Below are 115,343 nucleotides of genomic sequence, written 5' to 3' on the forward strand. Positions count from 1 at the left end.
GGATTACGCGACAGACAGGTCGTTCGCTGTCGAGCGCAACTGAGGAAGTGCAGGCCACAATCTCGCGCCTCTTCACCTATGCAGCCTGGACCGATAAGTTTGAGGGAGCGGTGCATCGACCGCCATTGCGTGGTGTGGTGCTGGCGATGCATGAGCCGATCGGCGTGATTGGATTGGCCTGCCCCGACGACTATCCGCTGCTGGGCTTTGCCTCGCTGGTCGCTCCCGCTATCGCGATGGGCAATACGGTGGTGGTGATCCCTTCACAGGCAGCACCATTGAGCGCTACCGATTGCTATCAGGTGTTCGAGACCTCCGATCTGCCCGCCGGCGTCGTGAATATCGTCACCGGAGAGCGTGATGTACTTGGTCAGGTGTTGGCTGAACACGATGATGTCGATGCGATATGGTACTTTGGTTCGGCAGGTGGCTCAAAGATGGTAGAGTTTGCCTCAGCGGGCAACATGAAACGAACCTGGGTCGGTTATGGACGCCCCCGCAACTGGCTCGATCCGTTCCAGGGCGAAGGCGAAGAGTTCTTGCGTGAAGCAGTTCAGGTGAAAAACATCTGGGTGCCTTATGGCGAGTAGATAACAAGCAGGCGTTTATGTAGGAGTGCATGCTTTGTTCATTCTGCAACATATTAAGAATGAGCAAAGTATGCACTCTTTTTTGTTTTGCTGCTCAAGGAAAAGCCCCGTCATATGATGCTTGAAAGGGGCGCACTCGAATTGGACAAAAAACGTCATGCCTGGTCGGATCTAGCTTCTCAAGAGAGCAAGATCCGAGAAGTTTTTTTCTTGTCCCAGTCGTATATTTTTGACATGCAAGTATTCACTTGCATATGCTCTTGCTATGGATTTACTCTTTAAAGCGCTTGCGGACCCTACCAGAAGAAAGATTCTCGATGAGCTTTCTGAGCGCGATGGACAGACATTGTTCGAGCTGTGTTCGCGCTTGCTTCTGCGACACCGCATAGCATCGACAAGGCAAGCTATATCGCAGCACCTGGCGATTCTGGAGACCGCCAATTTGGTGACGGTCAAACGACAGGGGCGATATAAGTTTCATTACATCAACACCTCGCCTTTACGCGCTATTCAACAGCGCTGGGTAGAGAAAAAGAAGGAGGACTCATGAGGATTTACATCACCAGCGTTCCTATAGCTGACTACAACAAAGCCCTTACCTTCTACACGGAAATATTGGGATTTCAAAAGAAGAGAGACATCGAATTGGGCGGAGGCGCGCGCTTTATTACCGTGGTCTCTCCAGAAGATCCTGATGGCCCAGAGATCCTACTGGAGCCGAATGCATACTACCCTGCCATGAAAGCTTTGCGCGAAGCATTAACCGAAGATGGGATTCCCATCACCTCGTTTGCCGTCGATGATGTCCAGGCTGAGTATGAGCGCCTGCGAAAGCTGGGGGTGACATTTACCCAGGAGCCGTTCAGCCAGAGCGGACCGACGACGGCCGTCTTTGATGATACCAATGGTAATCTTATTCAAATTGTCGAGTTGAAGAAGGGGGCCTGATGAAAGGCAACAAAGGTCGAACCTCGCTTCTGCTCTGATCCGTTTCAAATGGTCTGTTGTCCAGATTCTGCCACTCAGGAAGCTGGAGTTGAGTTCCATCCAGCTTCCTGGGTAGCTTTTTTCGCGCCGTTGCTTATTTTCCCACAACTGAACGCAACTGTGTCACCACATCCTCCAACTGTGCGGCGGCATCGGTGGCGGAGGTGGCTCCGGCGACGAGTTGCTCGGTGACTTGCGTGGCAACCTTCAGGGCTGTCGAGAGCTTCTCATTACTGGCATGCTGATACTGAGAGGCGTTTTCGATGTAACGAGCGGAGGAGACGATATGATCTAATGCCTGATGGACCTGACTGATGTCGGCATAGTTCCAGCGCTGCGAGAGGGTGATGCCAAGCTCCGTGAGTTCGTGGGCCGCGATACGAATCGCATCTGTATAATACTGGATTGATTGCAGGCCAACCTGCGACGAATCCACCACCCACATCTGTTCAGAGGCCGCATCTCGCTGCATGGTTGCCAGCGTACTCATCGCCTGGCTGTTATCGCGCACATAATTCACGGAGGTCAGAATAGGTCGCGTGATGTTTCGTCCTACGATCAAGCCAATGAGCGCTGTAAGCAACGCCATTGCCGCTGCGACCAGAATCGTCACCTGCTGCTGTTGATCGGCAATAGCCGTTACTGTACTGACCGGGCTGAGCACCAGATATTTCCAGGGCACTGTTGAGGTTGCGTGCTGTACTACCTGGAAGTTCTCGTGCTGACCGGCGGGTTGATCCTGAAATGTGGTCAGAGAGATGTCAGTATCCATCTGGCGTGCCAGTTCTGGATCGGACAGCACCGGGACAGGAGCCGTTGTACTGCCAAAGCGCGCGGTACGCTGAATGAGTTGCTGTGTTACATCGGGCAGAGTGGTGATGGCCTGGAAACGACGGGCAGGGTCGGTGTCGGCAATCCGAATACCGTCTTCGTCGAGGATGAATGCATAGCTGCCCTTCCCGTTGCTACCTTGATCAGTATCAACAATATTCCAGATGTAATCAAGGTTCAGGGTGGCCCGAATAAAGCCAAGATGGGTAGGCGCTTGTTTCGTTCCGCTCATTGAGGCTGGCGTAAAAATTGGCGAGTAGATGTCAACTGAGGCCTTTTGCGTCGCCGGCGTATAGTAGACTGATGAGATAAATGCGTCTCCATTTTTCAGCGACAAAACCTTCGTCAGATAGTCAGGCGGGATCAGGTATTGGCCGCGCGGCCTGGGCGGCACATTTTGTGGATAATAGAGGCGCGTCTGGCCCTTTGGATCGAACAATTGCCAGCTGGCATAGTTTTTGTCGCGAAAGATACCAGCCACCAGCGCGTAACTCGCGTGGAGGGCGAGATCCTGATAGAAGGCGGAGGCAGGAGCAGGAGGGGCTGCCAGAAATTGTTGTACCGATGTTATCTGAGCCAGTGTTTCAGTATCCAGTTTGCGCTCGTTGAAGTACGTATCGATCAGTTGTACGCGCGTTTTCGCATCGCTTTCCATCGCGGTATTCGCCTGGTTGATCAGCGCGGGACGGGATTGATATTCGCTAAAGCCTACCATAATAAGCAATGGCAGAATGGCGGCCAGCACCAGACCAAGCGAGACACGAATGGCCAGAGAAAGTTGCCGTCGTCGCCTGCCGGTGCGCGGCGATGATGATGATGCTAGAGCCTGTTGATCGCGTCGCAGTAATTCCATTTCTTCTACTGACATCATGTTTTTGTTCCCTATATATGCCGCTACTACTGTGTGACACCAATACCTGCAAATCCATGCGTAAGTGTTCTCGTAACCAAATAACCTGGCTACGCTTCCCGTTGTCGTAATCGTGCGATTAACAACCAGGATCGAGAATCCTCCGTCGTAGTCGAGCGATTTATCGCGGTGGGAAACTGCACGACAAGCAACCCGCGATAAATCGCTCGACTACGACGGGGGTGATCACCCCGTTTGTTTATTACGTCTCTTTGTCGCATATGTTCAAATTTTCGAGCAATGCGCGATAAATCGCGCAACTACGGCAAAGGAGAAATCGGGATTGATTTGTTAACATTCAGCATGGTAACAATACGCGGAATAGGTATGTGTAGTAGTGCTACTGTGAAATGACACCAATACGCTCCAAATCATATAAAAGGCGCTGAATCTCTTCCAGGGGGCGTCCTGTCAGACGTACCAGTTCGAGTGGCGTGCGCTGTCCATCGATAAGTAGCAGTAAGTGCCGATGGGGGCGTGATAGTCCTGCTTGTTCCAATAAAACCAACGCATCATCGACCTGTTCGGTACGAAATGGGCGGGGCTGGCCGATCCCTGTGTGATCGGAGGAGAGATAGTCCCTCGACTCTGGAATAGGAGGAGATATATTTGTATGTATCTCTTTTAAGGGCGCGGTTGTGCGACTGGAGGCGTGAGGCTGTGAAGGGATAGGGCCGGTCGATCTTTCGCTGCCCGAAGGAGTGAAGAGAAAGCGACAGAGGCCCCAGGAGCAGAGCACATTGACGGCAATCTGTCCATCGAGTTCTCCGATATGGGCATGAGTAATCTGGCCGTAGACAAAGGTGATCTCGCCTACTTCTAGAGTTGCCTCATGGCCGCGCTCAACCGTTAAGACACCAGTTTTGCGTCCAAGCTGAATCACTTGTATAACATTGTTGAGATTATCGGTTGTTGTGCCTCGTCGTTGTGACATGGACATCAGTTTTCGCCTCACGAAGAAGATGTTCGCAACGGAACTGTTTTGAGTGCGCTCTTGAATGTGCCGTGCTATGCAGTGAATAATGGGCACTATCAGCATAACACATTCAGTAAAGGATAAACAAAATAGTTGATTTTCTCTCCTATTCTCCTATAATAACCGCTCAAGAGGGTACTTTTGGGGGAGATTGATAAGCAATTTATAGAGGGAAGAAGAAAGTGAGAGCGTGTGGACTGGCTATGGACCGGGACTCGTGCGATAATAAGGGGAACTGTACTATTTGGGCCGGCTGAGATCGGTTTTTGGCACTATTAGCATAGAGCTAGAGCTAGAGCTTGTGCTGTTATAATAAGAATGTTATACTGCATGCGCGCGTCTAGAAGTATCTAAGTATCTGGAAGCAGGGAGCTACCGTCGATGGAGTCTCGCAAGCTCTCTCAGCCCTTTAGCTCACAGAGGGAATTGAGAGGACAGGGTGACAGCACAGTGCAACCGGAGCGGCTTTCAATCAATGAGCTGGCTCAACGTTGCTCAGAAGAGACCAATAAATTTCTCAAGCAGAACGCCTCGAATGATCGTTACTGCCTGGAAATGTTTCGCCGCGCCATCGTCAAGCGAGACGATGATGCGTGGGCAAGTATCTATCAACAATATGCGCCACTGGTGCTGACCTGGGTCACGCAACATCAGAGCGCGGCTCCATTATTGGGACAGGATGGGAGTGGTCCGCTGGTCAACGCAGCATTTGCCAAGTTCTCACAGGCGTTAACCCCTGCCAAGATGGAGAATTTTGACTCGTTAGCGGCAGTCTTGAAATATCTGAAAATGTGTGTGCATAGCGTGGTCGCTGATGAAGTTCGTCTGCGTCAGGCCCGTCAATACGAGGAAGCGTTAGATACCATCGAGCATGAGCCAGCCAGCACTGATCCCGCTGAGGATGTCATCGCCAGCATTGCCGCCGAGGGGTTGTGGCAGGTGATTCTCGAAGAATTGAATGGAGAAGATGAGCGCGTGTTGATCTATCTTGCCTATGTGCAGGGAATGAAGCCAAGCGAGATTAGCAGCCGACAACGCAAGTTTTTTCCAACCGTCGATGATGTCTATCGTATAAAAAGAAACGTCCTGGAACGCTTGCGCCGGAATAGGCGTTTGCAAGCATTATTCAAGCATTATCATCTATAATATGAGAAAACGAATCTAGCGGCATTTGCGAGACGCAGGCACGAAAATGCCAGATGACCCCGTTTATTCTGGTGGATAAAGCAAAGTAGCCGTGTCTGACAGCCAGTGCTGGGGAGAGCCTGGCCGTGTACTGAACATGTCGTTCCTGGCGTGATTGCATGCATATCTTTTGGTAATTTGAGGAAACCGCTCATGCAGTGTAGTGAACCTGGTGCTATTCGTGATGAAGAATTACTCGCCTATCTTGCAGGCGAATATGTGCGACCCGACGTCGTACAGCATCTTGCACGCTGCCAATCCTGTACCGCTCAACTGGCGGACTATCGGGTTATGGAATATAAGCTGATTAGTAAGCTCTACCGATGGGATTGTCCGTCAAATGATGTTCTGGGCGAGTATCAGTTGAATTTGCTCAATCAGGAGCAGGCAGGTGCAGTCAAAAAGCACCTGGAACAATGTGTACTCTGTAATGCGGAATTGGCCACGCTAACAGAATTTCTTGCCAATGATCCGTTGCTGGTAGAGCGCGCTCCCGCCACACCTGTACAGGCGGCGGCTCCGGTGATTGCGACTAACAATCATCATGTTGGTCAGGATGCACAACAATTGCTCGATCAATTGCGTGGGCGAGCCGAGGCTGGAGTGCGACGTATTATCGCTTCGTTGCTTCCTCCCCAGCCGCGACTGGCATATGGTGTGCGTGGCGCTGAATCAACAGTGCCAGGAGCCGTATGGCCGCGTCTTTATGCCGCCGAGGGGCTGACAATCTCGCTGCAAATCGAGCGCGGTTCCGGCAGGCAGGACGAGTTGCAACTGATCGGGTTAGTAACGCGCAAAGGGAGTGCGCTGGGATCGCTTGAGGGAACGCCTGTGCGCTTGCTTGTTTCGACCAGCGTGATCTCAACACAGCAGATCGACGACCTGGGCAACTTTGTCTTTGCGCCAATCACACCCGCAACTTACGGACTGGAATTGCAGCTTCCCGACGGTATCGTGGTTATCGATCAATTGCCGATTGTTGCTCAAGAATAAATATGACCCCTCAGGATCTCGTTACAACCCTGCTTCAAGCGAATGGAGAACGTGGGCGGCAATTGCTGCAAGCACATGTCCCCGTTTTCAGCCAGGTCGCGCTCGACAGGCTCGTCGATCTCCTCAAGAACGAGGCAGATCATAGCTGGAATACTGATGCCCAGCAATCTTTTACCCTGTCCGGCTATCTGCTCTTCATCGGTGATCTCACGCATAACAAATTTTATCATGCCCTCGGTTTGATGACGCGCGGTGATGCGCTGCGGCGTATGGATTGCGATCAGGAGGCGCTGCCCTTCTTTGACGCGGCAGGCGAAGAGTTTCTGGCACTGAGCGATGAGGTCGGATGGGCGAAAACGCGCATTGGTCGTATTAGTGCCTGTCTGCAATTGAATCGTACGACGGAAGCGCTGCGAGATGCGGCGGCGGCGCGCGAGATTTTTATACGCCACGACAAATTGCAGCGCGCTGGCCAGATGGACGCCAGCGCCGCCATCGTCTATTTTGAGCGTGGGGAGTACGACGCCGCGCTGCGCTGCTTTGATCGCGCCATTGAGACCTATCAATTGCATGGCGATGATGTCGATGTCAACATCGCGCGTGCCCGGGCCAACAAAGCGTTGACGCTGGCGGCGATGGGCCGTTTCCGCGAGGCAGTGGCGCTGCACGAGCAGGCGCGCGCGATCTTTGCCGAACATGGAGAGCGCGAAGAGATTTCGATGGCCCGCGAAGAACTGAATATTGCCGATATCTACGCCGCGCAGGGACACTACAGCAAGGCGCTGCTCCTCTATGACCAGAGCCGCACCCATTTCCAGAAGCACAATATGTCCACAGCGGCGGCAGAGGTAGCCTTGCAGATGTGCGTCTGTTTGACGCGACTCAATCGGACGCGTGACGCCTACGAATTGGCGGAAGAGGCCGTGACCTTCTTTCGCAGCATGCCGGGTCAGGGCGATAGTCTGGCGCGTGCGCTGATGCATCAGGCCACCGTAACCACGATGGAGCGCAAGTTTGATGAGGCTGACGAGTTGTTGCAGGAGGCCAGCGATCTGCTCATTGCGGGCGGATTTGTACGGTTGGCAGCGCTGGCTCGTTTGCGGCGCGCAGACCTCTATTTTGCCGATCAGCAATGGGAAGCGAGCATGCGCGAGGCGCAACATGTCGCCGATGTCTTCGCTGACCAGGAAGACCTTCCCAATCTGGCCCGCGCCACGCTCTTGCAGGCACGCCTTGCCGAGATTATAAAGGACAGTAGAACAGCCCATTATCTCTGTGAACAGGCGCTGGATATCGCGCAGGGGCAGGAACTGCTCGACCTGCAATATGCCTGCTATGATCTGTTGGGCCAACTCTGCGAGCAAGCAGGCAAGCTTGATGAGGCGGCGGCGTATTACGAGCGAGCAATGCGCGGTATCGATGATGTACAGAGCCGCCTGGTCCTGGATGAGCGTACAAGCTTTCTCGAAGACAAAGGCGGGATTTATCAACGGGCGATGCTGCTGGCTTTGCGGCGCGGTCTGATCGATCAGGCGTTGATTTATGTGGAAAAGGCCAAATCGCGTGTGCTGGGCGATTACCTGCGCAACAATATCGATATTCGTGTGCGTGCCAACGATACGGCTGACGAAAACTTTTTGGAGAACCTGGCTCGCCTGCGTGAGGAACAGGCGTGGTTCAGCTCGATCGTGTACGAGACTGAGAATGAGGCCAACCTCAGTGATACGGCGATTATGCGTATTCGCGCAATAGGACCGGTGCGAGCGCAGCAGGAGATGCATAAGCGCGAACGACGAATCGAGCAACTATTGGAACAGTTGCAGTTGCGCACGGTCGGAGATGTGGTCGCCAGGGCACGCCCCGACTGGACCAATAGCATTATGACATCGCTCCGACCCAGGCTGGAACCGCGCGTGCTGATGCTGGAGTATTACCTTGCCGATCAGGATATCTACATTTTCCAACTGACCAGGGACCATATCGAAGTGGCGCACGTGCCGGGAGGGGCGGCAAAGTTGGAGCGCCTGATCTCTCTCTGGCGTGCCAATCTCGAAGTCGCAGCGCAGGCCGGGAACTCGCCTGATCAAGCGCTGGACTTTAACGGGATTCTGGAAAATGGGCTGGGGCTGTTGAAGCGGCTCTATCAGATGTTGTTGCAACCGGTGGAGCAGGCGTTAATCTCCTGCGAACATCTCATTATTGTGCCGTATGGTATGCTCCATTATGTCCCTTTTCACTGCCTGTTTGATGGGAAGCGTTTTATGGTCGAGCGGCTCTATATCTCCTACCTGCCCGCCGCCTCGATTCTGGATATTTGTCGGCAGCGTGCTGAACGGATGCGTGCAAAAGGCTTGCAACTGCAACAGGCCGTTGTGATGGGGTCGTCGGATGGTGGACGTTTACCTTTTGCGGTGCAGGAGGCCAGAAGAGTTGCGCAACAATTGGGGACGCGCTGTGCGATCAATGAGGAGGCAACCACCGCGCTGCTCTGGAAGGCCGGGGCGCAGGCTCCCATCGTACATATTGCAGCGCATGGCCTCTTCCGACTCGATGCCCCAAACTTTTCCCATATCAAGCTGGCTGATCGCGTCCTCAGCGCTATCGAGGTTTTTAATCTCGATCTCTCCTCGTGTACGCTGCTCACTTTGAGCGCGTGCGAGACCGGGCGCGCAGTCATTGGTGGCGTCGATGAAGTGATCGGGCTGGGGCGCGGATTCCTCTATGCAGGTGCAGCCTCGTTATTGCCGACGCTGTGGAAGGTCGATGATGCCAGCAGCGCGGAACTGATGGAGATGTTTTATCGCGCCCTATTGAGCGGATATCCCAAGATTTCCGCGTTATCAGGGGCGCAGCGAGCGTTTCTGGCGATTACCCGCGCCTCTGGGAGTCCTCATCGCCTGCATCCCTATTTCTGGGGAGCCTTCCATCTGATTGGCGATCCCGGCAAGCTGTGATGCGGAAAACAGCGGAATAATTGCGCACTATTTGCCCCACTTTCATTGCGGTAGACATTTGTGGTACACTCATTAGCAGAAGGTCGCAGAGCGTTCTGCGATCTTTGTAGCTCTATTTTCCCTCATGGCGATGCCCATGCCATCCACCTCAAGCTCTCTCAAATTCTGATGCGCCTGGCATATGTATTCTGTGGGAAGAGGGGCTATATTGATGGAGGTAAACGATTCCGTCGGCAGGAAAACAACTGAGAGTTCCTGCCAATGCGTGTCTCATGTAAAAGCACACGGACGTTTCGTTGTTTTTCATTGATGGAGATGTTTTCTCGATGACACAAACAGTAAACCCAACAACGCCACATGCCTCAGTCGGTAAGTCTACGCTCCGTCAGGACGCACCAGACAAATTGACTGGCCGTACGCGTTATGCTGGAGATCTGGCTTTACCCGGCCTGCTGCATGCCCGGTTTGTGCTAAGCCCGTATGCCCATGCACGTATCGTCAATATTGATACTTCTGCGGCGGAGGCGATTCCGGGCGTGGCGGCGGTTTTCACGAGCAAGACATTGGGTATGGCGCTGGCAAACAGTTCTTCACGCGCTCAAGCCCCGCTTGCACAGAACGAAGTCTATTGGTGCGGACACCCTGTGGCGGTGGTCGTTGGGGAGACGGAGGCTGCTGCTGAGGATGGTGCTGCTGCTGTCGATATTGATTACGAACCACTTTCTGTCGTTATCGACCCGGTAGAGGCAATGCAGCCCGGCGCACCCCTGGCACGCACCCGCAGCAAGGATGAGGTATCCGAGATTGCAGGTGGAGGCGCTCACGCAGCCGTTTCGGAGGATGGATCACAGGCTGAGGAGCCGAAAGAGGATCTTTCGGAGAACGTCAGCGATACTACACATCTGCGAACGGGAGATATCGAGGCTGGTTGGCGTGAAGCTGAGGTCGTGGTGGAGCGCACCTATAGAACCAGCAGCGTCCACCAATCCTACATGGAGCCGCAATCGATCACCGTTGCCCCCAGTGCGTCCGGGCATCAATTGACGGTCTGGCCCAGCACTCAGGGATTATTTGGCGTACGTGCGGATATTGCGAAGGCTATCAACATTCCCGAACGGCAGATCCGCGTCGAGTCTGTGCCAATAGGTGGCGCCTTTGGTGGAAAGTTTGGCCTGCATGAGCCGCTGGCTGGAGCGCTGGCCTACAAACTGCGCAAGCCGGTTCGTCTGGTCTACACTCGCCAGGAGGATCTGTTAGCGGGCAATCCTGCTCCCCAGTCGGTCATTACTGTTAAGCTTGGTGCGAAACGTGACGGCACGCTGGTTGCGATGCAGGCAAAAGCGATCTTCGACTCCGGGGCGTATCCTGGTGCAGCGGCCGCTCTTGGTGGTTTCATTCTGGCAAGCACCTATCGCTGTCCCAATGTCGATATTCGCTGCTATGAAGTGCTGACCAACAAAGTGAGTACCGGAGCCTATCGCGCTCCGAACGCGCCACAGGCAACCTTCGCGCTGGAATCGACGGTCAACGAGTTGACCCAGGCGCTGGAAATGGATGCGATCGAGTTTCGTTTGCGCAACGCCTTTAAAGAGGGCGATCCAACAATCGACCGGCGCAATTGGATACGTATCGGGCTGGTGGAATGTCTGGAGAAGCTTCAACAACACCCGTTATGGGCCGAGCGCGAGAAGCAGAAAGAGGCACCCCCGGAACTGGCAGGCTGGAAGATCGGCATCGGCGTGGCGGCAGGAGGCTGGCCCGGCGGTACTGAGCCAACGGCTGCGGCCTGTCGCTTAGAGACCGATGGCACGATAACGGTCGTGTTGGGAACGGTCGATCTGACCGGCTCCGATACCTCGATGGCGCTGATCGCGGCCGAGGGACTGGGCCTGTCAGTCTCATCTGTGAATGTGTCGCACGATAACACCGATACCATGCCTTATAGCGGCGGTACTGGTGGCAGTAAAACGACCTATTCGATGGGACCAGCGGTGCTGGCTGCGGCTCAGGATGCGCGCAATCAAATCTTGAGTATTGCCGCCGATATGCTGGAAGCCTCGCCAGAAGACCTTGAGATCAAAGACGGCAATGTCAACGTCAAGGGCGTTCCCGGCAAAAATGTTCCCTTGTCGCAGGTTGCGGCGGCCTCCATGCGCTTTGGTGGGCAGCATGCACCCGTCTATGGGCGCGGGCAGGTTGCGGTTAAGAACAGTTCGCCGATGTTTGCCGCCCATATTGCGAAGGTCGCGGTTGATCCCGATACGGGCGAGGTGCGCGTACTGGATTATGTCGCGGCTCAGGATGTGGGCTTTGCGATCAATCCTGCTGAGGTTGAGGGGCAGATTCATGGCGGCGTGACACAGGGGCTTGGTTGGGCGCTCTTTGAGGGCTTCTCCTACGACGAAAACGGGCAACTACTCACCTCAACGCTGATGGATTATGCCTTGCCTCATAGCCAGGATGTGCCAAATATCACTCCGCTTATGGTAGAGATCCCCTCTGCCTCTGGACCATTTGGCGCAAAGGGCGTGGGCGAGCCACCAGTTGTGCCGGTCGCGGCGGCTGTTGCCAACGCGATTGCCGACGCAACCGGAGCGCGCGTAACGCATATTCCAATGACCCCGGAGCGAGTGTTTACGGCGTTAAATTCCGCTCAATAAAAAACGAGAAGGATATCCTGCCAACTAGGATATCCTCCTTCTTGACGGTAAATATCGTAGTCGAGCGATTTATCGCTGGGTGTTTGTATTGCGATTTCTCCCGCGATAAATCGCTCGACTACGACTTTTGGAGGATTCCAGCCATTGGTTCGGCCCATGCCAGGAGGTGCTCATCGGCCATTACAGGAGCGATCATCTGTAGGCCCAGAGGAAGACCATCGGTGGCCTTGCCTGCTGGCAGCGTCAGGACAGGCATGCCTGCGTGTGTCCAGGGCAGGTTCATGAGCGTGCTACCTGTGGAGGTAATGCCTTCTGGTGCAGGCCCGATGGCCGCTGGACAGATCCACAGATCGATCCCCTCTCGTTTCATCACTGCCTCCAACCTTACGCGCACTTGCGAACGGCTACTACGAGCCTCTGTGCTTTGCGCGTGACTCACCTTTTGCCCGGTATGAATCTTCTCAACAGTGCGGGGACGATAGAGCTGCTGGTAAGCCGCAAGCCAGCGCTGATGCACCTGTGCCATCTCTGCGGTTGTAAGTTGCTGATGCATTGTATTGATGGACTGGATATCGTCGAGCACCGCCACGCGCTTGATCGTGTATCCGGCGTTGGTCAGCAATCTGAGTTGTTGCTCAAAGGCGCGTAGAGCTTCCCGAGATGCCTGGGCGAGATAAGGGCCATTGGGAATAGCCAGCACAGGTTTTGCGCTCATGGTCGTCGCTCGCCAGTCATGACAAAGCAGCGAGGCGGCGAGGGCAGCTCCGGCGACATCCTGCGTCATTATGCCGATGGTATCAGAGGAAACCGCATAAGGGATCAATCCATCGGCAGAGATACGACCATAGGTGGGTTTGAAGCCAATGATGCCACAGAAGGCAGCCGGACGAATAACCGAGCCAACCGTCTGTGTACCCAGCGCCAACTGGCAAAAGCCAGCGGCAACGGCAGCAGCGGAGCCACTGCTCGATCCTCCGGGCGTGTGTGCTAAGTTGTGCGGGTTGCGCGTTGGGCCTGGTTCGTCCGATGCAAACTCGGCGGTGACAGTTTTGGCGAGAACGATAGCCCCCGCCTTTTGTAGAATGGTGACGCAACTGGCCTGTGGACCGGTAAATAGGGTTGAAGGAAGTTGTGAGCCAGCCCGGGTTGAGAAGCCATCGACCCGGAAGATATCTTTGACGCCAAGTAGAACGCCGTAAAGGGGCGGACGTTGTGTCGGATCGGGATAGCGGCGCTGTAGACTGGCTGCTTCGGTTAGCAGGCGAGCGCGACGCTCCGGCTCAGACAAAAGTGCCTGGATTTGCGGTTCCAGCGCATCGATGCGATCACATATTTCGTTCACGAACTCTAGCAGATCGCGTTGGCCGGAACGCAACTCGGTAGCTGTGGGAGCTAGCGGCAGGGAATGGCTGAGAGATGGCATGGTTGGTGGTCTCCTTTGCTCCAGTGTATCACATTCGTTGGGAGGCATATCTCAGATTTGAAAGTCAACCAACCAGTTGGTTGACAAAGTGGATAATATAGAGTAATATTCAACCAGATGGTTGAACAGGACCGTGAGTTGGTGAAAGAGAGAAATAGGAAGAAACTGTATGATGGCAGATAAGAGCGAGATCACCCATAAAGGCGAGGAGCGCGTGCAAGCCTTGATTCTCGCTGCGTATCATAGTATTGCTGAGAAGGGTTTTGAGGGGTTGCGTTTGCGAGATGTTGCGCAGCAAGTCGGGCTGAACCATGCCACCTTGCATCACTACTTTCCGACGAAAGAAGCGATGGTTCAGGCCGTCGTGCTATATGTGACACAACGCCTGGCTCAAACGGCTACCTTCACTGAAGGGACGCCTATGGAGCAGCTACGTGCGCATCTGCATGCGCTGCAACAGTGCATGCAGGAGGAGCCAGCGCTGTTCGTTGTCCTGAGCGAAATTGGCTTGCGTGCGCAGCGTGATCCCGCTATTCGCGCCATTGTTCAGCAGCAAACTGAAGGGTGGCATGCGTTGCTGACAGGTATTCTCGAAGCCGGGATCAGACAGGGTGACTGGCCGCGGGATCTCGATGCAGAGGCAACCGCCTCCGCTATCATCGCCCTGACGCAGAGTTTCAACCTGATAAACGCCAAATTGCTGCCGATCAGAGCGGAGCAGGCGATGAAGCAACTGGAGCGCTGGCTTGAGCTAAAATAATAGCAAAGCGTTCTGGCTGTTTCTCGTAAAAAAGACTCTCTCAAGAGAACATAAAGTTATGTTCTCGCATATCATCACGTCATGTCGTCCTGTCATGATGCCGTGATTTGAAAATAAATGAAAGAAGAATTTTGATGAGTATGGAACAATACGATGAGACTGTCCCTGTTGTCATTGTTGGCGGGAGTCTGGTAGGGCTATCGACGGCGCTCTTTCTCGCGTGGCGCAGTATTCCCTGTTTGCTGGTGGAGCGTCATGTCGGCATTTCTCCTTTTGTGCGCGCGGGTGGTTTTAATCCGCGCACGCTTGAGATTTATCGCTCGGTTGGATTGGAGGCGACCATTCGCGCGGCTGCACCAGAGATGCTCAAGGATATGAGGATTGTGCGCGTCGAGACGCTCGCGGGGAAAGAGCTTGGCACATTTCTAGAGAACACCAGCGACTACTCTATGCCAGCCAGTCCTGTTGCGGGCAGTATCATTCCACAAAACATTCTGGAACCTTTGCTGAATGAGCATGCACGCAAATATGGGGCCGATCTACGCTTCAATACCGATTGCGTCTCTTGCGAGCAGGATGCAGACGGTGTGAGTTGCATTATTCGCGATCTATCCAGCGGCGAGGAGCGCAGGGTACGGGCGCGGTATCTGGTAGCTGCTGATGGAAATAAGAGCGCTATTCGTAATAAATTGGGCATTGGTGTGCAGGGGCCAGGAACGCTGGCACATCAGATGAACTTGCTCTTTCGTGCTGATGTGCGACCAGCACTGCGGGGTCGGCGTTTCTTAGTTTGTTTTGTCGCCAGCGTGCAGGGGATGTATAGTGGTAGTAACGATCATGGCGGGATTCTCTCCGTTCCCTACGATCCTGAGAAAGAGAGCGAGCAGGATTTTCGAGGGGAGCGAGGTGTTGAACTGATACGTGCCGCTGTTGGGATACCTGATCTGGCCGTTGAGGTTCTGGACACGCTGACCTGGGAGATGGCGGACTGGTTGGCAGACCATTTTCAGCAGGGAAGAATTTTTCTCGCAGGTGACTCCGCACATGTCATGCCGCCAACTGGTGGTTATGGCGCTAACACTGGTATTGCTGATGCCCATAATCTGGCCTGGAAGCTAGCGGCAGTCATTAATGGGCAGGCCGGTCCTGATCTGCTGTCCACTTATGGGCCTGAACGTCGAGCTGCTTCGCGCCTTGCCGTCGAGCAGGCTTTTCTGAACTATATTGAGCGTATAAATCCTGAGCGGGCGCATCAGGCCACTGTGGAGAAGATAGCATATGATATTCCCATCTTTGGCTATCTTTATCACTCCATTGCGGTATGTTCGGAGGATACCGACCCTTATGAAGATGCGAATTTCCCGACCGGACGACCGGGGGCGCGTGCTCCTCATATTGTGCTGGAACGGGCTGGCGAGCTTCTCTCGACGCTCGATCTTTTTGGTCGCGATTTTATATTGCTGACTGGGGCGCAAGGCCAGATGTGGCGCGAATCTGCTGCTCGTATAGCACCACAACTCGGCCTCACCCTGGATACATACGGCATTGACGTTGATGTTATTGACGTTGAAGGGCGTTTCTCCAGTGCTTATGGCGTGACTACAACGGGTGCGACGCTGATACGACCCGATGGCTTTATTGCATGGCGAGCGCATGAAGCAGGTGAACAGCCGGAACAGGAACTTGGACGAGTCTTGCGGCGTGTGCTTTGCCGCTCATAGAGTCAGAGTTCTTGAGCCATATTCGTGAAGGGATGTTTTTCCTCGTGGCGACGAGGGAGACATCCCGCTATTTGAGTTGGATATCCCCATCAGTCAGGTCGTCGGGCCACCGATTGGCGCTCGATGAGGCGTGAAAATAGTTCCACACGAATCGGTATGCTATCAGGATGAGCGGCTCGCTCAATCAGGCGTTGGATAGCGAATGTGCCGAGCGCCTGGCAATCCACGCGTACGGTTGTGAGCGGAGGCGACATGAATTCTGCCATTGGTAAGTCATCGTAGCCAACCAGCGAGATGTCCTGTGGGATGCGTAGATCAGCTTCCTGAAGAGCGCGCGCGACGCCCATCGCCGAAAGGTCGTTGGCGCAAAAGACGGCGGTGAAGCTGGGAAAATGAGTCGAGAAAGAGTGAGGCTCGGCCAGGAGCGATTTGAGCCGCTCGTAAGCGCTCGCCATATTGAATGGTTCATCGAGGGCCAGAACAAGTCGTGGATCGTACACAATCCCCGCCTCTGCCAGAGCAGCCCTATATGCATCGTAGCGGCGTCTGAGTGTGATGCGTTTGAGCGAGGTAACATGCAATATGGATCGATGCCCATGCTTGATCATATGGCGCATTGCCAGTAACGGTCCCACCTGATTATCCGGCAAGACGGTATCTATCGGCAAGCCTTCGTGTTCTGCATTGACCAGGACAATGCGGAAATTGTAGGTGAGCGCCTGTTCGAGGAGTTCGCGATCATCCTGAGCGACGAAGACCAACCCATCGGTAGTATGCTGCATGATTTTCTCAAGCACATGTGCCCGGCTGTCGGGGCCACGCTCGACTACCATATAGTGGAGCGCGATATCGTGGCGGCGACACTCGGCCTCGATGCCTGCCATGATGTTATGGTAAAAGGGGCTATCCGCCAGCTTGATATCGGTGAAAAGATGGATCGAGTGTAGCTTTTCGTCAGTAGGTTGATAGCCAAGACTGGCTGCTGCTTTCAAGACACGCTCGCGAACGTGTTGGCTGATGCCATCGACATTGCTCAAGACGCGTGAAACGGTGCTGATCGAAACGTTGGCAGCCTGTGCGATATCGCGTTGCCGCAAACGCTGACTGGCAAGAGATTGGGCTTGTTTTTTCTCCATGAGGCGCTGTTCATACCCTCCACTGTTCAAAAATAGTCTGCAAAAATATAGCATATTTTTGCGTAATTCTCAATGTATTGCAGCAAAGAATGAAAAATTGACTCGGATCTCTTGACCTCTGGAGCAGAGTTATGGTAATCTTTGAAAAAGTAAATGTTTTCTTTTTGCCATGAACAAAGAAGTATTGCAAATTAGGTATGCAAAAATTTGCAAAGACAAGATGGCAAAGGAGAACAGAAAAGTATGTCACGACTCACAGGCAGGTTGCCTTGCGCGCTGACGCGTAAGAGCTGGCAAGGGATGCCGCAATCTTTACCGTGATGGACTCATTGCGCCTCTGCCGTCTGGTTCTCCGCTCAGTTTCGCAGCTTGTATCCGGTCAAAAAGGGTTTTCTTATGCTTTATTCCCTGAGATGATATTGTTTCAAGCGTATGTCTTCTTGTGGTTCTGCTCAGGGATGGTCTCTGTGAAACATCCAGTATCAGGAGTTGTGTCGTATGCAGGCAGTCAATACAGCGGAGAAAAGCTCTTCAACTCGCTCCAAAACTGTTGCTAGGAGCAAGCGTGGAGATAAACAGGTTCCTTTGGGGATCAGGTTATGGCGTTACCGCTGGGCCTATTTACTCGTATTGCCAGGTTTCCTTTACTTTGTCATTTTCCATTATGTGCCTCTGTGGGGCAATATCGCCGCTTTTCAAGATTTCTCCCCCTATCGTGGCTATTTGGGGAGTCCCTGGATTGGTTTGCAAAACTTCGCCGATATAGCGACCAATCCCGATATCGGTTATGTTATCTGGAATACCCTGCTGCTGAGTTTGCTTCAGATTGTCTTCGCATTTCCAGCGGCAATCGTGCTGGCGTTGATGCTCAATTCGCTGCTGAGCGAACGTTTCAAGCGTTTTATGCAAAGCGTGCTGTATCTGCCGCACTTTCTCGGTTGGGTCATTATCATTAGCATCTGGCAGCAATTTTTTGGTGGCGACGGCCTTATCAATCAGGTGCTTCAGGCGCTCGGCATGCATACGATTGATTTCATCACCAATTCGGACCTCTTTCGCCCAATGCTGGTGTTGCAGGTGATATGGAAGGAGACCGGATGGAGCACGATTATTTTTCTCGCCGCCTTGAGTTCTATCGATATGAATCTCTATGAGGCGGCAGTGATTGATGGGGCCGATGGATGGAGGCGCATGTGGCATATCACACTACCGGGGATTCGCAACGTGATCGTGATCCTGTTCATCTTGCGTATGGGCAGCATTCTCGATACTGGCTTTGAGCAGATATTCTTACAAATGCAGGGCGTGGATATTCGTGTGGCGCAGACGATTGATATCTTTGCCTATATTCGCGGCATTCAGGGAGGACAATGGGGATTGACGACGGCCCTGGGTCTCGTCAAAGCGGTGGTAGGGACCGTCTTAATTTTGTGTACCAATAAAGTTGTCAAGCTGTTTGGCGAGGAGGGTCTGTTCTGATGCAAACAAATACTCCTCTTGAGACACAGGCCGAGATGCCGGTATGGGCCAGCAGGCAGCCGTCGCTTGTGCGCTGGCTCCTCACGAGTTTTATGGTTATCCTGGCCGTAGTGATGATCTTTCCTTTTCTCTACATCCTCTCGACCAGCTTTGCCAGCTTTCAGGATACGACGGCCAGCGGGATTTTGTTGCTGCCCCGGCATCCAACTCTTGATGGCTATAAATGGCTCTGGAATGGCGGCGTTATTCTGCCAGCGTTTGGCGTCAGCATTCTTGTTACCGCCGCTGCAACGCTGATCGGGGTTCTCTTGACGGCTACGCTGGCTTACGGCCTGAGCTTACGAGGATTGCCCGGCAGCAAATTCTTCCTCTGGGTGGTCGTTCTCACCATGCTGATCAGCGCTGGATTGATCCCCAATTACTTGCTGATGCGTCAACTGAGCCTCTTAGATACGCTCTGGGCGCTCATTTTGCCCGGAGCGATGAGCGGCTTCAATGTGATCGTGATGCGCCAGTTTTTTGTGAACGTCCCGCAAGAGTTGATCGATTGTGCTCGCATCGATGGAGCCAACGATTGGCAGGTTCTCTGGCATATCATGATGCCGCTATCGAAAGCGGTGATCGCGGTTATTGCTCTGTTTACTGCTGTTGCGCAGTGGAATAATTTCTTTCGAGCAATCCTCTATTTGAGTGATTCACGGCTGTATCCGCTCTCATTGATCGTGAGGATGCTGGTGCTTCAGGGGCAAACGCCAACCGATCAGATGAGCAACCTTTCAACGAATACCGCGCCACCACCAGAACTGGCACTTCAGATGGCGGCGGTTGTGGTCACAACTATTCCCATTTTGTTGATCTATCCATTTCTGCAAAGACATTTCACCAAAGGCGTGTTAACTGGCTCGATCAAAGGCTAGATGCTGCTTGATAGCCCGCGATGTTTCGATTGAAGGGGTAGATTTTATGAACGAAGAGACCCGATCTCATTTTGTAGCAGAGATTTATAGTCGTCGTCGTTTTCTGCAACTGGCAACCTCTACGACCATTGGTGGAACGTTGCTGGCGGCCTGTGGTGGTTCGGTTCCGCAGCCGCTCAAGACGGCTCCCGTTGCCACGACCTTGCCACAGGCGCAGATAGACGCCTCCGCCACCGCTTCGGTTGGCAAGACCTATTTCCCCGGCGGTGCTCTCCATGTCCCTGATGCATACACGGCTCCTCCTCCTGCCTTCCAGTCGGTGAAATGGGTGCCAGGGAGCGGCAAGAAAGTGCGCGCATTTGAGGTCTTCTATGCCACACCCTCGGTTCCTAAGAGTCAAAATAAATACTGGCAGACATTGGACAAGACGCTGAACGTCGATTGGGAGGTGACGCAGGTCGTTTCGGATGACTACGACACGAAAGGTACTGTAATGCTCAACAGTAGCAGCCCGGCCGAGCTGATGCTGATTATGGATAGCGACAGTGTCTTTCGGACCGCCATGCAGCAGGGAGCCTTCAACGATCTGACGCCGTTCTTGAGCGGGGATGGATTGAAGGAGTTTCCCAATCTAGCCCATATTGCCCCCTCGATCTGGGAAAATAGCAAGTACCAGGGGAAAATTTATGGCGTACCTCGTTCTCGCGCCGAACTGGGGAATGTTGACTCGAACAATGTGTTGATGTATCGCAAGGATTGGGCCGATAAGCTAGGGTTGGGAGTGCCGCAGAATCCCGACGAATTTTATAAGATGATGGTGACGTTTAGCAAAAGCGATCCGACCGGCAAGGGAACGAAGGTTTGGGGTTTTGGCGGGCGAGCGTATTTTGGCAATAACGCCTATCTGCTGGCGCTGTTTGGCTGCCCCAATAACTGGCGAGTGGAGTCCAATGGCAGCTTTACCTATTTTATCGAGACGGACGAATTTAAGCAGGCGTTAGACTTTGAGCGTCGTCTGTGGGCAGCTGGCGTCTATCACCCCGACGCTCCTATCGCCAACAATAAGCAATCGAAGACCGGCTTTGAGTCTGGCAAATATGCCACCTATCTTGATGGCTTTGGAGCCACACTCAACGAACAGAGAAGGACGACGGCGGTTGATCCGAAAGCGGAGGTGCGGCTGCTGGTTCCATATAACAATAAGGGCAAAGTGGCTCGTCGTCTTGGGTCCGGCTATCTCTTTATGACCGGTATCCCCACGCAGGCGACGACTGATCCCGAACGCATCAAAGAGCTGTTGCGCATTCTCGATTATCTCACGGCCCCGGTGTTCAGCGTGGAGAATAATTTTCTGACCTATGGCATCGATGGCTGGGATAGTCAGGTGGGAGCGAAGGGGCAGAGGCAACTGACCGATAAGGGCCGCAACGAGGTGGGCGAATTGATTGGGCTTGCCAGCGCGCCACCGGTTCTGTACTATCCAGAAGATCCGCACTACGTCATACCTCTACAAGATGACGTGCGTAAATCCGTTCAGGGTGCGATCCCTGACCCATCCTGGGGACTCTCTTCTGTAACAGCGGATAAGCTGACCAGCTCTCTGCAAAAGACGCTGACGAGCGGCTTTCAACGCATTGTGCGCGGACAAGATCCCTTGAGCGCCGTTGCTGATGTTGTTAAGCAGTGGCAGGCTCAAGGTGGCACTAAAATCAAGCAGGAACTCGCCGAATCGTATAGCAAGGTACATGGAAAATAGCGAGCGCGAACGGGGCGATAAATCTGTATCGCCCCATTAGTTGTTTTTAGTCCCTTGCATCTTTTGCGTTCGTTGCACACATAGATTCTCCATTGCTTCGGACTTGTGCATCACATTCTCCTCGTTTGTTGTATAGGCAACATTGCTGGTTCCTTTGCTGATTGACGCCTCATCGTCTCATCGGCTACGCTGTTTGGGCAACAGTATGCTGTGTTACTAAGCAGTGATGGGCGATCTTGGGACATTTTTGGTTGAGGTGTCCCCCTGGATGCAGAGATGGGTAGCACATGCTTTGAAACAATCCCTCGCAGGGAGAGAGAAGGGAAACATTTATGGAACGGAAGAGAGATATACGTTCATTACGAGAACGTGTTGGAATGTTGGTAGAACTTGATAGTCCGAAAACACTTGTCGATGCGATTGTTGAGATTGAGCAGGCGGGCGTTGAGCAAATCTGGGTAGGTGCTCCACCCTGGAAGCTGGAGATGCTCACAGCACTGACGGCGGCGGCAATGCGCACGAGCCATATCAAATTAGGAACCTCTGTCTTGCAGATCTTTGCACGCCATCCCGTCCTGCTGGCTCAACAGGCACTGAGTCTAGAAGCATTGGCACCAGGGAGGTTACGACTCGGCATTGGCACGAGTGCTCCAGAACTGGGTAAGAGCATATATGGCGTAGAAATAGAGCGGCCTCTCGCCTACTTACGAGAATATGTTCAGGTCTTACGTTCGCTCCTGCAATCGGGCGAGGTCCATCACCAGGGGCGCTACTTTACGACCGATGTCTCATTGGAGGCTTCAGCAGAGATCCCATTACTCATCGCTGCTCTTGGACCAAGAGCATATCATCTTGCTGGCGAGATTGCAGATGGAGCAATCTCCGCTCGTTGTCCAATTCCCTACTTGCTGGATACAGCACTCCCAGCGATGAGAGAGGGAGCTACCGCTGCCGGGCGGCCCCGTCCGCCTATCATGGCTAATGTATCGGTAGCGTTCACACAGGATCGAGCGATCGCATTCGAGATAGGGCGCAAGAGGTTTGGCATGGCTTCAAGAGTTCCATTCTATCGGAACATGTATCTGCGAGCAGGCTTTTCACCACAAGAGATTGATACGGCTTCAGATCGCTTCATTGAAAATCTGCTCATCTTTGGTGATGAGGGGAAGATACGAGAGAGCTTTCTCAACTTGCTTGGAACGGAGCTTGATGAGTTGCGCGTGACAGTCCTTACGGTCTCAGACCCGGCCCGGGAAAGAACACGCCTGACAAAAATCATCGGCAACCTGGGAGATCAAACAAGTGCGGGCGTACCGCGAGCATAGAAAAAATGAGGTTATTTCAGCCTCCAGCCTGGCTTGACCTCCTCTCTCGTTCGTGAATCTTCGTCCGTAACCCATCAGAGCTACTTGCCAAAAGCATTCAAATTAGTTATTATAATAATAACTAATTTGAATGCTTTTGTGTCAAGGCTGTGGCAACCGGGCGAAGGAAGAAAAAACGCTCACCCTTAAAGTTGATTTAGTTTATCAATTTTGTCGAGAATCTTTGACGGAAGCAATCATAATTATTTGTGCTTGAGATACGACTAACGTATTGCAGGATGTTCTGCTTCGTCAGTGGCGACACAGTGAGGCATATGCGATTATCTTTGATGGTCTGGATGATGCTGTTATCGTTTTTGCTTGCGCCGCTTGAGCCGCTCTAGCAAACCCTCAACATCAGCCTTCCCCTCATCAAAAAACCGTTTTTGCCGCCCGGATTTTCTATCGGCGTACGATAAGTTTAGCTATCGACATGCGTTTGACCTGTTGTCTGAAAGAAGGAACTATGAGTTTTAAGCTACTGGCGATTAATGGGAGCCTGACGCCGCCACCATCGCGAACTCGCGTGATCCTCGATGTTGCTCTGGAGGGGGCCAGAGCATACGATGCCAGCGTGGAGACTGAGGTGCTGGAGTTGCACGATTTTGCGCTAGAGTTTTGTGATGGTCGCTCGCCTGACGACTACAACGCAGATACGCGCCGGGCGCTGGCACTGGTCGAGGGGGCCGACGCCTACCTTGTCGCAACACCTGTCTACCGGGCGTCTTACACAGGCGCGTTGAAGAACTTTTTTGACCTGATTCCCAACGATCCACAAGGGGCTGATCCGCTGCGAGGTAAAGTGGTTGGTCTGCTGGCGACGGGGGGAAGCGACCATCATTATCTTGTGCTGGAACATCAGTTGCGCCCGCTGTTCGGTTTCTTTGGAGCTTACACCCCAACCAGGGCTATTTATGCTGCCGCGAAAGACTTCGATGCCCAGAAACAGGTGCAGGGCAGGATCGTGGAAGAACTGAAAAGATTGGGTCAGGAGGTGGTCATACAGGCTCGTTTCCTGGCTGAAGCGCCCGGCCTTGCCCGATCTGAGTCCTTACGTATTCGACGGTAATAGACATTTCTCAAGAAAAGAGGTTATCACTGTGAGCTTGGAACAGACTGAATTTCGCAACGTATTAGGACATTTTGCTTCGGGCGTGACCATTATTACGACTCAACGTCCTGGTCAACTACATGGCATGACCGTCAGCTCTTTCTGTTCACTATCATTGAAACCTCCTCTGATCCTCGTGGGCATCGATCTTAACGCGAACATTCACGATCTGATCGTGGAAAGCGGAGTATTTGGCGTCAACATTCTGGCCGAGCATGGCGAGACGGTTTCGCGCCATTTTGCGCGTCGAGTGCCGGATAGGTTTGCCAGCATTGACTACAGCCTGGGCCTGCTTGGTGTGCCACTGCTGCAAGATGCGCTGGCAACGCTGGAGTGTCGTCTGGTCACGCGCTATCCGGGCGGGGATCATTCAATCTTTATCGGCGAGGTGGTTTCTACCAGTATGCAGTCTCAGGGGCAACTGCTTCTCTACTACCGCAGTAAATACAGTCGGTTGCTGCATACTCCCGCTGCGAGCCTGGTCAACAACGTCGCCGTTGAATCATAACATCACACAAGGAGGAGCAAGAGATGGGAGATGGTAATACAGTTGTCGAAGTCTCGCACGTGCATCTGGGGTATGGCAATGGGCGAGATCAAGGCGCAACGATCGTCAACGATGCCAACTTCTCAATTCGGCAAGGAGAGAAATTTGTCATTATCGGGCCATCGGGCTGTGGCAAAACCACGCTGCTCAAGGCTATCGGCGGTTTCCTCAAGCCGCAACAGGGCGAGATTCTGGTGAAAAATAAGCCGGTGAAAGCTCCGGGGCCTGATCGCGCGTTTGTGTTTCAGGATTTTGAGCAACTGTTTGCCTGGCGCACCGTCCTGAACAATATCGTCTATGCGCTGCAAGTGACCAGGCGCATCTCGAAGCCGGCTGCGATTGAGAAAGCGCGTTTTTACCTGGATCTGGTCGATGTGGCAGCCGCAGCGGATAAATATCCCCATATGCTTTCGGGTGGCATGAAGCAGCGAGCGGCCCTGGCGCGTGCGCTGGCTCTGGAACCGGATATCTTGATGATGGATGAGCCGTTTGGTGCGCTCGATGCCATCACACGTAGTCAGTTGCAAGCGGAACTCAACGACATCTGGAAGCGAACAGGTGTGACGATTATTCTGGTGACGCACTCCATTCAAGAGGCGGTCTTTCTGGGGCATCGCGTGCTGGTGATGTCGTCTTCTCCGGCACAGATTCGCGAGATCGTTGATACAAGCCATGTGGATGATTTTGGCAGCGATACCTTTGCGGATATCTCGTCGCATCTACGTTCCCTGCTGATTCGTCAAAAAGCTACTGCGGACAGGGTATCGCAGTTGAGCGCTGTTGAATAGTTGTGGGAGGAATGAGATGCGTTTGACCTGCCTCGGCCTGTGGCCTCGAAAGTGCGCGGGCTTCCGGTCTGGCTACGCTATGTTTGATTGTGATCTGGCAACTCTACGTCTCGTTCAGCGGGGTCAGCCCGCTGGTGGTGTCGTCGCCCGTTGTCACGGCGCAGGCGTTGGTTGCCGATATCAAAGGGAAACTGGCGAAATATGGTCGCTCCCCGGATCATCTCAAGATCATGCCCGGCATCTTCGCGGTGATTGGCAGGACCGAAAGCGAGGCAAAGGAGAAGTACGATCAACTGCAAGCACTGATTCATCCCAAAGTGGGTCTGTCGCTGCTCTCCGGGCTGGCAGGCGGTGTTGATCTGTCAGGCTATCCGCTGGATGGTCCTTTACCGGATATCCCGGAGACCAACCTGAACAGGAGCCGTTTGAAGCTGGTACAGGAGCTTGCGGCAAGGCAGAAGCTAAGCATTCGGCAGTTGTATGAGGCGCTGGCGGGTGCGCGTGGGCATCGCACAATCTGGGGAACGCCGGAGCAGATCGCCGATCAGTTAGAGGAATGGTTTGTCAACGACGCTGCCGATGGCTTTAATATCATGCCGCCCTATCTGCCCGGTGGATTGGATGATTTTGTGGAGCAGGTGATCCCGATTCTGCAACGGCGCGGTCGCTTCCGCACCGAGTACGAGGGGCGAACCCTGCGCGAAAATCTCGGTCTGCCACGCCTCACAAATCAGTTTAGCGCGGTTGCATCATCGGCTTCTGCCTGAGATCGCCTCACCGCGCTTGAACAAATCACCCATAATGCAAAAAACGTGTTATGGGTGATTTATTATCCGTAGTCGCGGGGTTTATCGAGCGCACGCGAGATTGCGCGATAAATCGAGCGACTACGGATAATAAGGGTTTTGTTGAATTTTGAAGGAAACTTGTAATCACGCCTGAGCAGTAGAAAGTTCCTCGTACTCTTCCTGGCTGAGTTGGATAGCTGCGCTGGCGACATTCTCCTCAAGGTGTTGGAGGGAAGCTGTGCCGGGAATGGGCAGCATGGAGCGCGAATGATGGAGCAACCATGCCAGATTGATTTGACCAATGGTGGCTCCATGCCGGGCGGCGAAGCGGCTCAGCGCTTCATTCTGTTGATGTTGATTGCCCTGGACCGGACGCCAGGGGATAAAGGCCAGATGATCCCTTTCGCAAATGTGTAAGACCTCTTCGGATGTGCGATCAGCGATATTGTAGAGATTTTGTACAGAAACGATAGGGGTAATTTTACTGGCGCGTGCTAGCTGGTCGGCATCGACATTCGAGATCCCGAGCAGGCGTATTTTCCCAGCGCGGCGCAAATCCTCCAGCGCTCCCACAGAATCCTCCAGCGGCACCTTTTCGTCGATGCGGTGGAATTGGTAAAGATCGATATGATCCACGCGTAATCTACGCAAACTGCCTTCCAGTGCCTCTCGTAGATGTTCAGGCCGTCCGTCGCGCTGCCATTGATCGGGACCGCTCCGCAACAGCCCTCCTTTGGTGGCGATGACGAGATCAGCTGGATAGGGGTAGAGTGCTTCGGCGATCAATTCTTCGCTGACATGGGGGCCATAGGAATCGGCTGTGTCAATGAAATTGACGCCAAGCTCGATAGCGCGGCGTAGCACTGCCAGGGCTGTTGGCTTATCCGCAGGCTCGCCCCAGATGCCTGGACCCGTTATACGCATCGCGCCAAAGCCCATGCGCCTCACGGTTAATTCATTTCCGAGAGTGAAGGTTCCGCTCGCTGCTGCTGGCGGCTGGTTGCTTGCATTGGTCATAAATACTACACTTCCCAATCACGAAAACGTACCTGGCAACGACAGCCAGGTACATAGAAAACTTTTACTATATTGTTGTAATAATTTGTATGAGCTTGTCAAGCGAGCTTTCTGGCGTGTGAGATCAGCGTAAGAAGACAAAGGAAGCGTTATTGCGATACTCTTCAAGCGTACGGGCGTTCATGTAAGACATGCTTGAGCGCAGACCGGCCATGTAGCGATGGAGGACGGCGACGACCGTTCCCCGATAGGGCACAAGCGTCTCGGTGCCTTCGACATACTCTGGCGACTCATTGCCGCCCTGTTGTTGGACAGAGAACGAGGCTGAGCCGCGCATGATTTTGTACTGCTTGCCATTCGCCATCACGATCTGCCCTGGAGCTTCCTGGGTGCCCGCCAGTGCTGAACCAAGCATGACGAGATCGGCTCCCAGCGCCAGCAGCTTGCAGAAGTCCGAGGGGGTGCGCACTCCACCATCGCCGATGATCAGCGCTCGCTTGCGCACAGAGGCCACTTCTGCGACGGCGTAGGGGGTTGGCACATAGATGCCCGTCTCCGTTCTGGTCTCGCAGACTGAGCCGCCTGCGATCCCAACGCGGATGGCGTCAACTCCCAGGTCTTCAAGCCACGAGAACGTTTCGGCGGAGGCAACGTTGCCAGCGATCAAGAAAATGTCGTCGGACACGTGATGAATCCAGGCGATAGCTTGTTCTACCTGCTTATGAGCGCCATTGGCTGTATCCAGACAAAACAGGCGGCATCCGGCCTCATAGAGCGTCTGAAACTGCTCTTGATAGCTATTTGTCACGCCTATCGCGGCTCCAACGGCGGCATGAGCCTCTCTGCCACGCGCTTCTTTGAAGGCTCGGGCCTGGCTTCTAATACCCTGGAAGCGGTGCAGGATACCAGCAGCCCCTTCATGAGATAGTACGCTGCACATCTCGGTTCCGCACACATCGGACATTGGCGAACCAATCAAGGGCAAACGCAGGCGACTGTTGCCCAGCATGACTTCAGGCGAGGCATCGGCGCGATGGTGCAGTGTTGAGATAACGCGAGGAACTAAAGAGATGTGATCGTAGTCAAAGGCAAAGCCAGCTTCCAACAATTCGTGCTTCTGCAAGGTGATATTCCCCCTTTTTATGAAAAATAACTGAAAAATAAATTTTAAACAATATGAAAGGTATGATGCTCTCTCTGAAAGAAATACGCTTCTAACACAGGAATAGTTTCTTTGCAAAGATGAGCTATAAAGGAGAGCACCAGATGTGATATACTGTGATGTCTCTCTGAACTATCTCAACTCCTGTATGATGGTAGCGTTATCTTCCGTACGTTGTAACCCGTGGAAAAGGAGTTGTTGTGATGGAGTTCTTCGATCCCTCACCTGAGAACAATACTGGCAATGTCGCAATTACATCTGATACCACTCCTGTTCAAGATGAGCATCCTCCTGTAGGAATTACTCCTCCACAGGTGTTAGCGCAAGAGGCGGCAGATGGGCATCGTGGCGCGGCGTGGCGCTTGATGCACTGGATAATGGATAATGATCCACGCGCTTTTACAGCAGTTGCATCTCTTGAAGATAATCGGTTGGCACAACATTTTATCGAATTTCTCGCTCTGGGAACGTGGGCCGGGAAGCCATTTACGATCCCCATCGCGTTTCGTTTAGCTCATTTCAGAACTCGTCTGCGCACTCTTTTCCTGCCTGAATCGGGTATGGACCCGACCAGAGTAGAGCAAGTGTTGCTTGCTGCCGTCCGTGATAAGCGACCAGCCATCCGCGAAACGGCTGTGCATATCCTCGGACTCGTAGGGAGTCGCACGGCCACGCCTGTCTTGATCCGGGCGCTGCACGATCCTGTGCTTGTTGTGCGCGTGCAGGCAATCAAAGCGCTGGGACGCACCCATGATCCAGCAGCCATTCCTCCTCTCTTTGAGATCCTTCATAGCGCCAATGAGCGGTTAGGCAGTCAGATTTCGCAGGCGCTTGTCAGTCTGGGATCTATTGCGGTTCCTGAACTGTTGAGAGAATGCAACAGCCATAACGCGTGGCTGCGCTGGCAATGTGCACGCGTTATGGGTGAATTGTGCGATCAACGCACATTGCCGGCACTGGTTCATATGCTGGCCGATAGCGACTATTCAGTTGCATGGATGGCGGCGAAATCGCTGGTACACTACGGGCGAGACAGTCTGGTTCCCGTATTACAACAGCTGGTAATGGCGGAAACCTCGTCCTGGGCTGCCAATGCCGGTGCCTACGTGTTACATAATCTCTATACGCATGATGTGACGCTCAAGCCGTATCTGTTGCCGGTTGAGCAGGCTATGCATGGCGTTTCCTATAATATTGCCACCCCGAACGAAGCTCGCAAGGCGCTGGCCAAACTCGCCGCAGACGGGATCGTGAAAATTTAATATACAGGAGTTATCCCAGCACGCCGGAAGAAGAATAGCGCGGGCGTATTTCCTGTCCTTGCGCAAAGCGTTCATAAGCAAACGGACGCATATCTTCCGGCGTTTGGCCGGTTGTGAGCAGTTGTGCCATCCAACTGCCGATAATGGGGGAGAGCTTGAAGCCATGCCCGGAAAAGCCAGCGGCACAATACAGACCTTCGTATCCGGGCAACGGTCCAAGAATGGGATGATAGTCGGGTGTATCGTCGTAAATGCCAGCCCAGCCTCCGCGCGGCACGGCACGGGTTAGCCCGGGCATACGTATTCCTCCCTGCTTGTGAAAAAAGCCTCTTTCCTCCACCGTAAGCTCCTGGTGATACTGATCGGGATCGCTGGCTGTCAGCACGTTATCAGTTGCACCAACCAGCGTCACGCCACCCAGATCGGGGCGTAGATAGATCCCATTCCTGACATCAAAGCCAACTGAGTGCATGCCCTGACGACCTCCCAGATCGTTTGGGCGGCGCAGGGCCAGCATGGGATGGCGCGTTGCTGTGATGGGAAGCGCGATGCCCAGCGGTTGCGTCAGTGCGACGCTCCAGGCATTAGCTGCAATCACAACGACCGGAGCATACAACGTTTCCCGGGCGGTTTCCACGCCGACGACTCGCTCGTTTTGCGTCAGGATGCCTATCACAGCTTGCTGCTCGTAGATGGTGGCACCGTGATCTTTTGCTCGTTGCGCAAAGCAATAGGTGGTGGCTGTTGGATCGGCCACGCCGGTATCGGCCTCGTAGCATGCCTGTGTCACTCCGTCGCTGCTATATTCGGGCGCAACTTCAGCAATCTCGGCGGGAGAGATCAATCTGGTGTTGACGCCCAATTCCTGCTGCAAGGCAACATTTGCGCGAAGCGTCTCCTCGCCCTGTTCATCGCTGACGACGAGCAGGCCGGTGGTGGTGAATCCGCAATCGCCACCGATTACCTCGTCGAAATGTTGGAAAATATGCAGGCTCTCTTTTGCCATCCGAATGCTAAAGTCGTTCGAGTAGTGTTGACGGACGATAGCCCCGGAACGCGCCGTTGTGCCGCTACAAAGCGCCTGACGTTCCAACAGCAGGACGCGACCGGCCCTTTGTTGAGTGAGATGATAGGTAATACTGGCACCCATCACGCCTCCACCAATCACGATATAGTCAAATGTCTCGGCCATTGCTGCTCCTCTCGCTGCAACCTTGAAAAGATGTTACCTGATGCTCTCTTCTTTTCAAGGTAGCAGCAGTTGGTGGAAATTGCAAGTCATTGCGGCAAGGGCTGAGCGACGTGGCGCAAAGGAATAATTTCTTTACGCATTGTGTTTGTACCTATGAGTGTCTGTGAAGTACATGCTTCCTCAGCAAAGACTGGTTTAGTTTTCCTTGACAAGTAAAAAAAGCGAATGGTAATCTTTTGGTAGCCAGTTTAGGAAGTAAATTGATTAACATAGTCAACATTGAGGTGATGAGATATGGGTGATGCATCCCGCGAGATCCTGCGGCGGGCGCGCCAGCAGGTGCCGGAGTGGACCCCAGCACAGGTACAGGATGCGCTTTCTCAGAAGAAGGATGATTTTGTCCTGATCGATGTGCGCGAGAAGTATGAATGGGACGAAGGGCATATACCCGATGCCTTGCATGTCCCGCGTGGTTTTCTGGAATTGCGGATAGAAGAAGCAGTTCCCGACAAATCGCAGCAAGTTGTACTCTATTGTGCTGGTGGTACGCGCTCGTTGATAGCGGGCAGTACGTTACAGCAGATGGGTTATGACAACGTAATTTCGATGGCCGGCGGGTTTGGACAATGGAAGGGGAGCGGTTTTAAGTTTATCCAGCCACGTACAATGACCGAGGCCCAGGCTAAACGTTACAGCCGTCATACGCTCATTCCTGAAGTTGGCGAAGAGGGCCAGTTCAAGCTGCTCGACTCGAAAGTGCTGTTGATCGGTGCTGGTGGTCTGGGTTCTCCCGCAGCCTTTTATCTGGCGGCAGCTGGTGTTGGCACGCTTGGCATTATCGATGCCGATGTTGTGGACGACAGCAACCTTCAGCGTCAGATTCTGCACAATACCGAGCGGATCGGCCAGTATAAAGCCGAGTCTGCCCGTCAGACGCTTACGGCTCTCAATCCTGATGTTAAGGTCGAGGTGTATCTCGAGCGTCTGGATGAGACCAATGTGCAACGTCTGGTTGATGAGTACGATGTCATCATTGACGGCACCGACAACTTCCCCACGCGCTATCTCTTGAACGATGCGGCGATTATTGCCAATAAACCCGTCGTGCATGGCAGCGTTTTCCGCTTTGAGGGTCAGGTCACGGTCTTCAAGCCATACGATGGTCCCTGCTATCGCTGCCTCTTCCCAGAGCCACCCCCACCAGCACTGGCTCCCAGCTGCTCCGAGGCCGGTGTATTAGGCGTACTGCCTGGTATTATCGGACTGTTGCAGGCCACCGAGACAATCAAACTGCTGCTGGGCATCGGTGAGCCACTGGTGGGCCGCTTGCTGACCTATGACGCGCTCTCCGGCGAGTTTAACGAGCTGCGGCTCTTCCGCGATCCTGAGTGCGCCGCCTGCGGTGAGAATGGGCATCCAGAAAATTTGCCAACGTATGCCGATGTGTGTGCGATCCCTGCGTAGTTAAAAAGCGTGAAGGCGTGAAAATCGTGTATGGAAGGAACACGGGCGATGGCTTGTCCTCGCCCCTTCCATACACGGGTAGCCCCGCAAATGTAGTGGGATGCACAATAAGATATTTCGATAAAAAACTGTGGTGTGGTAGAGCGGGTGGTGTGATTCTCGCTCGTCACCCGATGCATTGAAGGAGAAATAGATGGCAACTGTGAAACTTGCACCTGTATTACGGAGCTTTGCTGGTAATTCCAAGCAGGTGAGCGCTGAGGGTAGCACGCTGGCCGAGGTGTTGAACGATCTGTATAAGCGCTACCCCTCATTGAAGGCGCAGATTCAGCCGGAGGGCGAGCTGAGCCGTTTTGTAAACGTCTATGTCAGCGATGAGGATGTGCGTCATCGTGGAGGCTTAAACGCAACGGTTGGCCCCAACGATACCGTCACCCTCTTACCTGCGATGGCAGGAGGACAGTAGGAGAGATTCATGCGTTACGGTAGCATACTGGAGACTATCGGGAATACGCCACTGGTGGAATTGAAGAGCTTCAGTCCGCGTCCGGGCGTGGAGATCTATGCTAAGCTGGAGGGGGCGAACCCCTCTGGCAGTGTCAAGGATCGCATTGCCCTGAGAATGATCGAGGAGGCTGAAGCGAGCGGGAAGCTCAAGCCAGGCTCTATCCTGCTGGAACCGACAAGTGGGAATACGGGCATTGCGCTGGCGATGATTGCACGCATCAAGGGCTATCAGTTCATTGCAGTGATGCCTGATAACGTGACCAGCGAGCGTCGCCAGATGCTTGAACTGTATGGCGCGAAGATCATTCACTCCGATGGGACGCAGGGAAGCAATGGAGCAGTGCGGCTGGCAAAATCGCTGCTTGCCAATGATGAGCGTTATGTAATGCTTTATCAGTACGGCAATGATGCGAATCCAAATGCACACTATTATGGTACAGCCGTCGAGATTATCAAAGATCTGCCCAACCTCGACGTGTTTGTTGCGGGTCTGGGGACCGGTGGCACTCTGACCGGCAATGGCCGTCGTTTGAAAGAGTATAACCCGGCGATTAAGGTTGTGGCCGCCGAGCCGATTCAGGGCGAGGGCGTGCAGGGCTTGCGCAGCCTGGAAGATGGCTTTGTGCCACCCGTGCTGGATCAATCGCTGCTCGATGCCCGCATTCTCGTGTCGGCTGAGGATTCGATCCGCCGGACGCGTCAATTGAAGGATCAGGAAGGCATCTTTGCCGGGCCATCGTGTGGAGCGTCTTTGCATGTGGCATTGCGTGTCGCGGCCAGCATGGAGAGCGGCAAGATCGTAACGATTCTGGCTGATGGTGGATGGAAGTATCTGAGCGAGGATCTGTGGACTCGCCCAATCGAGCAACTCGAAGACAATTTAGAGGCAAAAATATTATGGTAGCTGACGCTCAATTTGTCGTGCGTATTCCAGAGTCAATCTATGCAGAGATGGTAGCTCATATTGCCGCGAGCTACCCCAATGAAGGTTGTGGAGCACTGGGCAGCGTTGATGAACAGGTGGTGAAAAACTATCCCACCGCCAATGCTGCCGAGCGTCCCGACGATTTCTCTATTATTAGCGAGGCCGATATCGTCCGTATTTATAATGATATTGATGAGTACGACGGCGATATGATCTATTATCATTCTCACCCAATTACAGAGGCTTATCCCTCCGCGCGCGATATCGAATGGGCAAAGCGCAGCGGCTATCTCTACATCATCTTCTCTCATCGCTTTCACCCGGAGCCACCCTATGCCCGCGTTTTCAAGATCGACGCCGCTGGCACGGTGACGGAAGGCAAAATAGAACAGATTGCTTAACAAGTAGAATAAAAAAACAGATGCATTAGGAAGACATCCATGCATCTGTTTTTTGCAAATAAGCGAACTATACACGCTGTTACCTTGCCCCCTGATTTGGCCTCTGAGCTTGCAATCAAGAGGATTCACAACCTCATTACTCTATGCAAGCGCTTGCACAACCTCGTGTACATTGCATCAAGATTACGCCTCAGCATAGATCGAGTTTATCGGAAATTTTTTGAAATAACTGCTTTTTGGTTTTTTGTGACCATCCAGGCAAACAAAATGTCAGCATTTAAAATGCATAAGGGTTGACAAAGAAACTTTTCCTATGGTATAGTAATTTACAGATTTGCAAGCGCTTGCAAGAAGATGCTCACCATTTGGGGTAACTGATGATTAAGACCCGCAAGGTGAGCGAGAGACAATTGGATCTACACTTCTACCAGGAGCCTGGGCGCAAGTTCGCCGAACTCTTGTAGAAGGAGGCTTCACTGGTCGGAATGGATTTCGATCAGCATTGTCACTTATGATGCAAGGAGAAGCTCATGAGGAAACAAGGACGTATTCAGCTTTTGACTATCCCCAGAGCAGCGCTAATACTGTGCATGCTCGCAATTGTCGCAGCCTCTCTGTTTCTGTACTCCATTTCCCCGGCACGTGCGGCTTCGGCTTCGTGTACAACCATAACCTCGAACCGGACTGGTACTGACGGCTACTTCTACTCGTTCTGGACGGCGGGAGTGGGTCGATCTCCATGACCGAATGCACAGGCGGCTATTACAATGCTTACTGGTCTGGTATTGGGGACTTTGTTGCCGGGAAGGGCTGGGCCACCGGTTCATCTCATACTGTGAACTACTCGGGCAGCTTTAACCCGTCCGGCGGTGCCGCCTATCTGTCTCTTTACGGATGGACGACGAATCCGCTCATAGAGTACTATATCGTCGATAACTGGAGGGGTATAACCCCAGTTCCGGGGCAACCTACAAGGGTACTGTGACCAGCGACGGCAGTACGTACAACCTCTATGAGGACACGCGGTACAATCAGCCCTCCATTATAGGCACCGCGACCTTCAACCAGTACTGGGCTGTTCGGCAATCGACGAGGACGGGCGGGACCATCACGACCAGCAACTTCTTCAATGCCTGGGCCAGTCATGGGATGAACCTCGGCTCGTTCAACTATCAGATCCTCGCAACAGAGGCATTCAATGGTGGCAGCGGGAACTCCACCATCACCGTCTGGGGATAAACAAGGTAGGCACCGTGCTATTGCCGGTGCCTGATACGTTCCCTGAATGTTTGTTCACCCTTCGAGGGTAAATCTCGACGTAGAAGCAACGATGAGTCATCTCGAAACTGGATGACTCATCGTTGCTATTGAGTTATCCGTCGAGCGTGCTGATATCGCCAACAGGCTCGCCAAGCTCTTTGGCGCGAATAACACGGCGCATGATTTTGCCGGAGCGCGTCTTGGGCAGGCTGGGCGTAAACTCCAACTCTTCTGGAACGGCCAGAGCACCAACGGTTGTGCGTACGTGCAGCTTCAGCTCTTTTTCCAGTTCCGCAGACGGCTCGTAGCCGTGTTTGACGATGACAAAGACCTTGACATGTTCGCCCTTCAATGGATCGGGCTTGCCAATGGCTGCTGCCTCTGCCACTGCCGGATGACTCACCAGGCTAGACTCGATCTCCATCGATCCCAGGCGGTGTCCGCTGACTTTGATCACGTCGTCTACGCGGCCCTGGACGCGGAAGTAACCATCGGTATCTTTGGTTGCCGCGTCACCTGCGAAGTAGACATCTGGGATGGTCTCCCAGTAGGTGCGATAGCGGTCCTCGTCCTTGTAGATGGTGCGCATCTGAGCGGGCCAGGGATGGCGAATGATCAGGAAGCCGCCCTTGTTCTGTCCAACGGCGTTGCCGTCGCGGTCAACGATATCAGCCTCGATGGTGGGCATCGGGCGTGTGGCGCTGCCAGGCTTGAGGGGTAGAATAACGGTCGGGCTGATCAGGATCATGCCGGTCTCGGTCTGCCACCACGTATCCATGATCGGCAGCGCGCTATGGCCGATATTCTTGCGATACCAGATCCAGGCTTCGGGGTTGATCGGCTCGCCGACCGATCCCAGGATGCGCAGGCTCGACAGATCGTGTTTGGCCGGCCATTCCTCGCCGAAGCGCATCAGACCACGAATGGCTGTTGGCGAAGTATAGATGATCGAAACCTTGTATTTCTCGACGATGTTCCAGAAGCGATCCGGCGCGGGATAGGTCGGTGTTCCCTCAAAGAGAACGCTGGTTACACCGTTCATCAGGGGGCCATAGACGATGTAGCTGTGGCCTGTGACCCAGCCAATATCGGCGGTACACCAGTAGATATCGCCGTCTTTGATATCGAAGACAAATTTCGTCGTGGTGTATGTGCCAACGGCATAGCCTCCCTGCACATGGACAATGCCCTTCGGTTTGCCCGTGCTACCGCTGGTGTAGAGGATGTAGAGCAGGTCCTCGCTGTCCATCGGCTCGCATGGCACGACGGTATCTTCGGGGATATCCGCGATCAAGTCATGCAGGTAGACATCACGCCCAGCCTGCATTGGTACATCGCTGCCCAGGCGGTGCACGACGATCACCTTCTCGATAGTTGGTGTTTCGGCGACCGCTTCATCGGTGATTTTTTTCAATTGGATATGCTTGCCGCCGCGATAGTTGCCATCGGCGGTAATCACGACTTTGGCCTCGGCATCGATGATGCGATCACGCAGGGCACTGGCAGCAAAGCCGCCGAAAACGACACTATGGACGGCTCCAATACGGGCGACGGCCAGCAGTGCGGCGACCTGTTCGGGGATAGCTGGCAGGTAAATCGCCACGCGATCACCCTTTTTCACGCCCAGATTTTGCAGCCCTTTCGCCATGCGGTTCGTCATCACGTACAGCTCTTCATACGTGAGAGTGCGCGAGGAGCCATCGTCACCTTCCCAGTAGAAAGCTACTTTTTTCCAGGTGGGAGTATCTTTGTGCCGATCCAGGCAGTTATACGTGATATTGAATTTGCCGCCTGCGAACCACTGGAAGAAAGGTTTGGTGGTCCACTGGAAGGTGGTTTGCCAGGGTTCAAACCAGTGTAGCTCCTTCGCCATATCTTCCCAGAACTCGAAGCGGTTTTCTAGAGACCATTGATGGAACGCATCATAGTCGGTAAAACCCTTTGATTTCATGTATGCGAGAATATTAGCATTCTCCACAACATCGTGGGATGGCGCGAACAGACGATCTTCCGTCAAAATAGTGTCGGTATCCTCAAAACCGAGGTTGCTCATAAACGATGTCTCCTCTTCCATAGTGTTAAGGACTGTTCGAGCGTATTTTTTTAGTCACGCATGGACTGATTTTTATGGTCGCTTACGAATTATTGTATCACAGCGGCCAGCACATCCGGTGAGGTACTTTATTTTACCATAGAGAAGGGGGATAAGGGGGCTGGATTTGCAGGTGAGAATGATGGACGGTTGTATCGAAACGGAGCGCGTGATTGTCAGGTTGTAGGAAACGTCGGGCTACATGTAGCGACAATGGGGGGTGAGGGGGTTTGGCGGGGGCCTTGCGCTTGTCGCGGTGAGAACATAGAAAATATGCAATAGAAAATAAAACGATGGATGAGGAGCGACAAGCGCAAGGCCCCCAAGTCCCCAACCACCCATCTCCTTGTCGCTACGGGTGGTGGGAACGCCCTGTGTCCTTGCACGTTTTTAGGAAGGCTCATGCGCCATCTAGAGCAAGAAAGGCGCATGAGCTTTCTTCGCTATTTTGTGCTCACAATAGTCAGCGTAGAGCCAGCTCGCAAGATCACTGGTTCGGTGAACGCTAACGTCAGGGTGTCCTGTTGCTTGCTGGCGTTTGCAGCCAACGCGTTTCCATCAAGCGTGACCGTTGCATCATCACTTATCCCTTGCAAAGAGAGCTGCTGAATGCGTACGTCGCCGTAGGAGCAGGTGAGCGTGATGTGCGAGTCGTCCTGCGATTGCGCGAAGGTTCCCCAACCGCTGCCGGTGATGAAGGGCACCTGGAACTCGCTCTGGTTGGCGACGGGCGCAAAGGAGAGATGATCTTCCAGCGCGTTGTAGCGGAAGCCGCTCAAAGCTTCCAGCACTGACCAGCCAGCCATAGCTCGTGCGTAGTGATCGCCGCACTCGATCTCGTTGTAGGGGTTGCGACGCGTGCCATCATAGCGCTTGCGGAGCGCCTCGATAATGCTCATCCCTTCTTCAACCAGACCCTCCATCAGGCAGTGCGCGCCAACCTGATATTCCATGCCGGTCCAGACCTCATCGCAATAGCGAACGGGGATCTCTGGCCTGCCACCGCGAGGCCATGTGCAGACGATTAGCCCGGAGTCGTCCTGATCCGCGAAGACGCGATAGCCATGCTCGAAATTGCGGAAACCGTGACGCAAATTATTGCGGACAATCGAGCGCAAGGTGGTTTTGACGTGCGCTTCTGGCAGTATATAACCCAGATCGAGCAGATGCGCCCACCACTGGCCGAACAACTGATCCGCCAGACAGCCCTCGCCAAATTGATTCTCCAGTGGCATCGAATGGTCGATAATCTGGATATAGTACTCCCCGTTCCACAACTGTTCGTCGTAATTGGTGCTGCCAAGCTCGAAGCGCTCGTGGAGGGATTGTGCAAAATCCTGCTCGCCTTGCAGCTTTGCCATCTCTTCCGCCGCACGCAGGGCCGCCAGCCAGAGCGCGCCGATATACATGTTGGGGCCGTAGAACTCGATGTCGTAAGTGTTGGGCTGCTCACCCTCCAGCACGCCGTCGTTGTTGTCGTCCCACTGCTCGATAATATAGTTCATCAATCGCTTGACGCGCGGCCAGAGTCGATCCAGCCAGTCTCGCCCGGCACCCTGACGCACTTCACGATACGTCTTGAGGATAGTGCCAAGCATGCCATCGAGGGCCGGGTTGGTGGGACCGCCAATGGGCACGTTCCAGAACTGCGGCAGGTAGAGCGGAACGATGGTGCGATGAGGAATATAGCCCTCGGGAGCCTGCACATGCTCAAAATCGGTCTCGCGCATGCTCTGCTCTAAGCGCGGGAAGAGTCGCGAGAGCGCCATCTCGTAGTTCCAGACATGGGTGCAGTTGAGCGGGCACGAGCCACCAACCGTTCCGTTCCACATGGCGGTTGAAAGGCCGAGCGAGCCTTCAAAGCCAAAGAACTTGCCGTCAGCACTCCAGAAGCAGGTCGGGCTACGCATGAACGTGGCCTGGGTTGCAAGCATCTCAGCAAACCAATCGGGCAGCGTGCTCTGATAGATCCCGCGCACCCACTGACGCGCAGTCTCTTCCAGGTTCTTGTGATGCTGGATAACATATTCTGTTACCTCCTGCGCATCGTGGAAGCGAGCGGCGTAGGCATTGCCGAGCCAGAAGCGGCTCTTCCCATAGGGGCGCGGCGGGCCGAACTGATCGAAATTGACGTAGCGATTGGGGAAGTACCAGCTTAAAATAAAGGTGATGGTCGTTGTCGCGCCAGGAGCCAGGCGGAAGGGCACGATCAGGCCACCATTCCAGGTCTCGCCCTGCGCGCTGGGGCCGGTGGCGATGATGTTTTTGTTGGGCCGTGCCAGCACACAAGCCCCTTCGATGCCCTGTCTGTCGAGCGAAAGACTATTGAGAATGTGCAGGAATTGTTCGAACGTCGTCCAGCGTTCCTGTGTGCGCGTCGTGGGCGTCAAGCTGGTGAGAACGACCTGACCCGCGCCTGGGTGATCATCTGGCAGCGAAGCGTTCTCCATCACGAGTGAGGTGTAGCCTGCACGCTTGAAGATGCGATTGGTGTTGCCGCCATAGAGCGGGCAACGGTTGCCAGAGATCGAGGTAACGCCATCCCAGCCAACTAGATTTTGCTGTGTGGCGGCAAGACAGCCGTGAACTTTGTGTTGCCAGGGATTGTGGACCGTGAAGGTGAAAATAATGGCTGGCAGAGCGCTATTTTCCGCATCGAGCGGAACAAATGGCGTATGCGCATCGAGCGTTACGTCGAGCGGCAACTCCGCGTCCTGGTAGGCGATGTGTGAGAAGGGATAGGCGCCCGTGAATGTGGTGCGCTCAACCCCCGTAAACACCCGATGCAGGGCGCGCTGATCCTCCGCAATCGCGTTGTCGTTGACCAGCGGTGTCTCTTCTACTGGCAATTGTTGTGCCTCTCGGGATTGCAGCAGGCGAATCACGTTCAATGGCGGTTCGGTACAGGATGTGCGGATGGCAAAAAAACTGTCTGGTACGAAACCCAGGTGATTAATCTGATTGACGATCTGCCATTGCCTGAGCGCACCGTCGCCGCCCAGCGCAATCTGTCCTGCCCCTAATCCTCCATGCGGCATGGCAACATGCCTGATAGCCTCCCCTTGATACGTATATCCCAACGTGTGCTCATCTATCCGGGGCGATCGTGAGACGAGTTCAGTCATGGCTGGCTCCTTCTAGCAAGCCTTCGCCTCCTCACCGCCGATGGCGAGGAGATGCGAAGCGTAATGAATGGAAAAATAAGACGGCTTGTCAGCTAAGGATACCATAAGATTTTAAATATTTCAATTAAACTTTACCGAATTTTTAATAAAAAAATTTGGTTAAATTCATTGACATTTTTATATGTTGATGTTACTCTCATTTTAGTCATTATTTTTCAGACCGTCGAAAAGAGCATGAGCAGAAGCCAAAGGAGGTTTCGATGAAGAACGGGCGTTCACTCACCACCATTTTTCATGACAACAGCTTGTCTCGTCGTAGTTTTGTCAGAGGAATGAGCTATACCGGGCTAACTGCGCTGGGGGCAAGCTCGATCCTGGCTGCCTGTGGGGGAGATAGCGGCGCTGATGAGAGTTCAAAGCCAGCGCCAAAGGGATCGAAGGTCTCAGGTGCGCTCACACTGGTTTATATGGGAACGGCGGAACAGCAAAAGAGCTGGAATGCACTATTTGAGTTATTCCGTAAAGATTATCCCGATGTGAAATTTACCGCCAAAGGCATTCCCTCCAGCAACTGGGCCGCTTTCTTTGATACCGTCTCCACGCAGATTGCCGGTGGACAGGTGCCAGATGTAATCCAGGTTGCGACGGAGGGACAGCGTTTGTTTGCGAGTCGTGGTCTTGTCGAACCTATTGATGCCTATTTAGCACGCGATAAAGACGAACTGGCGGACTTCTTTAGCGACATTCACCCTAATCTGGTGAAGTGGAACAAAATGAGTTCCCCCGATGGCAAGACCTATTATCTGCCGGGCGAGTTCAATACCATGTGCATGTGGTACAACGCCGACATGTTCCAGAAGGTAGGAGTGGATGAGCCGAACGATAGCTGGAAGTGGGATGATTTTATGGCAGCCGCGAAAAAGTTGACGGTGCCAGGGAAGGTCTTTGGCTATGTGGCGGCACCAGAATATTTTGCGAGCATTATGCCCTGGCTGTTGACCAATGGAGCCAGCACGCTGAACGCCGATTGGACCAAATCAACGGTTAATACTCCACAGGCTGTTGAGGCTGCGAAATTTATGCGCTCAATGGTGGAGCAGCAGATCAGTCCGGCACCCGGCGGTACCTTCGACGCTTTCACGGCAACCGCCCAGGGTAAGTTGGCGATGTTTGGTGGTGGACGCTGGCCGGTGATTAGCATGCGCAACCTCAATATGGTCAGCAAGATGAAGATAGTGGCCTGGCCTCAGAAGACGCAGAAGGGATCGCCGATTGGCTGGAACGCCTATCCGATCATGAAGGCTTCAAAGAACAAAGAGGCGGCCTGGGCTTTCGTCAAGTTTATTACCTCAAAGAAAGCCAGCGAATACTTCTCGCAGCAGGGAGGCACCATCGTTCCTCCGCGCAAATCGGTGGCGACCAGCGACGTGTTTCTCGCGAATGCTCCTGCGGGCAGCGAGAAGCTGTACGAGGCGCTGGAATATTCCACCCCGATTCCCTCGCCCGATAAAGGCAATCTGGTGCAGAAAGATATTGAGGATACCTGGAAGCAACTGTTGAGCGGAAACGTGCCAGTCGAGCAGGCGTTGGCCCAGCTTGACCAGAAGATCCAGGCCAATCTCTAGACAATGCGAGGTGATGATGAGTACGCGTAGCGTAGAAACGCCACCAATGGAACCAGTTCCACGTGGAAACATCAATGGTGCGGGTTGGAAGCGTGCGATGTCGGCGATGAAGCGGCGCGAGGCCATAACAGCCTACCTCTTTCTCAGCCCGGCGTTGCTCTTATTTGTCGTGTTTATTGCAGGACCGCTGATCGGCGCAATAGTTCTGAGCCTGTTTCAGTGGGATCTGCTCACCCCGGCCCGTTTTAGCGGGCTGGGGAACTATGTCAAGCTGCTATCTGATCCAGTTGTGCTGAAGGCGATCTGGAACACCTTTGTCTTTACCTTCTGGTCGCTGATTTTGCATATCGGGCTGGGTTTGTTGCTGGCGCTGGCGGTCAATCGAGCGATGCCCGCGCCGCTCAAATACTTTCTGCGCACCGCCTACTTTTTCCCGCTCTTGATGTCGTGGGCCTCGGTTGCGCTGCTCTGGAAGTTTGCGCTGGACCCCAGCTTCGGGTTCGTCAATTACTACCTCGGCTTGTTGCACATCAAGGCTCCCGACTGGTTTATCTCGCCACAATGGGCTATGCCCTCGCTGATCTTTGTCGATCTCTGGCGTACGCTGGGCTTCACCTTTATCATTATGCTGGCAGGTTTGCAGGGTGTTCCCGTCTATCTCCATGAGGCTGCTCGGATCGATGGAGCTGGAGCCTTTCAGCGTTTTCGCCATATCACCATTCCGATCATGTCGCCAACCATTTTCTTTGCTAGCGTGATGACCTTTATTGGTGCCTTTCAGATCTTCGAGCCGATGTTCATCATGACGCAGGGCGGTCCCGGCGATAGCACGCGCAGTATCGTGCTGCATATTTATGAGACGGGTTTTCGCTCGTTCCAGATGGGCTACGCTTCGACGATCTCGCTGGTGGTCTTTCTGGTGGTGATGGTGGTCACGCTGCTCCAGATGCGGCTCAGTCGCTATTGGGTCAATTACGACTAGAAGAGGGGAGAAACTATCATGGCTGCTTTAGCTTCATGGCCGAGGCGTGGGCGACAGAGACGCGAGTTGAGTATCGGTCGGGTTGGTGGCTGGCTGCTGAATATCTTACTGGTGATCCTGGCAATCTTCATGTTTGCGCCCTTTTACTGGGTGCTGGTAACATCTGTGTTGCCAACGGATCTGGCGTATTCTCTGCCTCCGGTCTGGTTTCCCACCAGGATTACCTTTGACAATTTTCGCAAGGTCTTTGACCTGATCCCTTTCGGGATGCTTGTGTTGAACAGCTTGAAGATCTCGATCATTATTACTGTTGGTGCGATTGTAACAAGCGTACTGGCCGCTTATGCCTTTGCGCGGCTGGAGTTTCCTGGTCGCAACGTGTTGTTTATTGTGCTGCTTTCCGCGCTGATGGTGCCGCAACAGGTGACGGTGATCCCGACCTTTATTCTGGTGCGCGTGCTGGGGCTGCTGGATACGCACGAGGCGGTGTATCTGCCGGCATTGATTAATGTGCTGGGTATCTTTTTGTTGCGCCAGTTCTTCCTGACGCTGCCCCGCGAACTGGACGACGCAGCCAAGCTGGATGGAGCCGGGCATGTGCGCATATTGTTCCAGATCTACCTGCCGTTGTCGTGGCCTGCTGTCTCCGCACTGGGCATTGTGGTGTTCCAGGCCGCGTGGAACGACTTCTTCTGGCCCAACCTGTTTCTGTCGTCGCCCGAGAAAATGACGTTGCCGCTGGGACTGTTTGCGCTGCTGGGACTCTATGGTAGCGGTTCGCCTGCCGTCATCTTCGCCGCGATTTCGATGGTGTTGTTGCCCGTGCTGATTTTCTTTATCTTTACGCAACGTACCCTAACCGAGAGTATCGCTACTACCGGCTTGAAAAGATAAAGAAATGAAGCATATACTTGAATATCTCGCAAAAAAAGAAGAGGTAGAGGTGGGATATGTCCCAGGATAATACTGTAACGCTTCGTGATATTGCTGAGGCGGTCGGCGTCTCGATTGGCACGGTGTCTCTGGCGCTCAATGATGGGAAAGGAATCGCGCCTGCCACACGACAGCGTATCCTCGATGCGGCGCATTCTCTGGGGTACGAGCGCTTCGCGCGCCGTATGAGCAGGACGCCTCAGACAGTGAGCATTCTGATCGAGCGGCTCCCGTTAGCGCCAACCTCTGATCCGTTTAACAAAACCTGCTTGCTTGGTCTGGAGGCCGCTGCTCGTCGGGCCGGGTATCGCATTGCCCTCGAATTTGTCAGTCCCGACGATCATCCCGAAACGGATCATTGGACGCCGGAAGTGACCGCCGGGCTAATTATCCTGGGTGGAGGAGATCTGAGCGCGGAGTGGGTGCAGGCGGCGGTGGACAGCCAGCTCCCGGTGGTGATGCTTGACCATTTTGTGCCGGGTATCGACCTGCCAGCTGTTGTGCCGGATAATTTTTCGGGTGCCTTTACGATGACACAGCATTTGCAAGAGATGGGACATGCGCGTATTGGCTTTATTCGTGGACCCTCCAAATATTGGACGCTGGGCGAGCGGTTGGCGGGTTATATGCTGGCGATGCAACGGGCGGGCCTCGGCCCCGATCCCGATCTGATTCCTCCGCGTATCTCGCGTGGTGATGAAAAAGGTTATGGCGAGATGCTGCGCCTGCTGGATCTCCCAGAGCCGCCAACCGCCGTTTTTGCTGTCAGCGATAAGACTGCTCTCGGCGCGTATCGAGCCGCACAGGATCGAGGATTGACGATCCCGCACGATATCTCGATTGTGGGCTTTGATGATATCGAAATCGCCCGTGTCCTCAATCCACCGCTGACCACCGTACAGACGCCGGGCGAGACGATGGGACAGGTGGCATTTGATCGCTTATTGGGATTGATAGAGAATCCAGAACAGATCGCATCACTTTCGCCTGTTCCCATACTCCCGATCAAATGGACAATCCCAACAAAGCTCGTCATTCGCAAGTCTGTGCGCGATCTACGCGGATGATTGCTATTTGCCTACCCATTTCTTTCCTCATGTAATACATCTGCTATATTCGCTCAGCCTCTCCCAAATTCCATCATAGCTCAATATATCTCATCCCTTTAAAGCTTTCGTAGTCGAGCGATTGATCACATGACAAGCGCCCTGTGATCAATCGCTCGACTACGAAAGTCAGGGTATTCAGATTTTTACAGGCCAGTGCTGATTTTCTGAGACAGAGCTATTGACTTTTTTTTGAATACATGATATTAACTTGTGTATTAGTTAATCGATCAACTTCGAGCGAGAGATACCCCAAAGGAGAGGTATGGCGACAATTTACGATATTGCGAAGGCGGCAGGAGTCACGGCAACAACGGTGTCCTATGTCCTTTCTGGTAAAGGGTCGGTGAGTGCAGCCACCCGTTCGCGCGTGATGAAATTTGCCCAGGAGCTTGGCTACCAACCCAATCTGGTGGCGCGTAGTCTGATAAAGGGGCGCACCGGAGTTATTGGCCTTGCTTTACCAAATATCGAAAACCCCTTCTACGGGGAGATCATAGCAATAGTTGAGCGATTAGCATATAAAGCCGGTTTGCGCGTTTTTGTCACCACGCTTACGACCGATGACGTGGTGGGCCAGAAGTTGCTAGGAGACCTCGTACTGAGGCAGGTAGATGGCCTGCTGGTGTTTGGTGGTTGCCCTCCTCCCCACGTGCTGCAAACCATCGTCACCCCGAATCTTCCCATTGTCTGGTGTCTGTGGGAAGGTCCAGGCGAGGTTACTTCACTTTCTGTGGACTTTCATTTCTATCAGGGAGGTCAGCTCGCCGCTGAACATTTGCTGAGCCTGGGACATCGCCGTTTTGGTGTCGTGGCTCATGTGGCTCCCGATGGATCAATCCCCGCTTTGCGCTTCTCAGGCTTTCAGGAGACTCTGGCCGCGCACGGCGTCACCATTGATCCACAGCTTATCCAGCCTGGACAATATGTTGCGGAGGGCGGCAAAGAGGCAGGTCATAAACTGTTGACACATCCCAATCCACCAACCGCAGTGTTTGCCACGAACGATGTCATGGCAATCGGCGTGATGGCAGCTGCCTGGGAACTGGGGAAACAGATTCCTCGCGATCTCTCAGTGGTTGGCCTGGATGATATCTCGCTGGCTCGCTATACAACGCCACCGCTTACGACTATCGTCATCGACAAAGCGGCAGTGATGTCCCTCGCTATCGATACACTATTGCAAGCTATCGATGGGCAACCGACCGCGCCTCCATCTATGTACCCTGCAACCCTGGCCGTTCGTGGATCGACTGCCTTGTATACGCAGGATGCTGAATAGCTGAGCCTGATAGGGACGGTGTAAACCCATCGTCCGCATAGCTGCACCGTAAGGGGCACATACTGAATATAAAGAAAGGAACCTGATTTTCTTCTACCCCGGTGGGTAAACGTTTACACTGAGAGATCACAGCGTTGTTGATTGACATCAGTTTATTTTGAAGCGAACAAGGAGGCGATGTATGCCTGCATCTATCATTATCTTTTCCTCTTTTTGCCCGGGGCCGCAAGCGCTCTGGCACCTGCCCTTGCCTGCATTGCGCTCTTAAATATGTTCGTCTGAATAGAAGTCACTATCCATTTCATCGTGTCATCTTGACATCACATCAATGGACATGTTTTCCCTCTCTGATGAGGGAAGGAATCTTTCTCGAAAGTGAGGTTCGTTATGAAGCATACCTCAAGGACAATTGCACTGAGGAGTATCCTTTCGGCGCTGGTATTCCTATCATTGGTGATGACGCTGGCGGCTTGCGGCGAGAGTGCGAACGCCAATGGCAAGATCCAGTTGAAGCTCTGGTACTGGAATCGTTCAATCGACGATGATTTGATTGCAGCGGTGAACAAGCAGTTTCCGAACATCGAATTACGGGCGGAAAAGATTACCGATTATGACAATAAGGTCAGAACATCGATGGCTGGGCATTACGGGGTGCCGGACATCATGGGTATCAACGATAACATTGCTACATATTTCCCGGCGGAAGATCAATTTGTAGACTTGCGGACATTAGGTGCTGATGAGGTAAAGTCGCAATATCTGGAATGGAAATGGAACCTCGGCGTGACACCCGATGGCAAGATGATCGGTTTCCCGATGGACACAGGCCCCACAGCATTGTTCTATCGCGCAGATCTTTTCGAGAAGGCTGGCCTGCCCAGTGATCCGGCGGCTGTCGCGGCTCAGTTCAAGACCTGGGATGATTATCTGCAAGCGGCGGTGAAATACAAAGAGGCCATGAATGGCAAATCATTCATGATCGACAACGCAAGTACCGTCTATGGCCAGATCCTTGCGCAAAGTGTGAAGCGGTATTTTACGACCTCCAACCAATATATCGGCAATGATGACCATATTAAGCAGATGTGGAATGAGGCAACGAAGGCTGCGCAGGAAGGAGTGACGGCCAAAATACAGAACTGGACTCCTGCCTGGAACCAGGCGGCAAACAATGGACAGATTGCCTCTTTTGTTGGTGCTTCGTGGATGAAACAGGTATTACAGGAAGCCGCGCCGGATACCGCTGGTAAGTGGCGCATCACCTATGCTCCCGGTGGCGCAGGGAACAGCGGCGGCTCTTTCCTGGGGATTACCAAGTATAGCCAGCATCCCAAAGAGGCCTTTGAGGTCATCAAGTGGTTACAATCCTCGGCGAATCAAGTAACTGGATACAAAGCTCTACAACTCTATCCTTCAGCTATCAGCGCTCTCGATGATCCCGGCTTGCATCAAAAAGAGGCCTTTTATGGTGGACAGGATACAACGACCATTTTCTCTGATGTAGCCAAGCGGGTTCCATTGACGTATCACGGCCCTGATGAGGGGCTTGTGGGAACACCAGTTACCGATCAATTGAGTCTGGTGGAGTTCCAGAATAAGAATCCGAATCAGGCCTGGAACGATGCTCAGCAAACAGCACAGAGAGAACTGTTGCGCTAGAGTCAGTCCATAGAAGGAGGAAAACCCATGAGTAGTGTCAGCCAAATCGCGCTGAACGAAAAACGTGCCAGCGAAAAGGCTGTTCCGCAAAGGAAGAGCAAGTTCCAGCAATATTGGCCGATATATTTGTCCATTGCGCCATTCTTTCTCGTCTTTTTAGCCTTTGGTCTGATCCCGACCCTTTTTTCGCTCTACCTGGCCTTTCAGCGTTGGGACGGTATAGGCACAATGCAATTTGTGGGATGGCAAAACTTCTACTTTGTCCTGACTGATCCCGTCTTCGGCAAAGCGATACTCAATACCTTTATCATCTGGATCATGTCCACCATCCCCATGCTGTTCTTTGCTCTGGTTATGGCTTTTGCGCTCAACCAGCGCAAACGTTCCAAGTTCATGTATCAGTTGTGCTACTTCTTGCCCAACATTACCTCAACGGTGGCAATTGCCATCATCTTCGGTTCGCTTTTCAGCGCGCAGTATGGCTTGATTAATACGGTGTTGACCGCCATTCATCTACCTGCCGTGCAATGGCTGACTGATGCATGGCCGATGAAATGGGCGGTGGCGCTGATCGTGATCTGGCGCTGGACCGGCTATAACGCGCTCATCTATATGGCGGGCCTGCAAAGCATCTCCACCGATGTCTATGAGGCGGCACGCATCGATGGTGCGGACACGAAAAACATCTTCTTCAGGATTACGATTCCGCTGCTGCGTCCGATCATTCTGTTCACGGTTGTTACCTCGTCTATCGGTGGCCTCTCGCTCTTCACAGAGCCGCAGATCCTCTTCAACGTCAATGCCAGCGGCAACAATGGTGGTATTGGTAACGAAGGCCTGACCATGATGCTCTATCAATACTGGCAGGCATTTGCCTCGCACCGCTTTGGTTATGGTGCCGCCGTCAGCTGGGTCATCTTCTTCATCATCCTGGCTTTCACCTTCCTGAACTGGAAGCTTGTTCAACGTGAAGATTAATCCTGTTATTCATGAAAAGGAGTTATAGGGTATGGCTCAGCAAGGCACTCCCATTCAGCGCATCATTACGCATGTGTTGCTACTGATTGCACTTGTCATCTCGATCTTTCCGTTCTACTGGATGATCGTGATGGCAACCAACACCACCAGCGATATTTACCGCGTTCCACCACAAGTGATCTTTGGTGGCAACCTGCTGGTCAATATCGGGAATGTGTTGAAAAACATCGATTTTATGAAAAACTTTTTCAACACGTTGTTTGTGGCCGTTGTCGTGACGGTACTGGTGCTTTTCTTCTGCTCGCTGGCGGGTTTCACCTTTGCCAAATTTGAGTTTCCCTGGAAGAAGGGGCTGTTTACCTTTCTGCTGGGAACAATGATCCTGCCCTCGTCTGGATCGCTGGTCGCTTCCTTCGTCATTATGGCGAACCTGAACTGGATCGGAACGTTCCTGCCGCTGATCGTGCCGAGCATGGTGACGGCCTTTGGCATCTTCTGGATGCGGCAATATGCGATGAACGCCATCCATAACGAGCTGATCGATGCCGCCCGGATCGATGGATGCGGCCATTTCCGGTTGTACTGGAACATTGCGTTGCCAGCACTGCGTCCGGCACTAGGCTTTCTGGGCATCCTGACCTTCATTACGGCCTGGAACGATTACCTCTGGCCTTTGATCGTATTGAACGATTCCAATCTGTACACGCTACAGGTGGCGCTCTCCACGCTTAACGGTCTCTACAGCACCGACTATAGTATGGTGATGGCCGGAACGTTGATGGCAACGATCCCGTTGATTATCATCTTTTTCGTGGGCGCGCGTCAGTTCATCGCCAATCTCTCTGCCGGAGCTGTGAAGTTCTAGCACTGTGAGAGGAGATGCGTGTCGGCTGAAGCTGGCACGCATCTTTTTTTGCATGTATGAGTTTTTACGAACAAGCAGGAATGTCTTTCGTCGGGACGTGTGAATCTCCCTATTATCTCTGATGGTACGTGCAGGAATCGAATTGCTGTCGCATTCATCTTCTACCGCTCCCCTCTGAATAATGTGAGTTGCGCTTGACTTTGCTCTACTATTTGGAGTACCATAACGAGGACCGGTAACGAATGTTACTGATAGTACCTCAAAATTGGGAGTTGAGATCCATGCATGAGCGCGAAGCGATGCGCTGGTTGCAACTAACCTATAAAGTCCCCAGTGAACCCTCTCAGAAGCGCGTCTGGGTCTGGCGACGTTTACAAAGCCTCGGTGCCTATGCCCTCCAGAACTCTGTCTACCTGCTACCCTATTCAGATGAGGTTGAAAAGCAGTTTCGCCAACTATCACATGAGATTCGCGAGATGGGAGGCGAGGCCAGCATTTTTTCCGTTGTTCCTCTCGATTCGGCTGATGAAGACCGTATCCTCCAACTTTTATTAGAGGTGCGTAACAATGAGTACAATGCCATCGTCAAGGTTTGCGGCCATTTTCTGGCGAAGGCGGCGACGCTGGTGAAGGAGCAGAGTTGGAGCGAGCAGATCCATACGGAATTTGCCGAAGTCCTGGAGAAAGTCCACGTATTGTTTCGCTCGGCCAAGCGCCACGATTTGTTGGGCGCGTTGACCGCGACGAGGCGAGCCGCCGCTGCCGAAGCGCTGGCCGTCTGCGAACAGGTATTTCGTGTGCTGCTTGATAAAGATTACAGTAAGGCTCGCCGCTTATTAGAGATGCATTGCGAACTGGTCTTGCCTGATTCTGAAATAGATCCAGCTGGCATTGGTGCTGTGTTGATGAATGGGCATATTGAGAAAAAAAAGCATCATGAGCAAAATGGTCTGGTGGAGCCGCCGCCCGGTTGAGTGTGTGCTACTTCATAGCCATTTTGTTTAAAGTCGAGTACATTTGCTCTGAAAACAACCAGAACTGATCCTGATTCGTATATAATAATAAGAAATGTGTAGGAATCCTCCTACGTTCGGACTGAAGGGGGTGCATTCATGCAGCAACAGCCGCGACGATCCACCGGTGGCGCAAAAGCTATTGCTCTTGATCCGCGCGTGACGCTTGCTCGTTATCGTTTGTATCAACTGGTGGCATTACTGCTTACCGCCGGGGTTTCGCTTGGCCTCCATCTTCTTCTGGGACGCTAAGCAGAAAAACGGTCTGGTAATAGACATATAGAAAGCACCTGAGCGCTCAGGTGCTTTTTTGTTATTGCCCCTTTTTTATGAATAAATGGGGTTCTCCGCGTGCATCGCTTCTGACGCGTCTTCATCCCAGAGATCAGCGAAATGAATCCAGTTGTGAAGATAGCGAATGGTAATCTCCTGATCGAAAAGCACTTCCAGCGTATAGCCGGTATTAAGATTCCAGTTGCGGAGATCATTGCGCAGGGAGGTGCGGCGCTGGTTGCGCTCCTCGGCGCTGGCCGTTGTGTTGCGCAGGGAGGCGTAGTAGCTGATGGCACGACGACAGAGCCGCTCGCTGAGACGGATGGCGTAGGCGATAACGGCCTCGCTGGTGGTTGCGCCGCGTTGGTGGCGATGCAGGGCCACGCTTGCGATAATGGGATCGGCTTTGCGCTGTCGGGCCTGAGCGTTGAAGACGAGCAGACGAAAGTTGCCGCGCCCGGCCAGATAGGTGCGCACGCGCTGCAATCCTGCCAGATATTGGCGGCGCAAATCCTGGCTTTGCATTTCGCTCAGCTCATACGTCGCTTCGGCAGCTCCAATAAAGAGATCGAGGATGCGCGCGGTCAAATCTGCTGCCGTGAGAATGTTAGATGCGGCTGGTTCAATGTAGTTGTGCCAGGGCTGGTTGAACCATTCGTAGAGTTCGTGCTTGAAATAGATGATCGCGGTGTACTCATCCAGGCATAGCTCGCTATAAAAATGGCGTCCCAGCGGCAGAAATATGCCTGGTATTTCTTGCTTGCTATACTTGCTGGCCAGCACATTCAGCCAGGGATTGAGGGCGATATCGGCGGCGATATGGGAGAGATAACCGAGACAGAAGGCCAGCGCTTGACTGCGCACAGCGGGTGATGGTAGCTCGGAGATATGTTCCAGCAGCGTGAGGAGCAGGTCGCCCGACCGATTGATATGAAAGAGCGTCTCCCATTCGTGCGGGGCATCTGGGCGCGGAGGCGTCGCGCGGGCATCGCTGATCTTACTTTTGAAATGCCCTTTCTGGAAGCTGGTGATATCTGGGGCTAGAGCACCAAGATAGGCCATTGCGGAAATGTCGCTGCCGGGAAAGCGATAATCGATCCTGGGCAGTGGTCCGGTATTCCAGACAGCACCGGCTGGAGGAGTTTCGGGTGGAACTGGCAGTCCGCTGATGCGCCGTTGCAGTGCTGATGTGTCAATAATGAGCGAACCGAGATCGCTGCCGGCGTCCTGGCTACGTCGTGCCGTTTCAATCAGGATGCGCCAGTGTGTTAAAAAGGCGGGCATGGCAAGCTGTTTCTCCTTACCCCTCAACTTCATCGACGCGATAACTATTCGGTATACCCTCTTCATCAAGTTGAATGACGATGCGCGCTGATCCCGCCTGGATACTTGCCTTCGGTTCCTCTGAACCGGCCTGATGGTAGACAAGTGAAAAGGCGAACTCGTCGGTGAGAATGGGTAGGGATGGGAGTTCTTCCGGTTTGCTGGTCCAGGAGGGCCGTAGAATTTGCAGGAGATAGCGCGTGTTGGGAAGAAGTTCGGCGGTACGTTGAAAAAGGTGAAACAGCCCTTTTCGTGTGGTGTATGTAGCTGGCTTTTCCCAACTCCCGGCCACAAGCTGGGTAGATGGACCTGTTGCCAGAAGATAAACCTGTTCCGTCATCGCTTCCGCTTCATCTGTCCCCGTCTGCTCCGTTACTGATGGTAGAGCTATGTAGGGGACAGTTACTTCAAGATGTATTGGTCGTGGGATATCGCTGCTCACACAATATTGCCTTTCTCTTGACGTAATGACTGGTACGCTGGTCTCGTTGTCGGAAAGCTCACCTCATGTATGCATTTTTCAGTTATCCATTCCTCTTTTCCCGGAGTTCTAATAATGGCCTGTGCTATTATCGATATTGTACCTAAGCTTACCGATGGCTGGCAAGTCTGCGCCGGAATCTGGATTGAGGGCGAACCCATTATTTGCTGCTTTAGGGCTGAGAATGGTGCCAATTGGCAGTAAAATTTTTTGCGGCATGTTATACTACACAATAATTCATACTATCAAGAATATCTATGGTCTTTGGAGTCGCGCATTTATGAGTACATCTGTTCCCAGGCCCAATACACCGCTTTCCTCGCAGCCCGCTCGCGATGCTGTACCGCGTCAGTTGATCGTCACGGCAAGCGCGGTCATTTTTGCGATTCGGGACTGGTCGTTATGGGTGTTGTTGCGGAACGGCCCCTGGGGACCACCAATGCGTCTTGTGCTTGGCAGCGAATCTGTTTCCGATGCGGTGGAACGTTCGTTGGAGGCATTGTTGGTGTGGCCAGCTCAGGCGTCACTCTTGCAATTAAAGGCTGGCTGGCAGGAGCAACAGGTGTATGTCTGGGGAAGCACTGAGCAGGGGGCGGCTGTCTCGCTGATCCACAGCATCCTGTTGCGCGCCAATCGCGATGAGTTGCGTCCCAATCTGCATCTACAGCCGGTTCCTAGCCTGCATGTCTCCTGGGTGCCAGTTGCTGAAATTGAAAGTGGTCAGAGAAGCATTGACCCGGACGTGTTGCCGGGGGTATTAAATGCTGTCTATACATTGCGCTCACACGTCCAACGTGATCCAGGGCTGTTGCTGCACTATCTGGCCGATATGAGTACAATGAAGAATTTGCTGGATGAGCTAGAGCAGCGGGAGCAGGAGATCAATAAAGAGACGCGTCCCCTCAACGTCGTCAAAGAGCCTCCCACCGGTGATGGCATTCTGACGTTGGTTGAGGCCGCTCTGCTCTACCGTGCATTTGTTCCTTCCGACGAGCAGATCGATCTAGCGAATTTGCGCCAGCGCTTTCTGGCAACGAACCTGCTGGAGCCGGTAAATGAGGAGCGCCCGGTGCGTGGACGCGAAAGAGAGTGGAGGCGCGTCAGCCGCGCCTATCGCTATCTCGGCTGACGCATCTTCGCCTCAACCTCCGCTTTTATCTTTGGCCACTCGTGTTCAATGATGCTATAGTAAACTGAGTGATGATAGGAACCATCCGGCATAATCCTGTTATTGCGAAAAGTACCTTCTTTCACTGCTCCCAAACGCTCAATAGCCTGTTGCGATTGTATATTGAGGGAATGGGTATTCAGTTGGATGCGAATCGCGCCCAATTGCTCAAAAGCGTGGCACAACAAGAGATACTTGCATTCAGTATTGATGCCGGTGCGCTGGGCAGAGGGAATCAGCCAGGTCCAGCCAATTTCCAGACCACGATGTTGCACCTCGATACGCAGGTAACGTGTTGAGCCAACAATACGCTCACTGGCGAGATCTATAATCGCAAAAGGCAGGCTCGTGCCCTGTGTCTGCTCCTGGAGAGCCTGTGTCACCCACTGTTCCATCTGCTTCAGAGAGCGAGGCTGCTGAATATAGATGTATTGCCACAAGTTCGAGGCTTCCTTGATTGCCTCGTAGAGCGCTGGAGCATGGATTCTGGAGGATGATTATGACAGCGAATTTCGCTATCATGAGCGTCCCCTGGCCTCTTTGCAAGGGTTGGATACACATGGTCGAGTCATCTATATGGGAACATTCAGTAAGATTCTCTTCCCATCTCTACGACTGGGCTATCTGGTTTTGCCACCTGAGATCCTGGAACCCTTCCTTGTTCTCCGTGCGCTTTGCGGGCGTTCCGCAGCGAGCCGGGCTGCTTCTGGGATATGCGGGAGTCAATGAGCAAGAAATACGTGAAGGAATCAAGCACCTGACCAGAGTTGTAGAGGGGATGAGATAGCAAGAGATAGCTAATGCTTTGTGATCGAGCTTGACACGTATCCTGGCTCTTTTGTTCCAAAAAATCAGCAACCTGTTATAAAGCGCGAGAAAAATCAAGAAAATGCTCTATTTTCATGGATTTGTGTACATCGAACTGCCTGTGTTCGTGCTATGATAAGGCGGCAAAGAAAAGTAATGGGAAATATTCTCTTTTAACAATGTATGGTGATTACTACAATACTTTAATCTTGAGAGCATTGAAAGAGGCGAGATATGGCTAAGGTAACGACAGGGACCGGCGATACGGGCTATACTGGTTTATTGGGAGCGCAGCGCGTCCCCAAATATGATCCTCGCCCTGATACATTCGGCACCGTTGACGAGGCGACCTCCGCGCTTGGACTGGCACGGGCAGTGGCGCGCGATCAGAAAGTAAAGGATATTATTTATCGCGTGCAGCAGGAACTCTATCTGCTGATGGGGGAGCTGGCGACGCCGCCTGAGCAGTATGAGCAGATGGGGCTACGAATGACAGCCGAACACGTCCACCATCTTGAGCAGGTGGAGGCGGAATTACAGAGTGCGGTGGAGATCCCCAACAAATTTATTATCCCCGGCGATACCCTGGACGGAGCGGCACTGGATATGGCGCGAGCTATTATTCGTCGTGCGGAGCGCATGGCTGTGAAACTGCTGCATGATGGCGTGATTCAAAATACCGAAGTGGTACGGTATCTCAATCGCCTCTCCGATCTGATCTTTATCCTCGCTCGCTATGTAGAAGTTACTTCATCGCTAGCAAATTTGCCAGAATAATCATTGAAACGAGACAAATGAATGGATGTATGCATTTATCTCTATGGAGGACATGAGTTCGGCCGCTCAGTTGTGTGTGGAAGTATATGAACGCCATCGAAAATGAGTCCAGGCTGGTAATCGAGGCCTGCAAGGGATCGGTGGAAGCATTTGAGAGCCTGGTCATCTCGTATGAGCCGCGCATCCGACGTATGCTCTACGGACTGACTCAGGATGTACAACTGACCCAGGATCTTTGTCAGGAGACATTTCTTGCAGCATACCGGGCTTTGCCACGTATGGATGGCGAGGCATTGCATTTTGCGCCCTGGTTATATCGTATTGCGCTTAATCTGCTACGGAGCGAATGGAGGCGGCGCAAACACGTTGCCGTTGTTTCGTTGACGGCGCTACCGCGAGAAGATGATGAATGTGGCGAGGCAGGCGAGGACTATCTGGGTGCTGAGGGGCCGTTCGAGGAGCAGGTGGTTGAGCTTGATCTGGTGCGGCAGGTGCTCGCACAATTGCCCCCTGCTTCGGCTGAGTGTCTGCTGTTGGATGCGGAGGGTTTCACCTATGCAGAAATTGCAGAAATACTACAAGATTCGCTCTCTGCCGTTCGTAGTCGTCTATCGCGTTCACGTCAGGCTTTTCGCCGTATTTATGCTGGCCTTAATCGGGGAGGTGTTGGATGAGAGATAAGACTTCGGATACCCACAGGCAAGACATGCCTCCATGCTCTTTGCGCTCTTACTGCCTGCGCTTGGCCGATGTGTTGGATGGGGAGCAGAAAGCTCTCGTGGATTGGCAGGAGGAGCAGCTGCTCAAGCAATTATGGGAGCATATGCCAGATTGCCCAACCTGTACCGAGGCTCTGGAACAGGCCCGCCAGATGCGCTCGCGGCAACGTCTCATGTTGCAAGAGGTGCTGGTTGATGGAGAGATGCGAACCCCTTCCATGCAGGTCCAGATTTTGCATGCGGTACGCAACACACAGCAGATAGCCCGTTCTCCAAATGTTATCAGGGAAGAGCTGCCTGCCTCTTACGAAGCGCCATTAGCAAAAATAACACCAGAGCGACGGCGATCACGCATACCCTGGCGGGCCGTGCTTTCTCTGGCGGCGGTGCTGGTGGTTGTGTTTGCTTCGCTGGGCATCTTCGGCTATTTTAGCCAGCCGAAATCCTCTATGCATCTGTTATCGGCCCCTGTCGCGCTTGCCTCGTCCAGTCGCTGGTCGTCGGTGGTCATGACCTCTATTGAGGATGGTGATGCAACGATCAGCCTGTTTGATCCGCAGGCAAATAGAAGCGTTGTGCTGGTAACTTCTCAAGACTCTGACTCTTCGCTGACGCCTCTGGAGGTTTCTCACGACGGCACCAAACTGCTCTATAGTGTGTTTGATGGCGATCAAACGACGTATTACCTGCGCTCGCTCACTGGCACAATGTCACTGTTCACCACGTCGGATGAGGAAAGCCACGCTGTCTGGAGTACCGATGATCGTTATGTGTTTATCGGTACGGAGCAAGGGATTGCGCAGGTTGATGTGCAAAACAGGAAGGTCTATCATATCCTTGCTTCAACAGGCGTGAAGTATCTGCAATATTACCGTGATGGCTATCTCTATTATCTCAACAGCCAGGATGGCGCGACTGGTGTTTTAAATCGCGTCGATATTACGCATGGCAAGGTGCAGCCGGTAACGAATGCCTGTGCTAGCGGGAAGAGTTTCTGGTTGAGTCCGGTGGGAACGCAGGTCTATTATGTCTGTGAGGAGGAGCAAAACGGCCTGTTTGTTGTGAACAGCGACGGCACGCAGTCGCATGTATTGCGCTCTCAGTCCGGGCCGATGATCGGGTATGCCGCTGATGCAGCGCCTTTAGTGCTTGCCTATACAGCCGGGAAGTATCAGGTTGCTAAGCTGGGAGCTAACAAGAGCCAGGATCAGGCCATATTAGACGACGTAGCGCCGGGCGGCGGCCTGATCCCGTCTGGTGCTGTCGCGGTGGCTCCATTTGGCTATACCCTGGTGGCCAGAGGCGTGTATGACGATCATGAGGCTATCTGGTACGGCGATTTGACGAGTGGCCAGAAGCACCAGGCGATGAAGATTGAGAAGGGTACTCAGGTTGGACTCTACGGTTGGAGCCGCATGCAGGTGCCATAACAGGACAATCCATACTATAAATTTAGAGGGAGGTTTTTATAGTGGGGGAGCATATTGGCTTTATCGGCCTGGGGCTTATGGGGAAGCCCATGTCTCATAATTTGCTCAAGGCCGGATATTCATTGAGTGTATTTAATCGCAGCGCGCCTGCTGTTAACGAGCTTGTGCAGGCGGGAGCGAGTGCCGCGACATCGCCGCGAGAGATAGCGGAGCGTTGCGATATCGTGATTACGATGCTGCCCGACACTCCTGACGTTGAAAGCGTCTTCACCGGTTCTGATGGCCTTTTAGCGGGTTCGCATGCAGACCTTTTGCTGATCGATATGAGTACGATTGCGCCAGCAACAGCGCAACGGCTGGCGGCTGAGGCACTGCGTCATGATGTGCATGTACTCGATGCGCCAGTCAGTGGCGGTGACGTGGGCGCTCGTGCTGGCACACTCTCTATTATGGTTGGAGGGACGCAAGAGGATCTGGAACGCGCTCGTCCCGTCTTTGAAGTGTTAGGCCAGAGGATTACCCATTGTGGTCCACATGGATCGGGGCAAATAGTGAAGGCCTGTAATCAGGTGGTGGTGGCTCTCATCATTGAGGCGGTTTCTGAGGCGCTTGTGCTTGGTGCAAAGGCAGGGGTGCAGCCTGACGTTATTCTTCAGGTATTAGGTGGAGGTCTGGCACAAAATCGTGTTATGGATTTGCGTGGAGCGTCGATGATTCAGCATCAATTCTCGCCTGGTGGCAAAGCCAGATTCCATCATAAAGATCTTGGCATCGCTTTACAGCTAGCTCGTGCCTCTGGTGTCGCAGTACCAATGACGGCTTTTGTGGATCAGCTTTTCCTTGGCCTTTCCGAGCAAGGGAAAGGAGATTTGGATCACTCAGCACTCCTCACCATGCTCGAATTACTTTCAAACTATTCTCTTGCCAATGAATAGAAGCTATCACACAAACTCGTAATCGAGGGTGAAGACGGCTTCATGCTCATCGTGGCGGAACGAGCAGTGGCCGCGTATCCCGCGCAACTCGTCGGTGCCTGAACCGGGAACAATATAGCCGAACGACTCGGCTACATTGTTGTCTGCCATCGCGCCGCCATGCTGGATTACGAAGCTGCCGGAGTGCTCTCCGACGCGCCCGACAACCCGCTCGTTTGCCACATAACCGCCGCCATTATCGCCCTGACACATGAGCAGAACGGCGCAGCTTTCAGCTTCTATCTCGCCATGAAACACCTTTTTCACATCGGTACGGAATAGTTCGGGAGCGTTCTCTGGTTTGTCATAGGAGGTCTGCTCCCAGGAAGTCACCTGAAAATTGGCGATGCTTTGTATATTCATTGCTGTTTCCTCTTTCCGTATTTGCAAATCTACTTTCCATCTACCACCAAGTCTAGCAGCAATGCAGGTAATTTCCGGTCCTTTATTGGAGCTCCGACATAAATCCTCGATAGCTTCCTATTAAGAGCGAAGAAGCTGGAATGAGGTCTAACCTTCGGGCGAATGACAGAAGAGCCTGAAGGATAGTGCGGCACTTTTCTTTGGTTTATCAAGATGATGAAAAAAGCGTTGGCACATGATGGATATGTGCCAACGCGAAAACGATGCGGTGGTTTTCTACTAGTCCCTGGTCATTACTTTCCGTTGAGGTGAGTAAGTGCAGGAGCGAAATTCTCTAACTGTCTCTCTCGAAGGTAAAAGTAGGAGAAGCCGTACTTCTCGCGTTGCTGCTCTAGATACTCTATCGCCTGTTCTCTAGTCATTGGGCGAGATCCTCCTGGTATATTTTCCTGGGGAAGAGGCGAGGCCGCAACAGGGCTATCAGTCAATTCGATGTCGAAGATGGATTGGCTGAATGTCAGATGCTCAAAGCGCTCTCCTGCTGCATTTTGTATCCAGCCAATCTTCTCCTCCAACTCTTCGGGGGTCTGTGCGATTGGCGCGATAATATCGGCTTCATGGGCTGCCAACGTGAGCATACGGCGGCCTCCGCTGCCGATGAAAATCGGTGGATGGGGGCGTTGCACCGAACTGGGGCAGCCCTGCAAGTCTTTCACGGTATAGTAGTTGCCGGAGAAGTTCACGACCTCGCTGCTAAAGAACTCTTTGATAATGGAGAAGCTCTCTTTAAAGCGAGAGAAGCGGACAGCAGCCTGCTCAAAGGGAATGCCGAGTTGCTGGAAGTCCAGCGGCCAGTTACCGGCCCCCAGCCCCAGCTCTACTCGACCATCAGAGAGTCGATCCAGGGTCGCTATCTCTCGGGCAAGTAACGCTGGATTGCGATAATCATTCACAAAAACGAAGCTTCCAACACGCAGAGTCGTGGTAGCTGTGGCTGCGACCGCCATTGAAGTGAGTGCTGCCGTTGGTGTACTATCAGGTAGATGAAGGGTTGTATAGCCCAGTTCTTCTGCCCTGCGCGCCAGAGCGATCCATGCCGAACGAGAGGGATTGATACTGTCGGTGACGATACCGAAACGAAATGGTTTTTTTATCATTACTGATCCTTCTTTGTTATGAAGTCATCCTATCCAGATGATGACCTCGCCTATTTGACGCTTTAGGATGATTGTGACAGGACACCCAGTTAACGCTGTGAGGGTGGGAGCGCGCCTGCCTGTCACATCGTCCAGGGTTCCTTTGTCATCCCTATGACAAAACGAAACGAGGAAATGTGACCGATGGAGAGACACATCTGGCTGGCTGCATCTGCGCCATTCCGATTCCATCGGCCAGGGTTCCTTCGTTATACCCATGACAAAACGAAATGAGGAAATGTGACCGATGAGAGAGACACCCACTTGGCTGATAGAGCAATTCGAGGCAGAGCGTCCTCGCCTGCGCGCACTGGCTTACCGTATGCTCGGCTCTCTTGCTGAAGCGGAGGATGCGGTTCAGGAGGCCTGGCTGCATCTCTTCCGTACCGATATGAGCACTGTTACGAACCTGGGCGGGTGGCTGACAACAGTGGTCGCACGCATCTGCCTCAACATGCTGCATGCGCGCAAGTCCCGGCGTGAGGAGTCCCTGGACGATTCGGCGTCCGCACCCATCATTAGCCACGAGAGGACGATGAATCCTGAGGAAGAAGCGGAGCTGGCCGAGGGCGTGGGTCTGGCGCTGCTGATGGTTCTGGACACGCTTGCGCCTGCCGAGCGGCTCGCTTTCGTTCTGCACGACCTCTTTTCGGTGCCCTTTGATGAGATTGCGCCACTTGTGGAACGTACTCCCACGGCAACACGGCAGCTTGCCAGCCGCGCTCGTCGTCGCGTGCAAGGGTTGACGATAGAGAAAGACGTCGATCTCGCCGAAAGCCGAGCCGTTGTTGATGCCTTTCTCGCTGCCTCGCGTGAAGGCTCTTTTGACGCGTTGCTGGCAGTGCTTGACCCGGGTCTCGTGGTTCGAGCCGACCGCGCTGCTGTAGCCCGAGGCATGAGAGGGGAGGTTCGTGGTGCGCAAGCCCTCGCCGGGATCACCAGGGGAGCCAGGCATCTGCTGGGACGCATTCCGTTCGCACAACCGCTGCTTGTGGATGGAGGGGTGGGCATCGTCGCTGCCCCGCGTGGGTGGCCCCTGCTTCTGCTGCGTCCCAGCATCAGAGATGGCAAGATCGTCGCTATCGATGTGATCGCCGCTCCCGCACATGTGCACCAGTTGCGCCTGGCAGTGCTTCCTTCCTCATAAAACAACCGGATAACGGTATGCACCATCCGGTTGTTTTATGAGCTTTTGTGAAAAAGCATATGCGCTGTTAGAATTCGTATTCTTCAGGTACGCGCTGTTTCCAGATGCGCACTTTCTTGATCCCAACTTCTCGCAGCAGCTCTTCGCTTTGCTGGTGTGCTTTGGCGACCTGGTAGGGTCTGTGTGCGTCGGAGCCGATGCTGATCGGTGTGCGATGCAGGACGCAGGCTTTGGCGAGGCGGCGTACAAGATCAGGATAGCCCAGCATATCAGAGCCGTTGATCTCAAGTGCAATATCCTGGCGCGTGGCCTCGGCAGCTAGTTGTTCCAGTTCGTCGTCAATGTTTGCAGGAACGTAAGGGTTTTTGGCTCGCATGCGTACAGGATGGCTTACGAGGCTAAAATAGCCGCTTTTCACCGCCTCATGCAGCAGGCGAAAGTAGCGCTGCCAGAGCAGTTCGCCCTCCTCGCGCGCCTGTCCGTTGCCCAGTTCAAACAGCTTGCCGTCAATCTCATGTACGGAACCAATGAGAAAATCCCAGGGATAGTCCGCTATCGATGCTTGAATCTGGTCGTTTTTTGCAGGCACAAAGTCCACTTCCAGCCCCAGCCGGACATCGATATCCGCAGCGCGTCCAGCTGCATGGACCGCTTCGATATATTCGGCGAAAGAGAGCATCTGGCCCTCTAGCGGCATATGGGGTAGAAGTGGGCGGGCCTCATTCATTTGAAAGTCATGCTCGGAGAGACCAAGAATCTGTAGCCCTTTTTCTCGCGCCGAGTGCGCCATCTGTTCGGCAGAGCTACGAGAGACATGGCTGTGAAAATCGCTTATAAGCGTCATGCTGCTCCTCTTCTCCAACAGTACTTGCTGATTTACTATACTTTCGTAAGTTTGAACAACCGAAACTGCAAGCTTTCATCGTAGTCGCGCGATTTATCGCGGGTGCTTGTCATACTCTTCCTCCGCGATAAATCGCTCGACTACTAAACGGGAGAGGAGACAACAGAAATCGTGAAGCCATCGGTATGGCCTGAATCGACTGCCAGAGCAAGAGAGGTCAGGCGAGGATCGCTGCTCGCGCGCCGGTTGTATTCCAGCAGGCCAGCGGTGCTTTCTTCTTGCTCATCGTCCGAACCTCGTAATGCTTTGCCACCACGAATACAGTTGTCGGCTACGATGATGCTACCAGGACGAGAGAGCTGTATTGCCCAATCGAGATAATGCGGGTAGGGGGATTTGTCTGCATCGATGAAGACGAGATCGAAGGGAGCTTCGTTGGTCAGGTGTGGGAGAAGATCGAGGGCTTTGCCAACGCGAACTTCTGTGCGGTCTCCAACCCCTGCATTGGCAAAAGAGTTGCGGATAATCATAGCATGTTTGGGATCGATTTCCAGTGAGATGAGGCGGCCTCCCTCTGGCAGTGCGCGCGCCAGCCAGATGCCGCTATAACCAGCCAGCGATCCTATCTCTAGAATTTTTTTCGCATTCGCTGCTCGTGCCAGCAATTGCAATAGCTTGCCTTGAATGGGAGAGATCTGGATGGCTGGTAATCCAGCTGCTTTGGCCGTTGCCAGAGCATTGCGCAGGCCTTCATCTTCCGGGGCAAATATCTCCGTAATGGCTGTCTCAATGTCGTTCTGAGTTTGTACTCGCTGTTGCGATGCTGTCAGGTCAACGCGGTCGTTGGTCATGCTGAAAAGCCTTTCAGTGTGTTGTGAGATGATGTTGAAGTGCAGTGGATGCTGACAAAAGAGCAGGTTCCTGCATCGGATTGTTCTCTTTATTTATATCATATCAAATCCGGGTAAAGAATGCTCAATCTGCTCTTTGCCTTCTCCTCTCTTGAAAGCCGGACAGCTTGAGGTTGAACAAATGAGTTGGTTACTCCCTATGTCTCTTGCCCGGGTTGATAGTCCTGCTCATCGAGTCCAAAGGTCCAGGCGATGGCCTCATCAGCTCGTCTGATCGAGGGGGGAACGCGCAGGTAATACTGGCGCTGCGTGGAGGCGTCTCTCACCTGGACGTAGTGGGCCACCCCTTCAGGATCATTGCCGAGATCCACCTCGATCAAGTTGCCTCGTGTGCCCGTATCGATGCACCTCCCGCCGATCAATTCCACAAAGCGATCATTGCCCAGTCGCTCCTGATGTGCTGGTGCCTTCAGACTGCTTCTATAGCTATTCTTGAGGCAGAAGCAGAAAACGGAGAACGACCCTCCCGATGGCTTTGCGTGATCAGCACTCCTGTGCAAACAATTTATCTATACATGTGCATTCACGGCGACAGGCGCAAGGCATTGTCGCTACCCAGGTATGATTATCTCCTGGCATTTTGTGGTTCGTAGGTGGAGAGGATCTGTTCGCTTTGGGAGAGATCGACGCTGGCGTTGCATTGCTCAAAGATGCTCCGGGCTTCGTGCAGGTGAGCAATCCCTTGTTGATAGAGCCTGGTATCTGTTTCTTGCGTCCCCTTTTTCCAGCGTTGAAGCAGGCAGATTCCGTAGCTATGGCGTGCTCGTGCATAGTCGAGCAGCAACTCATGTTCGCGCCCGATATGCAGGGCGTTTTCCAGACATTGTTCTGCCTGAGCATAGCGCTCTTGAGCTGTGAGGATGCGCCCCAGGAGGCAATAGGTGCGTCCGATCATGCGGGCAATCTCGTTCTCCTGTGCCTCTTTGAGCGCCTGTAGTGCGATCTCGTATGCTGTTACACGTTCGTTTTTCAGGAAATGGATGGTTGCCAGCAGATGTCTGCTCTCGATAATCGCCTCGGCCTCCAATGCACTCGACGCAATGGCGCGTTGCAAGGTGGATTGCGCACGATAGAACAGGCGTTGACCGGCGACGTCAATTTTTTTGTTGTTGTCAAGATTGCCATGCAGCTTATAATCGAGAACAGCCATGCCGATACGCCAGTTGCCCAGGCCCACCAGCGCATAGTGAATGCAGCGCGAGCTTTGAATGGCGCGTCCCGTCAGCAAGGCGCGTCGTAGATGGATGGCGGCCTCGTTGAAATTGCCCAGATCTTGCTGGACAGTTGCCAACTCGACGCTAAACCAACTGATGCGCTCACGGTCGTTGATGTGTTCGGCCAGCGACAGGCTACGTTGAAACCAGCGCTCTGATTCGAGCAGTTTCCCGGCCCGATGTGCCATATCTCCCAGATTGCCAATAATAAAGGTCATGTTGGGCAGGTCGCCGGTGCGCTCGGCCAGATTAAGCGAGCGCTGCATGTACTCAAATGCTCTGGCCTGAGCGCCTTTGGTTGCATACACCACACCGAGATTGCCACAGACCCGCGCCATCTCCGAGACCAGTTCGCTTTGCTCGAAGATGTTCAATGTGATGTGCAGGTGTTGTAGCGCCTCGCTTAACTGGCCCACGCTGGCGGCAACGATGCCCAGACGCTCATGTGCATAGCCGATTTCCAACGGATCCCCGATCAGTGCGCGTTCCGTTCTGGTTTGGAGCGCTTTGTCTGTTTCAGGAACGTACTGTATATGCGACACTCTGGCGTTTGCTGTATGAAAGCCCGGGTTGTTGCCAACAACTGGCCGCACAACTCGCTCAAGCGTCGCCAGTGCCTCCTGTAAATAGCGGCGCGATTGCTGGTAGCGTCCCTGTAGACGGAGCATCTCACCATATTGTAGATGCAGGCAGGCCCAGGCTGCTCCAGTCGTGATTCCGGCCTGCGCTATCACCGCTTTGCCCTGCGCATAGCATTCGTACGCCTGCGTATAATTGCCGGTGGCCGTCCACGTGTTGCCGGTCTCCCTCCAGAGTAACGCCTGTAGCTGTGCCTCCCGCTTATGCAGTGCTTCTACGTTGATTTCTTCATCTTGTGTAAGATAAGCTGCATGGAAGAAATCGTCGGATGTGCGGATGCTCAGGATGCACTCGTAAAGATGCCGGGCCTCTTCATAATTGCCCGATACCATGCCGCACTCCGCTACGTGTTCGAGCAAGATGCAGATATGTAACGGATCAGTCTGTGGGCGACGATTGATGATTTGTGCCGTAATATGCTGGATCTGGCTATGAACCTCGGCATCTTCAGCGATGGGCAACTTGTCGTTGACGAGAGCTTGCAGCGCTTGCAGATAGTATTGTTGAGCTTCTGTGTATGCAGCCAGAATGTGCGCCTGATTGCCCGCAAGTTCAGCGTAATAGGCGATCTGGGCAGGATCACCACCGCCACGTGTCAGATGATAGACGATGGTTGCGGCAACTTTTTCTGGCTGCGAGGAGGCATGAGACGCCTTGATCGACTCGGCGGCTCGACGATGCATTTGCGCTCGCCGAGCCGCCGAAAGGCGCTCGTAGAGATGGCTGATAATGAGCGGATGCCAGAAATGATAGGTAATATGCGCGCCGGTCCCTTCTTCGGTTAAAAGTCCAGCATGAAGTGCCTCTTCCAATAAATCTAGAATAGTATCTTCGTCTTGCTCGTTTGCCATCGGGAGCAGCTGGCTCAACTCAAAGGAGCCGCCCAGGACAGCAGCCTTGCCGAGTAAGGTCTGACAACCGCTGCTCAATCGGCTCAAACGGCGCTCAAGCACTGCTGCGATGGGTTCAGGAAGTGAGCGCTGGGAACGTTCGCGGCCCGTTTTGCGCGCGACGCGGAAATGCGCGGAGAGATTCGCCGGAAGTGCCGCTTGCTTGTGCTGGACCAGCGTCGTGATTGTCTCCGGCTCCCCGATGGACGATCCAACATAGCGCGCCAGTTCTTCGGCAAAGAAAGGATTACCTGCTGCCTGTGTCTGGATGCTCTGCACGGCATCTTTGGGCAGATGGGCCAGCAGCGTATCGATTTGTGAGTGCGTAAGCGGATTGACATGAATAGTGACAATTGCCTGTTCCCGCCGTAGATCGGCAACCAGAGTATGAAGCTTGTGTTGTGGCGCAATTTCGCCGTCGCGACAGGTGCCGATCAAGACGATGCGTTGGTCTTGAAGATGGTGCGTGAGATAGGTCAGCAGTTCGAGGCTGCTCTCATCGGTCCAGTGCAGGTCGTCAAGCACCAGCAAGAGCGGGTGAATTTTACTCAGTGTGCCTAATAAACCCGATGCCGCCTCCCATAAGTGCAGGCGCTCCTGTTCGTGAGGAGCAGCTGGCAGAGGGCGCGAGGTAGAGCGCGAGGTGACGGCGACCAGTTCTGGCAGCAGCGTACTCAGGCGTTCCAGCTTGCTTTGCATTGGCGAGAGTTGGGATGATCCATCGGGAAGCGTAATGCTGTCCAGTTCTGCCAGCGTATTTGCCCCCTTCAAGAGCGTACGCAAAAGCTCGGTCCAGGGATGATAGGGAATAGTCCCCTCTTGTTCATACGACCGACTCCAGGCGACAGCCCAGCCACGTGTATAGGCTTCAAGGCTGATCTCCTCTGCCAGACGCGTCTTCCCGATGCCCGCCTCTCCTCGTAATAAGATAAAATGAGGACGCCTGGCGCGCGATGAGGAGGTGACGGTCGGTAACGCGCGATTCAACGGCTCTTTGTTTGTTATTCCATATTCATTTTCAGCCGATAGTGCCTCTACTGCCTGTACCACCTGCCGCATCGTGTCCAGTTCCTGGTCGCGACCAATCAACGGACTCTGATTATGACGCCCTGGCTGGAAAAGAGGGCGAGTGAACGAGGCTTCCTGAGAGGTTGCAATCGGTTGCTCGGTGGTAGAGGTGGTTTGTGGCTCGGCGTCTTTGGCGACGGTGGTTGGCCGAATTGCGTAGAGTGTTGGCACATGTCCCTGACGGAGCGCTTCATACAGTTCTGTTGTCTCGGCCAGTGGTTCGCTTTCGTAATCTTTTTGCAGCATGGTAACATGTTGCCGATAGACCTGGAGCGCCTCCCCGCGCCGGTCGAGCTGGGTAAGCAGGATCATCAGGCGTTGCAGGGCGGTTTCGTTGGCGGGATCGGCGATGCGCAGTCGGTCCAGCGTTTCCAGCGCTCCTGCATAGGTGCCTTGCTCGACTCGTAAGTTGGTCAGATTTAGCAATAGACCAACCCATGCTCGTTGCAGGGCGTCGCGTCGGGGAGCAGCCCATTCTGAATAGAGTTCTTCGAGCAAGTAGTTGCCTTTATAGAGCGAGTTGGCCTCTTCGAGCAAGCGTTCTGTTTGTTGGGGATCATTGGAGGAGTTAGCTTCTTTGAGGAGGAGTTCAAAGGTTTCGGCATCGATCCAGATGTGAGAGCTATCGGCCAGTTCAAGAATATCGCGTTCGAGACGGAGCATACGTGAATTGGCGGGACGAGCGATTTCGGGTTCGAGAATTTGCCGTAGTTCATGCACCGCTCCGTTCAAACGATTTGCCGCTACGTCAATGTCGAGATCGGGCCAGAGTAGCTCCATCACCTGTTCTCGTCCCAGACGCCGCCCAGGGCTACTAAGCAGGCATCCGAGCAGTGCGCGCGCACGTCGGCGGTGCCAGGTACGACTATCCACTGCAACCCACTCGTGGCCGCTCAAACGCTCGATACGAAACTGGCCGAGGAGGTAGATGCGAAGATGTGGAGAGGCCGGGGAGGGGGAAGATACAGGGGATGGGACACCAGTAGCAAGTTCTTTTGCCATCTCTCCCTCCGCTTGCTGCGATTGCTCGACATCGGGGGGAAGCTTGATACCAATGTACTTGCTGATGGTACGCCCGTTTTCGCTCCAATAGGCGTACCAATACGGCCCATGACCGGCTCCCTCTCTACATTTGCGACAGCGCTGCTTGCCACAGCGAGTGAATTGTTGGCGATAGGTAACTTTATTATTCATGAGTCAGCGCCTATTCGCTCTTGGGTAGGTAAATACAAGGAAAACAGGGAATAACCTCTTATCAACGTTTCTTCTAACTCTTACAGAAGACATTATAACCCAGGTTGCCTCACTTCACAACCGTTTAGCCTATCTTCTCTACGCTTGCGAGCGAATCGGTTCTCTATCAGCTCTTCAATCGCGCTTCTCTGCCACTGTTCTGGATCGCCGTTCAGCTATATTTTTGTTGGCTTTTTACGATGAAAGCGCCAGTAAAAAATCGCACTGCCGAGCGAGTAGAGCAGGAAGCATGCGCCGAAGATGATGAGGAGAAGAGACCAGAGAATATGTTCCTGATTGTATGTGATCCAGCCAACGACCAGTAGCACGATTGAGACAAGCATCCATGATACCTCAAGCAAGAGACGGGTGCGGGGAGAATAATTCATATAAGAACCTCCTTGTTGTGTTTTCCACACTTGTATCACGGCCCTCGCTGAGATAAGTTTCACTAATACAGTGTTTGAAACGAATTATGTCTGTTCGCATCATCTTTGTATTACCTAAAGGTGTTCTATGTGATATACTCGTCGAGAAACCGTACTTTTAGGTAATGATTGGTGCATCCTGCCATATTCGGGAGCGCCCAGATAATTTCGTGGATACTCCGAGAATGAAGATCTGGTAATAATAACCAATGCCGGGGAGGAGCATGGATGCCGAGACGAGCGCCTTATTTTGTTCGCTGGTCGCCAGAAGAGCAGCGTTATGAGGTTGGAGCAGCGGATAGCGCGATTCTACCTGGATTGATGCCGGGCGAAACTGGTTGGTTTGCCTGGCTCGATGGTATCACGTCGTTTGCGTTTTATAGTCGCGCTGGCGTCCATTGTACGATGCGCAAAGAGACCATCCAGCGTGGTGGTGCCTACTGGTATGCGTATCGTTCGGTGCAGCGGCGAACCATCAAGCACTATATTGGCCGCACAAACGATCTCTCTGTTCTGCGCCTAGAGGAGGTGGCGGAGCGCTGCACGGATGCGTCATTCCCTCAGATGCCCACTCATGAACAGAGCGGGCCAGAGGAAGTAGATGACCACTCATCTGCAACGCCGCTGCCGCCATTGTTAGAAGCGAGACTGCATCCTCCTCGACTTGCTCCCGAAGTGGCCGAACGTCCACAGTTGTTTGAGCGGCTCGATACGTGGCGCTCGTATAAGTTGACGCTGCTCTGTGCACCGGCTGGTTTTGGTAAGACAACGCTGATCAACTCCTGGCTCTCGACACGCGATCTCACTACTGAGGTGGCGTGGGTCTCGCTGGATGCGGGCGACAATGATCCTGCACGCTTCTGGAGCTGCATCTTTACCGCCTGCCAATCCTGGTCTTCTATTGCTATTCATTATACGCCTCCCCTGCTCCTTTCGCTCTTGCAGATGCCATCTCTCCAAAATGTGTTGATCTCTTTCCTGAATGCTGCTGGGCGCCAGAAGCGGCACCACCTGCTTGTGCTGGATGATTACCATGTCATTTCTGAGCCGCTCATCCACGAAACGCTCAATTTCTGCCTTGCCCATTTGCCGGAGACGCTGCATATTTTGCTGATGACGCGCTCTGAACACGCACTGTCGTTGGGACGGCTGCGTGCAGGCGGTGAGGTCAACGAGATTCAGGTGGCTGATCTACGCTTTTCACAGGCAGAGAGTGCGGCGTTTCTGCAACAGAAGCTTGGCTTTTTGCTCTCGCCAGATGTGCTGGTGGCGCTGGACATGCATCTAGAGGGCTGGGTTGCTGGATTGCGCCTGCTAGTTCTCGCTTTGCAGGGGCAGAAAACGCAGGAGCAGATCGCATATGCGCTCTCGACCTTTCGTGGGAGTCATCGATCCATTCGAGATTATTTCGTCTCTGAGGTGTTGCGCACGCAGCCGGAGCCGCTTCAGCGCTTTTTGCTACTCACCAGCATGTTACCTCGTCTGAATGCCTCTATCTGTGCTGCTGTTACCGGCCAGCAGGATGCCGCTGTGCTGCTAGAGACCGTTGAGCGGGCGAACGTCTTTCTGGAAGCGCTTGATGGCTCCGGCGAGTGGTATCGCTATCATGCCTTCTTTGCAGATGCGATGCAGCACGAGGCACGCCGTCTCCTGGGAGAAGATGAGCTAATCCGGCTCGCGCGCATCGCCAGTGGTTGGCTTGAAGAGCATGGTCTTCTGGCTGATGCCATTGAAGCTGGCTTGAAGGGCAAAGAAACCGAACGTGTTGCCGACTTGATCGAGCGCTATGTGCAGGGGGCGCGTTTGCAGAAGCTTCAAGAATATCACACACTCCATCGCTGGCTGGTACAATTGCCCGAAGCTATCCTCACGCAATCGCCGACGCTGTGCCTGAATTATGCTGTGACGCTGATTTTCAATCGCGAAGGGCCGCGCCCCGATCCGATGGTCCCGGTGCGTATTAAGGCGCTGCTTCAAAGGGCAGAAGAACGTTGGCGTGCTGATGAAAATCTGGTCGGGCTGGGGCAGATCGCCGCGTTTCGCGCCTTTTTTAACTATGAGCGTGGAGAGCGTAGGCAGGCGGTTGTTGATGCCAGGCAAGCGCTATCCTTGTTGCCTGCGAGCGAATCGTTGTGGCGCGGGATGAGCCTGGGGACGCTGGGAATCGATGCGCTTCAGGATGGTCAATTCAACAATGCGCGTTCTCTGTTTGAAGAAATGCATACATCCTGGCAAGTAACGGGCGACCCTCACATCCTTGAAGGTATCATGCTGCTATTAAGCATAATCTGTTTTGTGCAGGGTGAACTGCATCAAGCGCTCAGATATTTTCGTATGATTCTCGACAATACCAACCTGCCTGAGAATCGCCCTGCCTCTCTTGGTGCACGCCTGGGGCTATCGCAAATATATTACGAGTGGAATGATCTGGCGATGGTGAAGCAGCAGATTCAGGCAACCCTTGATCTGGGCAAGCAGTTTCCGACAATCCCCCAGGAAGTGCTTGAGATGCCAATAACACTGGTTCTGGCCTGCATCCGGCATATTGAGGGGGAGACGGAAGCGGCCATTCAACGTTTAACAAAGCTGCTGCCAGAGTTGCGCTCTCGTTCGGATAAGTTCTCTCTCTTCTTTTATCAGGAGGCGCTAAGCTGGTTGGTTCGGCTCTCTCAGGCACACGGAGATCACGCCACTGCCCAGGACTGGGTGCATGATTTCCTCGATCAAGAGCAGCCTGTCTCTCCTGCTTCAAATCCACTCCTGATTGAAGCGCCTGTTGATCCCGAGAGATCTGCTGCACAGAGCCAGGAGGGTTCGATTGAGCATGAATTGGATGTTCCCTTTGTTTTTCGGGAGCAGAGAGCGCTTCTTCGGGCACGCCTGTTGCTTGCTCAAGGAGACACTGGAACGGCGATAGCTGCTTTCAACGATCTGCTTCCGGCAGCACTGGCCGCTGGACGTGGGCGTAGCGTGCTTCAGATGAGATTGCTCCTCGCGCAGGTGTACGCCGCTTGTTCGCGCAGGGAGGAGGCGCATCAGATGTTATTGGAGGCGTTGAAGCTGGGCTATATTGGTGGCTATCTGCGGCTCTTTCTCGATGAGGGCGAGAGCTTGTTGCAACTCTTGCAAGATCTTATGCCCTCGCTGCGTGCCCAGCCCTTGCGCGGCTATGCACAGACCATCCTACAAGCTGTTGCACCTGTAGCCAGCAAATCCTCGCACCCTGTTGTGGTGGAGACGTATGAACCGCTTTCTATGCAGGAGCAGAGAGTCCTGCGCCTGCTTGCGACCGGGCTTTCCAATGTTGAGATTGCGCGCGAACTAGTCGTCTCCGTCAATACCGTGCGCTCCCAGGTGCAGAGCATCTATCGCAAACTGCAAGTCCACAATCGCCACGCTGCCAGTGCCGCCGCTCGCAACCTGCATCTGCTCTAGAGGCAGCCCTGGCAAAAATCATCCGCACTATCGTCAGAAAGGATGATGTGCTTTCATCCATCTTTGCACTACACTTTCCACAGAAGCAAATAGATCTTCTTCATTGTTTATTGTTTGTTTGGAAAGGCTATGCGTGTCGAAGATGTCTCAAGAATTATTGATATTACCTGACGACGCCGCGCAAGTGATGCCGGCTACTCCTATTATTACCGTCGAGAATCTGGTTAAGCGCTACAAAAAAGCGGAGAAAAATGCGGTCGACGGCATTTCGTTTTCAGTAGCTCCGGGGGCGCTGTTCGCGCTGTTGGGGCCAAATGGTTCTGGCAAGACGACGACCATTTCGATGTTGACAACGACCCTCGCACTGACCTCTGGCACTGTGCGTATCGCTGGCTACAATCTGGAAACGCAATCGCATCAGATTCGCCGCCAGATCGGTATCGTTTTCCAGAAACCCAGCCTGGATCTCAATCTGACCGCTGAGGAGAATGTGCGCCTGCATGCCACCCTCTACGGCCTTTATCCCTATCGCCCGACGTTTCGCTTAATGCCCCGGGCGTACCGCGCCCAGGTGCAGGAATTGGCGCAACTGCTGGGGATTGAAGATGTGCTCTTTAAGCCAGTCAAGGGTTTTTCGGGCGGCATGAAGCGCAAACTTGAAATCGTGCGCAGTCTGCTGCATCGTCCCGCCGTTCTTTTTCTGGACGAGCCAACAACTGGCCTTGACCCGGAGAGTCGTCGCGGCCTGTGGGACCATTTGCGCCAGGTGCGCGCGGAGAGCGGAACGACAGTCTTCCTGACCACTCACTACCTCGAAGAGGCCGAGGGTGCTGATAGCGTCCTGATCATCAATCGCGGCCAGATTGTGAGTGCTGGCACGCCGCTACAAATCAAGACCGAACTGACGCAGCCGATGCTCTTTATCGATGCCCCGGACCGCGAGCAGCTCCGCACCGAGCTACAACAACTGGATATTGCTTTTAAAGAGGACGATCGTTTCTCTCTAGTGCTTGAGAGTCGCGATATTCATCAATTACTCAAAAAGATTATGACCCCATTGAGCGTGGTACAGACGCATACGCCAACATTGGAGGATGCGTACTTACAAATCATCAAACAAGAAGACTAGGAGACAACACTATGAGCATCTCTTCCATATACGAGAAGACGAATCAGGGCAGGCGGCTCAATATCACATGGAACGCTATTCTGACCATTGCGGGGCGCGATGTTACACGGTTTGTACGCGAACCGATGCGCCTGGCCTTCTCGCTGATTCTCCCTCTTATTCTGATCGGCGGGCTGGCAGGGCCGATGCAGAGCAGTTTTGGTAGTGCCGTGCATTATAGTTTGATTACATTTAGTATGACCGGCCTGCTGGCAATGACGCTGTTTCAGACTGCTATGAGCGGTTTGATGTCGCTGATCGAGGATCGGGAGAACGACTTCACTCAAGAGCTATTCATCGCCCCCATTTCGCGCTATGCCATTGTCTTTGGCAAGATACTTGGCGAATCGCTGGTGGCACTGGTTCAGGGCGTCGTGCTTGTGCTGGTGGGCGTGTTGCTCTTTCATGTTCCGATGTCGTTCTCCACGCTGCTCTTTATTGTGCCCGTCTCGCTGATTAGCTGTCTGCTTGGTGGTGCCTTTGGCGTGTTGCTGGTCTCGCTTTTTAGCAACCAGAGAACGGCCAATATGGTGATGCCCTTTCTGATGTTTCCACAGTTTTTCCTGGCTGGCATCTTTTTGCCGGTGCGTTCGTTGCCCTGGTATCTGGATATCCTATCCAGGATCACACCGATGCGCTATGCCGTCGATCTCATGCGCGGCGTCTTCTATGCAGGGCGACCAGAGGCGGCAGATGTGCTGCTCATGCACCCAATATTCAATCTCATCATCATCGCTGTGCTGTTCACGCTGTTTCTCTGCATCGGGACGTTTTTCTTTGTCCGTGCTGAGCGCAACCGCTAAGGTGAGGTGTGTCATGGAGAGATCACATCTTCATCAAGTAGCGGCAAAACACCGCCATTCTACTGCGGGTGGCGGTGTCTCGAAATAGTGCGCTCATTATAAAGTTCTGCATATATTTCACCTGCTCTCCGCTTTCTGCCGGGGACACATCGTGCCATGTTCTTTCGCATGCATGAGATCGGTCATATGGGTTCGCATCTGCTCCAATTGCGCTATTCTGTGGTTGATATCGACGATCTTCTGGTGTAGAAACGCAAGCTGCTGTTCAGTTGTCCAGCCGCCGGTCGCCTCTGGATCGGAGAATGCTTTGAGTTCCGCTAACGTGAACCCTGATGCCTGACCAGCTTTGAGATGTAGAAGATATTGCACAGCATCCTCGGTATAGTCTCGATAATTATTGGCTCTGCGCCGTATATAGCGTTGATCGAGAAAGCCCTCTCTCTCATAAAAGCGGATCGTTTGCGGCGTTAATCCTGTCCTTTCTGCCAGTTCTTTGATTAACATCGGTTTTCCTCCTCAAAAAGACTTGACCTTATAGACGACTATATAGTTTATACTTCCAGCATGCGCAGGACAAGGGCCAGGGAAGTGCTAAAGATAGCGATGATGCCCAGGTAGAACGTGATGAACACAAGAATGTGTGTCCAGCATAATTAGGAAAGAAGAGTTGACAGGTTGACCCGATGAGAAGGATGTGCCTGCTCTATCCAGGAAGGAAAGGGAAAAGGATGAGTATATTCACGGCAGCAGAAATTGAGTATTTGCAGAGCCAGCGCCTTGGCAGGCTGGCGACGACCAACGAGAGGGGAGACCTGCACGTCGTCCCCGTTGGCTTTCGCTACAATCCAGAGCATGATTGCATCGATATTGGCGGGATGAATATTGTGCCAAGCAAGAAATATCGCGAGGCGGTGCGTCATGGGCGTGTGGCCTTCGTTGTCGATGATGTCTTGCCGCCCTGGAGACCGCGCTTCGTTGAGGTGCGAGGAACCGTCCAGGCGTTTCCAGAGGGAGGAAAGGAGATCGTAAAGGACTTCGCGCCTGATATCCTGAGAATCACCCCCACGCATATTGTTTCGATGGGCGTCGATGATGATGTTGTGCATCCCGGAGAAGGGAGAGTAAACTATAATAGCCGTAAGGTGAAGTAAATACAGAATGGGTTCATGTAGGAGTATTGATGAGTACAAAACCGCATATTTTAGTCGTGTTTGGGAGTACGCGCCAGGGGCGCAGAGGTGAAGTCGTCGTTGATTGGCTAAGAGATAAGCTGGCAACGCGTACCGATGCGACCTTCGAGTTTGTTGATTTGCGTGAAATCCCGCTTTCTTTCTTTGATTCTCCCGCCTCGCCAGCACGTGGGTCTATCGCGCCCGAAGCCGCGCAATGGGCCGAGCAGGTTGATCGAGCTGATGGCTTTATTTTTGTGACTCCCGAATACAATCATAGCTATTCGGCGGTTCTCAAGAACGCCATCGATCATCTTTATATGCAATGGGTGCATAAGCCAGGTGCCATTGTCAGCTACGGCGGCATGTCCGCAGGGTATCGAGCAGCAGAACAGTTACGTCTGGTGCTGGTCGAGCTAAAGATGGTGCCCATCCGCGAACAGATGGGTATCTCGCTTGTTCCTGGTGTGGTTCCTCACATTGCCGATCAGCCTGACTCGCCCGGTGGGGCATTTCTTGAGAGAGCATACAGCGGGATGATGACCGAGCTGTTATGGTGGGCCAACGCGCTCATCCCCGCGCGCCAACGTGATCGGGAGCAGCAGAGCTAGTTTGGAATTTTCAAATGATATATCTGGCAGGTTCTTCAACGAGGAAGATCTGCCGGGTTGTGCTGGTTTCTGTTCTTACGAAGTGGAAAGAATGGCAGCGTTCATGGCTGTTCTGTTTCAGGCGAGGAGGTGTTCGATGCCATTATCTCAAGAAATGTCAAACGGCCAGCCTCTGTGATTTCGAGGACACCCTTTGGGGAAGTCGATTTCAAGAGACCCTCTTCCACCATTTTATGACTTTGCCAGGCGGCATTTTGCCGCCACTGGATGTGTTCACCGCGACGGACGCGGCGACTGTAGGGATACTCATGATTCTTCTGGTAATCGTCTTCTGTCAAAGTATCCTTCATGATGGCACCCACACGGTCAAAGACCTTGTTCTTGTGAGCTGACCCGCCCAGTTCCATCAGTGCTCTCAAAAGGGGCTTACGGTACGCTGAGACAGGCGTACATCCGAAACGATAAGACTCCATAGCTGCTCTCTCCTCCTTACATACAAGCAACTCGTCGGGCAAGCCTCGACCAGCTAACAGACGGGATTTTCTCGGCTTTCAGAGCATCCATCGCTTGCCTCGTGAGCTTTATATCACTGAGGCGAGATGGCTGTCAACGGGGATACGAGATCGAGCGGTATGCTCACGAAACCTGGACAAGAACGGGCATTCCACAGTATTATAAAGCTAGTTCGTGACCGCAACGTCAGGCAAAAGAAAGAATAACAAGATATTGGAGGTTTGGGGGAAACAACATCATCTCAAGGTTCCTCATCCTCAATTGAGCGTACATAGAGAGCGTCTATTCTAGAGAACAGGTCAGTATGCCAACACTTGAAGGATCTGTCGAGAGTATTGTCTTTCGGAATGAAGATAATCATTATACGGTTGCGCGTTTTCGCCTCAATGATCGTGGACGGCTGTTTCGCGATGATCTGACCACCATTGTTGGTGCCTTGCCTGGCATTCACGTGGGAGAGTTGCTGACCGTCGAGGGCGAGTGGGAGAACGATCCGCGCTATGGCCGCCAGTTGCATGTCGCTAGCTTTACGCAGCGCCTTCCCGCCTCCACCGATGGCATCATTCGCTACCTCAGCTCCGGTCTGATTAAGGGGATCGGACCCAAGAAGGCGCAATTGATCGTGAATCATTTTGGCGAGCAAACCTTAGCGATTATCGAGCAGCAGCCGGAGCGTCTCAGTGAGGTCAGAGGGATCGGGGCGAAGGATCGCGATCAGATCATCAAAACATGGGCCGAACAGAGCGAAATTAAAGAGTTGCACCTCTTTCTGCAATCGCATGAAGTTTCGATCAATGTCGCAACCCGCGTCTATAAACAATATGGCAAAGAGTCTATTTCTGTTATTCGCGAGAACCCCTATCAACTGGCACAGGACGTGCATGGCATCGGGTTTCGTACCGCCGACGATATCGCCATCAAGCTGGGCCTGCCCTCTGACAGCTTGCCACGCTTGCTCTCCGGCCTGAAATATGTCTTGACGCAAGCTGCGAATGAGGATGGGCATTGCTTCCTGTTGGAGCGCGATCTGGTGCGCCGCGCCGCCGATATTCTCCAGGCTCCTCAAGCAACCGTACTGGCAGCGATAGAGCAGTCGCGCAACGATCCCGAAATCTTTATCGAACCCGCGCCCGTCGATACTCAGGAGGTCGAACTTGCTCAGGACGATGACGATGAAGTGGCGATCCCTGCCCAGCGCATCTATTATGGTCCGTTCTGGTATGGAGAGAGCGGTTCTGCGCGCCTCCTGAAACGTCTGATGCAATCTGAGAGCTGTTTGCCACCTGCACCTCAGCAGTTGTGGGAAAACGTCTTTAGCCAGCTCAAGCAGAGGCGTAACATGCACCTGACCGAAAAGCAGCAAACTGCGGTTAAAATGGCGTATGGGCAGAAGGTATGCATCCTGACTGGTGGACCCGGCACTGGCAAATCGACCTCGCTGCGGGCGCTGTTGCTGCTGTTGCGCAAACGCAAGATCGATGTGGCACTGGCGGCACCTACCGGGCGAGCTGCTAAGCGTCTGACCGAGGCCACCGGAACGCAGGGGACCGAGTTGCAGGCAAAAACGTTGCATCGCCTGCTCGAATATGCGCCGCACGATAATAGTTATCAGCGCAACGAGCATAACCCGCTGCCCCATCAGTTTGTGATTGTCGATGAGTTCTCGATGGTCGATATTTTGCTCTTCTACCATCTCTTAAAAGCGCTTCCATCTGAATCTCATTTGCTGCTCGTTGGCGATGCCGATCAATTGCCCTCTGTGGGGCCGGGCAATGTCTTGCGCGATCTTTTGAAAAGCGAGGCGATTCCCACCGTGCGGCTGACCGAACTCTTCCGTCAGGCCCAGCAGAGCAAGATCATCGTTAACGCTCACCGCATCAATAGTGGGCATATGCCCTCAATGAAGATCGAAGCGACCAGCGATTTTTTCTTTATGGCGGAAGAAGATCCCATACGCGCTCAACAACTGATCCTCGATCTGGTGCAGCGTCGCCTGCCCGCTCGTTATCGTTTCCATTCCCAGACGGACATTCAGGTACTCGCGCCGATGTACAAGGGGCCGGTCGGCGTCAGCATCCTCAATCAGAAGCTCCAGGAGCGGCTCAATCCCGACGCAGCTGCCCAGATAGAGTGGGGGGATAAGCTCTTCCGGGTTGGCGATAAGGTCATGCAGACGCGCAACAATTACGACAAAGGTGTCTTTAACGGCGACGTGGGCTGGATTCGCCGTATCAATCGCGACGATTCTACGCTCAATGTCGAGTTTCTAGAAGATGCCGGGCCGCTGCTGGTGAGCTATGATTTTCATGAACTGGATGAACTGGTGCTGGCATATGCCGTGACCGTCCATAAGAGCCAGGGGAGCGAGTATCCGGCGGTAGTGCTGCCATTATTTCGAGAACATCGCATGCTATTGCAGCGTAATCTCTTGTATACTGCTATCACACGTGCAAAGCGTTTTTGCGTTTTAGTAGGCCAACCATATGCTCTAGAATTAGCTGTGCATAACGACCGAGTTGCATTACGTAATACCGGGCTATTAGAGCGTTTACTGTTGTTGTGTCAGGGTGGTACAAAGACCCTTGTTTAAATCCGACTTGCGGGGTAGAATATCATCATACAACCTGAATAAAGAGGAACACTCTTTCAGGTTTTTCATTTTACTCCCTATTCACTTTTCACAGACCATAAGACGCCTGTGCGTGATGTCATAAGAATTTGCAGGAAGGATTGAGTTGTGTATGGCTGACATTAGAACGGCCATTTTTGATAGAAAGACTGAAGCCAGCGCTGAGACGGGAGAGTATTTGAGCGCGTCATCTGGTTATGCGTACCCGGACGTGCTGGTAGAGACTGATTGGGTTGCAGAGCATCTCTCCGATCCCGCTGTTCGCTTGATTGAAGCCGACGAAGATGTCATATTATATGAAGTTGGTCATATTCCTGGTGCCGTGAAGCTTGATTGGCAGGTGGATGTTCAGGACCATATCAATCGTGATTTTATTGACCAGCAGAGATTTGCGCAATTAATGAACCGCTGGGGAATAACCAATGACACTATGCTGGTTTTCTATGGTGATAAAAATAACTGGTATGCTTGCTATTCGTTCTGGCTCTTTAGCATGTATGGTCATACAAAAATAAAAGTGATGAATGGTGGTCGTACGAAATGGGAGGCGGAAAGACGCCTGCTGACGAGAGAGGTTCCGCATTACGAAGCCTGTGTCTACCACGCGCAGGCTCCCGACGAGACTATCCGTGTGTTTCGCGATGATGTGATCTTTGGCCTGAAAAATCCCGGACGCCGTTTGCTTGATGTGCGTTCGCAGCAGGAATATGCGGGCGAGCTATCCCCAACGGCGGAATATTCACACGAGGAGGCGCAGCGCAGTGGTCATATCCCAGGAGCCAGAAACGTGCCCTGGAACAGCGCAATCAACGAAGATGGCACCTTCAAATCGGCTGAGGAGTTGCGGCGGATTTATAGCTGTCAGGATATCACGCCAGATAACGAGGTAGTTACGTATTGTCAGATTGGTGAACGCGCGGCACATAGCTGGTTTGTGCTCGCAAAGCTGCTCGGTTATCCGCGTGTGCGCAACTACGATGGCTCCTGGACCGAATGGGGCAATATCGCTGGTCTGCCCGTTGAGAAGTAGCTGTTGAGTAGCAAGTAGACGCTGAAATGTGAAGGAGAAAACTGATGGATCGTCAAGAGGCGATAGATTTTTTAATGGATCACTACGAAAATCCGCGCAACCATGCTCCTCTCGCAAACCCTGACGTGAGCCTGAGCGGTGGCAATCCGGGATGTGCCGATGTAATCACGATGCAGGCGCGCTTTGGTGCTGATGGCAAGGTTGAAGAGGTCGCCTGGGAGGGCGAAGGTTGTACCATCAGTCGTGCAGCTGCCTCATATGTGACAGAACTTGTGCAGGGATTGACGCCCGAAGAGATCGAGGCGATGAGCTTTGAGGATCTCATTAACGATTTGGGTAGAGAGTTGGTCATGACAAGGCCAACTTGTGCAACACTTGCCCTGGGAACGCTCAAGCGTGGCGTACACGAGTATCATATGCATAACAAAGCTAATCAGGAAGGCTAGCACTTATCCTTTATGACCAAGCAGTAGCGTAACGCTGCTGCTTTCTTTTGTCTTGCCTACCTTATTTTCATGACAGGCATATTTTATTTTTTATCTATCATTTGGAGAAGATTTTCATGTTTACCTACGATCTGGGCGATGGTGCTTCGTTACGCATACTTGAGATGTGGCATGCTCCAGAATTGCTGACGTTTGTGCAGGAGAATCGCGCCTATCTTGGCGAGTGGCTTGGTTGGGCGAACGAGATGCAGACAGAAGGTGATGCGCAGCACTTTATCAAACGTGGTATCACGCGCTTCTACGAAGATGGTCTGCCCTGGGTTGGTATATGGCTCAACGATCAGATGGTTGGTGGCGTTCTGTTCTTCCCCATTGATCACCATATACGCGCAACCGAGGTCGGCTACTGGCTTGGTCAGCAAGCTGCCGGGCGAGGACTGATGACACGCTCCCTGAGAGCCATGCTGCGCTATCCGTTTGACTTGTTCCATTTAAATCGTGTGGGACTTCAGGCCGATGTCAGGAACGTACGGTCGCACACCGTGGCCGAGCGACTCGGTTTTACCTTTGAAGGGATTCGCCGCCAGGTTTGGGAACATAATGGTCAGATGGTCGATATGGCGAGCTACTCGCTGCTTGCCGATGAGTGGAGGGCGCAAGCCCACTCATAAGACGATCCAGCTATATTAGACAAAATAGGTTGTGCGCCAATTCGCCAGCAGCGCCAGGGCTGCATGCAATAATTGCTGATGTTCTGGCGCGTTGAGCCAGCGGCTCACACCTGATGGATGCGGTAGCGGCAGGAAAAATATGCTGTCACGCTCCTGATAGGTGCCGATGATATCCTCCAACCTCCCCTTGCCAAAAAATGCCTCTATTGCCATACTGCCAACCAGCAGTACCACTTTGGGTTGGACAAGCCGCAATTCTGCTTCGAGATAGGGGCGACAGAGCGCAACCTCTTGCAGCGAGGGGCGACGATCACCGTTTCCACGCGGATTTTTGCCCGGATCGCAGCGAGTGAGCGAGCTAAGATAGGTATGCTCATGAAGATAGCCAGGGGGAAATCCGGCCTGTTCGAGCCACTTTTGCAAGATGCGTCCCCCCGGTCCACTGAATGGCCTGTCCTGAGCGACGGAACGATGACCGGGAGCCTGCCCGATCACAAAGAGCTGGTCCTCCACCTGTCCGCTTACAATCGGGTGTGCTCTGGCAATATATCCCTGCTCCTGACAGAGGCGGCAGGCAAGGAGGCGCTGCTGGAGAAGAGTGAGCGCGGAGGCCCTCTCTGTCAGAGATACATTACCCATGCTTTTCTGCATGCTCGGTTGGTTCTATCTCGCTGGGATGATGATATGCACGCCCCAGATGCCGATATTGTGCCTTGTAATAGACGAGTGGCGGAATATCGTCGCTCGATCCATTCATGCCAGCAGGTGGTAATGTCGAGATCGCCTTATCTGTCTCTTCCGCGAAAATTGCATGCTCTCCCATGCCCATTGCCACCACCTGACCAACAAAAATGGCATGGTCCCCGCCCGGATATTCGGCTGTCATACGTGCGTCAATAAAAGCCAGCGAGCCGTCAAGAATGGGTACCCCTGTAACTGCGGTGTGATAGGAGGCGTGGCAAAAGCGGTCAAACCGCTCCTCAGAATGCGTCGAGAAGCAGCGCGAAAGATATTCTTGCTCGGCAGTGAGCATATTTACGGCGAAGGACTGACTTGCACGGATGAGCGGGATGGCCTGGCTGTTGAGATCAATACACACAAGTATCAGTGGTGGATTGAGCGATACAGAGCAAAACGCGTTCACCGTCAATCCCGCCAATGTTTCCTCATGTTTGGTTGTGACTACTGTAACGCCAGTAGCAAAGCGACCCATCACCTGTCGAAAGAAATCTTTCTCAATTGCCATCGATTAGTCCTTTGAATAACGCTCCTCTTTCTCACTTGCTTATAATTAGTAAGGAGCGACCTTGTTTTACTCTGTAGTATCGTCCGTAAATAGATACCTTGTCAACTGACCATCTGGACAGGTTCGTCCAAGTTTTGCTCGCTACTGTCCCAAAACAATACCATAGAAATGTTTTATCTATCCTGTCAGATCCTCCTGACCTGTACTAAGGTTTTATAAGTTCCTGTCCTTTCGTACATAGGCTTTTGTGCTGAGGTCAGGTAAAGTATTTGTGTGAAAAGCACAAAATGCGAAGGAGATATTTGTATATATGGCAAATGAAGTGATGCAGGCGATACGTGTTCATCAATATGGCGAGCCGGAGCAGCTTCAACTGGAGGTGGTGCCTCGCCCTGTGCCGAAAGAGGGCGAAGCGCTGGTGAAGATACATGCGACCGGAGTCCTGCCTATCGAGTGGAAGATTCGTAGCGGTACCTTTCGGAATTATATGCCCGCCACCTTTCCCTATATCCCTGGAAGCGCTTTTGCCGGAATCGTTGAGCAGGTCGGCTCGGGTGTCACGACATTTCAGAAGGGGCAGGCGGTTTTTGGTCGCACCAACAATGGGGGATACGCTGAATATACAATTGTAGCTACCGAAACGCTGGCCCTCAAACCTGAAGCGCTCAGCTTTGCGGAGGCGGCGAGTATTTCAGGTGGTGCGACGGTGGCCTGGACTGCGCTCTTTGAATGTGCGGAGTTACAAGCCGGGCAGAGCATTCTGATTCATGGAGCAGCTGGCGGTGTGGGAGCTTTTGCCGTCCAGTTCGCCAGAGACAGAGGCGCGCATGTGATCGGCACCGCCTCCTCTGCCAATCAAGCGTTTGTAGCTGCTCTGGGAGCGGAGAGGGTGATTGATTATGCGACCACTCCATTTGAGCAGGTAGTGCGCGATGTGGATGTGGTGCTGGACACGATAGGAGGCGATGTGTTGCGACGCTCTATGCAGATAGTGAAACCGGGCGGAATCGTGGTCTCGCTGCTTGAGGAGCCATCTCAGGACCAAGCGCGAGCGCTAAGAATTCGTGCGATGAAAAACACGGCCTCGCTGCCCTTTCCCTCTACACAGCTCTTGCAGACCATTGCACACTTGATCGACGAGGGGCAGGTCAAAGCCACCATCGCGCACATCTTCCCGTTGCGCGAAGCTTCTCTCGCCCATGCGTTGAGTCAGAACGGTCATGGGCACGGGCGTATTGTGTTACATGTTGCGGATTAGATCCGGGCTACGTGGTTGCCTCATCTACTTGTGGTAAGGAGAGCATAAGCCGTTTTTGAAAGCGTGCAAGCAGTTCTGTGGCCTCTTCATGCTCTTTCGTCGTTTCAGGCATATGACTGATGTAATCGATATAATGGATGATGGCATCTTCAACGGCGTGAGCTTCGTCGGGGGTTGCGATAATTCTCATCAATGGTTCTTCCCTTTGCACCGTAATCCACCTCTTTTTCTGATCGATTCAGGAAAGACTTTTTTGTATTTTTGTATGCAATAGCCCTGATCTATCCTTGCAATAATGTGATAAGAGGAGAAGCACGTTATCTTTACAACTGACTTTTCCTCTTATCGCGAGAATTATTCCTTGTTCTAAGTACCCCTGTTTTTGTCAGGGACGAGTTCCTTGCCCGGTGGTTGAGAAAGACCCTTGCTCTTATCGTTGAGTCAGAAATAGGTAGTGGCTAGTAATCGATGACGATATGGCCGGTCCCCTTCGGCTCGCTTGCCCCGTCTGCGGTAAACATCACGGCGAATTCCGTGTTGGCTGGAATGGTATCCACCTCTTTTTGGGTGTTATCAGTGAATGGCGTCGGGCTAAACCAGTTCTGCTGGCTCTCGCATTTTGTAACAGCTCCCATATTCATGAGGCAGACCATTGCGTTCATATCGTAAGGTTTCTTCGTGAAACGCACCCATACGCCTCCATTGCATCCACTTGATTTAATCAACGTAGGTGTCAGGCCGCCACTCGGGCCTGCAATCTGAAAATCTTGCTCGAAATGCCGGCACCCGGCAGCACCATTGATGGTTGTGGACATTGAAGCTGAGGTGGAGATTGTGGGCATCAGCAACACAAATGCAACAACACTGCAAAGCAGCCCCAGACTTGCAAAAACAGACATCTTCCACGGAAACATGACTACTGGTTTCATTCCTCACTTCTCTTTCGGCCCTACACGATGTATTTTTTGCTTTTTCTTGCCAGGAAAGACTTTTACCATAAAATCTTCCCACTATCCATTTTACTGATAACACCAAATTTTTTGGCAGAGATAGGCAAAAACTCTTATCCTGTGCGCTCTTTGACAGGGACGGAAGAATTATTTTGAGCCTGGGGTGAAATATCTTGAATGCATGGAATCTTATCATATGTTGCGTTTTCGTCTCTGTTGCGATTACCCTATGAGATCTCAAAAATGGATTCTATTCTGTACAGTCTTCCAGTCATGTCGGCGTCTTAGCATACGGTAAGGCGTATGAGCATATAGGGATCATTATCGTGACGGGAAACCATATGTTCAAAAAAGGATAGGTTAGATGTTATCACCTGTAGATACTGTGGTCAGAAAACTCGTTCCGTTGGCGTTTGTTGTCGCGCTCTTCTGGAGTCTGATACCGCTGGCGAGGACGCCTGCGAGCGCACATCAACTGAGAGTGCTTGGATACTCATTCAAAGGCCATATGAACACGGTCCAAGATGGTGGTATCCTCGGTCCCCTCGCCAAAGCCCCGACCAATGCTGATTGTCAGGCTGAAGGGCATATTCATTGTTACAGTCCACAAGAGCTTCGCAAAGCGTATGGCCTGACTTCTGCTATTGATAGCGGTATTACTGGAAAAGGGGAAACAATCGCCCTGATCGAATCGTTCGGCAGCCCTACCGCCCTGGAGGATCTGAAAAAGTTCGACAAAGACTATGGATTGCCAGATCCCCCGTCCTTCGAGCAAATCGCGCCACTTGGTTCGGTGCCCTTTGATCCTAAAACGCATGGTTTCATTGGCTGGGCGCTGGAGACTTCGCTCGATGTGCAGTGGGCACACGCAATGGCCCCTGGTGCCAATATTGTTGTCATGACCAGTCCAGTTGCTCAGACTCAAGGGACACAGGGCCTACCAGAATTCCTACAGCTGGAAAAATATGCTATCCAGCATCACTATAAAATCTTTTCCCAGAGCTGGGCTGCGACCGAAAATACCCTGTTTACTCCTGAGGGCAAAAAAGTCCTCAACGATTTTGATACCTTCTATAAACAGGCTGTGCAGGAGGATGATGCAACCTTCTTTAGTGCAGCCGGTGATAGCGGTTCTGCAAATGTCGATGAGAAGGGGCACACTTATCCATTTCCCACCGTTAATTTCCCGGCTTCCTCGCCCTGGGCCACAGCGGTTGGGGGCACCAGTCTCTCTACAGATGCTGATGGTAATTATCAGTCTGAAAAAGTCTGGAATCAAGGCGTAGGTGCGGCGGGTGGAGGCGGCATCAGCCAGTACTTCAAAACTCCTGAATACCAGAATGCCAATCTGCCAAAGTCCGTCCTTGAGACGCTCAAAGGCTATCGTGGAATCCCCGATGTTTCTGCTGACGCCGACCCTGATACTGGCTTACCGATCTACATGGGTTTCCTCGATACAGATAAGGACAGTCCAGGGAACGGCTATTATGTATTCGGCGGTTCCAGTGGAAGCACACCGATCTGGGCTGGTTTCCTGGCTGATGCATTCCAATATGCAGGTCATCCAATTAAACAATTGAATAGCAAGCTTTATCAGCTCGCCCAGGATAAGGATGCCTATGCTCATGTATTCCATGATGTAACGGTTGGTGATAACGCCCAATCGCCTATTCCAGGTTATCAGGCCACAGAAGGCTGGGATCTTGCAACAGGCTGGGGTTCGCCTATCGCGGATAAGTTGTTTGACTATCTGGCATCTGTTGACAAATAACCCTTTATTATCACAAAAGAACGCTCTGGCTTCTGTAATCTCTCTTTGCAAGCCAGAGCGTTCTTTTATGCCTTAAAATCAACTCTGAGAAGGCGAACATTGTGCGGACAGCGCCCATCTTCGAGCCTTTGGGCTTGGCAGTAGCCCAATCGTGTAGCTTCTGCTAATTCGGGAATTCCTCTGCGTTCATTTTAGTGGTCTTTCCCTTTTGCGCTTCTAGAGCGCATGTAACTTAACCGTATCCCGGCAGCACTCTGTAGCTTATTTGACAGCGATGGTGCTGCACTTGCATGCTCTTTTTGGAGTTCTGCCGCGCTCAGTGCACATAGTAAGAAGAATGAAGAGGTTTGCGAAGCGAAGAAGAGCATTGGTATAATAGAGAATATTTTGTCCATATTGTGACAGCAACTTATGTACTGTGCGCCTGACGTTTTGTGTCGTTGATTGTATACTCTGGGGCGAAGGAGATGTTTTTCGCAGGGACGCCGTTTATAAGTCCTGGTTTGCGTTTTATTTACGCGCAATAAGCTCTAACAAAATAACTCTCCACGTTTGATTTATCGCGCCGATGCTTCTCAACAGAGATGGGGAGCGGGACGAGCGTGATAAATCGTGCAATTACGAAACATGTGGTGTATATCATAGAATAGAAATGTGCGATTGCCAGGCTTATAAATTGCGCCCCTGCGAGAAAAAGGAGCGTGTGGGATGAACAGCAAAATCACGTATCATCAACAGGTAAGCTACTGTGGCAAACCCCGCTGCCGGAAGTGCCGCGAGGGGACGGGTCATGGTCCTTACTGGTACGCATATCAGACGGTCGAAGGAAAGACGACCCGCACCTATGTTGGCAAAAACTTGCCGCCCGATGTGCAGGCGTCGATGGAGGGTCAGCGCGAAACCCCTGTGCCGCTGCACGAGCAGGAACAGGAGCAGGCGCTTATTCGTATTTATGTGCTGGGTCAGTTTCGTCTCGAACGTCGCTCAAGCCGCACGACATCCGAGTGGCAGACTGTGACCGATTCGGCCTGGCAGCATCAGCGCGTGCGTGCGCTGCTTGGTTGCCTGGTCAGTAGCACGGGCCGTAAGTTGGGACGCGAGCAGATCATGGACGCGCTCTGGCCTGATCTCGATCTGGAGACTGCGGCAAGTCGTCTGGATCGTGCAGTCTATAGCCTGCGCCAGCTCTTTGAGCCGTCGCGCAACCGTCCCGCCACCTCGCCTTTTCTGCTGACCGAGCGCGAGCAGTTGGTTCTGGCCGATCAATCGCAGGTCTGGGTGGATGCCGATGCGTTTGAGCATCTGTTGGCCCAGGCACGTGAGACGGACGATCTGGGCAAGCAGGAGAGCCTGCTTGATGAAGCCGCGACCCTCTATGGTGGTGATTTCTTGCCGGAAGAGCGCCGCGTTGAGTGGGCTATGGGTCGGCGCGAGTCGTTGCAACGCAGTTGGATCGGTCTGTTGCTCGATCTCGCCCGGTTGCGCATCGACCGCGATGCCCTGACCAGCGCCATCGAGCCGTTAGATCGCCTGCTTTCCGTCGATCCCACCAATGAGGCGGCAGTGCAGCGGTTGATGAAGCTGCTGTACGAACTGGGTCGTCGTGGTGAGGCGTTGCGGGCGTATAAGCGTCTGGCCCAGGTCTTACAGCAGGAGTATCGCATCGCACCGCTACCGGAAACGAGGGCCATCTATGAGGCGCTGCGCTCCGGTGGCACCTCTCCAACTGTCCCGGCATCCTCGATGGCAACGCAGACCGAGACGAGGCGTGAGGTGCGCACAGAGGCGGTGGTAATTCAGATCGGTCGTGCTCATCAGAGTCCGCTGGTGGGACGCGAAGAAGAACTGGGCGTCCTGCGCAATATGGTGCTGACCACTGAGCATTCCGCACGCTTCCGCCTCTCGCAACGCAAAACGCTTGCCACGACCTTTGATAGCACACAGCGCCGCGCCCAATGTATGCTGCTGATGGGCGATGTTGGCATTGGCAAAACGCGTCTGGCCGAAGAGGTGAGCCGCGATGCCAAGCGGCGCAACTGGGCGGTGGCGTGGAGCCGTGTCTATGCGCAGGAGGGGAGCATTCCCTATCGTCTCTGGACCGAAGTGTTGCGTAAGGCGATGGCGCAGGGAGCGTGGCAGCGTCAGGAGTTGAGCCGCCGCCCGCTGGTATTTCAGCCGTTGTGTGCCTTGCTGCCTGAACTCTATGATTATCTGCCGCCTGTTTCGTTCTCGACGCCGCAATCGCCCGAACAGGAACAACTCAACCTCTGGATGGCGGCTCACGCGCTGCTGACCCTGATTAGCGAAAGCACGCCGTTGTTGATCGCGCTCGACGACCTGCAATGGGCTGATGGGAGCAGTTGTGAGCTACTGGCCTATCTTGCACGCCGCATCTACGGCCATTCTATCGTCATTGTGGGAACCTGTCGCGACAACGAATTACCGCCCAGTCACGCTCTGCGTCCGCTGCTCACTGATCTGCAACGCGAGCATGCAGTGGAGACGCTGCCGCTGCACCCACTCAGCGACGAGCAGATCAGTACGCTGGTGACGCATATCTCATCGCACGTGGCCTCGCGTGTATCTGAGCCGCTGGTGCAACATATTCGCGACCGTGCGGCGGGCAACCCCTTCTTTGCGGAAGAGCTGGCGCGCACTATCACCCTACCGGCTGAGGGGAGCAACGGCAACGGCTCATCTTCGTCAAATGGCACATCTAACCTGCTCGATCTTGAGAAGGGGGCGGATCTCCCGGCGACCATCAACGCTGTGCTGGATCTGCGCCTGAACCGTCTCAGCCCCGATTGTCTGCGGTTGCTCAACAAAGCGGCGGTGCTGGGCAATTCGTTTGAGTTTCCCGTCATTAACGATATGGAGGCGATGACGCCCGGCTCCAATGAAGATGTTGTGCTTGATCTGTTGGAGGAGGCGCTCAAGTCTGGGATGCTTACAGAAGAGGGTGTGGGAACGCGCATCACCTATCAATTCTGGCACCCCTTGCTGGTCGATCACCTCTACGAAAAGCTTTCGGCTGCGAGACGGGCCAGCCTGCATCGCCGTGCCGCCGATATCTTCCAGCACGTCTATAGGGATCGTGAAGACGAGGGAGCCGCCACCATCACGCACCATCTCGTGCAGGGAGGTTCCGCCTCGCACCTCATCGCCCGTTTCGCCGAGCGAGCAGGCAACCACTCCTACTCGCTCTCCTCCTACGTTGACGCCGAGAAATACTACAAAACCTCATTCGAGCACGTAGACCCAAGAACCGACGACCCCCAACATTATGCGTATTTGCTAGAGATTCTGGGTGAGTGTACTCGAGTTCAAGGCAAGTACGATGATGCCCGCGACTATTATGAGAAAGCTCTCAACGTACATAGCCAGCAAAACAACCCATCTGTTGATCCCCAAAAGGAAGCGCAGATTCAAGCTTTGCTTTCTTGTGAAATAGGTCTGACATGGTACGACACAGGTAATAACGCCAAAGCACAGCAATACTACCAACAAAGCGAACAGACACTAAAGAACGTTGGTGTCCTTAACGGCCCGGCCTGGGCATACTTGCTTTATCAGCAGAGCTATGTAAACTGGCGAGAAGGGAATTATGATAACGCTCATATTACAGCAAATGAAGCCCTCCGAGTATTTGAAGAGAAAGGCGTACATCAAAATAACAGGATGGAATTTGCAGGCAACTTGACACGAATAAGACGAATTCTTGTGGATGATACGGTGAACTTAGGACGCACTTATGTATTGTTAGGTATGATTGCAAATGGAGCAGGGCAAACAAGTGAGGCTTTATCACATTTTGATGCAGCATTAGCTATTTTTGAGCAAAATGAAAGGCCAAGAGACATTACACATACTTGCTGTAATCTAGGTGATCTTTATTTGAGAAAAGCTGAGTATACTCAGGCTAATGCTGTATTGCGTCGCGCACTCAATCTTGCAGAGAGAATTGGGGATACTCCTAATCTATGTTTTATTACAGGTAATATAGGCATATTAGATGCGCGTACAGCTAACTTAGCTGAAGCAGAGAATGAATACAGGCGTGCAATTACTCTGGCTGAGGATATTAATGAGCTTGCCTCGGTAAGCCCCTGGTGTACGTATTTATCTATCTTGTTACAGGAGCAAAATAAGCTTGATGATGCAAGAGCAACCTTATATCGAGCATTAAAAATTAGTAGAGATATGCACATAACCCCTTATGCGGGAATGGCGTTGGTGGCGCTTGGAAATCTTCGTATCAGTCAAGCTCTAGTGTTGGGAATCGAGGAGAAAAGCGAGAAGGCTCAATCCAAAGCAATGGCGAGAATGCTTATGCAAGCAAAAAAGACTTTGAAGCACTTTTTGATTCTTGAAGGCATAGAGGCAGAGACAAGAATTGAGGGAAGATTATTGTTGGCACAAGCCCACTTATTGTCAGATGAATTGGATCTGGCTTATCAGCAAACGCAGCAGGCACAGGAAGAGGCTGTGCAATCTGAGCTAACATGGCTGGTGATACGTGCTCAACGATTACAGGGCTGTATTCTCGCCACCCAGCATCGCTATGAGCAGGCGGAGCATTTCTTTGAGCAGGCTATGCGCGCCTTCCGCAAATGTGGAATGCGCCTGGAATATGCCCGCACACTCTATCATTATGGCTTGATGCTGCTGCAATGGGATAAGGCGAAGGGCAAGAAATACGATCAGGGATTGGCCTATCTGAAAGATGCTCGCCAGACCTTTGCCGATTGTAAGGCCGCGCTTGATCTCAGACTGGCCGAACAAGCATTAACGGAGCATGAATAGCAGCAGATTTAATCATAAATGATGAATATATGTACATGTATGATTGCGCCGGATATATTTCCTTATAGGTTGCGATTGCTAGATGTGGCGTTTTTTGTATAAAAGGGCGTTATCAGGTGCGAAATACTTTATATGGTGATAAAAAAGAGGAGAGGGGGGTGTGGCGATGGCGCCAGCCTCGCTACCTATTTCTCTATTACTCTCTTTTTTATCTCTTATTATATCTAATGTCATCCTTATAACCCGTTGAAGCGGCTTGTGAAGCGGTTGGAATGCCTATATAGAATGTTGTCGGTTCGACATCTTCAGGTTGTAGATCTACAACGTTGGATAATCGTATATGGCAGGGGCGATGGCTTGTCCTCGCCTGGGAACCCATCGTGTGGCCTGTGAAGTCGGGCGAGGACAAGCCATCGCCCCTGCCATATACGATCACACCCGGAGAAGTTGGTGGATGTTCTAATCGTCTCGCAACTACGACCCGAAGAGCGGTGGATGGAGAAACGTTAGCAAAGCATTTATTGACGCGGGTATTGTGGGTATTGACCAGCAGGCGGGGGCGCATATCCTGGTTGTGGTGGGTAGGCGGGTTGACCATAGGGAGCAGCCGGAGGGTATTGTGGAGTGGGAGGCTGTCCATACGGTGCGCCTGGAGCTGGATAGGCTGGATATTGCGGTTGTCCTGCTACTGGTTGCGGTGGGTAGGCAGGTTGGCCGTAGGGAGCTGCTGGGGGATACTGCGGAGCGGGAGGCTGTCCGTAGGGCATATTATGTTGTGGCTGGGGCGGATATGCCGGCTGTCCGGGTGCGTAACTATATTGTCCCGCCCCTCCATAGCTTACCTGATTGCTGGCTGCTTTCTGCTTGAGACCTTGCACGCCTCTCATCACAATAAAGGCGCTGGCTACTAGAAGCAGCAGGCTGAAACCATAGGCAATCAAGGCATTTGTTCCGCCTGTTCGACTCGCTATAGTGACGAACAAGAAGAGCAGACCTATCAGGATTCCCAGCGATCCCGACACCACACGTCCCCAATTCTGGCCCAGAATCCGATACAACAGCCATGTAAATAAATTGGTACGCATAAAAATTGTGTTCCTTCCCAGGATACCGTTCCTGATAATAGATAATCGTGTGATTACTTACTATTAGGAGATAGAGCCATACATTGTTACTCGTTACTTACCAATAATGACAGATAGGAAGAAGCTGGAGGAATACCGTGCAAAACGACAGGTGATATATACAGGCAGATAGACCCATTCCTGCGCCCCCAGCACCGTCTCTCAACAGATAGGACTGCTTTTTCTACATCATGAGTAACATGCTAAGAGAAATAGGCTACATATTGTGGACAGAGCCTGGCTCTACAATATATAGTAGAGTTAATTTCCGATGATGGTATACTTATCCATTCGCGCCATAAACCCCATGCATTTATGCATGGGGAGAGAAGGTACGTTCCTTCTTTGGAGGGGAGGAGTGGATACATTTGTGTATTTCGTTGACAAAACCGACCTGATTCTCTAGAATAGGAGAGGAGTGATGTAGACAGGAGAAACAGGTGTCTCGGACAAAAGATTCGTCCCCATCGAAAAAAGAGAAGAGAGCACGCGACCCTAAAGATCCCAACCTGCGTTGCAAAGCCTATAAGTTCCGGCTCTGCCCAACAAAGAAACAGGTGGGCAAGCTCGAATGGATGCTGCGCCGGTGTAAAGAACTCTACAATGCCGCCCTGCAAGAACGGCGAGATGCCTATCGCATGTGTGGCGTCTCCGTCTCCTATACGATGCAGGCCGAGCAGTTACCCGCCATCAAAAAACTGAGAGAAGAGTATCAGGATCTCCATAGCCAGGTGCTTCAAGATGTCTTGCGTCGGCTGGATAAAGCGTTCCAGGCCTTCTTTCGTCGCGTGATGAATGGGGAGGAGCCAGGCTATCCGAGATATAAAAATGGGGATCGCTATCACAGTATCACGTACCCACAGGGTGGGTTTGAACTCCTGCATGGCAATCGGCTGCATCTCTCCAAAATCGGGCATATCAAGATCAAACTGCATCGAGCGATGAAGGGGAAGGTCAAGACCTGCACGATCAAACGCGAGGGTGAGCAGTGGTATGCGATCGTGACCTGTGAATACCTGCATGATGCAGCTCTCACCTTCCATCCCTCTGAGAAGGAAGTGGGCGTGGATCTGGGCGTGAAGGTGTTCGCCATGCTTTCAACGGGTGAGGCCATTGAGAATCCGCGTCACCTGCGAGAGGAAGAGAACACGATTGCCGCCGCCCATCGCACGATCCATCGCCACAAAAAAGGGAGTCACCGCCGCCATCGTGCCAAGAAAGCACTCGCTCGTGTGTATCGCAAGGTGCGCAACCGGCGGCGCGACTTCCAGCACAAAACCTCGCGCAAGCTGGTCGAGCAGTATCAGGTGATCGTGTTTGAAGATCTGTCGATCAAGAATCTGACGGCAACTCCCAAGCCCAAACAGGACGAAGAGACTGGCAAGTACTTGCCCAATGGGGCAGCAGCCAAAGCCGGTTTGAATAAAAGTATCTTAGATGCAGGATGGGGTGGGTTTGTCCGACTCTGTGCCAGCAAAGCGGAAGAGGCTGGCGGTACAGTGGTCAAAGTTGCGCCCTATTTCACTACACAAGTCTGTAGTTCCTGTGGTGTCGTGGTCCAAAAAGACCTCTCTGTTCGCTGGCATAGCTGCCCAGACTGCGGGGCGGAGCTAGATCGAGACCACAATGCCGCGAGAAATATCCTGCATCGCTATCACCAGAACAAACAGATCGGGGCAGGAAGTGTCCCACAGAAGCCGGTCTCCTTGCGTGGAGAGGAACCCATTCTGTAGAAGCCCCTGCATTCCTGCATGGGGTGCTTCACTGTATGGAACCATTTTATGGGAGGGATGAAATATCCTCCTGTCTGTTCTCGTAAGCGCTGTGGAGATGGATGGAGCTGGGAGGTAGGAAAGAGCATGAGGAATAGTTTTGTATGGTCAAACGGGTGGCAAGAGCGGCACTTCGCTGCAACGTCGGCAAGTTTGCCGTAAGGCATCGCAGATTTTTGAGGTGTCCATCACATTTAGCGACGCCCCTTACAAACAGACATCCCCTTCTTGCAAATCGACGAACCCCTTCTCAACCTACGACGGCATACCGGCAACTCGCTTGCACTGCATACCTGAAAATCTGATAAAAAAAAGCCATAAATCCTCTTAAATTCGTGTATCCTTTGCTCAGAAAGAGATCACTGATATATATGACGCACGACGAAGCGAAACATCAAATCTCTTCACGAAGATCGAAACCTGTATCTGGGCCAACAAGGAGGTATGACACGAGGACTTGAATAGCGCTCACTATTCATCATCAAGCCCTCTTACACTGTCATGATGTTGTCCGTTTGTCTGTGATCGTTTTATCCATACTTTTTCTCAGATTTGCAAAAAATGTCAGCAAGCTGGCCGTCGAACCAGCGCTGACGAACTTCCCAGCATTTAGAGGCTTTCGTTCTGACGACAAAGATCGCTACTGAATGCTCGGGGGAGATACCAGAGTCCATCTAGCAGAGTATAAAACGCTGCTGTATGGAGAGGGTCTAAAAAAATCAGCACCCGCAAGGAAGGATGCCACACATGAGCCTTACACTTACTCGCCAACAGATGTTTGCCCTTTTACTGCTCGCTTTCTTCACCGTTCTCGTTCTTGGCACTATCATCACAGCCAGCGTTATGCATACCGATGTATGGCACCTGTTGTCTTCATTCAATGCATCTACAGCCGTTATGAGTCCACATAACTGAGCAATGTAAGTGTATGCTCATGGCTCGCAGGATGCACAACGAAGTGCTGATGAGCAAGCTTTCCGCCAAAGCTCGAAGGTGAGTTGAGGGCGTGTAGATAAAACAAAATTTAAATTTTGGAAAGGAGCAAGGAAGATGTCGCATTACGACTAGCCTGCACCACAATCAAAAACGCCTACCTGCATCGACAGGTGGGCGTTTTATTTTGTGTGCCGATATGTCTACTATAACCATACCATTTCGTGTTGGCATAAACCGTTATGACTTAATGTTGTAGCTTAATAGCCGCAGCTTTTGACAATGTTGCTCATCGAGCTGCGATTGTTCAAAAGCACAACAATTAATTTTGAGTAGTTTAGAAAAGAAAGAGAGACGTATCTTGGCAGTATCTGATGTAATTCGTACCGTGCTGGCCGTTCGCCAGTTTCGCGATGAGCCAATCCCCGAAAACGTTGTGCGAGAAATTGTCGAGGCGGGACATCTGACGGCAAGCGCCGGGAACCAGCAGCCCTGGCACTTTATCGTCGTGCAGAATAAGGAAACGCTCCGCAAGCTTGGCGAACTGGCAAAAAGTGGCCCCTATATTGCTCAGGCTCCTCTGGCTATCGTTGTGGCCGCTGAACAAACCCCCTTTGCCACCTCAGACGCGAGCCGGGCTATTCAGGATCAGATTCTCACCGCCTGGGAGCATGGTGTCGGCTCAAACTGGGTCGGCTTCAACAATCTTCCACAGGTCAAACCTGTGCTGGGTATTCCCGATAATATTGACGTGATTGCGATCGTCCCCTTTGGCTACCCTGTGGCTAAAAATCTTGGCAAGGGCAACAAGAAGCGCAAACCGCTGGGCGAGGTTGCTCACAACGAGCGCTGGGGCCAGCCGTTTGCATAGAGGCTCTCCTAACAAACCCGCAACAAAAAGGAACTTCAAAGGGCGATGATCCCCGGAGAGGTTCCTTTTCGCTGTCTGCCGATATCCCCATCTTCCGCTCTTGTCAGGCTGCAAGGTCATGCTTTAGAATGTGCTGGTCATGATCCCCCTTAAATGTGTCACATTTGTACAGAGAAAGGTAGCATCAGTGCCCCCAACATACGCTAGCAATCCCACGCCATATGAGGATGTCAATACTATTCTTCGTTTGCTCTATACCAAACAACTGGAGGTGCTGGGTTCTCAACTCGTCGGCCTCTATCTGTATGGCTCGCTCTCTCTGGGCGACTTCGACCCGGCATCGAGCGACATCGATTTCTTGACGGTGACGGCTGAGGAGCTATCCGTAGAGACGACAGATGCACTGCGAGCGATGCATGAGGAGATTGCCCGTAGCGGCCTGCCCTATGCCGATCACCTGGAAGGCTCGTACATTCCATGCGCAGCGCTGCGGCGCTACGATCCAGATCATTCACGGCATCCCAGCATCGGCGTCGATTGGGAGTTTCATGTGGGTGAGCATGGCAACAACTGGATCATTGAGCGCCAGATTGTACGCGAGCATGGAGTGGTCATCTATGGTCCCGCGCCACAAACGCTGATCGATCCGGTCTCGCCACAGGAGCTGCGGGCGGCGGTCTGTCGGCACCTCAAGACGCAATGGCAGCAGCAGATGCTTGCTGGCGATCTGGAATGGCTGCGTCCACGCAACTATCAGGCGTTTGCCATTTTGACCATGTGCCGCGCACTCTACACGTTGCAGCACAATACCACCATCTCCAAACCACAGGCAGCTGTCTGGGCACAGGAGCGCTATCCACAATGGCGACCAGTCATCGAGCGAGCGCTGGTGTGGCGATCTCAAACCGAAAAGGATGATCTGACGGAAACCATAACCTTTGTGCATGTGGCACTGGCGCAAGCTCTCGCGCTTTGTGGAGATGAGGACAATGTATCGTAGTTGGTAATTTGCTTGTTAGCTATAATATGCGCTAAGGACTATTGCGTATTTTCATCAGGAGACGTTCTATGAAGACGATTGGCTTGATCGGTGGGTTGAGCTGGGAATCAACCATTGAGTATTATCGCTTACTCAATATAGGAGTCAAGAAGAGACTTGGCGGATTGCACTCGGCCCAATGTGTGTTGTATTCATTCGATTTTGCGGGTGTCGAAGAACTACAGCATCAAGGGCGCTGGGATGAAGCCACACAACTGATGATCAGTGCCGCTCAGTCCGTCGAGCGAGCGGGAGCTGATTTCTTGCTCATCTGCTCCAATACAATGCATCGGATGGCCGATGACGTGCAGCGCAACATCGATATTCCTCTATTACATATTGCGGATGCCACCGCCCAACAGATCACTGCTCAACATGTGCAGCGTGTGGGGTTGCTTGCCACCGCCTTCACGATGGAGCAGGATTTCTATAAAGGACGCCTCACACAGAAGTATGGTCTGAATGTGCTGATTCCTTCAGCAGAAGAGCGCAAAATCGTTCACGACATCATCTATGGCGAACTCTGTCTTGGCGAGATTCGACAGGTCTCGAAAGAAGCGTATCAGCGTATCATCAAACATCTGGTCAGTGAAGGCGCTGAGGCCATCATTGCGGGCTGTACAGAAATCATGTTGCTTATCTCGCAAAAAGATTGCCCTGTTCCGCTTTTTGATACTACCTCTATTCATGTTGAGGCTGCTATAGAGCTTGCTTTACAGACAGACCCGGTAATACTATGAGAGAAATATGCATCAAAACTGGATATTGTTGAGATAAAAATTGATGCGTGGACACTTTGCTAATAGAGCGAGAGCGAATCTTTGTGACTTTTTGGATAATAGCGCATCAAAATTGAGGGTAAGATGGTACAATAGAACAAACCCGATATCAGGGGAGACAGATTCGCTCTGCGCCCCGATAGAAAAACTATGCAGATAAGGGATTGAGGGATGTCTGATAGTAGCAATGACCTTGTAGGCGAGCTGATAGGCAATTATCGCCTGTTACGATTGCTTGGCAAAGGCGGCTATGCCAATGTCTATCTTGGAGAGCACATTTATCACAATACGCGGGTAGCCATCAAGCTATTTCATCGCAATGTGTCCGATGCCGATCTGGAAGAGATTCTCACCGAAGCACGCACGATAGCGAAATTGGAACATCCCCGTATCATTCGTATTTTTGAATGTAACATTGAAAACGAATACCCCTATCTGGTGATGAGCTATGCTCCTCAAGGCTCACTCCGACAACGCCATCCCAGGGGAACGCGCCTTCCATGCTCTCTGGTCGTCTCCTATGTAGAGCAGATTGCGGCAGCATTGCAGTATGCACATGAACACAAGTTGGTGCATCGCGATGTCAAGCCGGAGAATATGCTTGTTGGTGAAGATGGTCAACTGCTGCTCAGTGACTTTGGGTTGGTCACGTTTGCGCGCACAACCGGCAATCAGACGACCGGCGATATGCGCGGAACGGTGGCGTACATGGCTCCTGAGCAACTGCACGGCAAGCCCCGCACGAAAAGCGACCAATACTCGCTCGCTATTGTCGCTTACGAGTGGTTGTGTGGACAACGCCCCTTCGGTGGTGCTTTTGCAGAGATTGCCAGCCAGCACATCCTGGCCGCTCCCCCATCGCTCACAGAGCAGGTGCCGGACCTGCCCCCCGCCGTCGAACAGGTCATTTTCAAGGCGATGGCCAAGCATCCAGCGAATCGCTTTGAAAACGTCACCCTGTTCGCCCAGGCGCTTCAGCAGGCCAACTTGAGTTCCGTTTCTGCGCCATTGCCCGCTGCGACAAAACGCGTTGCTTCTCAGGCGCTCACACCATTGCCTGACTCTTCTCGTGTCTCATCCAGTCTGTTGCCCTCTGTTCCTCCAGAGCTATTGGTAGAAGAGCTGTCAACGCAGATCGATGCGCAACAGTTCTGGTCATACGATAGCCCCAGCTTGAAGCCTGTTAATGCTGCAACAACATCTATGCACCCAGCGCAAAAGGGAGAAGAGAGATCATCGTCCAGGCTGATAAGTAGTCGAACGCTCAGAACGCTGATGATTCTCTCCGGCCTGCTTTTGCTGATTGGTGGCAGCCTGGTACTGAGCAGCGGCATATTCACGCCATCTCAGCCAGCCCCAAAGCCGCCAAAAGTGAACGATGGTATGAGCACAACTATCGTTAGCACCGCTACGGTCCCGGTTACGAAGAAGACGGTCACAGTGGTAAGCCAACCGACGCCGACGCCAACACTGCAACCGACGAAGCCAGCGAAACCGACTGCGAAGCCAACGCAGCGCGCGACTCCAACACCAACACCGACCGAGAAGCCAACGGCAACTCCGACGCCGACCCCTACACCTTTGGTGCCACCGCTACCTACCATTGTGGGCGGTTTGTTCCCGTAAGTGGCGGCCCCAGGCGAATGCGCTGCCGTACTTCTTCGAGCGTATCTTGCCAGGTGAAGGTCTCTTCCCACCAGGTTGCGCCTGCATCGATAAAGGCGGCGATTGTTGCGGCGTCTGCTGCTTTGTCGGTGCCGCTGGTTCTTCCAGATGAAACGATATCGAGAGGCTTCTCCCGCGTGCGATAAGGTCGCATATAGTTGACGATCTCGCGTAGATCTTGCGGTGTGATCTCGTGTTCGCGCATCAGAGGGAAAACGCCGTCCCATTGTGCTGCGCGACGAAACGGTTTTTTGTTTGGCCAGAAGCCTGCCACCCAGATCGGAATTTGCGGCATCTGATAGGGGCGAGGCAGGAAGCGCACATTTGAAAGCTGGTAATGCTTCCCCTCATAACTCACTTCTTCGCCACTCCACAGTTTCGCCAGGATCTCTAAGCCCTCATCAAGCATCTCGCCATGCGCTCTGGCATTAACCGTCTCACTGAAGCCGCTGAACTCTCTGCTGCGGTCGCTGCCCAGGCCAACGCCGAGGATCAGGCGTCCATGTGAGAGATGATCGAGGGTTACCGTCTCGCGCGCGATCTTCCAGGGGCGGCGACGGGGCAGAGGCGTTACCATAGTGCCAAGCAAGATACGCTTTGTGCGTAGAGCAATCGCAGTCAACGTGATCCAGGGATCGACCATGATAGGCGTTTCCTGGGAGCCGCGCATGTTATAGTTGATATGATCCCAGAGGAAGAAAGCATCCCAACCCGCCTCTTCAGCTTCGTACGCCAGTTCAGCAATAACGTGTGGATCGCTGGCGAGGCCGAAATTAGGTATGTCGATAGCAAAACGCATGTACGAAATCTCCGATATCGATAAATAGTGGAATTGATATGGTGAAAAGCCAAATCAGCCTGAGCTGTTTCCACTATTATTATAAACGATTTTGTCAAGAGGCACATCGTTCATCTGGACGATGCGTTTTTGTTCAGATTTCCTATACACTTGCATTGTTATATTAATAAAAGTGAGAAAGGAATATCTGCATGCTGGCACGACAACTGGGCTTACCGCGAATACGAGGGTCGGAGGGATTTCTTATAGCAATATTTATCGATGCGCTGGGGAGTGGTCTGTTTCTTCCATTTTCGCTGCTCTACTTTCATGAGGCCGCTGGATTGGCGCTGGTGACGGTCGGGTTCGCGCTCAGTCTGGCAACTATATTTACGTTGCCAATTGCGCCGCTCACGGGCTGGCTTGCTGACCGTTTCGGGGCGCGCTATGTGGTGATCGCCTCTCAACTCTTGCAGGGGGCCGGTTTCTTAGGGTATCTCGTGGTCAATAATGCGCCTACCTTGATTGTCTTTGCACTCTTGACCGGGATTGGGCAGCGCATGTTCTGGTCGGCATATTTCACGCTTGTTGCCGACATCGCCGAACCATCTGAGCGGGATCGCTGGTACGGTCTGGCGGGAGCCGCGCAGAACATTGGCCTCGCGCTAGGTGGTCCGCTAGCTGGATTGCTGGTTGCAAGCTCTGGGCTGCTAGGATATCGAATCGTCGTCGTCGTCAACTGTGTGAGCTTTTTGCTTGCCGCTGTCCTGTTACTCTTCAGTGTACACACGAAACGCCCTCTACAGCACGAAGTCACGGAGACCGGAGGGTATCGCACCTTGATGCGAGATCGACCGTTTCTCATCCTGACCCTGACTGGCGTACTGTACGCGCTGGGGAGCATGTTTTTCCCTCTAGGCATCCCCATCTATATCACCACGACGCTACACCAACCTGCGTGGGCGATTGGTTTCCTGCTGGCATTTAACACGATCTTACTGGCAGCGATGCAAACTATCGTCGTGCGGTATCTGGAGCCATATCGACGTACGCGCGCCCTGATGCTTGTCGGGCTATTATTGGGGATCTGGTGTGGAACAACGGCGCTGGCAATCTGGATTCCATCCTGGTTGCTCCTGCCATATCTGTTCGGTATCACCTGCCTGTATACGCTGGGCGAACTCATTAGCGCGGCCACCTCAAGCGCTCTAGTGGCCGCTGCCAGCCCGGACGCATTGAGGGGACGTTATCTCGCCTTTTTCCAATTTTCCTGGAGCATTGCAAGCATCGTCGCGCCCGGCCTGTTCACCACACTCTTTTCGGTTACTCCGACCCTCCCCTGGCTGATTGTTGGCGTATTGATGCTGTTTGCCAGCTTGAGCATATATCGCCTGGAGGCACACCTGCCGAAGCGCGCCATTTACAAAGAGGAGAAATAGAGGTTGATGCCGTTGCCGTATCACTTTCGCAAAAAATAAGTATTAGACAGATCATCCGGAGGTCAGTTATACTTTTTCTTGAGCTCAAGAGGAGTGATCGTATTTTTGAACTGTTTCAGCGAAAGGAAAAACGATGTCTGATAGCAAGCAAACAGATGCCGCGCAAGAGAAGATCCAGCAGGTACAGAGCCATTTTGGGGCTGCCGCTGCCGATTATGTGACCAGCAAAGTGCATGCCAGTGGGCAGGATCTCGCCTGGGTGGTGGAGGCAGCGGGACTCACTGGAAGCGAACGCGTGCTGGATGTGGCGACGGGTGGAGGACATACCGCGTTTGCCCTGGCTCCTGGGGCAGCTGAGGTGGTGGCGCTCGATATCACGCCGGAGATGCTCGCAGTGGCCCAGCAGGAGGCGAACAGGCGTCATTTGCACAACATCAGCTTTCTGGAAGGGAATGCTCAGAGCATCCCCGGCGCTGATGCCAGCTTCGATGTCGTGGCCTGTCGTCAGGCGGCTCATCATTTTCCCGCTGTGCAGCAGGCCGTGCGTGAGTGGGCGCGTGTTCTCAAGGCTGGTGGAAAGCTGGTGTTGGTGGATTCGATGTCCCCGGAAGAGCCGGAGATCGATGCTTTTCTCAACGAGATCGAGGTCTTGCGCGATTCCTCGCACGTTCATAACTATCGCAACTCAGAATGGGTTGCCCTCTTGAGCGAAGCTGGTTTTACAGTGAAGAACACTCGTGAATTTGGCATCTTTCTAGACATCCCTTCCTGGACGCAACGCATGCGCACCCCCGCCGAGTCAGTTGCGCGTATCGAGCACCTTTTGCGTACAGCAGGACAGGCAGAGCGCGAACGGTTGCACATCGAGGAGCGTGATGGCATCCTGGGTTTCACCTTGCCTGTGTTGCTCTTATTAGCTATAAAAGGCGAATAACATTTATAAATAATTTATGCCGCACTACAATAGGCAAATGAAGATAACGACAAGATGGGCGATGGCTTGTCCTCGCCTATCTTGTCGTTATTGAACGTTATCATTTGTATTGGAACGCGGAGAGGCAAGGACAAGCCATGCTGCTTGTGCCAGAGGATCTCGTGCTTCCTGGATCGTCTCGGGTTGTCGAGTCCTCAGCCAGATGCGGACAAATTCTCGGCTGGGACCGATGATGAGCGGGATGTAGAGCGACTCGGGCAAGCGGATAATACTTCCGTCGCTGATAAAGGGGGCAAGCCATTGCAACACGTGTGTCGACAGCTTTTCTGTGGGAGGCGTGGTTTTGGTCTTCTGCCGGAGCACCTTGATGTATGCGCTTAGATATTCCGACTCACCTGCTTGCATGAGATATTGTCCAAGATCAGGATGATATTCAAACCAGCGCAAATACGCATGGACAAGCGCTTTAATGCCTTCATGGGGAGTCCGCTCAGCAATGGATGCAACAAGAGCTGCGTTCAGGCTCGCGCGTCCTTCGAGATAGAGTGCTTGTGCAAGCAACTCTTTATTTGAGAAGTGATGGTAAATGCTCCCGGTACTGGCCCCAGAAAGCTTGCGGATATCTTCCATCGTGGTCTCTGCGAAGCCTTTGCTTGCAAAGCAGGTGAGTGCCGCGTCCAGAATGGCCTGTCTCCTGGCTTCCTTAGGAACGCGAGGAATGCGCTGCTCAGAATCTTTCATTATCCAACGAATCTCTTCTTTCTGTCTCCGACTGTACTTTCATTCCTGGGGATGCACAACCCCTTTCGGCTGGCATTTGCCTATTATACTATACTCTTGACAAGAATGAAATTCTAGAATAATATTCTAGTGATGCGGTCAGAAGAGAGAAAAGGTGAGCATCGATAACAATCATAGAGGATTCTTCTTATGCCATTAACAACCATCGACAACAAAGCCGCGCTCATTGTCATTGATTTGCAAAAGGGCGTGTTAACCTTACCAGCAGCGCATCCAGTTGACCAGGTTCTTGCGCGCTCCGCTGAACTGGCTAGAGCGTTTCGGTCTCATAAATTTCCGGTTGTGCTTGTCAACGTGGTTGGCGGCGCTCCGGGTCGCACGGATGCTGCACATGCAGCCAGGACAAGCGGGCAATCTCGCCCGACGCCTCCGCCGCAATGGGCCGATCTAGCAGATGAGTTGGACGCTCAACCTGACGATCACCGTATCACCAAGAAAACGTGGGGCGCGTTCCATAACACCTCGCTACATGAGCATCTGAAAGAACTCGGCGTCACACAAGTTTTTCTGACCGGCGTAGCAACCAGCATCGGAGTTGAATCAACGGCGCGCTCTGCGTACGAGCATGACTATCATGTCGTGCTAGTGACGGATGCTATGACTGACGTGGATGTGCAGGCTCACCAGCATAGCGTGGAGCGGATTTTTCCACGTCTGGGCGAGACCACAACCACTGAAGAGATTATCGCTATGTTGAAGGAGCATGCATAAGTTTCTCCTTTTTGTTCAATACTACCACAACTAATTTTTGGACAGCTTCTTTTTAAGACTTGACTTTCAACCTGCTTGAAAGTGGTATCCTCTTTTTGCAAAGACATGATGATACCGTTTCACTGTTGGGGAGGAAGTCATATGTTTAAGATACGCGAGTTTGCTGAGATTGCGCAGGTGCCGATGTCCACTCTGCGATACTACGACGAGATAGGTGTCTTCAAGCCCGCTGCGGTCGATCCAGAGACGGGCTATCGATTTTATTCGATCGACCAGTTGCTACAGATCAATCGCATTCTGGCTCTCAAAGACCTGGGCCTTGAACTGGCACAAATTGTGCAATTTCTCGATGAGGAGGTGTCAGGCGAGGCATTGCAGGGGATGTTGCGCTTGCGACAGGCAAAGCTGCAACAGCATATTCAGGCTGAGCAAGAGCAACTTGCACGTATCGAGGCCAGGCTGAAATATATTGACCAGAGCGAGGGCCGATCAACCCCGATCGTTGTATTGAAGGCCGTGAACTGGTATTCGATCATTGCTGCTCGTACTCAGGTGATTGGGTTTGAAGCAAACAGGCGTTATGCCGAAGCGCTGCTTGCCAGGATCAGGGAGCGCGAGATCAAGCCGACCGGTCCCACGCTCTTTCTCTACCATGAGTCCGGCGACGTTGATTTCGATGTAGAGGTGGCTGTGCCCGTCGATCCTGCACAGGTGCGTGCGCTCGGTCAGGGCTGGGATGAGCGGGTTGTTGTGCGTGAGCTACCCGACGTTTCCAGAATGGCCTGTACTGTCTATCATGGTAGTCCACACGCTATCGTGGAGGCGTATCAAGCTCTGGGCATTTGGATTCAAGCTAATGGCTACCATATCGCCGGACCTTGCCGCAAGCTCTGTCTACGCTGGGACGGCGAGCTGAATGACTACCTGACCGAAATCCAATACCCAGTCATGTTGGAGCAGTGAAGCAGACAAAAACATCATCATGTTTGTTTTGAGCAAAAATAAGGTAGTATTTGAAAGGAGCAGGGCAGCGGCGCGAGTCGTATGCTCTGGAACACTAGTATGTTGAAAGCTATTCGCAACCTTGACTATACGGTTATTATCTGTCAGGATGTCGAGTTGATGAAGCGCTTTTATCGTGATATACTCGGATTTCCGCTCCATCGTGATTTTGGCGATTGGGTAGAGTTCAGCGTAGGTGCTAACCTGCTTACGTTGCGCAGAAGAGGAACCGGTTATGATGATGTGCGAAACGAGGATGGGGTGGCTCCGCTGGCTGGTACGGCCTCAATGCAACTGGCGTTTCGGGTGACGCCATCGCAGGTCGATAGCTGCTATCTCGAATTGCAAGAGAAGGGAGCCACGATCATGCAGTCACCCAGCAATCGCGAAGGCACCAATCATCGCACCCTCTTCTTCAAAGACCCGGAAGGCAACATTCTGGAAATTTATGCTGATTTATAGTGGCGTATCTGGAAAGGGCGCAGGCAGTAGCCTCGCCCGATTTTCTGACCTCTATTGAACACGTGCCTCCTCTTCAGTCAGGATAGGGAAGAGCGTCGTCTTGCCGGTTGGGTGGTGGAGATTAATCGAGAGGGTCTCCAGGCCAGAAGCGCTTTTCAGGGCCAATAGCGAATTTGCTAACTGGCTTGCTTCGTTCGTCGTACATGCGATCTCCTTTTGCACAATTCTTACAAGGCAATATTGCCCCTCAGGGCTTTCCAATTCTAATAAACAGTACAAGAACCAGTGAAAAGGAGAGCAAGAGCTTGTTGAGGGTGAGCGTCAAAATAGCGCATCTGTCGAGCAACGTTGCGAACGCCAACGCGATCCATCAAGCTCAAGACGGTGCTGTTGAGTTGAGCCAGAAGGCTCGGTACTCGTCCAGTGCGCGTTTGACAGGCATCTTCCCCTAAACTTCCGTCGCGGCGATAATGCAGCCGATTTTCGATGGCCCAATGCTCCCGAATCAAAGCGAGCAGGCGGCTAGGTGGCGCTTGGCGCATGGAGAGACTACTCAGTCCATAGACGACTTCATGACGAAGCGTGCCAGCTTTGAGCAAGAAGGTCGTCCGTTCGAGCCGAAAGACTTGCTCGATGCCTTCCCATTGCTTGCCAAACCACTCATTGAGATCAGGACTGCACGTGATAGCTCGATGTTCTTTCCGTCCATGAGCTTTGTCCCACGTCTCTGCTTGTTTCCACCGACGACGATCAGGGCCGCGATCTTCGAGCAAGTCCGCAATATCTTCCTGGAGGGTCGGTTGGTTCTCTTTGGCGATCAAAATATAATCTCCGGCTAGTTGATGCACGCGGCTACAGAGATCACGTTGGGTATGCATGGCATCAAGAGTCAAGATACGTCCTTTCACACATGAGGGAGTCAATAAGGGTTTGAGCGCACTGATCTCGTTCTCTTTGGCCCCGACATTACAGTGCCACAAGACAATGCCAGTGGCGACCTCATAACAACTGAGTTGATGGATTGGATGTTCTTGTGAGGTCGTGGCACGCAATGTTTTCCCGTCAATCGCCAGATGAGCATGATCGGCTTGACTCTGTGGAGTGTGTAACCGACTTGGCTCGTCTCCACACCGGATCTGAGCCTCCCATCGCACAAAAAAAGCTGATAAGATCTCGTCAAGGTGTTTCCCATCCACTTTCGCCAAGACGTTCCAATAGGTCGTCTGACATGGCATCTTCTCTCGTCGTAACTCAAAGTGTTGGGCCAAGTATCCTGCTCGATGGCGAATCCATTCGGTGGCTGCACTCAATGTTTTTTGTCCCGCAAGTTTGGCAAGCACAAGCAGGCACAAGATCACTGCCAAAGAGTAGCGTTTGCCTTGCGCACGCCTGGGATCAGTCAGTCCTTGCAATGCTTCATAGAGCGAGAGAACTGCGCTTTCCGCTGCTTCCATCTCCGCTTGAGGTGGCACGTTCCATGTTGTATAGTCCATAGAGAGTTTTCCTTGTCGATGTGATGTTTTTTGTATTCTACAAGAAAAACTCTTCTTTTTCACCTCCTCTTTGAGAATTGGAAAGCCCTGTATTGCCCCTGATCTTCCTTGACATCCCTTCTATTGGAGTGTACACTCTCAGATTAGAGTAACTACTCTAAATTCAGGGCGATTGCTCCAGGGAGAAGGTATGATGGTACGTGTGGACGTGCATGCGATCCGACGAGAACAAATTCTGTGTGCGGCAGAACGCTTGTTGGCGCAAAAGGGCTGGTCACGAACGACGTTTGCTGATATTTGCAAAGAGGCTGGCATCTCTAACGGCGTTCTGACCTATCACTTCAAAGATAAAGATGAGATTTTGCTGGCGGTCTTACAAAAGGTTTCGTGCGAGTTTCAGGACAAGCAGTATCCTGTGCTGGAAGAGGAGTCGCAGTCGTTGCAGAGCAAACTGGCTCAGTTTGTGAACGATAACCTGCTTGCTGATGAGAAGCAGCGCGAGTTTTGCCTGCTCTCGCTCCATCTGCTTTCACTGGCAACGCAGAAGCCGGAGATAGGGCAGTGGATGTCGCAGATCCACACGGAATCGTTCCAGCAAACTCAGGTCAGTGTTGAACAAGCCTGTGTGCAGGGGCAGATAGAGGTGCGCGACCCTGCCGCCGTTGCTGCTGTACTCATCATGCTACTTTCGGGCATCTCAGTTACCACTGCTGTCTATGATTTTCCTGTCCCGGCTGAAAAATTGATAGATGAAGTAATGACAATGATACGTCGCTACCTGAAGATGGATGATGGAGAGAAGCATACATAGAAAGGAATCATGCGTCTATGCACGTAACGCAACCGGAGAATGAGATAATTCAGGAGGCATCTCCTCCTCGCTCGCCAATAGTGATGTCACCTAAACAGATGGCGAGTGCAATGATACTGTTATCCTGTTGTATTGGTATCCTTATGACAGGCTTTGGGATTATTGTTCCCGTGTTCCCGCAGCGTCTAGAGGCGCTGGGATTGGGCGCGGAAACATTGGCACTGATGGAGGGTGGGTTTGGTTTGGGAATGTTTCTTTTCAGCACTCCACTGGGCACGCTGGCAGATCGCGTTGGACGCAAGCCGATGGTACTGCTCTCGCTGGCCGGTTTTATCGTCACCAGCGTTGTACTTGCGCTTGTCAATATACCTGTTGTATTCATCCTCGTGCGCTTCGTTGAGGGTGCGCTTGTTTCCGGTTTGATGCCTGCATCTAACGCAATTGTGGGTGATGTAGTGCCAGTGGAGAAGCAAGGTCGCTGGATTGGCTTTATGACCACTGCACAGTCCGCTGGTTTTGCCATCGGTCCAGGCATAGGTGGCATACTCTATCAGGCCTGGGGCTTTTCCAGCCCCTTCTTTATCACTGCGGCTGCTGCCCTGATCGCGTCGTTGCTGGCCCTGTTCATGCTGCCTGAGACGCTTTCGCCACTGGTACGCGAAGAGGCGCGGGTGCGTTATGCCACCAGGCGTCAGGAGAAGCGTCAGAAACAGAAAAAGGAGCGCCGTATGGCGTTGGGACAGCCGGGACTGCTCCTGGTCTTTCTCCCGCTACTGATTATCGATTTCGGCATGACCTTTGCCTATCCGTTTGTATTGCCGCAATACCCCTTCTACTTTGAAAAGGTGTTGGGATACAGTGCGGCACAATATGGCCTGATTATCAGTGCGTACGGCGGTGCCCTGGCTGTGTTTCCCATGCTGCTTGGAGGGGTCAGCGAGCGCTTCTCGAAAAAGCTGGTCATTACGGTTGGCAGTATCCTGACGCCGATTATGAATATTGCGCTGCTTTTCGTGCATCAGTATTCGCTGTTGATCCTGGCTACCATTCTTACGGGCGTTGGCAGCGCATTGCTCATTCCAGCATTGAGTACGATCTACCTGGGCATGACAAGCGACCACAATCGTTCGCAAATCATGGGGATACGCGGAACAGCCATCTCGTTTGCGATCCTGACAGCTCCATTGGCCCAGGCATTGATTGCACCCTGGACACCGCCGCAGGTCTCGTTCGGGATCAGCGTAGCACTCTCGCTGGTAATCATTCTGCTTGTGATTATCACGCTAAAGAATCCGCAGCAGCCTGAGAAGCACGATGAGGTGAAGCAGGAGGCGCTTCCTGAGATTGCTACCAACATTTAGCAAAACGACGGGAAATAACGGGCATCTTTCTCTGAAAGGTGTCCGTTATTTCCCGTCGTGAGGGCGTATAATTGGGGCAATAAGGAGATTTTTTCTGATATTCAAGGAGCAGACATGCGACGAGAATTCTTCCATATGCATACCGTTCGCTACGATGAGTGTGATTGTAATGGCGTGCTTACCCCTTCGGCGTTTTTACGGTATATGCAGGATATCGCGGCACTGGATGCCGAGGACGCGCAACTTTCCGGCAATGGCTACTGGGTGGTCAAACGCACCTTTATTACCTTTACCGCCCCTATCGCGATCCATACCCAGCTTGCGTTAAAGACCTATGGCCTCGGTTTTAGCCGCGTTACGGCCAAGCGTGGCTATGAGGCGCACCTTGCTGATGAGCCGCAGAGCGAACCGATTATCGCTGCTCACACGCTCTGGGTGTATGTTGATCCTCGTGGACGCCCAACGCGTATGCCGGAAAGAACGGCTCAGATCTGGCTTCCTGATGGACCGCTGGCACCACCGCCAGATGAGTCTTTTCCGACAACACCCGCAGGCACACCAGAAACGACAACTGCGGTTGTGCGCTTTTCCGAAATAGATCTGATGCGACACCTCAATAACGCCTCGGCGGTTGAGATGCTGGACAACGCAGCCTGGGAAGCCTATGCGAGTGCTGGCATTACGCCTGACGCGGCGAAGTTTGACCCACTTCACTATGATATCGAATATGTGGACAGCCCGCTCTTCGGCGACGAACTGACCATTCAAAGCTGGTTGCATCCTTTGCCCACAACCGGGCAGGAATGTATCCGTCACCAGCAGATCACACGTGCAGGAAAAGTGATGGTGCGCGCTCACTCGCGCTGGCTGTGGAGAGCATAGCGAGGCGTGATGGTCAAGAAGAGAGGGCGTAGGTTTCTGAATTAGACACGAACAGAACTATTGAAGGGAGCGTACTACAGAGATGAACCCTACGCCACTGTTGTCTAATATACAAGAGATTCCTATAAATCTCATGTTTCACTGACGAAAATAGCTGAGAAATAATAATGCGGTTGAGTTTCGCGCGAAACTCAACCGCATTATTATGGTGGAACGCTTATTCTTTCACTGGTGCCATTTCTTGCTTGTCAAGGCTCTGAGCATCTTCAGCGCGTTGCTCCGCCTGTTTGCGTGGACGCCAGATGCGGATGTACTCGGCGGAGAAGTAGGAGCCGAGGACGAGAATACCAGCGATTACCTGAGCAACCAATCCCTCGACATTGGGGAAGACCGCGAACCAGACGCCCATCCAGTCGGGAATGGGCAGATTCACTGGCGTTGTCGAGATCCAGTGGGCAAGTTGCATTTCCTGCACGCTTTCGCCAACCATCACCACCAGCACGATAGCAAGCATGACGCCGGTGAGGATCAACATACGCTTGTAGGGGAGCTTGTGGTGCGTCATGAAGGTCAGCACCGCGACGATAGCGGTAAAGAAGAGGCCAATCGCCACGCCCTGGAGGACAATTGTTGAGCCGACCTGTAAGCGCAGGCTTTGCAGGAAGAGGACCACTTCAAAGCCTTCGCGGTACATCGCGGAGAAACCAAGCATTGCCAGACCAAACAGCGTGCTGGAACCAGCGCTGTCCGAGCTGTTCATCAATTCTTTGCGACGCTTATTGTGCATCGAGATCCAACCGGTCCAATAGATCTTATGGAAGAACCAGTTCATGATGATGAGGAGAACCACAATGGCGAGCAGACCGGTGGCAGCCTGAATATCGAGGGCTGGAGCGTTGATCTGCGACATAATAGCAACGACAATAAACCAGGTCGCAATCGTTGCCAGGAAGCCCAGGCCAGAACCGGCGGCAATGGGTTTGCGGTATGATTGCTTCGATTTCACCAGACTTGCCGTAATTGCGGATAGTACCAGAATCGCCTCAAGCCCTTCACGGAAGACGAGAATACCGGTATTCAGGATAACCGCAGTACGATCAAGGTGGGGAGCAGTTGGATCAGGTGCGCCCGAAGCTGTAATACCCTGCCAGACAAGGACGCCAGCAAGCAGAAGACCCGCGATAATGAGCGCAACACGCCAACTTGTGCGCCATATATTGTGCGCTGTTACGTGTTTGACGGGCTGACTCGACATAGATATGTATTCCTCTCCAATATATGTGTTGTGTGGTTTCGACCCCACGAAATACCACGCCCTCTTCACTTTTCGAAATATAGGTATGTTCTGTGGTGATTGCTATGCTGTGAATATAGGGGCATGCTAATATCCTAGTTGTGTACTAGGATATTAGCATAAGCTAACAATTTATGTCAAGATCATGCGTGATAGATAGCTTCCAATTCTTCCCATAGCTGAGCGGGAATGGAGTATTGAGCTAGCTGGATGGTTTCGTTCAGGCGCTCAGGTTTGCTCATGCCGATGATAGTCGAGGTAATACGTTGATCGTGGAGAGAGAATTGCAACGCTGCCGCTGCTAGCGGGATCTCGTAGCGCTTGCATGCAGCTTCCATCGCCGTTGCTTGCTTGAGCATCGCTTCCGGGGCGGCTCCGTACATGTAGCGCGGGTAGGCACTCGGTCCTTTGGCGAGAATACCGCTGCCGTAAGGGGCGGCATTCATCGCCGATACATTGTGCTGCTGGCAGAAATCCCAGAAAGGATCGGCTTCACGTTCGAGCAGCGTATAGCGATTGTGCGAAATAGCCACTTCAAATAGATCGGTTTCCACAAAACGCGTCATCAAATCGATGGGGCCGCCAGCCACGCCCAGATGCTCGATCAGTCCCTCTTCTTTGCAGCGCTGCAAGATTTCGACGGGGCCGCCCGGCTGCATTGCATCCTCAAAAGTAATATGTTCGGGATCATGTAAATAAACGAGGGGTAAGCGATCCAGACCTAGCAGGCGCAAACTGCGTTCGACGCTTTTGCGCATCTGTTTGCCGCTGAAGTCGCCTGTGGTCAGGTCGCGATCGGCCTTTGTCGCCAGGACATAGCCAGCTGGAACTCCGCCAAGCTCGCGCAGAACCTGCCCGATGCGTCGCTCGCTCTCGCCATCACCATACGAAGCTGCGGTATCGAGAAAATTGATCGGACCCGCAAAAATAGCACGTACAGTCGCCAATGCCTGTTCTTCCTGCACTCCATAGGCAAACGTCTCCGGCATATTGCCCAGCGGCGCGCAGCCCACACAGAGCGGCGTAACCTGGAGGCCCGTTGAGCCTACTGGACGGAGTGGAAGCACGCCTTTAAATGTATCGGTCATTGATGTTGTGATACCTCCATCGACTTAGATAGGCTCATCGTATCACGTGGCATTGCTTGTTGCCTACTGTTCAGGCAACAGTAATCCAGTTTTTTGTCAGTGGCTCTGGTATGCTCGTCTGTATGTGCTTTGCTTGACCCTGGTATTGCGATCTTCTATACTTAGAACAAGAATTTGGATAGAAGAGAGATTGAGAATGAACTGGCTACACCATCCTCATTAAGCAGCTGTAACGTTAGTTGAAATATCCCTGTCCGCCTGTCTCATCCTGGTATATGATGAGCTAGCTTTCCGTTGCCGTTTTGCTGCTGGTTGCCAGCCTCGTGCGCCTCCGCATACATGAGCATCCCCTTTGAGTATGTGTGATGAAAGAAAACATTCCCCCAACTTGTCCATTGTTTGATTTAGAGGAGGTACTATGTCTCTAGAACGGCCTGTCTTTGCGAGCCGTCAGGAGTACGGTCGCTATTTCACAAACCCATCCTACTGGCACCCTTATGTAGCAGCCATTTGTGTACGTCACGATCTGGGAAACCCTGTGACGGTGTGTGCAGGGCTTCCAGGCACTCATCCCGTTTTTCTTGTGAATGAACAGTATGCGGTCAAGCTCTATACCGATCTTTTCAATGGGGAACAAAGCTATCATGTTGAGCGTGAGATTTATCGCCTGATCGCGACTGAGCCATCTCTGCCAGCGCCCTCTCTGGTTGCAACCGGAATGCTGTTTGATGAGCATGATGGCTGGCCCTGGCCTTATATCGTAACGCGGGTGATTCCTGGCCTCAGCATCAGCGAGTCCGAGGTCAGCTATGCAGATCGTTTAAACGTTGCAGCGTGGTTGGGCGTTGTCGTGCGTCGTATGCACTCTCTGTCACTGGTAGCACCATTCTCACCAGAGTGGAAGCCATTTCTCCAGTTTCTTGCAGCGCGACGGACAGAGGTAGTTGCCGACCATGCTCGCTGGGGTTGTCTTCCAGCACATCTCGTAGCGCAGATCGAGGAGTATATGCCAGATCTGACAACCTTGATCGACGAAAAAGAAATACCTGCCCTGCTGCACTGTGATCTCAATAGCGACCATGTGTTGGGTGAGAGGATTGCCGGGTATTGGAGGCCAACAGGTGTGATTGATTTTGGTGATGCAAGGGTTGGTGATCGGATATATGAGCTAGTGGCGTTACATCTGGGTTTGTTCCACTGCGATGGGCAGATGCTGCGCATATTTTTGGAGGCATATGGCTTTGATGAAGCATTGCGACGTGATTTTGTCAGGCGAGCCATGAGTATGACATTGCTGTTTGAGTTCAACGTCTGCACGCACATTTTTCAGCATATTCCTGGCGCTGCCTCAGTTGGCACGCTTGATGAACTGGCTGAGCTTGTATGGGGGAATGTTCTCACATCCGAGAGGTAATGTCGTGGATAGAAAAATAGTTTGAAATATCGGATAATATCATCACAAAATTGTCACAGGACGAGGAAGTCACTCGTCCTCTATAATAGAGAGAGAAAAGTCTTCGGGGCAGGGTGAGGGAATGTGTTTCCCAATTCCCGATCGGCGGTGAAAGCCCGTACGTCACGTTGTGACATGATCTGGGGAAGTTCCAGAGCCGACGGTACAGTCCGACAGGAGAAGACTACAAGTAAAAGTAGCACGTCTTGCTAGCAGCCCACTCGTAAGAGCAGCGTTTGCAGCGAGACGTGCATAAGAGCGGAGAACGCAGCCTCTTTCAATCAGGGTGCGTCTCTCGCTTGCTTTGCATACAGGTATTGAGTTACCTGTTGATTGTGCTTTTCTTGTATTCTACTGTGCCTTCCCTCATCTGTCGCCGAAGTAGCGAACCAGCCGTGAGGGAGTGCCAATGGAAGACTTTAGCAGCTATTATCCCCTGCTCTTCACTATCGCCAATCGTATGTTGCATGGGGCCGCCGATGCGGAGGATCTCGTGCAGGAGAGCTATCTTCGCTATGCCAGTACTGAGCAGGAAATCAGTTCGCTGAAGAGCTATCTCACCACTATCATCACCCGGCTCTGCCTCGATTACCGCAAGTCGGCGCGTGTCCAGCGCGAACAAGCCCTCGATTTTCTGCCCGATGATCTCTTCCCGATACACGATATGGAAGAGGCTGTGCTAGAGGCGTTGGAGCGGAGAGAGCGGGTGGCAATGGCTGTACGTATTCTGCTGGAACGTCTGACCCCCGAAGAGCGAGGTGTGTTCCTCCTTCACGAGATGTGCGACTATCCCTACGAAGAGATAGCCACGTTGCTCAAAAAGAGTGCCGCCTCCTGTCGCCAACTCCTGCATCGCGCTCGCACACGCCTGACCCGCGCCTCTGCACGCTTTGCCAGCACGCAGGAGCAGCAGGAGCAGATCACAGAGCGCTTCCTCTCTTTCAGTCAGCGGGGAGATGAGCAGGCGCTTGTGGCAGCGCTTTTACAGGATATCAAGCCGCAGGATATTGAGCGGCATCAAAGCAAGCGCACAGGGCGGCCAACTCTGCGCCAATCATATCTGTCACAGGAAGGAATACACATGAAACAGAGCAAACAGGCAGAATGTTATCTTACCGTTCCAGAGGCCATCCGACGTGTCCAGGCAGGCAAGATGGTGCTGATTCAGGACGATGCGGAGCGGGAAAACGAGGCCGATCTTGTCCTGGCAGCTCAATTTGCCACGCCAGAAAAGGTGAACTTTATCATTCATGCCGCCTCTGGCCTTGTTTGCGTTGCTCTGGGTGGTGAGCGCCTGGATGCTTTGGGGATACCATTGGAGGAGCGGAAAAACAATCCATTGCAGGGCACCGCGTTCACCGCTTCGGTCGATGCCGTCTCCGGGACCACCACAGGCATTTCCGCCGCAGATCGAGCCGTCACTATTCGCAAACTTGTCGATCCCACCACGCGTGCAGAGGATTTTGCGCGGCCCGGTCATGTCTTTCCTCTTCGCGCACATCCTGATGGGATACTTGGCAGGCGCGGCCATACTGAG

Annotated in this window: 97 protein-coding genes, 3 pseudogenes and 1 riboswitch (2 of these 101 cut by a window edge); of the genes and pseudogenes, 68 read left to right on the forward strand and 32 right to left on the reverse strand. The window is 52.8% G+C overall.

Going from position 1 to position 115,343, the window contains the following annotated elements; translation table 11 throughout:
* The 3 genes from K3T83_RS34490 to K3T83_RS34500 form a co-directional block, all read left to right on the forward strand.
* On the forward strand, positions 1 to 590 hold the final stretch of the coding sequence (locus tag K3T83_RS34490; protein ID WP_220207447.1) for an aldehyde dehydrogenase family protein. Its footprint begins 1,819 nt before the window's first position; the window shows 590 of its 2,409 coding nt (coding positions 1,820-2,409); its start codon lies off the left edge, out of view; the stop codon is at positions 588 to 590.
* 265 nt (positions 591 to 855) lie between these two features.
* Positions 856 to 1,140: an ArsR/SmtB family transcription factor gene (locus K3T83_RS34495; RefSeq protein WP_220207448.1), complete on the forward strand. Its 285-nt coding sequence runs from the start codon at positions 856 to 858 to the stop codon at positions 1,138 to 1,140.
* Complete coding sequence (locus K3T83_RS34500; protein ID WP_220207449.1) at positions 1,137 to 1,538, forward strand: VOC family protein; 402 nt, start codon at positions 1,137 to 1,139, stop codon at positions 1,536 to 1,538. The genes K3T83_RS34495 and K3T83_RS34500 overlap by 4 nt, the downstream gene beginning before the upstream one ends.
* A 133-nt stretch (positions 1,539 to 1,671) precedes the next feature.
* Here K3T83_RS34500 and K3T83_RS34505 read toward each other — a convergent pair whose 3' ends face one another.
* Together K3T83_RS34505 and K3T83_RS34510 are read right to left on the reverse strand one after the other, a co-directional pair.
* The gene (locus tag K3T83_RS34505; RefSeq protein ID WP_220207450.1) at positions 1,672 to 3,279 is read right to left on the reverse strand and encodes a cache domain-containing protein; all 1,608 of its coding nucleotides are present in this window, start codon (positions 3,277 to 3,279) and stop codon (positions 1,672 to 1,674) included.
* A 379-nt stretch (positions 3,280 to 3,658) separates the two neighbouring features.
* Positions 3,659 to 4,258, reverse strand: coding sequence for a DUF4388 domain-containing protein (locus tag K3T83_RS34510; RefSeq protein WP_220207451.1), 600 nt, complete (start codon positions 4,256 to 4,258; stop codon positions 3,659 to 3,661).
* 417 nt (positions 4,259 to 4,675) lie between these two features.
* Here K3T83_RS34510 and K3T83_RS34515 point away from each other — a divergent pair, with 417 nt between their 5' ends.
* The 4 genes from K3T83_RS34515 to K3T83_RS34530 all read left to right on the forward strand — a co-directional run bounded on the left by K3T83_RS34515 (position 4,676) and on the right by K3T83_RS34530 (position 12,086).
* Positions 4,676 to 5,440: an RNA polymerase sigma factor gene (locus tag K3T83_RS34515; RefSeq protein WP_220207452.1), complete on the forward strand. Its 765-nt coding sequence runs from the start codon at positions 4,676 to 4,678 to the stop codon at positions 5,438 to 5,440.
* 192 nt (positions 5,441 to 5,632) lie between these two features.
* Positions 5,633 to 6,472 (forward strand): hypothetical protein, encoded by an 840-nt coding sequence (locus tag K3T83_RS34520; protein ID WP_220207453.1) that lies wholly within the window; start codon positions 5,633 to 5,635, stop codon positions 6,470 to 6,472.
* A 2-nt stretch (positions 6,473 to 6,474) separates the two neighbouring features.
* A complete protein-coding gene (locus tag K3T83_RS34525) occupies positions 6,475 to 9,426 on the forward strand; it encodes a CHAT domain-containing protein (RefSeq protein ID WP_220207454.1) in 2,952 nt (983 codons plus the stop codon).
* Between the two features lie 326 nt (positions 9,427 to 9,752).
* Positions 9,753 to 12,086, forward strand: a complete 2,334-nt coding sequence (locus K3T83_RS34530; protein WP_220207455.1) for a xanthine dehydrogenase family protein molybdopterin-binding subunit — start codon at positions 9,753 to 9,755, stop codon at positions 12,084 to 12,086.
* Between the two features lie 118 nt (positions 12,087 to 12,204).
* On the opposite strand, the gene K3T83_RS34535 is transcribed toward K3T83_RS34530, so the two are convergent.
* Entirely contained in the window at positions 12,205 to 13,509 is a 1,305-nt protein-coding gene (locus K3T83_RS34535) for an amidase (RefSeq protein WP_220207456.1), read from the reverse strand.
* 169 nt (positions 13,510 to 13,678) lie between these two features.
* Here K3T83_RS34535 and K3T83_RS34540 point away from each other — a divergent pair, with 169 nt between their 5' ends.
* Positions 13,679 to 14,269 (forward strand): TetR/AcrR family transcriptional regulator, encoded by a 591-nt coding sequence (locus tag K3T83_RS34540; RefSeq protein ID WP_220207457.1) that lies wholly within the window; start codon positions 13,679 to 13,681, stop codon positions 14,267 to 14,269.
* A 134-nt stretch (positions 14,270 to 14,403) separates the two neighbouring features.
* Complete coding sequence (locus tag K3T83_RS34545; RefSeq protein WP_220207458.1) at positions 14,404 to 15,990, forward strand: FAD-dependent monooxygenase; 1,587 nt, start codon at positions 14,404 to 14,406, stop codon at positions 15,988 to 15,990.
* Positions 15,991 to 16,079: 89 nt separating this feature from the next.
* On the opposite strand, the gene K3T83_RS34550 is transcribed toward K3T83_RS34545, so the two are convergent.
* Positions 16,080 to 17,126 (reverse strand): LacI family DNA-binding transcriptional regulator, encoded by a 1,047-nt coding sequence (locus tag K3T83_RS34550; protein ID WP_220207459.1) that lies wholly within the window; start codon positions 17,124 to 17,126, stop codon positions 16,080 to 16,082.
* A 498-nt stretch (positions 17,127 to 17,624) separates the two neighbouring features.
* Here K3T83_RS34550 and K3T83_RS34555 point away from each other — a divergent pair, with 498 nt between their 5' ends.
* From K3T83_RS34555 to K3T83_RS34590, 8 genes and pseudogenes are all read left to right on the forward strand, one after another.
* Positions 17,625 to 18,605 carry an ABC transporter permease gene (locus K3T83_RS34555; protein WP_220207460.1) on the forward strand — a complete coding sequence of 327 codons (981 nt, stop codon included), beginning with the start codon at positions 17,625 to 17,627 and terminating at the stop codon, positions 18,603 to 18,605.
* Complete coding sequence (locus tag K3T83_RS34560) at positions 18,605 to 19,522, forward strand: carbohydrate ABC transporter permease (protein ID WP_220207461.1); 918 nt, start codon at positions 18,605 to 18,607, stop codon at positions 19,520 to 19,522. The genes K3T83_RS34555 and K3T83_RS34560 overlap by 1 nt, the downstream gene beginning before the upstream one ends.
* 46 nt (positions 19,523 to 19,568) lie before the next feature.
* Positions 19,569 to 21,278 (forward strand): extracellular solute-binding protein, encoded by a 1,710-nt coding sequence (locus K3T83_RS34565; RefSeq protein ID WP_220207462.1) that lies wholly within the window; start codon positions 19,569 to 19,571, stop codon positions 21,276 to 21,278.
* A gap of 332 nt (positions 21,279 to 21,610) precedes the next feature.
* On the forward strand, positions 21,611 to 22,603 hold the full coding sequence (locus K3T83_RS34570) for an LLM class flavin-dependent oxidoreductase (protein ID WP_220207463.1): 993 nt from the start codon (positions 21,611 to 21,613) through the stop codon (positions 22,601 to 22,603).
* A gap of 505 nt (positions 22,604 to 23,108) precedes the next feature.
* Positions 23,109 to 23,711, forward strand: a complete 603-nt coding sequence (locus K3T83_RS34575) for an NAD(P)H-dependent oxidoreductase (RefSeq protein ID WP_220207464.1) — start codon at positions 23,109 to 23,111, stop codon at positions 23,709 to 23,711.
* 31 nt (positions 23,712 to 23,742) lie between these two features.
* Positions 23,743 to 24,261, forward strand: a complete 519-nt coding sequence (locus K3T83_RS34580) for a flavin reductase family protein (protein WP_236065048.1) — start codon at positions 23,743 to 23,745, stop codon at positions 24,259 to 24,261.
* Between the two features lie 23 nt (positions 24,262 to 24,284).
* Complete coding sequence (locus K3T83_RS34585) at positions 24,285 to 25,088, forward strand: ABC transporter ATP-binding protein (protein ID WP_220207465.1); 804 nt, start codon at positions 24,285 to 24,287, stop codon at positions 25,086 to 25,088.
* A gap of 149 nt (positions 25,089 to 25,237) precedes the next feature.
* Positions 25,238 to 25,855, forward strand: a pseudogene (locus tag K3T83_RS34590) (LLM class flavin-dependent oxidoreductase); the annotation flags it as partial.
* A gap of 165 nt (positions 25,856 to 26,020) precedes the next feature.
* Here K3T83_RS34590 and K3T83_RS34595 read toward each other — a convergent pair.
* Together K3T83_RS34595 and K3T83_RS34600 are read right to left on the reverse strand one after the other, a co-directional pair.
* A complete protein-coding gene (locus K3T83_RS34595) occupies positions 26,021 to 26,893 on the reverse strand; it encodes an aldo/keto reductase (RefSeq protein ID WP_220207466.1) in 873 nt (290 codons plus the stop codon).
* Positions 26,894 to 27,017: 124 nt separating this feature from the next.
* Entirely contained in the window at positions 27,018 to 28,016 is a 999-nt protein-coding gene (locus K3T83_RS34600) for a guanosine monophosphate reductase (RefSeq protein ID WP_220207467.1), read from the reverse strand.
* A gap of 242 nt (positions 28,017 to 28,258) precedes the next feature.
* Between K3T83_RS34600 and K3T83_RS34605 the strand changes: the two genes are divergently transcribed.
* Complete coding sequence (locus K3T83_RS34605) at positions 28,259 to 29,317, forward strand: HEAT repeat domain-containing protein (protein ID WP_220207468.1); 1,059 nt, start codon at positions 28,259 to 28,261, stop codon at positions 29,315 to 29,317.
* 10 nt (positions 29,318 to 29,327) lie between these two features.
* On the opposite strand, the gene K3T83_RS34610 is transcribed toward K3T83_RS34605, so the two are convergent.
* Complete coding sequence (locus tag K3T83_RS34610) at positions 29,328 to 30,509, reverse strand: NAD(P)/FAD-dependent oxidoreductase (protein WP_220207469.1); 1,182 nt, start codon at positions 30,507 to 30,509, stop codon at positions 29,328 to 29,330.
* A 294-nt stretch (positions 30,510 to 30,803) separates the two neighbouring features.
* Here K3T83_RS34610 and moeB point away from each other — a divergent pair, with 294 nt between their 5' ends.
* The 5 genes and pseudogenes from moeB to K3T83_RS34635 all read left to right on the forward strand — a co-directional run bounded on the left by moeB (position 30,804) and on the right by K3T83_RS34635 (position 35,045).
* Positions 30,804 to 31,973 (forward strand): molybdopterin-synthase adenylyltransferase MoeB, encoded by a 1,170-nt coding sequence (moeB, locus tag K3T83_RS34615; protein ID WP_220207470.1) that lies wholly within the window; start codon positions 30,804 to 30,806, stop codon positions 31,971 to 31,973.
* Positions 31,974 to 32,166: 193 nt separating this feature from the next.
* The gene (locus K3T83_RS34620; protein ID WP_220207471.1) at positions 32,167 to 32,439 is read left to right on the forward strand and encodes a MoaD/ThiS family protein; all 273 of its coding nucleotides are present in this window, start codon (positions 32,167 to 32,169) and stop codon (positions 32,437 to 32,439) included.
* 9 nt (positions 32,440 to 32,448) lie between these two features.
* Positions 32,449 to 33,384, forward strand: a complete 936-nt coding sequence (locus K3T83_RS34625; RefSeq protein WP_220207472.1) for a PLP-dependent cysteine synthase family protein — start codon at positions 32,449 to 32,451, stop codon at positions 33,382 to 33,384.
* Positions 33,378 to 33,806, forward strand: a complete 429-nt coding sequence (locus K3T83_RS34630; protein WP_220207473.1) for a M67 family metallopeptidase — start codon at positions 33,378 to 33,380, stop codon at positions 33,804 to 33,806. The genes K3T83_RS34625 and K3T83_RS34630 overlap by 7 nt, the downstream gene beginning before the upstream one ends.
* Before the next feature lie 590 nt (positions 33,807 to 34,396).
* Positions 34,397 to 35,045 (forward strand): annotated as a pseudogene (locus K3T83_RS34635) (glycoside hydrolase family 11 protein).
* 133 nt (positions 35,046 to 35,178) lie between these two features.
* Here the strand turns inward: K3T83_RS34635 and acs are convergent.
* Both acs and K3T83_RS34645 read right to left on the reverse strand, forming a co-directional pair.
* Complete coding sequence (acs, locus tag K3T83_RS34640; RefSeq protein WP_220207474.1) at positions 35,179 to 37,119, reverse strand: acetate--CoA ligase; 1,941 nt, start codon at positions 37,117 to 37,119, stop codon at positions 35,179 to 35,181.
* Between the two features lie 482 nt (positions 37,120 to 37,601).
* Complete coding sequence (locus tag K3T83_RS34645) at positions 37,602 to 40,283, reverse strand: GH116 family glycosyl hydrolase (RefSeq protein WP_220207475.1); 2,682 nt, start codon at positions 40,281 to 40,283, stop codon at positions 37,602 to 37,604.
* Positions 40,284 to 40,543: 260 nt separating this feature from the next.
* On the opposite strand from K3T83_RS34645, the gene K3T83_RS34650 reads away from it, so the two are divergent.
* From K3T83_RS34650 to K3T83_RS34695, 10 genes are all read left to right on the forward strand, one after another.
* The gene (locus K3T83_RS34650) at positions 40,544 to 41,908 is read left to right on the forward strand and encodes an ABC transporter substrate-binding protein (RefSeq protein ID WP_220207476.1); all 1,365 of its coding nucleotides are present in this window, start codon (positions 40,544 to 40,546) and stop codon (positions 41,906 to 41,908) included.
* Between the two features lie 13 nt (positions 41,909 to 41,921).
* Positions 41,922 to 42,890 carry a carbohydrate ABC transporter permease gene (locus tag K3T83_RS34655; protein WP_220207477.1) on the forward strand — a complete coding sequence of 323 codons (969 nt, stop codon included), beginning with the start codon at positions 41,922 to 41,924 and terminating at the stop codon, positions 42,888 to 42,890.
* Between the two features lie 18 nt (positions 42,891 to 42,908).
* Positions 42,909 to 43,784: a carbohydrate ABC transporter permease gene (locus K3T83_RS34660; RefSeq protein ID WP_220207478.1), complete on the forward strand. Its 876-nt coding sequence runs from the start codon at positions 42,909 to 42,911 to the stop codon at positions 43,782 to 43,784.
* Positions 43,785 to 43,840: 56 nt separating this feature from the next.
* Positions 43,841 to 44,890, forward strand: coding sequence for a LacI family DNA-binding transcriptional regulator (locus K3T83_RS34665; RefSeq protein WP_220207479.1), 1,050 nt, complete (start codon positions 43,841 to 43,843; stop codon positions 44,888 to 44,890).
* A 304-nt stretch (positions 44,891 to 45,194) separates the two neighbouring features.
* Positions 45,195 to 46,211 carry a LacI family DNA-binding transcriptional regulator gene (locus K3T83_RS34670; RefSeq protein ID WP_220207480.1) on the forward strand — a complete coding sequence of 339 codons (1,017 nt, stop codon included), beginning with the start codon at positions 45,195 to 45,197 and terminating at the stop codon, positions 46,209 to 46,211.
* Positions 46,212 to 46,598: 387 nt separating this feature from the next.
* Positions 46,599 to 47,870, forward strand: coding sequence for an ABC transporter substrate-binding protein (locus K3T83_RS34675; RefSeq protein ID WP_220207481.1), 1,272 nt, complete (start codon positions 46,599 to 46,601; stop codon positions 47,868 to 47,870).
* 27 nt (positions 47,871 to 47,897) lie between these two features.
* Positions 47,898 to 48,848, forward strand: coding sequence for a carbohydrate ABC transporter permease (locus K3T83_RS34680; RefSeq protein WP_220207482.1), 951 nt, complete (start codon positions 47,898 to 47,900; stop codon positions 48,846 to 48,848).
* Between the two features lie 31 nt (positions 48,849 to 48,879).
* Positions 48,880 to 49,713: a carbohydrate ABC transporter permease gene (locus tag K3T83_RS34685; protein ID WP_220207483.1), complete on the forward strand. Its 834-nt coding sequence runs from the start codon at positions 48,880 to 48,882 to the stop codon at positions 49,711 to 49,713.
* A gap of 281 nt (positions 49,714 to 49,994) precedes the next feature.
* The gene (locus K3T83_RS34690) at positions 49,995 to 50,687 is read left to right on the forward strand and encodes a Chromate resistance protein ChrB (protein WP_220207484.1); all 693 of its coding nucleotides are present in this window, start codon (positions 49,995 to 49,997) and stop codon (positions 50,685 to 50,687) included.
* Positions 50,688 to 50,825: 138 nt separating this feature from the next.
* Complete coding sequence (locus tag K3T83_RS34695) at positions 50,826 to 50,978, forward strand: hypothetical protein (protein WP_220207485.1); 153 nt, start codon at positions 50,826 to 50,828, stop codon at positions 50,976 to 50,978.
* A gap of 75 nt (positions 50,979 to 51,053) precedes the next feature.
* Here the strand turns inward: K3T83_RS34695 and K3T83_RS34700 are convergent, their stop codons facing one another.
* On the reverse strand, positions 51,054 to 52,283 hold the full coding sequence (locus K3T83_RS34700) for a zinc dependent phospholipase C family protein (RefSeq protein WP_220207486.1): 1,230 nt from the start codon (positions 52,281 to 52,283) through the stop codon (positions 51,054 to 51,056).
* Between the two features lie 16 nt (positions 52,284 to 52,299).
* A complete protein-coding gene (locus K3T83_RS34705; protein WP_220207487.1) occupies positions 52,300 to 52,764 on the reverse strand; it encodes a hypothetical protein in 465 nt (154 codons plus the stop codon).
* 319 nt (positions 52,765 to 53,083) lie between these two features.
* Between K3T83_RS34705 and K3T83_RS34710 the strand changes: the two genes are divergently transcribed.
* The gene (locus K3T83_RS34710) at positions 53,084 to 53,932 is read left to right on the forward strand and encodes a hypothetical protein (protein ID WP_220207488.1); all 849 of its coding nucleotides are present in this window, start codon (positions 53,084 to 53,086) and stop codon (positions 53,930 to 53,932) included.
* Here K3T83_RS34710 and K3T83_RS34715 read toward each other — a convergent pair.
* Positions 53,920 to 54,411: a GNAT family N-acetyltransferase gene (locus tag K3T83_RS34715; protein ID WP_236065050.1), complete on the reverse strand. Its 492-nt coding sequence runs from the start codon at positions 54,409 to 54,411 to the stop codon at positions 53,920 to 53,922. The genes K3T83_RS34710 and K3T83_RS34715 overlap by 13 nt on opposite strands.
* A gap of 37 nt (positions 54,412 to 54,448) precedes the next feature.
* Between K3T83_RS34715 and K3T83_RS58075 the strand changes: the two are divergent.
* The 5 genes and pseudogenes from K3T83_RS58075 to K3T83_RS34740 form a co-directional block, all read left to right on the forward strand.
* Positions 54,449 to 54,652: pseudogene (locus K3T83_RS58075) on the forward strand (MocR-like pyridoxine biosynthesis transcription factor PdxR); the annotation flags it as partial.
* Between the two features lie 360 nt (positions 54,653 to 55,012).
* Positions 55,013 to 55,555, forward strand: a complete 543-nt coding sequence (locus K3T83_RS34725) for a cob(I)yrinic acid a,c-diamide adenosyltransferase (RefSeq protein WP_220207490.1) — start codon at positions 55,013 to 55,015, stop codon at positions 55,553 to 55,555.
* A gap of 86 nt (positions 55,556 to 55,641) precedes the next feature.
* Positions 55,642 to 56,229: an RNA polymerase sigma factor gene (locus K3T83_RS34730; RefSeq protein ID WP_220207491.1), complete on the forward strand. Its 588-nt coding sequence runs from the start codon at positions 55,642 to 55,644 to the stop codon at positions 56,227 to 56,229.
* Positions 56,226 to 57,704 carry a TolB-like translocation protein gene (locus K3T83_RS34735; RefSeq protein WP_220207492.1) on the forward strand — a complete coding sequence of 493 codons (1,479 nt, stop codon included), beginning with the start codon at positions 56,226 to 56,228 and terminating at the stop codon, positions 57,702 to 57,704. Before K3T83_RS34730 ends, K3T83_RS34735 begins: the two co-directional genes overlap by 4 nt.
* A gap of 41 nt (positions 57,705 to 57,745) precedes the next feature.
* Positions 57,746 to 58,639 (forward strand): 2-hydroxy-3-oxopropionate reductase, encoded by an 894-nt coding sequence (locus K3T83_RS34740; RefSeq protein WP_220207493.1) that lies wholly within the window; start codon positions 57,746 to 57,748, stop codon positions 58,637 to 58,639.
* Positions 58,640 to 58,645: 6 nt separating this feature from the next.
* On the opposite strand, the gene K3T83_RS34745 is transcribed toward K3T83_RS34740, so the two are convergent.
* Positions 58,646 to 59,041, reverse strand: coding sequence for a DUF3224 domain-containing protein (locus K3T83_RS34745; protein WP_220207494.1), 396 nt, complete (start codon positions 59,039 to 59,041; stop codon positions 58,646 to 58,648).
* Between the two features lie 293 nt (positions 59,042 to 59,334).
* A complete protein-coding gene (locus tag K3T83_RS34750) occupies positions 59,335 to 60,198 on the reverse strand; it encodes a TIGR03621 family F420-dependent LLM class oxidoreductase (RefSeq protein ID WP_220207495.1) in 864 nt (287 codons plus the stop codon).
* Positions 60,199 to 60,484: 286 nt separating this feature from the next.
* On the opposite strand from K3T83_RS34750, the gene K3T83_RS34755 reads away from it, so the two are divergent.
* A complete protein-coding gene (locus K3T83_RS34755) occupies positions 60,485 to 61,384 on the forward strand; it encodes a sigma-70 family RNA polymerase sigma factor (RefSeq protein WP_220207496.1) in 900 nt (299 codons plus the stop codon).
* Positions 61,385 to 61,451: 67 nt separating this feature from the next.
* Here the strand turns inward: K3T83_RS34755 and K3T83_RS34760 are convergent, their stop codons facing one another.
* The 5 genes from K3T83_RS34760 to K3T83_RS34780 all read right to left on the reverse strand — a co-directional run bounded on the left by K3T83_RS34760 (position 61,452) and on the right by K3T83_RS34780 (position 68,572).
* A complete protein-coding gene (locus K3T83_RS34760; RefSeq protein ID WP_220207497.1) occupies positions 61,452 to 62,228 on the reverse strand; it encodes a PHP domain-containing protein in 777 nt (258 codons plus the stop codon).
* A 143-nt stretch (positions 62,229 to 62,371) separates the two neighbouring features.
* On the reverse strand, positions 62,372 to 63,079 hold the full coding sequence (locus K3T83_RS34765; RefSeq protein WP_220207498.1) for an O-methyltransferase: 708 nt from the start codon (positions 63,077 to 63,079) through the stop codon (positions 62,372 to 62,374).
* Positions 63,080 to 63,276: 197 nt separating this feature from the next.
* Positions 63,277 to 63,639, reverse strand: coding sequence for a DUF6745 domain-containing protein (locus K3T83_RS34770; protein ID WP_220207499.1), 363 nt, complete (start codon positions 63,637 to 63,639; stop codon positions 63,277 to 63,279).
* A gap of 65 nt (positions 63,640 to 63,704) precedes the next feature.
* Positions 63,705 to 68,144, reverse strand: a complete 4,440-nt coding sequence (locus tag K3T83_RS34775; protein ID WP_220207500.1) for a DUF6788 family protein — start codon at positions 68,142 to 68,144, stop codon at positions 63,705 to 63,707.
* 215 nt (positions 68,145 to 68,359) lie between these two features.
* Positions 68,360 to 68,572 carry a hypothetical protein gene (locus tag K3T83_RS34780; protein ID WP_220207501.1) on the reverse strand — a complete coding sequence of 71 codons (213 nt, stop codon included), beginning with the start codon at positions 68,570 to 68,572 and terminating at the stop codon, positions 68,360 to 68,362.
* Between the two features lie 267 nt (positions 68,573 to 68,839).
* Here K3T83_RS34780 and K3T83_RS34785 point away from each other — a divergent pair, with 267 nt between their 5' ends.
* From K3T83_RS34785 to K3T83_RS34795, 3 genes are all read left to right on the forward strand, one after another.
* Positions 68,840 to 72,046 carry a winged helix-turn-helix domain-containing protein gene (locus tag K3T83_RS34785; RefSeq protein WP_220207502.1) on the forward strand — a complete coding sequence of 1,069 codons (3,207 nt, stop codon included), beginning with the start codon at positions 68,840 to 68,842 and terminating at the stop codon, positions 72,044 to 72,046.
* A 142-nt stretch (positions 72,047 to 72,188) separates the two neighbouring features.
* Positions 72,189 to 73,175: an ABC transporter ATP-binding protein gene (locus K3T83_RS34790; protein ID WP_220207503.1), complete on the forward strand. Its 987-nt coding sequence runs from the start codon at positions 72,189 to 72,191 to the stop codon at positions 73,173 to 73,175.
* 11 nt (positions 73,176 to 73,186) lie between these two features.
* Positions 73,187 to 74,017: an ABC transporter permease gene (locus K3T83_RS34795; RefSeq protein ID WP_220207504.1), complete on the forward strand. Its 831-nt coding sequence runs from the start codon at positions 73,187 to 73,189 to the stop codon at positions 74,015 to 74,017.
* Positions 74,018 to 74,134: 117 nt separating this feature from the next.
* On the opposite strand, the gene K3T83_RS34800 is transcribed toward K3T83_RS34795, so the two are convergent.
* Positions 74,135 to 74,521, reverse strand: coding sequence for a MerR family transcriptional regulator (locus K3T83_RS34800; protein WP_220207505.1), 387 nt, complete (start codon positions 74,519 to 74,521; stop codon positions 74,135 to 74,137).
* Between the two features lie 224 nt (positions 74,522 to 74,745).
* On the opposite strand from K3T83_RS34800, the gene K3T83_RS34805 reads away from it, so the two are divergent.
* Together K3T83_RS34805 and K3T83_RS34810 are read left to right on the forward strand one after the other, a co-directional pair.
* On the forward strand, positions 74,746 to 75,168 hold the full coding sequence (locus K3T83_RS34805; protein ID WP_220207506.1) for a PPOX class F420-dependent oxidoreductase: 423 nt from the start codon (positions 74,746 to 74,748) through the stop codon (positions 75,166 to 75,168).
* Between the two features lie 29 nt (positions 75,169 to 75,197).
* The gene (locus K3T83_RS34810) at positions 75,198 to 75,797 is read left to right on the forward strand and encodes an NADPH-dependent FMN reductase (RefSeq protein WP_220207507.1); all 600 of its coding nucleotides are present in this window, start codon (positions 75,198 to 75,200) and stop codon (positions 75,795 to 75,797) included.
* A 101-nt stretch (positions 75,798 to 75,898) separates the two neighbouring features.
* Here K3T83_RS34810 and K3T83_RS34815 read toward each other — a convergent pair whose 3' ends face one another.
* A complete protein-coding gene (locus tag K3T83_RS34815) occupies positions 75,899 to 76,270 on the reverse strand; it encodes a winged helix-turn-helix domain-containing protein (RefSeq protein WP_220207508.1) in 372 nt (123 codons plus the stop codon).
* A 344-nt stretch (positions 76,271 to 76,614) separates the two neighbouring features.
* Here K3T83_RS34815 and recD2 point away from each other — a divergent pair, with 344 nt between their 5' ends.
* The 4 genes from recD2 (at position 76,615) to K3T83_RS34835 (ending at position 81,086) form a co-directional block, all read left to right on the forward strand.
* Entirely contained in the window at positions 76,615 to 78,900 is a 2,286-nt protein-coding gene (gene recD2 / locus K3T83_RS34820) for an SF1B family DNA helicase RecD2 (protein ID WP_220207509.1), read from the forward strand.
* A gap of 151 nt (positions 78,901 to 79,051) precedes the next feature.
* Positions 79,052 to 79,969 carry a sulfurtransferase gene (locus tag K3T83_RS34825; RefSeq protein WP_220207510.1) on the forward strand — a complete coding sequence of 306 codons (918 nt, stop codon included), beginning with the start codon at positions 79,052 to 79,054 and terminating at the stop codon, positions 79,967 to 79,969.
* A 44-nt stretch (positions 79,970 to 80,013) separates the two neighbouring features.
* Entirely contained in the window at positions 80,014 to 80,415 is a 402-nt protein-coding gene (locus tag K3T83_RS34830; protein WP_220207511.1) for an iron-sulfur cluster assembly scaffold protein, read from the forward strand.
* Positions 80,416 to 80,531: 116 nt separating this feature from the next.
* A complete protein-coding gene (locus K3T83_RS34835) occupies positions 80,532 to 81,086 on the forward strand; it encodes a GNAT family N-acetyltransferase (protein ID WP_220207512.1) in 555 nt (184 codons plus the stop codon).
* Positions 81,087 to 81,101: 15 nt separating this feature from the next.
* Here K3T83_RS34835 and K3T83_RS34840 read toward each other — a convergent pair whose 3' ends face one another.
* Together K3T83_RS34840 and K3T83_RS34845 are read right to left on the reverse strand one after the other, a co-directional pair.
* On the reverse strand, positions 81,102 to 81,725 hold the full coding sequence (locus K3T83_RS34840; protein WP_220207513.1) for a uracil-DNA glycosylase family protein: 624 nt from the start codon (positions 81,723 to 81,725) through the stop codon (positions 81,102 to 81,104).
* A complete protein-coding gene (locus tag K3T83_RS34845) occupies positions 81,718 to 82,332 on the reverse strand; it encodes a flavin reductase family protein (RefSeq protein WP_220207514.1) in 615 nt (204 codons plus the stop codon). Before K3T83_RS34845 ends, K3T83_RS34840 begins: the two co-directional genes overlap by 8 nt.
* Positions 82,333 to 82,642: 310 nt before the next feature.
* Between K3T83_RS34845 and K3T83_RS34850 the strand changes: the two genes are divergently transcribed.
* Positions 82,643 to 83,590 (forward strand): NADP-dependent oxidoreductase, encoded by a 948-nt coding sequence (locus K3T83_RS34850; protein ID WP_220207515.1) that lies wholly within the window; start codon positions 82,643 to 82,645, stop codon positions 83,588 to 83,590.
* Positions 83,591 to 83,597: 7 nt separating this feature from the next.
* Here K3T83_RS34850 and K3T83_RS34855 read toward each other — a convergent pair whose 3' ends face one another.
* A complete protein-coding gene (locus tag K3T83_RS34855; protein WP_220207516.1) occupies positions 83,598 to 83,780 on the reverse strand; it encodes a hypothetical protein in 183 nt (60 codons plus the stop codon).
* Positions 83,781 to 84,048: 268 nt separating this feature from the next.
* On the reverse strand, positions 84,049 to 84,519 hold the full coding sequence (locus K3T83_RS34860; protein WP_220207517.1) for a hypothetical protein: 471 nt from the start codon (positions 84,517 to 84,519) through the stop codon (positions 84,049 to 84,051).
* A 385-nt stretch (positions 84,520 to 84,904) separates the two neighbouring features.
* Here K3T83_RS34860 and K3T83_RS34865 point away from each other — a divergent pair, with 385 nt between their 5' ends.
* A complete protein-coding gene (locus K3T83_RS34865; RefSeq protein ID WP_220207518.1) occupies positions 84,905 to 86,311 on the forward strand; it encodes a S53 family peptidase in 1,407 nt (468 codons plus the stop codon).
* A 708-nt stretch (positions 86,312 to 87,019) separates the two neighbouring features.
* Positions 87,020 to 91,114, forward strand: a complete 4,095-nt coding sequence (locus K3T83_RS34870) for a DUF6788 family protein (protein ID WP_220207519.1) — start codon at positions 87,020 to 87,022, stop codon at positions 91,112 to 91,114.
* 518 nt (positions 91,115 to 91,632) lie between these two features.
* On the opposite strand, the gene K3T83_RS34875 is transcribed toward K3T83_RS34870, so the two are convergent.
* Positions 91,633 to 92,199: a hypothetical protein gene (locus K3T83_RS34875; RefSeq protein ID WP_220207520.1), complete on the reverse strand. Its 567-nt coding sequence runs from the start codon at positions 92,197 to 92,199 to the stop codon at positions 91,633 to 91,635.
* A 479-nt stretch (positions 92,200 to 92,678) separates the two neighbouring features.
* Here K3T83_RS34875 and K3T83_RS34880 point away from each other — a divergent pair, with 479 nt between their 5' ends.
* From K3T83_RS34880 to K3T83_RS56525, 6 genes are all read left to right on the forward strand, one after another.
* The gene (locus tag K3T83_RS34880) at positions 92,679 to 93,971 is read left to right on the forward strand and encodes an RNA-guided endonuclease InsQ/TnpB family protein (protein ID WP_236065051.1); all 1,293 of its coding nucleotides are present in this window, start codon (positions 92,679 to 92,681) and stop codon (positions 93,969 to 93,971) included.
* A gap of 786 nt (positions 93,972 to 94,757) precedes the next feature.
* Entirely contained in the window at positions 94,758 to 94,925 is a 168-nt protein-coding gene (locus K3T83_RS34885) for a hypothetical protein (RefSeq protein WP_220207521.1), read from the forward strand.
* 379 nt (positions 94,926 to 95,304) lie between these two features.
* Positions 95,305 to 95,814 carry a nitroreductase family protein gene (locus tag K3T83_RS34890; RefSeq protein WP_220207522.1) on the forward strand — a complete coding sequence of 170 codons (510 nt, stop codon included), beginning with the start codon at positions 95,305 to 95,307 and terminating at the stop codon, positions 95,812 to 95,814.
* Positions 95,815 to 96,001: 187 nt separating this feature from the next.
* Entirely contained in the window at positions 96,002 to 96,814 is an 813-nt protein-coding gene (locus K3T83_RS34895; RefSeq protein ID WP_220207523.1) for an aminoglycoside adenylyltransferase domain-containing protein, read from the forward strand.
* Positions 96,815 to 96,882: 68 nt separating this feature from the next.
* On the forward strand, positions 96,883 to 97,593 hold the full coding sequence (locus tag K3T83_RS34900; RefSeq protein WP_220207524.1) for an aspartate/glutamate racemase family protein: 711 nt from the start codon (positions 96,883 to 96,885) through the stop codon (positions 97,591 to 97,593).
* 210 nt (positions 97,594 to 97,803) lie between these two features.
* Positions 97,804 to 99,258, forward strand: a complete 1,455-nt coding sequence (locus K3T83_RS56525) for a serine/threonine protein kinase (RefSeq protein ID WP_236065052.1) — start codon at positions 97,804 to 97,806, stop codon at positions 99,256 to 99,258.
* Here K3T83_RS56525 and K3T83_RS34915 read toward each other — a convergent pair.
* A complete protein-coding gene (locus K3T83_RS34915; protein ID WP_220207525.1) occupies positions 99,230 to 100,096 on the reverse strand; it encodes an LLM class flavin-dependent oxidoreductase in 867 nt (288 codons plus the stop codon). The two genes, K3T83_RS56525 and K3T83_RS34915, sit on opposite strands and share 29 nt — an antisense overlap.
* A 191-nt stretch (positions 100,097 to 100,287) precedes the next feature.
* On the opposite strand from K3T83_RS34915, the gene K3T83_RS34920 reads away from it, so the two are divergent.
* Together K3T83_RS34920 and K3T83_RS34925 are read left to right on the forward strand one after the other, a co-directional pair.
* Positions 100,288 to 101,514 (forward strand): MDR family MFS transporter, encoded by a 1,227-nt coding sequence (locus K3T83_RS34920; protein ID WP_220207526.1) that lies wholly within the window; start codon positions 100,288 to 100,290, stop codon positions 101,512 to 101,514.
* A 133-nt stretch (positions 101,515 to 101,647) separates the two neighbouring features.
* Positions 101,648 to 102,448, forward strand: coding sequence for a class I SAM-dependent methyltransferase (locus K3T83_RS34925; protein ID WP_220207527.1), 801 nt, complete (start codon positions 101,648 to 101,650; stop codon positions 102,446 to 102,448).
* Positions 102,449 to 102,535: 87 nt separating this feature from the next.
* Here K3T83_RS34925 and K3T83_RS34930 read toward each other — a convergent pair whose 3' ends face one another.
* A complete protein-coding gene (locus tag K3T83_RS34930; RefSeq protein ID WP_220207528.1) occupies positions 102,536 to 103,189 on the reverse strand; it encodes a TetR/AcrR family transcriptional regulator in 654 nt (217 codons plus the stop codon).
* Between the two features lie 189 nt (positions 103,190 to 103,378).
* Between K3T83_RS34930 and K3T83_RS34935 the strand changes: the two genes are divergently transcribed.
* The 3 genes from K3T83_RS34935 to K3T83_RS34945 all read left to right on the forward strand — a co-directional run bounded on the left by K3T83_RS34935 (position 103,379) and on the right by K3T83_RS34945 (position 105,424).
* Positions 103,379 to 103,960: an isochorismatase family protein gene (locus K3T83_RS34935; RefSeq protein ID WP_220207529.1), complete on the forward strand. Its 582-nt coding sequence runs from the start codon at positions 103,379 to 103,381 to the stop codon at positions 103,958 to 103,960.
* Positions 103,961 to 104,101: 141 nt separating this feature from the next.
* On the forward strand, positions 104,102 to 104,923 hold the full coding sequence (locus K3T83_RS34940; RefSeq protein ID WP_220207530.1) for a MerR family transcriptional regulator: 822 nt from the start codon (positions 104,102 to 104,104) through the stop codon (positions 104,921 to 104,923).
* A gap of 99 nt (positions 104,924 to 105,022) precedes the next feature.
* Positions 105,023 to 105,424 carry a VOC family protein gene (locus K3T83_RS34945; RefSeq protein ID WP_220207531.1) on the forward strand — a complete coding sequence of 134 codons (402 nt, stop codon included), beginning with the start codon at positions 105,023 to 105,025 and terminating at the stop codon, positions 105,422 to 105,424.
* 51 nt (positions 105,425 to 105,475) lie between these two features.
* On the opposite strand, the gene K3T83_RS34950 is transcribed toward K3T83_RS34945, so the two are convergent.
* Both K3T83_RS34950 and K3T83_RS34955 read right to left on the reverse strand, forming a co-directional pair.
* Complete coding sequence (locus K3T83_RS34950; RefSeq protein ID WP_220207532.1) at positions 105,476 to 105,646, reverse strand: hypothetical protein; 171 nt, start codon at positions 105,644 to 105,646, stop codon at positions 105,476 to 105,478.
* Between the two features lie 41 nt (positions 105,647 to 105,687).
* A complete protein-coding gene (locus K3T83_RS34955; RefSeq protein WP_220204991.1) occupies positions 105,688 to 106,917 on the reverse strand; it encodes an ISAs1 family transposase in 1,230 nt (409 codons plus the stop codon).
* Positions 106,918 to 107,107: 190 nt separating this feature from the next.
* Between K3T83_RS34955 and K3T83_RS34960 the strand changes: the two genes are divergently transcribed.
* From K3T83_RS34960 to K3T83_RS34970, 3 genes are all read left to right on the forward strand, one after another.
* Complete coding sequence (locus tag K3T83_RS34960) at positions 107,108 to 107,728, forward strand: TetR/AcrR family transcriptional regulator (protein WP_220207533.1); 621 nt, start codon at positions 107,108 to 107,110, stop codon at positions 107,726 to 107,728.
* A 17-nt stretch (positions 107,729 to 107,745) separates the two neighbouring features.
* Positions 107,746 to 109,089, forward strand: a complete 1,344-nt coding sequence (locus K3T83_RS34965; RefSeq protein ID WP_220207534.1) for an MFS transporter — start codon at positions 107,746 to 107,748, stop codon at positions 109,087 to 109,089.
* Positions 109,090 to 109,203: 114 nt separating this feature from the next.
* Entirely contained in the window at positions 109,204 to 109,971 is a 768-nt protein-coding gene (locus K3T83_RS34970) for an acyl-[acyl-carrier-protein] thioesterase (protein ID WP_220207535.1), read from the forward strand.
* 217 nt (positions 109,972 to 110,188) lie between these two features.
* Here K3T83_RS34970 and K3T83_RS34975 read toward each other — a convergent pair whose 3' ends face one another.
* On the reverse strand, positions 110,189 to 111,226 hold the full coding sequence (locus K3T83_RS34975; protein ID WP_220207536.1) for an FTR1 family iron permease: 1,038 nt from the start codon (positions 111,224 to 111,226) through the stop codon (positions 110,189 to 110,191).
* A gap of 182 nt (positions 111,227 to 111,408) precedes the next feature.
* Positions 111,409 to 112,353, reverse strand: a complete 945-nt coding sequence (locus K3T83_RS34980) for an aldo/keto reductase (protein ID WP_220207537.1) — start codon at positions 112,351 to 112,353, stop codon at positions 111,409 to 111,411.
* Positions 112,354 to 112,771: 418 nt separating this feature from the next.
* Between K3T83_RS34980 and K3T83_RS34985 the strand changes: the two genes are divergently transcribed.
* Positions 112,772 to 113,767, forward strand: a complete 996-nt coding sequence (locus K3T83_RS34985; protein ID WP_220207538.1) for a phosphotransferase family protein — start codon at positions 112,772 to 112,774, stop codon at positions 113,765 to 113,767.
* A 95-nt stretch (positions 113,768 to 113,862) separates the two neighbouring features.
* Positions 113,863 to 113,995, forward strand: a riboswitch (FMN riboswitch).
* Between the two features lie 220 nt (positions 113,996 to 114,215).
* Positions 114,216 to 115,343, forward strand: partial view of a GTP cyclohydrolase II gene (gene ribA / locus K3T83_RS34990; RefSeq protein ID WP_220207539.1) — the 5' portion only. The gene runs 840 nt beyond the window's last position; the window shows 1,128 of its 1,968 coding nt (coding positions 1-1,128); its start codon is at positions 114,216 to 114,218; its stop codon lies beyond the right edge, outside the window.

The sequence above is a fragment of the Reticulibacter mediterranei genome, assembly GCF_016587455.1.

Excerpts from the sequence above, each read along its gene's own strand:
- K3T83_RS34495 (WP_220207448.1), top strand. The coding sequence starts at position 856 with ATGGATTTACTCTTTAAAGCGCTTGCGGACCCTACCAGAAGAAAGATT.
- K3T83_RS34500 (WP_220207449.1), top strand. The coding sequence starts at position 1,137 with ATGAGGATTTACATCACCAGCGTTCCTATAGCTGACTACAACAAAGCC.
- K3T83_RS34505 (WP_220207450.1), bottom strand. The coding sequence starts at position 3,279 with ATGATGTCAGTAGAAGAAATGGAATTACTGCGACGCGATCAACAGGCT.
- K3T83_RS34510 (WP_220207451.1), bottom strand. The coding sequence starts at position 4,258 with ATGTCCATGTCACAACGACGAGGCACAACAACCGATAATCTCAACAAT.
- K3T83_RS34515 (WP_220207452.1), top strand. The coding sequence starts at position 4,676 with ATGGAGTCTCGCAAGCTCTCTCAGCCCTTTAGCTCACAGAGGGAATTG.
- K3T83_RS34520 (WP_220207453.1), top strand. The coding sequence starts at position 5,633 with ATGCAGTGTAGTGAACCTGGTGCTATTCGTGATGAAGAATTACTCGCC.
- K3T83_RS34525 (WP_220207454.1), top strand. The coding sequence starts at position 6,475 with ATGACCCCTCAGGATCTCGTTACAACCCTGCTTCAAGCGAATGGAGAA.
- K3T83_RS34530 (WP_220207455.1), top strand. The coding sequence starts at position 9,753 with ATGACACAAACAGTAAACCCAACAACGCCACATGCCTCAGTCGGTAAG.
- K3T83_RS34535 (WP_220207456.1), bottom strand. The coding sequence starts at position 13,509 with ATGCCATCTCTCAGCCATTCCCTGCCGCTAGCTCCCACAGCTACCGAG.
- K3T83_RS34540 (WP_220207457.1), top strand. The coding sequence starts at position 13,679 with ATGATGGCAGATAAGAGCGAGATCACCCATAAAGGCGAGGAGCGCGTG.
- K3T83_RS34545 (WP_220207458.1), top strand. The coding sequence starts at position 14,404 with ATGAGTATGGAACAATACGATGAGACTGTCCCTGTTGTCATTGTTGGC.
- K3T83_RS34550 (WP_220207459.1), bottom strand. The coding sequence starts at position 17,126 with ATGGAGAAAAAACAAGCCCAATCTCTTGCCAGTCAGCGTTTGCGGCAA.
- K3T83_RS34555 (WP_220207460.1), top strand. The coding sequence starts at position 17,625 with ATGCAGGCAGTCAATACAGCGGAGAAAAGCTCTTCAACTCGCTCCAAA.
- K3T83_RS34560 (WP_220207461.1), top strand. The coding sequence starts at position 18,605 with ATGCAAACAAATACTCCTCTTGAGACACAGGCCGAGATGCCGGTATGG.
- K3T83_RS34565 (WP_220207462.1), top strand. The coding sequence starts at position 19,569 with ATGAACGAAGAGACCCGATCTCATTTTGTAGCAGAGATTTATAGTCGT.
- K3T83_RS34570 (WP_220207463.1), top strand. The coding sequence starts at position 21,611 with ATGGAACGGAAGAGAGATATACGTTCATTACGAGAACGTGTTGGAATG.
- K3T83_RS34575 (WP_220207464.1), top strand. The coding sequence starts at position 23,109 with ATGAGTTTTAAGCTACTGGCGATTAATGGGAGCCTGACGCCGCCACCA.
- K3T83_RS34585 (WP_220207465.1), top strand. The coding sequence starts at position 24,285 with ATGGGAGATGGTAATACAGTTGTCGAAGTCTCGCACGTGCATCTGGGG.
- K3T83_RS34595 (WP_220207466.1), bottom strand. The coding sequence starts at position 26,893 with ATGACCAATGCAAGCAACCAGCCGCCAGCAGCAGCGAGCGGAACCTTC.
- K3T83_RS34605 (WP_220207468.1), top strand. The coding sequence starts at position 28,259 with ATGGAGTTCTTCGATCCCTCACCTGAGAACAATACTGGCAATGTCGCA.
- K3T83_RS34610 (WP_220207469.1), bottom strand. The coding sequence starts at position 30,509 with ATGGCCGAGACATTTGACTATATCGTGATTGGTGGAGGCGTGATGGGT.
- moeB (WP_220207470.1), top strand. The coding sequence starts at position 30,804 with ATGGGTGATGCATCCCGCGAGATCCTGCGGCGGGCGCGCCAGCAGGTG.
- K3T83_RS34620 (WP_220207471.1), top strand. The coding sequence starts at position 32,167 with ATGGCAACTGTGAAACTTGCACCTGTATTACGGAGCTTTGCTGGTAAT.
- K3T83_RS34625 (WP_220207472.1), top strand. The coding sequence starts at position 32,449 with ATGCGTTACGGTAGCATACTGGAGACTATCGGGAATACGCCACTGGTG.
- K3T83_RS34630 (WP_220207473.1), top strand. The coding sequence starts at position 33,378 with ATGGTAGCTGACGCTCAATTTGTCGTGCGTATTCCAGAGTCAATCTAT.
- acs (WP_220207474.1), bottom strand. The coding sequence starts at position 37,119 with ATGAGCAACCTCGGTTTTGAGGATACCGACACTATTTTGACGGAAGAT.
- K3T83_RS34645 (WP_220207475.1), bottom strand. The coding sequence starts at position 40,283 with ATGACTGAACTCGTCTCACGATCGCCCCGGATAGATGAGCACACGTTG.
- K3T83_RS34650 (WP_220207476.1), top strand. The coding sequence starts at position 40,544 with ATGAAGAACGGGCGTTCACTCACCACCATTTTTCATGACAACAGCTTG.
- K3T83_RS34655 (WP_220207477.1), top strand. The coding sequence starts at position 41,922 with ATGATGAGTACGCGTAGCGTAGAAACGCCACCAATGGAACCAGTTCCA.
- K3T83_RS34660 (WP_220207478.1), top strand. The coding sequence starts at position 42,909 with ATGGCTGCTTTAGCTTCATGGCCGAGGCGTGGGCGACAGAGACGCGAG.
- K3T83_RS34665 (WP_220207479.1), top strand. The coding sequence starts at position 43,841 with ATGTCCCAGGATAATACTGTAACGCTTCGTGATATTGCTGAGGCGGTC.
- K3T83_RS34670 (WP_220207480.1), top strand. The coding sequence starts at position 45,195 with ATGGCGACAATTTACGATATTGCGAAGGCGGCAGGAGTCACGGCAACA.
- K3T83_RS34675 (WP_220207481.1), top strand. The coding sequence starts at position 46,599 with ATGAAGCATACCTCAAGGACAATTGCACTGAGGAGTATCCTTTCGGCG.
- K3T83_RS34680 (WP_220207482.1), top strand. The coding sequence starts at position 47,898 with ATGAGTAGTGTCAGCCAAATCGCGCTGAACGAAAAACGTGCCAGCGAA.
- K3T83_RS34685 (WP_220207483.1), top strand. The coding sequence starts at position 48,880 with ATGGCTCAGCAAGGCACTCCCATTCAGCGCATCATTACGCATGTGTTG.
- K3T83_RS34690 (WP_220207484.1), top strand. The coding sequence starts at position 49,995 with ATGCATGAGCGCGAAGCGATGCGCTGGTTGCAACTAACCTATAAAGTC.
- K3T83_RS34695 (WP_220207485.1), top strand. The coding sequence starts at position 50,826 with ATGCAGCAACAGCCGCGACGATCCACCGGTGGCGCAAAAGCTATTGCT.
- K3T83_RS34700 (WP_220207486.1), bottom strand. The coding sequence starts at position 52,283 with ATGCCCGCCTTTTTAACACACTGGCGCATCCTGATTGAAACGGCACGA.
- K3T83_RS34710 (WP_220207488.1), top strand. The coding sequence starts at position 53,084 with ATGAGTACATCTGTTCCCAGGCCCAATACACCGCTTTCCTCGCAGCCC.
- K3T83_RS34725 (WP_220207490.1), top strand. The coding sequence starts at position 55,013 with ATGGCTAAGGTAACGACAGGGACCGGCGATACGGGCTATACTGGTTTA.
- K3T83_RS34730 (WP_220207491.1), top strand. The coding sequence starts at position 55,642 with ATGAACGCCATCGAAAATGAGTCCAGGCTGGTAATCGAGGCCTGCAAG.
- K3T83_RS34735 (WP_220207492.1), top strand. The coding sequence starts at position 56,226 with ATGAGAGATAAGACTTCGGATACCCACAGGCAAGACATGCCTCCATGC.
- K3T83_RS34745 (WP_220207494.1), bottom strand. The coding sequence starts at position 59,041 with ATGAATATACAAAGCATCGCCAATTTTCAGGTGACTTCCTGGGAGCAG.
- K3T83_RS34750 (WP_220207495.1), bottom strand. The coding sequence starts at position 60,198 with ATGATAAAAAAACCATTTCGTTTCGGTATCGTCACCGACAGTATCAAT.
- K3T83_RS34755 (WP_220207496.1), top strand. The coding sequence starts at position 60,485 with ATGAGAGAGACACCCACTTGGCTGATAGAGCAATTCGAGGCAGAGCGT.
- K3T83_RS34760 (WP_220207497.1), bottom strand. The coding sequence starts at position 62,228 with ATGACGCTTATAAGCGATTTTCACAGCCATGTCTCTCGTAGCTCTGCC.
- K3T83_RS34765 (WP_220207498.1), bottom strand. The coding sequence starts at position 63,079 with ATGACCAACGACCGCGTTGACCTGACAGCATCGCAACAGCGAGTACAA.
- K3T83_RS34775 (WP_220207500.1), bottom strand. The coding sequence starts at position 68,144 with ATGAATAATAAAGTTACCTATCGCCAACAATTCACTCGCTGTGGCAAG.
- K3T83_RS34780 (WP_220207501.1), bottom strand. The coding sequence starts at position 68,572 with ATGAATTATTCTCCCCGCACCCGTCTCTTGCTTGAGGTATCATGGATG.
- K3T83_RS34785 (WP_220207502.1), top strand. The coding sequence starts at position 68,840 with ATGCCGAGACGAGCGCCTTATTTTGTTCGCTGGTCGCCAGAAGAGCAG.
- K3T83_RS34790 (WP_220207503.1), top strand. The coding sequence starts at position 72,189 with ATGTCTCAAGAATTATTGATATTACCTGACGACGCCGCGCAAGTGATG.
- K3T83_RS34795 (WP_220207504.1), top strand. The coding sequence starts at position 73,187 with ATGAGCATCTCTTCCATATACGAGAAGACGAATCAGGGCAGGCGGCTC.
- K3T83_RS34800 (WP_220207505.1), bottom strand. The coding sequence starts at position 74,521 with ATGTTAATCAAAGAACTGGCAGAAAGGACAGGATTAACGCCGCAAACG.
- K3T83_RS34805 (WP_220207506.1), top strand. The coding sequence starts at position 74,746 with ATGAGTATATTCACGGCAGCAGAAATTGAGTATTTGCAGAGCCAGCGC.
- K3T83_RS34810 (WP_220207507.1), top strand. The coding sequence starts at position 75,198 with ATGAGTACAAAACCGCATATTTTAGTCGTGTTTGGGAGTACGCGCCAG.
- K3T83_RS34815 (WP_220207508.1), bottom strand. The coding sequence starts at position 76,270 with ATGGAGTCTTATCGTTTCGGATGTACGCCTGTCTCAGCGTACCGTAAG.
- recD2 (WP_220207509.1), top strand. The coding sequence starts at position 76,615 with ATGCCAACACTTGAAGGATCTGTCGAGAGTATTGTCTTTCGGAATGAA.
- K3T83_RS34825 (WP_220207510.1), top strand. The coding sequence starts at position 79,052 with ATGGCTGACATTAGAACGGCCATTTTTGATAGAAAGACTGAAGCCAGC.
- K3T83_RS34830 (WP_220207511.1), top strand. The coding sequence starts at position 80,014 with ATGGATCGTCAAGAGGCGATAGATTTTTTAATGGATCACTACGAAAAT.
- K3T83_RS34835 (WP_220207512.1), top strand. The coding sequence starts at position 80,532 with ATGTTTACCTACGATCTGGGCGATGGTGCTTCGTTACGCATACTTGAG.
- K3T83_RS34840 (WP_220207513.1), bottom strand. The coding sequence starts at position 81,725 with ATGGGTAATGTATCTCTGACAGAGAGGGCCTCCGCGCTCACTCTTCTC.
- K3T83_RS34845 (WP_220207514.1), bottom strand. The coding sequence starts at position 82,332 with ATGGCAATTGAGAAAGATTTCTTTCGACAGGTGATGGGTCGCTTTGCT.
- K3T83_RS34850 (WP_220207515.1), top strand. The coding sequence starts at position 82,643 with ATGGCAAATGAAGTGATGCAGGCGATACGTGTTCATCAATATGGCGAG.
- K3T83_RS34855 (WP_220207516.1), bottom strand. The coding sequence starts at position 83,780 with ATGAGAATTATCGCAACCCCCGACGAAGCTCACGCCGTTGAAGATGCC.
- K3T83_RS34860 (WP_220207517.1), bottom strand. The coding sequence starts at position 84,519 with ATGAAACCAGTAGTCATGTTTCCGTGGAAGATGTCTGTTTTTGCAAGT.
- K3T83_RS34865 (WP_220207518.1), top strand. The coding sequence starts at position 84,905 with ATGTTATCACCTGTAGATACTGTGGTCAGAAAACTCGTTCCGTTGGCG.
- K3T83_RS34870 (WP_220207519.1), top strand. The coding sequence starts at position 87,020 with ATGAACAGCAAAATCACGTATCATCAACAGGTAAGCTACTGTGGCAAA.
- K3T83_RS34875 (WP_220207520.1), bottom strand. The coding sequence starts at position 92,199 with ATGCGTACCAATTTATTTACATGGCTGTTGTATCGGATTCTGGGCCAG.
- K3T83_RS34885 (WP_220207521.1), top strand. The coding sequence starts at position 94,758 with ATGAGCCTTACACTTACTCGCCAACAGATGTTTGCCCTTTTACTGCTC.
- K3T83_RS34900 (WP_220207524.1), top strand. The coding sequence starts at position 96,883 with ATGAAGACGATTGGCTTGATCGGTGGGTTGAGCTGGGAATCAACCATT.
- K3T83_RS56525 (WP_236065052.1), top strand. The coding sequence starts at position 97,804 with ATGTCTGATAGTAGCAATGACCTTGTAGGCGAGCTGATAGGCAATTAT.
- K3T83_RS34915 (WP_220207525.1), bottom strand. The coding sequence starts at position 100,096 with ATGCGTTTTGCTATCGACATACCTAATTTCGGCCTCGCCAGCGATCCA.
- K3T83_RS34920 (WP_220207526.1), top strand. The coding sequence starts at position 100,288 with ATGCTGGCACGACAACTGGGCTTACCGCGAATACGAGGGTCGGAGGGA.
- K3T83_RS34925 (WP_220207527.1), top strand. The coding sequence starts at position 101,648 with ATGTCTGATAGCAAGCAAACAGATGCCGCGCAAGAGAAGATCCAGCAG.
- K3T83_RS34930 (WP_220207528.1), bottom strand. The coding sequence starts at position 103,189 with ATGAAAGATTCTGAGCAGCGCATTCCTCGCGTTCCTAAGGAAGCCAGG.
- K3T83_RS34935 (WP_220207529.1), top strand. The coding sequence starts at position 103,379 with ATGCCATTAACAACCATCGACAACAAAGCCGCGCTCATTGTCATTGAT.
- K3T83_RS34940 (WP_220207530.1), top strand. The coding sequence starts at position 104,102 with ATGTTTAAGATACGCGAGTTTGCTGAGATTGCGCAGGTGCCGATGTCC.
- K3T83_RS34945 (WP_220207531.1), top strand. The coding sequence starts at position 105,023 with ATGTTGAAAGCTATTCGCAACCTTGACTATACGGTTATTATCTGTCAG.
- K3T83_RS34955 (WP_220204991.1), bottom strand. The coding sequence starts at position 106,917 with ATGGACTATACAACATGGAACGTGCCACCTCAAGCGGAGATGGAAGCA.
- K3T83_RS34960 (WP_220207533.1), top strand. The coding sequence starts at position 107,108 with ATGATGGTACGTGTGGACGTGCATGCGATCCGACGAGAACAAATTCTG.
- K3T83_RS34965 (WP_220207534.1), top strand. The coding sequence starts at position 107,746 with ATGCACGTAACGCAACCGGAGAATGAGATAATTCAGGAGGCATCTCCT.
- K3T83_RS34970 (WP_220207535.1), top strand. The coding sequence starts at position 109,204 with ATGCGACGAGAATTCTTCCATATGCATACCGTTCGCTACGATGAGTGT.
- K3T83_RS34975 (WP_220207536.1), bottom strand. The coding sequence starts at position 111,226 with ATGTCGAGTCAGCCCGTCAAACACGTAACAGCGCACAATATATGGCGC.
- K3T83_RS34980 (WP_220207537.1), bottom strand. The coding sequence starts at position 112,353 with ATGACCGATACATTTAAAGGCGTGCTTCCACTCCGTCCAGTAGGCTCA.
- K3T83_RS34985 (WP_220207538.1), top strand. The coding sequence starts at position 112,772 with ATGTCTCTAGAACGGCCTGTCTTTGCGAGCCGTCAGGAGTACGGTCGC.